Annotated in this window: 94 protein-coding genes, 2 tRNA genes and 2 riboswitches; of the genes, 70 read left to right on the plus strand and 26 right to left on the minus strand. The window is 47.0% G+C overall.

Translation table 11 applies throughout. From position 1 onward, the window contains the following. The first annotated feature begins 161 nt into the window (after positions 1-161). The 20 genes from ASF99_RS00925 to ligA all read left to right on the plus strand — a co-directional run bounded on the left by ASF99_RS00925 (position 162) and on the right by ligA (position 22,363). Complete coding sequence (locus tag ASF99_RS00925; RefSeq protein WP_023467064.1) at positions 162-359, plus strand: NETI motif-containing protein; 198 nt, start codon at positions 162-164, stop codon at positions 357-359. 209 nt (positions 360-568) lie between these two features. After that, positions 569-670: riboswitch (purine riboswitch) on the plus strand. 89 nt (positions 671-759) lie between these two features. Next, on the plus strand, positions 760-1,251 hold the full coding sequence (gene purE / locus ASF99_RS00930; protein WP_023467065.1) for a 5-(carboxyamino)imidazole ribonucleotide mutase: 492 nt from the start codon (positions 760-762) through the stop codon (positions 1,249-1,251). Beyond that, positions 1,248-2,351, plus strand: coding sequence for a 5-(carboxyamino)imidazole ribonucleotide synthase (gene purK / locus ASF99_RS00935; RefSeq protein WP_035398971.1), 1,104 nt, complete (start codon positions 1,248-1,250; stop codon positions 2,349-2,351). Before purE ends, purK begins: the two co-directional genes overlap by 4 nt. After that, complete coding sequence (gene purB / locus ASF99_RS00940) at positions 2,348-3,643, plus strand: adenylosuccinate lyase (protein WP_055966580.1); 1,296 nt, start codon at positions 2,348-2,350, stop codon at positions 3,641-3,643. The genes purK and purB overlap by 4 nt, the downstream gene beginning before the upstream one ends. A gap of 59 nt (positions 3,644-3,702) precedes the next feature. Further along, positions 3,703-4,410: a phosphoribosylaminoimidazolesuccinocarboxamide synthase gene (gene purC, locus ASF99_RS00945; protein ID WP_023467068.1), complete on the plus strand. Its 708-nt coding sequence runs from the start codon at positions 3,703-3,705 to the stop codon at positions 4,408-4,410. Further along, entirely contained in the window at positions 4,407-4,655 is a 249-nt protein-coding gene (gene purS / locus ASF99_RS00950) for a phosphoribosylformylglycinamidine synthase subunit PurS (RefSeq protein WP_023467069.1), read from the plus strand. The genes purC and purS overlap by 4 nt, the downstream gene beginning before the upstream one ends. Further along, positions 4,652-5,335: a phosphoribosylformylglycinamidine synthase subunit PurQ gene (gene purQ / locus ASF99_RS00955; protein WP_023467070.1), complete on the plus strand. Its 684-nt coding sequence runs from the start codon at positions 4,652-4,654 to the stop codon at positions 5,333-5,335. The genes purS and purQ overlap by 4 nt, the downstream gene beginning before the upstream one ends. Continuing rightward, entirely contained in the window at positions 5,316-7,535 is a 2,220-nt protein-coding gene (gene purL, locus ASF99_RS00960; RefSeq protein ID WP_035398968.1) for a phosphoribosylformylglycinamidine synthase subunit PurL, read from the plus strand. Before purQ ends, purL begins: the two co-directional genes overlap by 20 nt. Beyond that, on the plus strand, positions 7,511-8,920 hold the full coding sequence (gene purF, locus ASF99_RS00965; protein ID WP_023469885.1) for an amidophosphoribosyltransferase: 1,410 nt from the start codon (positions 7,511-7,513) through the stop codon (positions 8,918-8,920). Before purL ends, purF begins: the two co-directional genes overlap by 25 nt. Positions 8,921-8,936: 16 nt before the next feature. Beyond that, positions 8,937-9,971 (plus strand): phosphoribosylformylglycinamidine cyclo-ligase, encoded by a 1,035-nt coding sequence (purM, locus tag ASF99_RS00970; protein ID WP_055966583.1) that lies wholly within the window; start codon positions 8,937-8,939, stop codon positions 9,969-9,971. Further along, positions 9,968-10,543: a phosphoribosylglycinamide formyltransferase gene (gene purN, locus ASF99_RS00975; protein ID WP_023467073.1), complete on the plus strand. Its 576-nt coding sequence runs from the start codon at positions 9,968-9,970 to the stop codon at positions 10,541-10,543. The genes purM and purN overlap by 4 nt, the downstream gene beginning before the upstream one ends. Next, a complete protein-coding gene (gene purH / locus ASF99_RS00980; RefSeq protein ID WP_035398962.1) occupies positions 10,540-12,060 on the plus strand; it encodes a bifunctional phosphoribosylaminoimidazolecarboxamide formyltransferase/IMP cyclohydrolase in 1,521 nt (506 codons plus the stop codon). The genes purN and purH overlap by 4 nt, the downstream gene beginning before the upstream one ends. A gap of 15 nt (positions 12,061-12,075) precedes the next feature. Next, on the plus strand, positions 12,076-13,338 hold the full coding sequence (purD, locus tag ASF99_RS00985) for a phosphoribosylamine--glycine ligase (protein WP_055966586.1): 1,263 nt from the start codon (positions 12,076-12,078) through the stop codon (positions 13,336-13,338). A gap of 210 nt (positions 13,339-13,548) precedes the next feature. Continuing rightward, on the plus strand, positions 13,549-15,288 hold the full coding sequence (locus tag ASF99_RS00990; RefSeq protein WP_023467077.1) for an adenine deaminase C-terminal domain-containing protein: 1,740 nt from the start codon (positions 13,549-13,551) through the stop codon (positions 15,286-15,288). 68 nt (positions 15,289-15,356) lie between these two features. After that, a complete protein-coding gene (locus ASF99_RS00995) occupies positions 15,357-15,671 on the plus strand; it encodes a YerC/YecD family TrpR-related protein (RefSeq protein ID WP_023467078.1) in 315 nt (104 codons plus the stop codon). A 37-nt stretch (positions 15,672-15,708) separates the two neighbouring features. Continuing rightward, entirely contained in the window at positions 15,709-17,088 is a 1,380-nt protein-coding gene (locus ASF99_RS01000) for a TrkH family potassium uptake protein (protein WP_050678989.1), read from the plus strand. A gap of 12 nt (positions 17,089-17,100) precedes the next feature. Then, positions 17,101-17,325, plus strand: coding sequence for a hypothetical protein (locus ASF99_RS01005; protein ID WP_035398958.1), 225 nt, complete (start codon positions 17,101-17,103; stop codon positions 17,323-17,325). A gap of 62 nt (positions 17,326-17,387) precedes the next feature. Beyond that, complete coding sequence (locus ASF99_RS01010) at positions 17,388-18,083, plus strand: heptaprenylglyceryl phosphate synthase (RefSeq protein ID WP_174316006.1); 696 nt, start codon at positions 17,388-17,390, stop codon at positions 18,081-18,083. Positions 18,084-18,128: 45 nt separating this feature from the next. Beyond that, entirely contained in the window at positions 18,129-20,354 is a 2,226-nt protein-coding gene (gene pcrA / locus ASF99_RS01015) for a DNA helicase PcrA (RefSeq protein ID WP_050678990.1), read from the plus strand. A gap of 14 nt (positions 20,355-20,368) precedes the next feature. Continuing rightward, entirely contained in the window at positions 20,369-22,363 is a 1,995-nt protein-coding gene (gene ligA, locus ASF99_RS01020; RefSeq protein ID WP_047394971.1) for an NAD-dependent DNA ligase LigA, read from the plus strand. Between the two features lie 72 nt (positions 22,364-22,435). On the opposite strand, the gene ASF99_RS01025 is transcribed toward ligA, so the two are convergent. Further along, on the minus strand, positions 22,436-23,017 hold the full coding sequence (locus tag ASF99_RS01025) for a class D sortase (RefSeq protein WP_023467085.1): 582 nt from the start codon (positions 23,015-23,017) through the stop codon (positions 22,436-22,438). Between the two features lie 134 nt (positions 23,018-23,151). On the opposite strand from ASF99_RS01025, the gene ASF99_RS01030 reads away from it, so the two are divergent. The 3 genes from ASF99_RS01030 to ASF99_RS01040 all read left to right on the plus strand — a co-directional run bounded on the left by ASF99_RS01030 (position 23,152) and on the right by ASF99_RS01040 (position 26,645). Further along, positions 23,152-24,330, plus strand: coding sequence for a CamS family sex pheromone protein (locus ASF99_RS01030; RefSeq protein WP_023467087.1), 1,179 nt, complete (start codon positions 23,152-23,154; stop codon positions 24,328-24,330). A 271-nt stretch (positions 24,331-24,601) separates the two neighbouring features. Then, on the plus strand, positions 24,602-25,456 hold the full coding sequence (locus ASF99_RS01035) for a MurR/RpiR family transcriptional regulator (RefSeq protein WP_050678993.1): 855 nt from the start codon (positions 24,602-24,604) through the stop codon (positions 25,454-25,456). Between the two features lie 13 nt (positions 25,457-25,469). Continuing rightward, entirely contained in the window at positions 25,470-26,645 is a 1,176-nt protein-coding gene (locus ASF99_RS01040) for a M20 metallopeptidase family protein (protein ID WP_055966589.1), read from the plus strand. Positions 26,646-26,701: 56 nt separating this feature from the next. Here the strand turns inward: ASF99_RS01040 and ASF99_RS01045 are convergent, their stop codons facing one another. Beyond that, the gene (locus ASF99_RS01045) at positions 26,702-26,896 is read right to left on the minus strand and encodes a YwbE family protein (protein WP_023467094.1); all 195 of its coding nucleotides are present in this window, start codon (positions 26,894-26,896) and stop codon (positions 26,702-26,704) included. 195 nt (positions 26,897-27,091) lie between these two features. On the opposite strand from ASF99_RS01045, the gene ASF99_RS01050 reads away from it, so the two are divergent. The 3 genes from ASF99_RS01050 (at position 27,092) to glsA (ending at position 31,592) form a co-directional block, all read left to right on the plus strand. After that, positions 27,092-27,949, plus strand: a complete 858-nt coding sequence (locus ASF99_RS01050; protein ID WP_055966593.1) for a DnaJ C-terminal domain-containing protein — start codon at positions 27,092-27,094, stop codon at positions 27,947-27,949. A 6-nt stretch (positions 27,950-27,955) separates the two neighbouring features. Next, positions 27,956-30,532: an ATP-dependent chaperone ClpB gene (clpB, locus tag ASF99_RS01055; RefSeq protein ID WP_055966595.1), complete on the plus strand. Its 2,577-nt coding sequence runs from the start codon at positions 27,956-27,958 to the stop codon at positions 30,530-30,532. A gap of 127 nt (positions 30,533-30,659) precedes the next feature. Then, positions 30,660-31,592, plus strand: a complete 933-nt coding sequence (gene glsA / locus ASF99_RS01060) for a glutaminase A (RefSeq protein ID WP_023467099.1) — start codon at positions 30,660-30,662, stop codon at positions 31,590-31,592. Here glsA and ASF99_RS01065 read toward each other — a convergent pair. Further along, positions 31,583-32,371, minus strand: coding sequence for a CHAD domain-containing protein (locus ASF99_RS01065; protein WP_023467100.1), 789 nt, complete (start codon positions 32,369-32,371; stop codon positions 31,583-31,585). The genes glsA and ASF99_RS01065 overlap by 10 nt on opposite strands. 92 nt (positions 32,372-32,463) lie before the next feature. On the opposite strand from ASF99_RS01065, the gene ASF99_RS01070 reads away from it, so the two are divergent. The 5 genes from ASF99_RS01070 (at position 32,464) to ASF99_RS01090 (ending at position 39,879) form a co-directional block, all read left to right on the plus strand. Continuing rightward, entirely contained in the window at positions 32,464-33,819 is a 1,356-nt protein-coding gene (locus ASF99_RS01070; RefSeq protein ID WP_023467101.1) for an MATE family efflux transporter, read from the plus strand. Continuing rightward, the gene (gene mprF, locus ASF99_RS01075) at positions 33,816-36,374 is read left to right on the plus strand and encodes a bifunctional lysylphosphatidylglycerol flippase/synthetase MprF (protein ID WP_023467102.1); all 2,559 of its coding nucleotides are present in this window, start codon (positions 33,816-33,818) and stop codon (positions 36,372-36,374) included. Before ASF99_RS01070 ends, mprF begins: the two co-directional genes overlap by 4 nt. A 183-nt stretch (positions 36,375-36,557) precedes the next feature. Beyond that, positions 36,558-37,715 carry an N-acetylglucosamine-6-phosphate deacetylase gene (nagA, locus tag ASF99_RS01080; protein WP_023467103.1) on the plus strand — a complete coding sequence of 386 codons (1,158 nt, stop codon included), beginning with the start codon at positions 36,558-36,560 and terminating at the stop codon, positions 37,713-37,715. After that, on the plus strand, positions 37,712-38,473 hold the full coding sequence (nagB, locus tag ASF99_RS01085) for a glucosamine-6-phosphate deaminase (protein WP_023467104.1): 762 nt from the start codon (positions 37,712-37,714) through the stop codon (positions 38,471-38,473). The genes nagA and nagB overlap by 4 nt, the downstream gene beginning before the upstream one ends. A 299-nt stretch (positions 38,474-38,772) precedes the next feature. Continuing rightward, complete coding sequence (locus ASF99_RS01090) at positions 38,773-39,879, plus strand: LCP family protein (RefSeq protein ID WP_235147617.1); 1,107 nt, start codon at positions 38,773-38,775, stop codon at positions 39,877-39,879. Positions 39,880-39,930: 51 nt separating this feature from the next. Here ASF99_RS01090 and phnF read toward each other — a convergent pair whose 3' ends face one another. Continuing rightward, on the minus strand, positions 39,931-40,665 hold the full coding sequence (phnF, locus tag ASF99_RS01095) for a phosphonate metabolism transcriptional regulator PhnF (protein ID WP_023467107.1): 735 nt from the start codon (positions 40,663-40,665) through the stop codon (positions 39,931-39,933). Positions 40,666-40,793: 128 nt separating this feature from the next. Here phnF and ASF99_RS01100 point away from each other — a divergent pair, with 128 nt between their 5' ends. From ASF99_RS01100 to lysA, 12 genes are all read left to right on the plus strand, one after another. Continuing rightward, positions 40,794-41,942 carry an alanyl-tRNA editing protein gene (locus tag ASF99_RS01100; protein WP_023467109.1) on the plus strand — a complete coding sequence of 383 codons (1,149 nt, stop codon included), beginning with the start codon at positions 40,794-40,796 and terminating at the stop codon, positions 41,940-41,942. Continuing rightward, on the plus strand, positions 41,939-42,367 hold the full coding sequence (locus tag ASF99_RS01105; protein WP_023467111.1) for a GNAT family N-acetyltransferase: 429 nt from the start codon (positions 41,939-41,941) through the stop codon (positions 42,365-42,367). The genes ASF99_RS01100 and ASF99_RS01105 overlap by 4 nt, the downstream gene beginning before the upstream one ends. 118 nt (positions 42,368-42,485) lie before the next feature. After that, positions 42,486-43,691: an argininosuccinate synthase gene (locus ASF99_RS01110; protein ID WP_023467113.1), complete on the plus strand. Its 1,206-nt coding sequence runs from the start codon at positions 42,486-42,488 to the stop codon at positions 43,689-43,691. Beyond that, entirely contained in the window at positions 43,688-45,058 is a 1,371-nt protein-coding gene (gene argH / locus ASF99_RS01115) for an argininosuccinate lyase (protein ID WP_023467114.1), read from the plus strand. Before ASF99_RS01110 ends, argH begins: the two co-directional genes overlap by 4 nt. Before the next feature lie 70 nt (positions 45,059-45,128). Beyond that, a riboswitch (Lysine riboswitch) is annotated at positions 45,129-45,306 on the plus strand. A gap of 112 nt (positions 45,307-45,418) precedes the next feature. Beyond that, complete coding sequence (locus tag ASF99_RS01120) at positions 45,419-46,618, plus strand: aspartate kinase (RefSeq protein ID WP_023467116.1); 1,200 nt, start codon at positions 45,419-45,421, stop codon at positions 46,616-46,618. A gap of 13 nt (positions 46,619-46,631) precedes the next feature. Beyond that, a complete protein-coding gene (locus ASF99_RS01125; protein WP_055966597.1) occupies positions 46,632-47,624 on the plus strand; it encodes an aspartate-semialdehyde dehydrogenase in 993 nt (330 codons plus the stop codon). Between the two features lie 17 nt (positions 47,625-47,641). Next, positions 47,642-48,523: a 4-hydroxy-tetrahydrodipicolinate synthase gene (gene dapA / locus ASF99_RS01130; RefSeq protein ID WP_023467119.1), complete on the plus strand. Its 882-nt coding sequence runs from the start codon at positions 47,642-47,644 to the stop codon at positions 48,521-48,523. Further along, a complete protein-coding gene (dapB, locus tag ASF99_RS01135; protein WP_023467121.1) occupies positions 48,520-49,266 on the plus strand; it encodes a 4-hydroxy-tetrahydrodipicolinate reductase in 747 nt (248 codons plus the stop codon). Before dapA ends, dapB begins: the two co-directional genes overlap by 4 nt. After that, positions 49,253-49,960 (plus strand): 2,3,4,5-tetrahydropyridine-2,6-dicarboxylate N-acetyltransferase, encoded by a 708-nt coding sequence (gene dapD, locus ASF99_RS01140; RefSeq protein ID WP_029340774.1) that lies wholly within the window; start codon positions 49,253-49,255, stop codon positions 49,958-49,960. The genes dapB and dapD overlap by 14 nt, the downstream gene beginning before the upstream one ends. 25 nt (positions 49,961-49,985) lie before the next feature. Next, entirely contained in the window at positions 49,986-50,918 is a 933-nt protein-coding gene (locus tag ASF99_RS01145) for a branched-chain amino acid transaminase (protein WP_023467124.1), read from the plus strand. Then, positions 50,915-51,973, plus strand: a complete 1,059-nt coding sequence (gene alr, locus ASF99_RS01150; protein ID WP_055966600.1) for an alanine racemase — start codon at positions 50,915-50,917, stop codon at positions 51,971-51,973. The genes ASF99_RS01145 and alr overlap by 4 nt, the downstream gene beginning before the upstream one ends. 13 nt (positions 51,974-51,986) lie before the next feature. After that, on the plus strand, positions 51,987-53,303 hold the full coding sequence (lysA, locus tag ASF99_RS01155) for a diaminopimelate decarboxylase (protein WP_055966603.1): 1,317 nt from the start codon (positions 51,987-51,989) through the stop codon (positions 53,301-53,303). A gap of 123 nt (positions 53,304-53,426) precedes the next feature. Here the strand turns inward: lysA and ASF99_RS01160 are convergent, their stop codons facing one another. Continuing rightward, complete coding sequence (locus tag ASF99_RS01160) at positions 53,427-54,422, minus strand: LysM peptidoglycan-binding domain-containing protein (RefSeq protein WP_055966607.1); 996 nt, start codon at positions 54,420-54,422, stop codon at positions 53,427-53,429. 192 nt (positions 54,423-54,614) lie between these two features. Between ASF99_RS01160 and ASF99_RS01165 the strand changes: the two genes are divergently transcribed. Together ASF99_RS01165 and ASF99_RS01170 are read left to right on the plus strand one after the other, a co-directional pair. Beyond that, positions 54,615-55,742 (plus strand): ABC transporter ATP-binding protein, encoded by a 1,128-nt coding sequence (locus ASF99_RS01165; protein ID WP_029340778.1) that lies wholly within the window; start codon positions 54,615-54,617, stop codon positions 55,740-55,742. Continuing rightward, positions 55,739-57,322 (plus strand): ABC transporter permease/substrate-binding protein, encoded by a 1,584-nt coding sequence (locus tag ASF99_RS01170; protein WP_029340779.1) that lies wholly within the window; start codon positions 55,739-55,741, stop codon positions 57,320-57,322. Before ASF99_RS01165 ends, ASF99_RS01170 begins: the two co-directional genes overlap by 4 nt. A 145-nt stretch (positions 57,323-57,467) precedes the next feature. Here the strand turns inward: ASF99_RS01170 and ASF99_RS01175 are convergent, their stop codons facing one another. Beyond that, on the minus strand, positions 57,468-57,653 hold the full coding sequence (locus ASF99_RS01175) for a hypothetical protein (protein ID WP_023467130.1): 186 nt from the start codon (positions 57,651-57,653) through the stop codon (positions 57,468-57,470). 111 nt (positions 57,654-57,764) lie between these two features. Further along, a complete protein-coding gene (locus ASF99_RS01180; RefSeq protein ID WP_055966609.1) occupies positions 57,765-58,304 on the minus strand; it encodes a gamma carbonic anhydrase family protein in 540 nt (179 codons plus the stop codon). Between the two features lie 124 nt (positions 58,305-58,428). Between ASF99_RS01180 and ade the strand changes: the two genes are divergently transcribed. Both ade and ASF99_RS01190 read left to right on the plus strand, forming a co-directional pair. Further along, a complete protein-coding gene (gene ade / locus ASF99_RS01185) occupies positions 58,429-60,162 on the plus strand; it encodes an adenine deaminase (RefSeq protein ID WP_055966612.1) in 1,734 nt (577 codons plus the stop codon). 262 nt (positions 60,163-60,424) lie between these two features. Next, positions 60,425-60,682 (plus strand): hypothetical protein, encoded by a 258-nt coding sequence (locus ASF99_RS01190; protein WP_023467133.1) that lies wholly within the window; start codon positions 60,425-60,427, stop codon positions 60,680-60,682. Between the two features lie 116 nt (positions 60,683-60,798). On the opposite strand, the gene ASF99_RS01195 is transcribed toward ASF99_RS01190, so the two are convergent. Both ASF99_RS01195 and ASF99_RS01200 read right to left on the minus strand, forming a co-directional pair. Then, positions 60,799-62,433 carry a peptide ABC transporter substrate-binding protein gene (locus ASF99_RS01195; RefSeq protein ID WP_023467134.1) on the minus strand — a complete coding sequence of 545 codons (1,635 nt, stop codon included), beginning with the start codon at positions 62,431-62,433 and terminating at the stop codon, positions 60,799-60,801. 109 nt (positions 62,434-62,542) lie between these two features. Next, positions 62,543-63,226, minus strand: a complete 684-nt coding sequence (locus ASF99_RS01200; RefSeq protein ID WP_023467135.1) for an MgtC/SapB family protein — start codon at positions 63,224-63,226, stop codon at positions 62,543-62,545. Positions 63,227-63,337: 111 nt separating this feature from the next. Between ASF99_RS01200 and ASF99_RS01205 the strand changes: the two genes are divergently transcribed. Continuing rightward, positions 63,338-64,735 carry a basic amino acid/polyamine antiporter gene (locus ASF99_RS01205; RefSeq protein WP_200934658.1) on the plus strand — a complete coding sequence of 466 codons (1,398 nt, stop codon included), beginning with the start codon at positions 63,338-63,340 and terminating at the stop codon, positions 64,733-64,735. A gap of 57 nt (positions 64,736-64,792) precedes the next feature. Here ASF99_RS01205 and ASF99_RS01210 read toward each other — a convergent pair whose 3' ends face one another. Further along, entirely contained in the window at positions 64,793-66,820 is a 2,028-nt protein-coding gene (locus ASF99_RS01210) for an EAL domain-containing protein (RefSeq protein ID WP_055966617.1), read from the minus strand. A 186-nt stretch (positions 66,821-67,006) separates the two neighbouring features. Here ASF99_RS01210 and ASF99_RS01215 point away from each other — a divergent pair, with 186 nt between their 5' ends. From ASF99_RS01215 to nagE, 3 genes are all read left to right on the plus strand, one after another. Next, the gene (locus tag ASF99_RS01215) at positions 67,007-68,209 is read left to right on the plus strand and encodes an ornithine--oxo-acid transaminase (RefSeq protein ID WP_023467138.1); all 1,203 of its coding nucleotides are present in this window, start codon (positions 67,007-67,009) and stop codon (positions 68,207-68,209) included. Between the two features lie 154 nt (positions 68,210-68,363). Next, positions 68,364-68,561 (plus strand): CsbD family protein, encoded by a 198-nt coding sequence (locus ASF99_RS01220; protein ID WP_023467139.1) that lies wholly within the window; start codon positions 68,364-68,366, stop codon positions 68,559-68,561. Positions 68,562-68,773: 212 nt separating this feature from the next. Further along, complete coding sequence (gene nagE / locus ASF99_RS01225; protein WP_035398909.1) at positions 68,774-70,282, plus strand: N-acetylglucosamine-specific PTS transporter subunit IIBC; 1,509 nt, start codon at positions 68,774-68,776, stop codon at positions 70,280-70,282. 21 nt (positions 70,283-70,303) lie between these two features. Here nagE and ASF99_RS01230 read toward each other — a convergent pair whose 3' ends face one another. The 4 genes from ASF99_RS01230 to yhfH all read right to left on the minus strand — a co-directional run bounded on the left by ASF99_RS01230 (position 70,304) and on the right by yhfH (position 73,148). Then, complete coding sequence (locus ASF99_RS01230) at positions 70,304-71,206, minus strand: EamA family transporter (RefSeq protein WP_035398907.1); 903 nt, start codon at positions 71,204-71,206, stop codon at positions 70,304-70,306. A 100-nt stretch (positions 71,207-71,306) separates the two neighbouring features. After that, positions 71,307-71,948 (minus strand): YkyA family protein, encoded by a 642-nt coding sequence (locus tag ASF99_RS01235; protein WP_052017209.1) that lies wholly within the window; start codon positions 71,946-71,948, stop codon positions 71,307-71,309. A 15-nt stretch (positions 71,949-71,963) separates the two neighbouring features. Continuing rightward, complete coding sequence (locus ASF99_RS01240) at positions 71,964-72,590, minus strand: polysaccharide deacetylase family protein (protein WP_235515858.1); 627 nt, start codon at positions 72,588-72,590, stop codon at positions 71,964-71,966. Positions 72,591-73,001: 411 nt separating this feature from the next. Further along, a complete protein-coding gene (gene yhfH / locus ASF99_RS17035; RefSeq protein ID WP_064505459.1) occupies positions 73,002-73,148 on the minus strand; it encodes a protein YhfH in 147 nt (48 codons plus the stop codon). Positions 73,149-73,333: 185 nt separating this feature from the next. Here yhfH and ASF99_RS01245 point away from each other — a divergent pair, with 185 nt between their 5' ends. Continuing rightward, on the plus strand, positions 73,334-73,960 hold the full coding sequence (locus ASF99_RS01245) for a nitroreductase family protein (RefSeq protein ID WP_055966621.1): 627 nt from the start codon (positions 73,334-73,336) through the stop codon (positions 73,958-73,960). A 139-nt stretch (positions 73,961-74,099) separates the two neighbouring features. Beyond that, positions 74,100-74,172 (plus strand) — tRNA-Val (locus tag ASF99_RS01250). Positions 74,173-74,219: 47 nt separating this feature from the next. Here ASF99_RS01250 and ASF99_RS01255 read toward each other — a convergent pair. Further along, complete coding sequence (locus ASF99_RS01255; protein WP_035398904.1) at positions 74,220-74,774, minus strand: YdhK family protein; 555 nt, start codon at positions 74,772-74,774, stop codon at positions 74,220-74,222. 148 nt (positions 74,775-74,922) lie between these two features. On the opposite strand from ASF99_RS01255, the gene ASF99_RS01260 reads away from it, so the two are divergent. From ASF99_RS01260 to ASF99_RS01270, 3 genes are read left to right on the plus strand one after another with little or no spacing between them, the layout of a single operon-like run. After that, positions 74,923-76,272, plus strand: coding sequence for a HAMP domain-containing sensor histidine kinase (locus ASF99_RS01260; RefSeq protein ID WP_035398902.1), 1,350 nt, complete (start codon positions 74,923-74,925; stop codon positions 76,270-76,272). A gap of 1 nt (position 76,273) precedes the next feature. After that, positions 76,274-76,924 (plus strand): response regulator transcription factor, encoded by a 651-nt coding sequence (locus ASF99_RS01265; protein ID WP_023467148.1) that lies wholly within the window; start codon positions 76,274-76,276, stop codon positions 76,922-76,924. Positions 76,925-76,940: 16 nt separating this feature from the next. Further along, positions 76,941-77,507 carry a histidine phosphatase family protein gene (locus ASF99_RS01270; protein ID WP_023467149.1) on the plus strand — a complete coding sequence of 189 codons (567 nt, stop codon included), beginning with the start codon at positions 76,941-76,943 and terminating at the stop codon, positions 77,505-77,507. A gap of 59 nt (positions 77,508-77,566) precedes the next feature. On the opposite strand, the gene ASF99_RS01275 is transcribed toward ASF99_RS01270, so the two are convergent. Beyond that, positions 77,567-79,054: a phytoene desaturase family protein gene (locus tag ASF99_RS01275; protein ID WP_023467150.1), complete on the minus strand. Its 1,488-nt coding sequence runs from the start codon at positions 79,052-79,054 to the stop codon at positions 77,567-77,569. A 16-nt stretch (positions 79,055-79,070) separates the two neighbouring features. Beyond that, positions 79,071-79,616, minus strand: a complete 546-nt coding sequence (locus ASF99_RS01280) for a methyltransferase family protein (protein WP_023467151.1) — start codon at positions 79,614-79,616, stop codon at positions 79,071-79,073. 213 nt (positions 79,617-79,829) lie between these two features. On the opposite strand from ASF99_RS01280, the gene ASF99_RS01285 reads away from it, so the two are divergent. Together ASF99_RS01285 and ASF99_RS01290 are read left to right on the plus strand one after the other, a co-directional pair. After that, a complete protein-coding gene (locus ASF99_RS01285; RefSeq protein ID WP_055966624.1) occupies positions 79,830-80,663 on the plus strand; it encodes a M15 family metallopeptidase in 834 nt (277 codons plus the stop codon). 65 nt (positions 80,664-80,728) lie between these two features. Further along, on the plus strand, positions 80,729-81,205 hold the full coding sequence (locus ASF99_RS01290) for a hypothetical protein (protein WP_035398896.1): 477 nt from the start codon (positions 80,729-80,731) through the stop codon (positions 81,203-81,205). Between the two features lie 60 nt (positions 81,206-81,265). Here the strand turns inward: ASF99_RS01290 and ASF99_RS01295 are convergent, their stop codons facing one another. Continuing rightward, positions 81,266-84,406, minus strand: coding sequence for an efflux RND transporter permease subunit (locus ASF99_RS01295; RefSeq protein WP_055966627.1), 3,141 nt, complete (start codon positions 84,404-84,406; stop codon positions 81,266-81,268). 186 nt (positions 84,407-84,592) lie between these two features. Between ASF99_RS01295 and ASF99_RS01300 the strand changes: the two genes are divergently transcribed. Continuing rightward, a tRNA-Val gene (locus ASF99_RS01300) sits at positions 84,593-84,665 on the plus strand. A gap of 98 nt (positions 84,666-84,763) precedes the next feature. Here the strand turns inward: ASF99_RS01300 and ASF99_RS01305 are convergent. Continuing rightward, positions 84,764-85,786: a PTS transporter subunit IIC gene (locus ASF99_RS01305; RefSeq protein ID WP_029340800.1), complete on the minus strand. Its 1,023-nt coding sequence runs from the start codon at positions 85,784-85,786 to the stop codon at positions 84,764-84,766. Positions 85,787-86,148: 362 nt separating this feature from the next. On the opposite strand from ASF99_RS01305, the gene ASF99_RS01310 reads away from it, so the two are divergent. Further along, positions 86,149-86,883: a metallophosphoesterase family protein gene (locus ASF99_RS01310; protein WP_023467157.1), complete on the plus strand. Its 735-nt coding sequence runs from the start codon at positions 86,149-86,151 to the stop codon at positions 86,881-86,883. 35 nt (positions 86,884-86,918) lie between these two features. On the opposite strand, the gene ASF99_RS01315 is transcribed toward ASF99_RS01310, so the two are convergent. Then, positions 86,919-87,197: a hypothetical protein gene (locus ASF99_RS01315; protein ID WP_055966630.1), complete on the minus strand. Its 279-nt coding sequence runs from the start codon at positions 87,195-87,197 to the stop codon at positions 86,919-86,921. Between the two features lie 125 nt (positions 87,198-87,322). On the opposite strand from ASF99_RS01315, the gene ASF99_RS01320 reads away from it, so the two are divergent. Further along, positions 87,323-87,958, plus strand: coding sequence for a sterol desaturase family protein (locus tag ASF99_RS01320; protein ID WP_055966631.1), 636 nt, complete (start codon positions 87,323-87,325; stop codon positions 87,956-87,958). Between the two features lie 16 nt (positions 87,959-87,974). On the opposite strand, the gene ASF99_RS01325 is transcribed toward ASF99_RS01320, so the two are convergent. The 3 genes from ASF99_RS01325 to ASF99_RS01335 all read right to left on the minus strand — a co-directional run bounded on the left by ASF99_RS01325 (position 87,975) and on the right by ASF99_RS01335 (position 91,952). After that, positions 87,975-88,529 carry a TetR/AcrR family transcriptional regulator gene (locus ASF99_RS01325; protein WP_035398890.1) on the minus strand — a complete coding sequence of 185 codons (555 nt, stop codon included), beginning with the start codon at positions 88,527-88,529 and terminating at the stop codon, positions 87,975-87,977. Further along, positions 88,516-90,834 carry a YhgE/Pip domain-containing protein gene (locus ASF99_RS01330; RefSeq protein WP_055966632.1) on the minus strand — a complete coding sequence of 773 codons (2,319 nt, stop codon included), beginning with the start codon at positions 90,832-90,834 and terminating at the stop codon, positions 88,516-88,518. The genes ASF99_RS01325 and ASF99_RS01330 overlap by 14 nt, the downstream gene beginning before the upstream one ends. A gap of 152 nt (positions 90,835-90,986) precedes the next feature. Continuing rightward, the gene (locus ASF99_RS01335; RefSeq protein WP_055966633.1) at positions 90,987-91,952 is read right to left on the minus strand and encodes a quinone oxidoreductase family protein; all 966 of its coding nucleotides are present in this window, start codon (positions 91,950-91,952) and stop codon (positions 90,987-90,989) included. A 104-nt stretch (positions 91,953-92,056) separates the two neighbouring features. Between ASF99_RS01335 and yidD the strand changes: the two genes are divergently transcribed. After that, a complete protein-coding gene (gene yidD / locus ASF99_RS01340; protein WP_055966636.1) occupies positions 92,057-92,341 on the plus strand; it encodes a membrane protein insertion efficiency factor YidD in 285 nt (94 codons plus the stop codon). A gap of 108 nt (positions 92,342-92,449) precedes the next feature. On the opposite strand, the gene ASF99_RS01345 is transcribed toward yidD, so the two are convergent. Both ASF99_RS01345 and ASF99_RS01350 read right to left on the minus strand, forming a co-directional pair. Further along, positions 92,450-92,839 carry a tautomerase family protein gene (locus ASF99_RS01345; RefSeq protein WP_035398885.1) on the minus strand — a complete coding sequence of 130 codons (390 nt, stop codon included), beginning with the start codon at positions 92,837-92,839 and terminating at the stop codon, positions 92,450-92,452. Positions 92,840-92,893: 54 nt separating this feature from the next. Further along, the gene (locus ASF99_RS01350) at positions 92,894-94,378 is read right to left on the minus strand and encodes an aldehyde dehydrogenase family protein (RefSeq protein WP_023467170.1); all 1,485 of its coding nucleotides are present in this window, start codon (positions 94,376-94,378) and stop codon (positions 92,894-92,896) included. Positions 94,379-94,559: 181 nt separating this feature from the next. Here ASF99_RS01350 and ASF99_RS01355 point away from each other — a divergent pair, with 181 nt between their 5' ends. The 6 genes from ASF99_RS01355 to ASF99_RS01375 all read left to right on the plus strand — a co-directional run bounded on the left by ASF99_RS01355 (position 94,560) and on the right by ASF99_RS01375 (position 99,195). Further along, entirely contained in the window at positions 94,560-95,789 is a 1,230-nt protein-coding gene (locus ASF99_RS01355) for a DUF2254 domain-containing protein (RefSeq protein ID WP_055966638.1), read from the plus strand. Positions 95,790-95,826: 37 nt separating this feature from the next. Beyond that, positions 95,827-96,309, plus strand: a complete 483-nt coding sequence (locus ASF99_RS01360) for a DUF456 domain-containing protein (RefSeq protein WP_023467174.1) — start codon at positions 95,827-95,829, stop codon at positions 96,307-96,309. 192 nt (positions 96,310-96,501) lie between these two features. Further along, on the plus strand, positions 96,502-97,839 hold the full coding sequence (locus ASF99_RS01365; protein ID WP_023467176.1) for a hemolysin family protein: 1,338 nt from the start codon (positions 96,502-96,504) through the stop codon (positions 97,837-97,839). A 176-nt stretch (positions 97,840-98,015) separates the two neighbouring features. Continuing rightward, on the plus strand, positions 98,016-98,450 hold the full coding sequence (locus ASF99_RS01370) for an organic hydroperoxide resistance protein (RefSeq protein WP_023467178.1): 435 nt from the start codon (positions 98,016-98,018) through the stop codon (positions 98,448-98,450). A gap of 32 nt (positions 98,451-98,482) precedes the next feature. After that, positions 98,483-98,656, plus strand: coding sequence for a hypothetical protein (locus ASF99_RS17400; protein WP_023467179.1), 174 nt, complete (start codon positions 98,483-98,485; stop codon positions 98,654-98,656). Positions 98,657-98,682: 26 nt separating this feature from the next. Next, on the plus strand, positions 98,683-99,195 hold the full coding sequence (locus tag ASF99_RS01375) for a type 1 glutamine amidotransferase domain-containing protein (protein WP_055966641.1): 513 nt from the start codon (positions 98,683-98,685) through the stop codon (positions 99,193-99,195). 47 nt (positions 99,196-99,242) lie between these two features. Here ASF99_RS01375 and mce read toward each other — a convergent pair whose 3' ends face one another. Then, positions 99,243-99,653, minus strand: a complete 411-nt coding sequence (gene mce / locus ASF99_RS01380) for a methylmalonyl-CoA epimerase (protein ID WP_050678094.1) — start codon at positions 99,651-99,653, stop codon at positions 99,243-99,245. 263 nt (positions 99,654-99,916) lie between these two features. Here mce and ASF99_RS01385 point away from each other — a divergent pair, with 263 nt between their 5' ends. Continuing rightward, positions 99,917-101,356 (plus strand): murein hydrolase activator EnvC family protein, encoded by a 1,440-nt coding sequence (locus ASF99_RS01385; RefSeq protein WP_023467184.1) that lies wholly within the window; start codon positions 99,917-99,919, stop codon positions 101,354-101,356. Positions 101,357-101,556: 200 nt separating this feature from the next. Then, on the plus strand, positions 101,557-102,834 hold the full coding sequence (locus ASF99_RS01390) for a murein hydrolase activator EnvC family protein (protein ID WP_023467186.1): 1,278 nt from the start codon (positions 101,557-101,559) through the stop codon (positions 102,832-102,834). Positions 102,835-102,866 lie beyond the last annotated feature (32 nt).

Raw genomic sequence — 102,866 nt, forward strand, 5'->3', positions numbered from 1 at the left:
AAGCACTTGAACGCCGAAAGTAGTTGGGGGCTTCCCCCTGTGAGGATAGGACGTTGCCAGGCAAACGGTGGTTCTGGAGCATACGCTCAAGGGCCGCCGCTTTTTTGTGTCTTTTTGTAGAAAGACATGTATTCATTTTAATGAAGGGACTGAACAGGGATATGGCGAAAAAAACGAAACTACGCGTAGCCGTCGAAGAGAACGAGACGATTGGTGCCTGTTTGGATCGTATCGATGCCATGGGATACCGCCCGACGGTCCGACGAGAAGAACCGATCTTTGGATTAGACGCTAATGGCGAACCGTATCCAATTCGTCAGCAAATCGTCTTCGATTGCAAAGTGAAAGAGAACGAATAACTGCCTAGAGCATCCTCCGAATCATGTGGAGGGTGCTTTTTTTAGTGCTTGATTCCATGTGATGCCTTTCAAGAAAATAAACTCCGAATGGACACTAGATGAAATCAGAAAAACTACTTTTAAAACCGAACGATAAATTTTCAGACAATTAAATTGTTCGCCTTTGGTTGACGCCTTGGGATGGACTTGTTAAGATGAAGTCGTGACAGGATGATTGAATATAAACACCTCGTATAATAGCAGGGATATGGCTTGCAAGTTTCTACCCAACGACCCTAAATCGTTGGACTATGGGGTATATGGATGTTCGTCGATATTTCTTTGGCGTACCTTTTTATACCCTAAGCCACCCTTTTAGCCGTGGTTTGGGCTTTTTTTATGCACAAAGGAGGAAACAGCGATGGGAAATGTAGAAGTCGGCGTCATCATGGGAAGTCAATCGGATTGGGAAACGATGAAACATACATGTGATGTGTTGGAGCAACTTGAGATTCCATACGAAAAGAAAGTCGTTTCCGCACACCGGACACCGGATCTAATGTTTCGTTATGCTGAATCAGCACGTGAACGAGGACTGAAGGTCATCATTGCCGGTGCAGGCGGTGCTGCTCATCTACCGGGCATGGTCGCTGCTAAAACGACATTACCCGTCATCGGTGTTCCTGTGAAGAGTAGAGCGCTCCAAGGAATTGATTCCTTGCTCTCGATCGTTCAAATGCCAGGTGGCGTACCGGTCGCAACGGTTGCCATCGGAGAAGCAGGCGCAAAAAACGGCGGATTGCTAGCTGCTCAAATTCTCTCGATTCAAGATGAACGACTTGCCCGCAAGCTCGATCATATGCGAGTCGAACTAGAAGGAGACGTCATTGCATCTGGAGGGAACCTGCTATGAAACGAATCGGGATATTAGGCGGCGGTCAACTTGGTCGAATGATGGCTCTGTCGGCGCGTGAGATGGGCTTTGAGATTTTGACACTCGACCCAACAGACAACGCACCATGTGCGCAAGTGGCGGATCAACATATCCAAGCTCCCTTCACGGATGTCGAGGCAGCCAAACAGCTCGCAGCTGAATCAGATGTCGTCACCTACGAATTTGAGAACATCTCAACGGAAGTCGCTGAAGCAATCGGGACGAAACTGATTCATGGAACGGATCTCCTTTTTCAAACGCAACATCGGGTACGGGAAAAAGAGATGATTGAACGCATTGGACACTCTGTCGCTCCGTACTATCCGGTGACGCATCCTTCTGACTTAGAGGAAGCAAAACAGCGACTCGGGTTACCGTTCGTCTTGAAGACAGCACGATTCGGCTATGACGGAAAAGGACAGACCGTCATCCAGACGGAAGAACAGTTCCAAGCGGCAATCGAACGATTCGAACCGACAGAGTATGTTGCGGAGCAGTGGTTACCGTTTGATCAGGAAATTTCCGTCATCGTCACTCGAAGCGCAACAGAAACACGTGTCTTCCCAGTCAGTGAGAACATTCACCAAGAGAACATTTTGCATCTATCGATTGTACCGGCACGCATTTCTGAATCGCTCGAACAAGAAGCAATTGCGCTCGCTGAATCGATCGCGGATGCCGTCGGGCTGATCGGTACACTGGCCATCGAGTTGTTTGTCGTTGGTTCTCGACTAATCGTCAATGAACTAGCACCCCGACCACACAATTCGGGTCACTATTCGATTGATGCTTGCGAAACATCCCAATTCGAGCAACATATCCGTGCCATCAGTGGTCTCCCACTCGGTGATACCCGTCTGACGACACCGGTCGTCATGGCGAACATCCTGGGTCAGCATGTCACAGCATTATACGAGGAACTACCGAGACTAAACGCTCGGACGAAAGTTCACTTATATGGAAAAGCAGAAGCCAAGACAGGACGCAAGATGGGCCATTTGAACATTCTTGCGGATACCGTCGACGATGCTTTGGCAGAAGTCGAACGCCTGTCGATATGGAAGGAGACAGTTCAATGATCGAACGGTATACACGTCCTGAGATGAAAGCGATCTGGACCGAACAAAACAAATTCGAGGCTTGGTTAAAAGTCGAGATCCTTGCGTGTGAAGCATGGAGTGAACTAGGGGTCATCCCGAAAGAGGACGTCCAGTTGCTTTGGGACAATGCCTCATTTGATGTCAACCGCATCCTTGAAATCGAGCAAGAGACACGTCATGATGTCATCGCTTTTACGCGCGCTGTCTCTGAAACACTTGGAGAAGAACGCAAGTGGGTCCATTACGGACTCACGTCAACGGACGTCGTCGATACAGCACTCTCGTATCTGTTGAAGCAAGCAAACGACATTCTTGCTGCAGATCTCGATCGGTTCATCGACATCTTAAAAGTCAAAGCGAACGAACATAAATATACGGTCATGATGGGACGCACACATGGCGTACATGCAGAACCGACGACGTTCGGTCTGAAACTAGCGCTTTGGTATGAAGAGATGAAACGAAACAAAGTCCGTTTCAAAGCAGCACGTGAGACGGTCGAATATGGCAAGATGTCAGGTGCCGTCGGAACATTCGCGAACATCGATCCGTTCATTGAAAAGTATGTCTGCGAAAAGTTAGGGACAAAGCCTGCTCCGGTCTCCACGCAAACGTTACAACGTGATCGTCATGCACACTACATGTCGACACTGGCTTTGATCGCGACATCGATCGAAAAGATGGCAACGGAAATCCGAGGTCTGCAAAAAACGGAAACACGTGAAGTCGAAGAATTCTTCGCTAAAGGTCAAAAAGGATCATCGGCGATGCCGCACAAGCGAAATCCGATCGGTTCAGAGAACATGACAGGTCTTGCTCGAGTCATCCGTGGACACATGGTGACGGCATACGAGAACGTTTCACTCTGGCACGAACGTGACATCTCGCATTCTTCGGCCGAACGCATCATTCTTCCGGATGCGACAGGACTACTCAACTATATGTTGAACCGTTTCGGAAACATCGTGAAGAACTTGACGGTCTTCCCGGACAACATGAAGCGGAACATGGACCGGACGTTTGGTGTCATCTTCTCTGGACATGTCTTACTCGCTTTAATCGAAAAAGGCTGGTCGCGTGAAGCAGCGTATGATTTCGTTCAACCGCGTGCGATGCAGGCGTGGGAAGAACAAATCATGTTCCGTGACTTATTGTGGCAAGAACAGGACATTCAACAGCTTTTCACAGAAGAAGAGCTCGATGCGTGTTTCGATCCGACGTATCATACGAGTCGTGTCGATGAAATCTTTGAACGGTGTGGCTTGAACTAATCAACCTGAGACGGGGCACTTGCCCCGTCTACATCTTAGGATCATGGGGGACGAAAGCGATGCAACCACTTTATGAAGGAAAAGCAAAACGATTGTACACGACGCAGGAGCAGGATGTGCTCCGGATCGTCTATAAAGACGAGGCCACGGCATTCAACGGCGAGAAAAAAGAAGTCTTTGCTGGAAAAGGCGAATTGAACAACCGGTTGACGAGTCATTTCTTTGAAATCCTCGAACAAGCGGGCATTCCGACACATTTCATTGAACGTGTCTCGGAGCGCGAACAGCTCGTACGTCGTGTCACCATCATTCCACTCGAAGTCGTCGTCAGAAACGTCGTCGCGGGAAGCTTGAGTAAACGGCTCGGTATCGAAGAAGGTACGGTACTCGAAACACCAATCGTTGAGTTCTACTATAAAGATGATACGTTAGGCGATCCACTTGTCACCTCATCACACATCAATTTACTGAAGATTGCGACTTCTGAAGAGTTGAAACAGTTGTCGGACAAGGCACTTCGCGTGAATGAAGTCTTGCAACCTTACTTCCGTCAAAACGGAATCACGTTGATTGATTTTAAACTGGAATACGGAAAGATGGCAGACGGAACGATTCTGCTAGCTGATGAGATTTCACCAGATACATGCCGTTTGTGGGATCAAGCAACTGGAGAACATCTCGATAAAGATGTCTTCCGCCGCAACATCGGTTCACTGACAGAGACCTACCAAACACTATTCAATCGCCTAGGAGGAAACACACAATGAAAAAAGTCATCGTATCGATCGCATTACGGGAAAGCATTTTAGATCCACAAGGAGTTGCTGTAAAAGGCGGATTGCAACAGCTTGGTTTTACGGGTGTCGAGAGTGTCCGAATCGGAAAACAGATTGAACTGCTCGTTGAAACGGAAACGACAGAAGCGATGATTCATGAGATGTGTCAAAAACTACTCGTCAACACGGTGATGGAAGATTACCAGATTACGATCGAAGAGGTGACGCCAGCATGAAGTTCGCGGTCATCGTCTTTCCGGGATCGAACTGTGATTTAGATATGTACCATGCGGTCAAGGATGCTCTCGGAGAAGAAGCTGAATACGTCTTCCATACCGAAACATCACTTGAAGGCTACGACGGCGTCCTGTTACCGGGCGGATTCTCCTACGGAGATTACCTTCGTTGCGGCGCGATCGCGCGCTTCTCACCGATCATGGAAGAAGTCAAACGTTTTGCGGCAGAAGGGAAAACGGTCCTCGGGGTATGTAACGGATTCCAGATCCTTGTCGAAGCGGGACTCTTACCAGGTGTCTTGCACCGAAACAACGGCTTGAAGTTCATGTGCCGGACGGTTGAACTAAAGGTTGAGAATACAAAGACACGTTTTACATCGGATTACCTGCCAGGCGAGACGATCTCGATTCCGATTGCGCATGGTGAAGGAAACTACCACTGCGACGATGCGACTTACGCGATGCTGCAAACGAACGGACAAATCGCCTTCACATATGTCGACAATCCGAACGGCTCGCGCGGCGATATCGCCGGAATCACGAACAAAGCCGGCAACGTTCTTGGGATGATGCCACACCCGGAACGAGCGGTCGAACTCTTGACCGGCGGAACAGATGGACTAAAACTCTTTACTTCACTCGTCAAACAGGGGGCACACCATGCTAAAACAACAGTCTGAACCAACACCAGAATTGATTCAAGAGCAACGCGTCTATGCCACGATGGGCTTGAGTGATACAGAATACCAGATGGTCGTCGATTTACTCGGACGCCAACCGAACTATACGGAAACAGGATTGTTCTCAGTCATGTGGTCCGAGCATTGTTCATACAAGACATCTAAACCTGTCCTCCGTCAATTCCCGACGACTGGACCACGTGTCTTACAAGGACCAGGGGAAGGTGCAGGTGTCGTTGATATCGGCGATGAGCAGGCAGTCGTCTTTAAGATCGAAAGCCACAACCATCCATCCGCTGTTGAACCGTATCAAGGGGCTGCGACAGGCGTCGGCGGAATCATTCGTGACATCTTCTCGATGGGCGCACGACCGGTCGCACTCATGAACTCGCTCCGTTTCGGTCATCTCGGTACACCACGTGTCAATCAATTGTTCGAACAAGTCGTCGCCGGAATCGCCGGTTACGGCAACTGTGTCGGTATTCCAACGATCGGTGGCGAAATCGGATTTGATCGCTCGTATGAAGGCAATCCACTCGTCAACGCGATGTGTATCGGTTTAATCAACCATGCCGATATTCAAAAAGGTCAGGCAAAAGGTGTCGGCAACTCGGTCATGTACGTCGGTGCAGCTACTGGACGCGACGGGATCCATGGTGCGACGTTTGCCTCGGAGGATCTCGGAGAGGATACGGAAGCAAAACGTCCGGCTGTTCAAGTCGGCGATCCATTCATGGAGAAGCTATTGATTGAAGCGTGTCTTGAAATCGTCGGGCATCCGGCACTCGTCGGGATGCAGGACATGGGTGCTGCCGGACTGACATCGTCTTCAGCAGAGATGGCTTCAAAAGCCGGTATGGGCATCGAGATGCACCTCGATGACGTCCCGCAACGAGAGACAGGGATGACTGCCTACGAAATGATGCTCTCGGAATCACAAGAGCGGATGTTACTCGTCGTCAAGCGTGGTCGCGAAGCAGAGATCGAAGCAATCGTCAGCAAATGGGGACTCCATGCCGTTCACGTCGGAGAAGTCATTGAAGAGAAAGTCTTACGGTTGATTCATCATGGAGATATCGTCGCAGAAGTTCCGGTTGATGCGTTAGCAGAAGAAGCACCAGTCTACGAAAAACCATCCCGCGTTCCTGCGTATTATGAAGCATTCCAAGCGATGGAAGAGACGCTTCCAGTCGTCGAAGATGTCGTTGAGACATGGCGGGCGTTACTCCGTCAGCCGACGATCGCTTCAAAACGCTGGGTCTACGATCAGTACGATCATATGGTCCAGACATCGACCGTCGTCGCACCAGGATCAGACGCAGCCGTCATTCGTGTCCGCGGCACGAACAAAGCGCTCGCGATGACGACCGACTGTAACAGCCGTTTCGTCTACTTGGATCCATACGTCGGTGGACAGATTGCGGTAGCAGAAGCAGCACGTAATATCGTCGCGAGTGGGGCGACACCACTCGCCATCACGGATTGTCTGAACTTCGGAAATCCGGATAAACCAGAAGGCTTCTGGCAGTTGCAACAAGCAACAGCCGGTATGGCAGAAGCATGTCGTGTCCTTGAGACACCTGTCATCGGTGGAAACGTCTCACTCTACAACGAGTCAGCCGGTCAAGCGGTTCACCCGACACCGGTCGTCGGAATGGTTGGATTACACGAGCAAACCGAATGGATCACGACACAACACGTCAAACAAGCTGGTGACCAGATTTATCTATTAGGAGAAACAACAGCCGAGTTTGGCGGCAGTGAACTTCAATATATGCAATTCGGTAAATCATTCGGTCGCGCACCACAGATCGATTTAGCCGTCGAACACGCACGCTTACAATTGTTACAGCAGGCAGTACAAGCAGGTGAAGTCAATGCGATGCATGATGTATCAGAAGGTGGTCTTGCCATCGCTCTCGCTGAGATGACGTTTGGGACGAACCTCGGGTTGACGGTTCAGTTCGACGGACCGACCTTACACCTGTTCAGCGAATCGCAATCACGCTTCATCGTTACGGTGCCACAAGCGCACGTCACAGCATTCGAACAACGGACTGGTGCTCAAGCGATCGGTGTCGTTACGAACGATGAGCTTCTCGTCATCGAAACGGCAGAGACACGGATCGAAGCAGACCGTTCGACCTTACAGGGAGACTGGGAAGGAGCAATCGCGTGTTATATGACATCAAAGGACTAAATGAGGAGTGTGGCGTCTTCGGGATCTTCGGACAACCGAATGCGGCGCAACTTGCTTATTACGGCTTGCATAGCTTGCAACACCGGGGACAAGAAGGGGCAGGCATCGTCACGAGTGACGGTGACGACCTCTTCCCACATCGCGGGCAAGGACTCGTAACGGAAGTCTTTTCGGAAGAGACACTGACGAATCTGAAAGGACATCATGCAATCGGACATGTCCGGTATTCGACAGCAGGAGGAAACACGCTTGAGAACACTCAACCGCTGCATTTCAAATCGCGGACGGGAGATCTTGCTCTCGCACATAACGGAAACCTCGTCAACGCGGATTCACTGAAGCACCTGTTAGAAGCAGAGGGTGCCATCTTTCAGACGACGAGTGATACGGAAGTCGTCGCCCATCTCGTCAAACGCAGTAAGCTCGACACACTCGAAGACCGGATTGCCGACAGTCTCGCGCGTCTCGTTGGGGCGTTCGCCTTCCTTTTCTTAACGGAAGAAACGTTATTCGTAGCAGTTGATCCACACGGACTGCGTCCACTGTCACTTGGGAAGACACCAGACGGCGGCATCGTATTCGCGTCAGAAACATGTGCCTTTGATATCGTCGGCGCGGAGTTCATTCGTGATATCGAGCCAGGGGAGCTCGTAACGATCACAGAACACGGCATGTCGTCTCGTCAATACATGGAACCACGTGAACGAGCAATGTGTTCGATGGAATACATCTACTTCTCGCGCCCAGATTCAATCATTGATGGCGTCAACGTCCATACGGCTCGCAAAGCACTCGGGAAAAAGATGTATGAAGAAGCACCGGTCGAAGCAGATGTCGTTACCGGGGTGCCGGATTCAAGTATCTCGGCAGCGATTGGCTACGCGGAAGCGAGCGGTATTCCATATGAAATGGGATTGATCAAGAACCGGTATGTCGGACGGACGTTCATCCAGCCGTCACAGGAGTTACGGGAACGTGGGGTCAAAATGAAGTTGTCCGCGCTACGCGGCGTCGTACAAGGAAAGCGTGTCATCATGGTCGATGATTCAATCGTCCGGGGAACGACGAGTCGTCGCATCGTCGGTTTGTTACGTGAAGCGGGTGCGACGGAAGTGCACGTCCGCATCACGGCACCACCGATTACGAATCCATGTTATTACGGGATTGATACTTCATCGAAGGAAGAACTGATCTCTGCTCGGTTGATGCCGGAAGAAATCCGTCAGGAAATCGGTGCGGATTCCCTTGAATTCTTAACTGTACCGGGCATGGTCGATGCGATCGATCGCCCGTTCGATGGACCGTTAAAAGGACAATGTACCGCTTGCTTCACAGGAGAGTATCCGACACCGCTCGGTTCGCTCGAGTTAGAAGCTAAACTTTGATAGATGGGGGAAGAACATGAGCAAACATTACGAAGCAGCAGGTGTGAGTCTGACAGCAGGATATGAGTCAGTCACCCGAATGAAAAAACACGTCGCCCGTTCGATGCGCAAAGAAGTATTGACGGGACTCGGTAGCTTTGGTGCGATGTTCGACCTCAGCCAATTGCAGTTGAAAGAACCGATCCTTGTCAGTGGGACAGATGGTGTCGGTACGAAACTCAAGCTCGCTTTCGCACTGGAACAACACGATACGATCGGGATCGACTGTGTCGCGATGTGTGTGAACGATATCATCGTCCAAGGCGCGGAACCACTTTATTTCCTTGATTATATCGCGCTCGGTCATGCGATTCCGGCGAAGATCGAACGGATCGTCGCAGGTGTCGCAGAAGGTTGCGTCCAGGCGGGATGTACGTTAATCGGCGGCGAAACAGCGGAAATGCCAGGGATGTATGCGGACGGCGAATATGATATCGCCGGGTTCGCCGTCGGTGCCGTCGAGAAACAAAAATTAATCACAGGTGATAACGTCGCAGCAGGAGATGTCATTCTCGGTCTCGCTTCGTCTGGCGTCCATTCGAACGGGTTCTCACTCGTCCGTAAAATCGTCGCCGACAGTGGACTCCGCTACGAAGATGAAGTCATGATGCTCGGTCATACGCTCGGAAATGCGCTCCTCATGCCAACACGTATCTACGTCGAAGCAGTCAAAGCAGCCCTTGAGACGGAAAAGATCCAAGCGATGGTCCATATTACGGGTGGTGGATTCTACGAGAACGTACCACGCGTCTTACCGGAAGGGCTCGGCGCATCGTTCGATCCGAAAAAGTGGCCGACGTTACCAGTCTTCGACTGGCTCGAGCAAGCGGGTGATTTGCCACGACATGATATGTATAATGTCTTCAACATGGGGATCGGTTTCATGTTGATCGTCAAACCGGAAGATGTCGCGGAAGTGACAGCACGCCTCGCTCGTGAAAATGAGACAGCGTACGTGATTGGTCACGTGACCAATCAAGAAGGTGTTCGAATTCAAGGAGTCGACGCATGAAGATCGCCTGTTTTGCATCAGGAAGCGGTAGTAATGTCGAAGCACTTTTTGAAGCAATCGAGGCAGGAACGTTACATGCCTCGATTGAACTGATCGTCTGCGATCAACCGGACGCAGCAGTCATTGAACGGGCGAAACGACGCGGATGTGACGTCTTCGTCTTTCGGGCGAAGGACTATCCGGATAAACCGAGTTTTGAGCGGGAAATCATTGCCCGTCTTGAAGCAAAAGGCGTTGAACGGATCATTCTCGCCGGCTATATGCGATTGATTGGGGAAGAGTTGCTCGGACGATACGCAGGGCGGATCGTCAACATCCACCCGTCGCTACTGCCGGCCTTCCCGGGAAAAGATGCGATCGGACAAGCATTTCGTGGCGGAGTTAAAATCACAGGTGTTACAATTCATATAGTCGATGAAGGCATGGACACAGGACCGATCATGGCCCAAGAAGCCGTCCGGATTACAGAAGAGATGACGCGTGAAACATTGCAACAAGCGATTCAGCGTGTCGAACATAGACTGTATCCGCAAGTCATCGAAGAGTGGATGAAAGAGGAGGCAAACGTATGAGAGCGTTAATTAGTGTGTCGGATAAAACAGGAATCGTCGAATTAGGACGAGCGTTCCATGAAGCAGGGATCGAGCTCGTCTCGACAGGCGGAACACATCAAGCATTAGAGGAAGCTGGGCTTCCGGTCATTGGTATCAGTGAAGTCACACAATTCCCAGAAATGCTCGATGGGCGTGTCAAAACGCTCCATCCAATGGTTCATGGTGGATTACTCGGTCGTCGTGATCTTGAATCCCATCGTGAGCAGATGGCTGCGCAACAGATTCAACCGATTGATTTCGTCGTCGTCAATCTGTATCCGTTCAAGCAGACGGTCTTACAAGAAGACGTCGCCTATGCCGATGCGATCGAGAACATCGATATCGGTGGGCCAAGCATGTTGCGTTCAGCAGCGAAAAACCACGCGGCTGTCACGGTCGTCGTCGACCCAGCTGATTACGAAACGGTCGTTGCTGAGATTCGTGAAGGCGGTACGACGTTTGAGACACGTCAACGTCTTGCGGCGAAAGCCTTCCGGCATACAGCGGCGTACGATGCGTTGATCGCGGATTATTTCTTGACGCAAACAGGCGAGAAGTTCCCCGATCAGTTGACGATCACGCTTGAGAAAGTCCAAGACCTTCGATACGGAGAAAATCCACATCAAGAAGCAGCCTTTTATAAAACACCGATTTACCGTGGGGCTTCCCTCGCTTCAGCGAAACAGTTGCACGGTAAAGAGTTGTCGTATAACAACATCCAAGATGCCAACGCCGCACTCGAAATCCTTGATGAGTTCCGCGAAGCAGCAGCCGTCGTCGTCAAACACATGAACCCGTGTGGAGTTGCCGTCGGTCCAACGATTGGAGAGGCATTCCGCCGCGCACATGCAGCAGATCCAGTATCAATCTTCGGTGGCATCGTCGCCTTGAACCGTGAAGTTGACCTAGAGACAGCAGAACAATTAAGCGGCATCTTCCTTGAGATCATCATCGCACCATCCTTCACGGAAGAAGCATTCGCCTTGTTGTCAGCGAAAAAGAACATCCGTCTGCTTGAACTCGACGTCAAACGTGTCCAAGCGATCCGTTATACGGCAGTCGCTGGCGGCATGCTCGTCCAAGACAGTGACGATGAGACGCTCGATGATGCAGCCGCACGCGTCGTCACGGACCGCAAACCGACAGCAGCGGAATGGGAGGACTTGAAACTCGCATGGCGCGCCGTCAAACACGTCAAGTCGAATGCGATCGTTCTCGCGAAAGACGAAGTAACGGTCGGCGTTGGTGCAGGACAGATGAACCGTGTTGGTTCAGCGAACATCGCGATTACGCAAGCCGGAGAAAAAGCAATTGGCGCGTCCCTTGCTTCCGATGCCTTCTTCCCAATGGGCGATACGGTCGAAGCGGCAGCAGCAGCTGGCATTACGGCAATTATCCAACCAGGCGGCTCGATTCGCGACCAAGAGTCAATCGATGCGTGTAACAAACATGGCATTACGATGGTCTTTACGAACGTTCGACATTTCAAACACTAAGCGGAGGCGATTTGAATGAAGGTATTGGTGATTGGTAAAGGAGGGCGTGAACACGCGCTCGTCTGGAAGCTGGCACAGGATGAACGGATCGAGACAGTGTATGCTGCGCCTGGGAATGCCGGGATGACACAAGCCACATGTGTTCCGATCGCCGAAGATGCCATCGATGAACTCGTGACGTTCGCACAAGACGAACAGATCGATTGGACGATCGTCGGACCAGAAGGACCACTCGTTCTCGGAGTCGTTAACGCCTTTCAGGCAGCGGGACTGCAAATCTTCGGACCGACACGGGAAGCGGCGGCGATCGAAGGAAGTAAGCAGTTCGCGAAAGAATTGATGGCGCGTGCCGGTATTCCGACCGCTGCTCACGCCGTCTTTACTTCAGCAGCAGAAGCAGAAGCGTATGTTCGCGAAGCGGGTGCACCGATCGTCATCAAAGCCGACGGACTCGCTGCCGGAAAAGGAGTCACAGTCGCAGAAACCGTGGACCAAGCGCTTGTTGCAATCCACGATACGTTTGCCGGGGAATACGGTCAACAAAGCCGCGTCGTCATCGAAGAATGCCTGATCGGAGAAGAGTGTTCGTTGATGGCATTCGTTCACGAAGAGACGGTCATTCCAATGGTATTGTCGCAAGATCATAAACGGGCGTTTGACGGGGACTTAGGTCCGAACACAGGAGGAATGGGCGCGTATTCTCCGCTACCTCAGTGGGACGAAGCGGCGTTGACGACAGAAGCTGTTGATCGCATCATTCAGCCGCTCGTCGATCAGATGGCAAGCGAAGGGATTCCGTTCACCGGCTTCCTCTATGCCGGTCTGATGCTGACGAAACAAGGACTGTTCGTCATCGAGTTCAATGCTCGGTTCGGTGATCCGGAGACAGAAGTCATTCTCCCGCGCTTAGAGACGCCGTTGCTTGATGTCATCATGCCGCTGATGGACGGACAGACACCAGAAGTCGTTTGGACGGATCAAGCAGCTGTCGGTGTCGTCGTCGCAGCAGAAGGATATCCGGAAGCGCCAAAAACGGGACAAGTGATTCCACTTGACCAGATCGGGGATGATCTTCTCGTCTTTCATGCCGGAACGGCAGGACGAAACGATCAACTTGTCTCAGCTGGTGGACGTGTCCTCGTGTGTGTCAGCCGTGCCGAGACAATCGAGCAGGCTGTCGAACAGGTCTATGCAAACTTACCAGACGTGACGGATCAGCCATTCTTTTACCGAACTGATATCGCTCAAAAAGCCTTTCGTGCCTCGCATGAATCATGATATCTGAACCAGACGTGCTCGAAGGAGCCTCGTCTGGTTTTTTGTTTCTTGGCGAAGTGCACGAAAAGATTTGTCTTCCATGGCGAATTTGTGTTATTTTGACCAAATGAATCCGGAACGGGGCAAAACTTCTTGAAACTTACTTAGCAACATTTTAGTATAAGAACTATAAGAAAGCGTTTTCAATAAAACAAAGGAGGTCGAGCTTTCGTGAAAAAAAATTGTGGAAGATCCCCTTGGACGAAATCTGAAGTACGAACACACCAAGCGGTCATCAGCGGAAAGCTTGCACCGACACTTGTCATACAGAATGCCACTTACCTGAATCATGGTGTCAAAGCATGGCGGACGGCGAACATCTGGATTAGTGGCGACCGGATCGTCTATGTCGGTCCAGAGATGCCGGAACAAGCCGATGCGTACCATGATGCGACAGGTCAATATATCGTACCCGGTTACATTGAACCCCATGCCCATCCGTTCCAACTTTACAATCCAGCGAGTCTTGCAAAATTCGCAGCAGAGCGGGGAACATCGACGCTCGTCAACGACAATATGTTGTTATTATTAGAGCCGACGGAGCAAGCGTTTGCTCAAGTTGAGGCGCTAGCAGACTTACCAACCTCGATGTACTGGTGGGCACGACTCGACGCACAAACCGAGCTTGATGCCGACAGTATCTCGATCGATAATCGCCGGATTCAAGCGTGGCTCAAGCATCCACAAGTCATCCAAGCAGGTGAGTTGACGGGATGGCCACGTCTCTCGCAAGGGGACGATGAATTGCTCCATTGGATGCAGGATGCGATCAAACTCGGAAAACCGATCGAAGGTCATTTCCCTGGTGCTTCAGCGAAGACGCTGACGAAGATGGCGCTGTATGGCGTGACGAGCGATCACGAAGCGATGACGGTCGAAGAAGCGATGACACGTCTTGAACTTGGCTATACGACGACAATTCGTTATTCATCGATTCGTCCAGATCTACCGGATATCTTCAAAGGTCTCGTCGAAGCAGGGTTGACGCAGTTCGATAAGGTGCTAGTGACGACAGATGGTTCAACGCCGTCCTTTTATAAGGCAGGCATGATGGATGAGACGATCCGATTGATGCTCGAGGCAGGCATCCCGGTCGAAGAAGCGTACCGGATCGCGTCGTACAATGCAGCGCGTCATTTTAATCTCGATCATCTACTCGGGAGTATCGCACCAGGACGAATCGCGCATCTCAATTTCCTTGAGGCAAAAGATGCACCGACACCTGTCGCCGTACTTGCGCGCGGCACATGGGTCCGTCAAGCCGACATCCCCTGTTACCCGGCAGAAGCGCTTGATGCTGTCTATGCGCTCATGCCACGCTCGGAAGTCCAGGTTTCCTTAACGGAACAGGATTTTTCGTTTAGCATGCCGGTTGGTCTTGAGATGGTCAATTCCGTCATCATGAAGCTCTATCAAGTCGAACACGATACAAGTGTGCCTGTGCTACCGACAGGATGTGATGAATCCTTCCTGATGTTACTCGACCGGGAAGGGAAGTGGCGACTGAATACCGTTCTGAAAAACTTTGCGACACAAGTCGGTGGTCTCGTCAGTTCGTACTCGATTAGCGGTGATATCTTGATGATCGGTAAATCGAAACGAGACATGCAAGTCGCGTTTGATCGAATGAAAGCGTTCGGCGGCGGAATCGTTCTCGTCGAGGACGGAGAAGTCATCGCTGAAGTTCCGTTGACCTTGATGGGGCAGACGTCCGACTTGCCACTCGAAGATTTGATCGTTCAGGAAACCGCTCTACGGGAAGCCTTGTTCGAACGCGGTTATGCGTTTGAAGATCCTGTCTATACGTTGCTATTCCTAGCATCAACTCACTTGCCATATGTGCGGATCACGCCGCAGGGAATATACGAAGTCCTTCGGAAAAAAGTCCTTTTCCCAGCGATTTTGCGATGATGCTTGAATTTTAAAACGTCGCGCTTTAAACTATTAAAGAGCAATTGAATGGGAAAGGGAGTCACAAGATGCAACTCGATAAATTGCGTGGAAAAGAATTGGATCAGTTATTTACAGCCATCATGAAGATGGATTCATTAGAAGATTGTTATACGTTGTTCGAAGACTTAGCGACCGTCAACGAAATCCAGGCGCTCGCCCAACGTCTTGAAGTCGCACGTCAATTACGTGAAGGCAATACGTATCACAAAATCGAAAAGGCGACCGGTGCTTCAACAGCAACGATCTCGCGTGTCAAACGTTGCTTGAACTACGGTTCGGGCGGTTATGATCTGGCGCTTGCCCGCCTAGGTCTTATCGAGCAAGAAGTAGCGGATAACTAATGTTATCCGCTACTTCTATGAAGGGGGGCGTGTCATATTGGATTTTGCGTTACAACATAAAATTCAACATTTCATTCGAAGGCTGACGCCCATCCAGTCGCTCGTCATCATCTACTTCGTTGCGGTCATCATCGGGATCATCCTACTCGGTCTGCCGTGGTCGACCAAGGGAGACTACAACTGGGATTTCACGGACCTCGTCTTCATGGCGGTTAGTTGTGTCAGTGTCACGGGTTTGACGACGGTCTCGGTCTCAGAAACCTTCACGACGTTCGGCTACTTCATGATCATGATTTTAGTGCAAGTCAGCGGAATTGGTTTGATGTCGCTTCATATCGCGATGTGGGTCATTCTCGGAAAACGAATCGGCTTTCGGGAACGCCAACTCGTCGTCCGAGATCAGAACCAGACGACGATGCAAGGGGTCGTCAAATACATTCGCGAAGTCATCTTGATCATTGTCTCGATTGAATTGATTGGGGCATTGATTCTCGGGCTGTACTATACGAAATATTTTCCGACACTCGGTGAAGCGATGCTCCAAGGACTGTTTGGATCGGTCAGTGCGACGACGAATGCCGGTTTTGATATCACGGGTGAATCGTTACTACCGTTTCGCGGTGATTTGTTCGTCGTCTTCATGCAAATTTTGTTGCTGACGCTCGGCGCAATCGGGTTTCCGGTACTCGTTGAAGTCCGGCGCTACATCTCGTACCGGGCGACACGCCAAGCGACACGTCAACCGTATCACTTTTCACTATTTACGAAATTGACGGCGTCAACGTTCTTCATTCTCGTCCTATTCGGAACGGTAGCATTGCTGCTATTTGAATGGAACCAATCCTTTAAAGGTTTACCGATCGATGAGAAGCTCGTCGACGCCTTGTTCCAATCCGTCACGACCCGAAACGGGGGATTGACGACGGTCGACATCACGTCCTTCTCGCAGGCATCGATTTTCGTCTTGTCGCTCTTAATGTTCATCGGAGCGTCACCGTCTTCCGTTGGTGGGGGGATTCGAACGACGACGTTCGCCGTCGCCGTCTTGAGTGTCATCGCCTTCATCCGAGGCGAATACGGGATCAAAATCTTCGGTCGTGAGATTGGTCAGTCAGACATCTGGAAAGCCTTCGTCGTCATCGTCGTCTCGACTGGTGTGACGATGGTCGGATTGATCGTCTTATTGCTTGTCGAAGATGCCCCGTTCCTCGTGCTGTTTTTTGAAGCCTGTTCAGCGTTCGGAACGACCGGTCTATCGCTCGGCATCACGGATCAATTATCGGATATCGGAAAATGGACGTTGTCCGTGTTGATGTTCATCGGTCGAATCGGTGTCATCTCGTTCGTTCTTCTCCTGAAAGCGAACCAACCGAAACGTAACTACAACTATCCGAAGGAATCCGTCATCATCGGATAAGGAGGCTCTTTTATGAAACGTGCCTTTTGGATCAACTTCGCCTATATCTTTGCTGTTCCTGTCTTACCGTTTTTGGCGCTCGTCAACGGCCGAGCACTCTGTTCACCGGATTCGCCGTTACTGGACGTTCCGGTACTCGGCTTCTTTTTGGCAGAACCGTGGGCGTTCGTGCCGGTATATGCCGTCTTTGCGTTGTTACTCGCATCGTTATTGACGAAACGACGGACACACGTCTAACCATCTCGCCCTGCGCGAGATGGTTTTTTGTTTTATACTGAATGTGGAATGAGAAAGAGAGGATGGGACGAACCGTGTTATTACCTTTTAATGAATGGCGACATGTCTTTAAACTAGATCCAGCAAAACCAATTGATGATGCTAGCCTGCAGGCGATTGCGACGTCCGGAACGGATGCGATTCTTGTCGGTGGAACAGATGACATCACACTCGATGCGACGCTTGATCTCTTGATGCGTTTGCGCCGGTATCCAGTCGCAGTGGCACTCGAGATTTCTGAACTCGAAGCCGCAACAATGGGATTTGATACGTATCTGACACCGACGGTCCTGAATGCGGGTACATTAGAGTACGTCGTCGAAAAACAAGTCGAGGCGTTAGAACAAGTCGGTCATATGCTGGCGCATGCTGATCTTGTCGGGGAAGGGTATATCGTCCTGAATCCTGACGCGAAGGTCGCGCATGTGACACAAGCAAAACCGCTAACATTAGATGAGACCGTCGCTTATGCGCAGTTAGCGGATAGCGTCTTCCGTCTACCGGTCGTGTATCTCGAATACAGCGGCGTTTACGGGGAACCGGAACGAGTCGCAGCCGTTCGCGATGTCTTGAAGCAGGCACGCCTGTTTTACGGTGGAGGAATCGACTCCGAAGAGCGAGCGCGTGAGATGCTACAGTATGCGGATACGATCGTCGTCGGGAACGTCATTTATGAGGATTTAAAAGCAGCGCTTGCGACCGTCGCAGCGACACGATAAAATATAGGAACAAAAGTTCGGAATATAAGAAATGAGGCTATTGATATGTTTAATTTGAGTGAACAGCTCGTCAGTGGACTAAACCCTGAGCAAGCAAGAGCAGTCAAGCATACGGAAGGTCCACTGCTGATCATGGCAGGAGCCGGTTCCGGGAAGACACGCGTCCTGACACATCGGGTCGCTTATTTGATGGCGGCTAAACAAGTCGCACCGTGGAACATCCTCGCGATTACGTTCACGAACAAGGCGGCGCGAGAAATGCGAGACCGGATCGGTCGTTTGGTCGGTGGTGTCGCGAACGATATTTGGGTCTCGACCTTCCACTCGATGTGCGTCCGGATGTTACGTCGCGACATCGATCAGCTTGGATACGATCGTAACTTCACGATTCTTGATTCAAGTGATCAGCAGTCGGCGATCAAGCTCGTCTTAAAGGAACAAAACTTGGACCCGAAAAAATGGGATCCACGTTCGATGCTGACGATCATCTCGTCACAGAAAAATGAATTACGCAGTGCTGAATTCTACGCCTCGATCGTGACGAGCCCGTATGAAAAGACAGTTGCTGAAATCTATAAAGGATATGAAGCGGTCTTACGCCGGAACAACGCGCTCGACTTTGATGATTTGATCGGAAAAACGACGGAATTGTTCAAGAAGAGTCCGGATGTCCTTGCTTACTATCAGAAGAAATTCCGCTACATTCATGTCGATGAGTATCAAGATACGAACAAAGCCCAGTATGATCTCGTCAACCTGTTAGCATCGGGACATCAGAATCTCTGTGTCGTTGGAGACTCGGATCAGTCGATCTATCGCTGGCGTGGTGCTGACATCGCGAACATCCTCTCGTTCGAAGAGGACTATCCGAATGCAGCTGTCATCTTACTCGAGCAAAACTACCGTTCTTCCAAACGAATCTTGGAAGCAGCCAACCATGTCATCCAAAACAACTCGACACGCAAAGATAAGAAACTTTGGACGGATAATGATGAAGGCGAGAAGCTCGTCGTTCATACGGCAGAGAATGAGCGGGAAGAAGCCTTTTATATCGTCCAGGAGATTCGGAACTCGCTTCGTTACGGGATGAAACTGAGCGATATTGCGATTCTGTACCGGACGAATGCGCAATCGCGTGCGATCGAGGAAACGCTTCTTAAGTCGAACGTTCCGTACAAAATGATCGGCGGCACGAAGTTCTACGATCGTAAAGAGATCAAGGACGTGCTTGCTTATCTCCGATTGATTTCGAATCCAGATGAAGACCTGTCATTCGCGCGGATCGTCAACGAACCAAAACGCGGGATTGGTGCGACGACGATTGATAAGTTGCGTGATTTCGCCGACTTACAAGGTGTGTCATTGATGGAAGCGATTCGCGATATCGAATTGTCGAGTATCGCACCAAAGACGGCAGCGAAGCTGACGGATTTCCGGACGATGATTCTCGGACTCAGCCAAATGCAAGAATTCATCAGCCTTTCGGAACTAGTCGAAGAAGTGCTCGAGAAATCAGGCTACCGCCAAGTACTGAAGGAAGATAAGACACTTGAAGCGCAGAGTCGTCTCGAGAACATCAACGAGTTCATCACCGTTGCACAAAACTTTGAGAAGGAGACGGCGAAAGCCGATCCAGAAGACCGGACGATCATCGCCTTCTTGACTGATTTGACACTCGTCGCCGATGTTGATTCACTCGACGAGACGGATCCGGAAGAACAAGTCACGTTGATGACGCTTCACTCGGCAAAAGGACTCGAGTTCCCTGTCGTCTTCTTGATTGGGATGGAGGAAGGATTGTTCCCACATAGCCGCTCGCTTCAAGATGAAGACGAGATGGAAGAAGAACGTCGCCTCGCGTATGTCGGGATCACACGTGCTGAGAAACGCCTTTACTTGTCACATGCGCGGATGCGCTCCCTTTATGGACGGACGAACGCGAACCAAGAATCACGGTTCCTAGCAGAGCTGCCGGAAGTCGTCATCGAGCGGACTGGTAAAAAAGCGAAGCCACTCCCATGGGAAGACCGTCCTGTCCCGCAAGGCAAGGCCGTCATCGGTCGCTCGATCAGTAAACCGACAGCAATGAAGACGTCAGGTGCGGAAACGCTCGGTTGGTCGGTCGGAGATAAGGCAGAGCACGGGAAATGGGGACTCGGTACAGTCGTCCAGACTCGTGGTGAAGGGGATAATCTTGAAATCGATATCGCATTCCCAGCAGTCGGAATCAAACGATTGCTCGCGAAATTCGCACCGATTAAAAAGGTATGACGGGAGGTCCACAGATGGACGCAAGCCAGCGTATAGATGAGATTCGTCAAACATTGAACCGATACAGCTACGAATACTACGTACTGGATCAACCAACGGTACCGGATGCGACGTACGATCAATTACTTCGTGAACTGACGGAGTTAGAAACAGAGCATCCAGAACTGATTACACCGGATTCGCCGACGCAACGCGTCGGCGCGGCACCGCTCGAAGCGTTCGAGAAGGTGACGCATGATTTACCGATGCTGTCGCTCGGAAACGTCTTTGATGAGACGGAAATTCGCGAATGGGTTGCTCGGATTGAGCGGTCGCTCGGACGTTCTACGACGTATGTCGCCGAACTGAAATTCGATGGACTTGCGATTTCGCTGAAATACGAAGACGGTCGATTCGTTCGTGGGGCGACGCGTGGCGATGGAACAGTCGGTGAGAACATCACGCAGAACCTACGGACGATCAAAGCGTTACCGCTGCGTTTGCAGGCAGAAGAGACGGTCGAGGTCCGCGGTGAGGCTTACATGCCGAAACAATCGTTCGAACGCTTGAATGAAGACCGGGCAAGCCGGGAAGAGACATTGTTCGCGAATCCGCGTAATGCGGCCGCAGGTAGTCTGCGTCAGCTGGATTCGTCGATTACAGCGTCGCGCAATCTGTCGTTGTTCGTGTATGGCGTCGGCGTCAATACGTTGACGGCCCGTTCACATAGCGAAGCGATGGCCCAACTCGCTTCACTCGGGTTACCGACCAATCAACATATGCAGACGTGTGAGACGGTGGAAGAGATTCTTGCCTATATCGCGCACTGGACGGAAGCACGCGCGAGCCTGCCATATGAGATTGACGGAATCGTCTTGAAAGTCGATCGATACGATGATCAGGAGGAGCTCGGCTTCACAGCAAAAAGTCCCCGCTTCGCAACAGCCTATAAGTTTGCAGCGGAAGAAGTCATGACGACGGTAGAAGACGTTGATTTCAGTGTCGGTCGGACCGGGAAAGTCACACCTCGCGCCCGTTTTGCACCAGTCGTCGTCGCAGGATCGACGGTGACGTATGCGACACTACACAACGCTGACTTCATCGCTGAAAAAGATATCCGCCTTCAGGACTCGGTCATCATTAAAAAAGCAGGCGATGTCATCCCGGCAGTCGTACAAGTCGTCACGGCAGAACGGACAGGAGAAGAGACACCGATCGTCTTCCCAACGCATTGTCCGGCCTGTCAATCGGAACTTGTCCGTCTCGAAGGTGAAGTCGACATCCGCTGTGTCAGTCCGGAATGTCCAGCGCAATTGATGGAAGGTATCATTCACTTCGTTTCGCGTCAGGCGATGAACATCGATGGTCTCGGTGAAAAAGTCGTCCGTCAATTGTATGATCATGAAGCAATCCGGACGATTGCCGATTTATATCGACTCGATCGTGAGGAATTATTGACGTTTGATCGAATGGGTGAGACGTCCGTTGATAAATTACTTGCGGCGATCGAAGCTTCGAAACAGAACTCGGTCGAGCGTCTCTTGTTTGGTCTCGGAATCCGTCTCGTCGGTCAAAAAGCAGCATATCTTTTAGCGGAACGTTTTGATTCGTTAGCAGGAATTGCAGCTGCAAGCTACGATGAGATTGTCGCAATCGATGGCATCGGTGGGAAAATCGCAGATTCAATCGTGAAGTACTTCGAACATCCGGAAGCACAGGCATTGATTCGTGATTTGGAACAACTCGGCGTTAATCAACGTTTCCTTGGGGAACGGGTTGATCAGACGAATGCACCACTCGGTGGCAAAACGATCGTCTTGACGGGGACGCTCGAGAGCTTAAAACGGTCAGAGGCTGGTAAACGACTCGAAGCACTCGGTGCCGATGTGACAGGAAGCGTCAGTAAAAAGACAGACGTACTCGTCGCAGGGGAAAAGGCAGGTTCTAAGCTGACGAAAGCGGAATCGCTTGGTATCGAAATTTGGGATGAAGCGCGTCTGTTAGAAGAATTAGCTAAACACGAAGCGTGAGAAGAATGAATGAGAACAATCAAATAAAAAGGAAGGCGGAATTCCGCCTTCCTTTTTTCGTGTTCATCCTTGTCACGAAGCAATCGTCTCGCTCCGAATCAAAGTACCTTGTTTGATGAGACGATTCGTTGCCGTTTCTGGTGGATCACAGGTGATTAATGTGATGGTTGGGGAAGCGACAGATTGATCGAGGACGGACAATGTCGTCGGTGTGACAAGACGACTGGATGTGATGCGGTACGTATACCGATGTGTTTTTGTCGTGACGACGACGGTATCGCCTTTTTTGACGTCAGGCAGGCGATTGAAATGAAGCCCTTCCGTGAAACTTCGGTGTCCGGCGAGCGCATAATTGCCTTTTCCGGGTGATCCGGTTTCTGGAATATGACCGATACTACGGTCTAAGACCGCTGTCGTCGAGCCTTCTAAGATGACTTGCTCGAAATCTATGCTTGGAATCGATAGCAGTCCAACACCTGATTTTGCGAGCGGTTGTTTCGTCTCTTTTGCATCGACGGTCTTTAGACTTTTTGTCCATTGTTCTTTTAAATTGGCTGCCTCTTGTTCACGCTGATAGTCACTGATGAAGGGCCAAGCGATCAGAGCGATGCCTGCGAGTAAAAAAAGCAGACCGATGAATTTACGACGTGTCATGAGAAAAAGTCCTTTCGGATACGCTAAGGCGCATCATCTTTTTTAAAAATCAGGGAAAAACTTGTCCTTCCCCGATGGAAAACGATTCTGTTATGATAAAGAGAACGATTTAAAAACATGGGGTGCAAATAGAGATGAACTATAAAACAGCAGTAGCGTTGACGTTATCGAGCACGTTATTTTTAGGTGCTTGTTCGTTCGACCTTTCGCCAACGAGCGATACGAAAGAAGTCATTACTGAAAGTGAACAAGGTAAGGAAGTCCAAGCCGTTGTCAGTCCAGCCATTGATACAACGGATTCGTACTACCGGACGGTCTTGCCGTTTCGTCCAAGTGTTGCACGTGGAATGACACAAAAACGTGTCAGTTCACGTCTTGAGCTTGATGAAATCGAAACGGGTTTAATGCGTCACTCGACACAGTTTTTTGATCCGGAAAAATACTATTACCAAGAAGGTCAGTTACTCGAAGCCGACCAAATCGCGAAATGGTTGTTGCGAAAAGGAAAAGCAGGCGATGGCGTCAGCGATCCTGAAGGTCTGAACCCAGCTTATACGTCTGGTAAGTCGTATAAAGAAAAAAATCAAAAGTCACCTATGATTCTATCGCATATCTTAGAGCAAGACTACATGCTTGAAGAAGATAAGAAACTCGAACTCGGTGGCACGTCGATTGCGCTTGTCTTAAATAGTGAGTATGTGTTCCAAGATGAAAACTATGGACCAACCTATACCGTTAAACTTGATGAAAAGAAAGTCGTTGCTGAAGGAAAGCGGATGGCGAATGATTTAGTCAAGAAGATGCGTAAGACACAAGGGATGAAGACGACACCGATTCACGTCGCTCTCTACCTCCAGGAAAAAGAAGGGTCACCGGTTTCCGGTCACTATCTCTCGTCTGCCTTCATCGGTCGCGGGAATCAAATCAGTGCGAACGACTGGAAAAACTACAATGAGCGCTATTATTACTACCCGTCGGCACGTGCGACGAATGATGTGCGGGATGATGCGGCGAAATTCGATTTATTCAAAGACCGTCTAGAAGACTACTTCCCGAACTACACTGGTATGATGGGGGAAGGCTTCTATCAAGAAGATGAACTGAAAAAGCTTGAGATGAAGATTCCCGTTCAATTTTACGGAAAAGCAGAACTCGTCGCATTCGTTCAGTACGTGACGTATCTGCTTGAGAATCGTTGGGAGTATAATCGAAACATTCCAACGACGATTACTGTGACGAACTTGAACGGGGATACGGAAGCGATGCTATTCCTCGATCCGGATACAAAGAAACCGATCGTCAAGATTCGCTGATTTCTCGATTTACTTTATGAAGCGACATTCCTCCAATGGACGGAATGTCGCTTTTTTTATATAACGGACGCTGAAAGAGAGAAGTATATGAATAAGAAAGGAAGGGTATGGAAGAAGAATGGTATTTTGTTTCACTTTCCCATTTTTTAGATTTACGAAAGCTAGTAGGAGAGAGCATAATGAAAGAAGAACAGTTCTACAAACAGGAACGACGCGGTAAGTGATGAATCGTTAGTTCTTTTAAAAAGAAGAGGATAAAGGGGAGATTTAGATGAAAGGCGGTATCTATTCACAAATCGGTGCAGTTCGAGAGGAACTACCATCATCCTCACGAAAAGTCGCAGACTATGTCTTGACGCATATGAACCAAATTGCGCGCATGACGATCCACCAACTTGCAGAGGAATCAGATACAAGTGCCGCTGCAGTCGTCCGCTTCTGCCGCGCGCTCGGATTAAAGGGATACCCGGAGTTGCGGATGCGCATTTCTGCCGATACAGCACGGACGGATTTAAAAGGGTATCACGATATCGAAAAGGATGAACGTCCTGTCGACTTGATTGAAAAAACGCTTAGTAACAGCATTCAAGCGTTACAGGATACTGCGAAGCAGTTGAATGATGAACGGATTGCGGATGCGATTGATGTGATTGATCAGGCACGCGCGATTTATTTTTACGGGATTGGGGCATCGCATGTCGTAGCTGAAGACGCTGCTCAAAAATGGACGCGTGTCGGGAAACTAGCGATTCAAGAAACGGACCAGCATCTACTTGCGACGATCTTAGCGAATGCACGTAAAGAAGATGTCTTCTTTGCGATTTCCTACAGCGGAGAAACGGAAGAGGTCGTCGAGTTGATCCGTTTGGCGAAAATCCAAGGGCTGAAGGTCATCAGTCTGACACGTTTCGGGGACAATCGGATCAGCCAACTCGCGGATATCGCGCTTTGGACATCACGCGCACCGGAAGCGCCGCTTCGTAGTGCAGCGCTCAGTTCACGTCTCGCCCAACTATTTGCGATCGATGTCTTGTTCTTATCGTATGCTGCGGGACATTATGAAGACACACTCGAACGTCTTCAATACACGCGAGAAAGCGTTAAGACACTGCATCAAAAGAAATAAGGGGGATACATATATGTCAGAACGAACTGCCGGACTAGACGCGTTGTATCCAGAAATGGTCGAGCGCCGTCGTTATTTACATCAGCACCCAGAGTTGTCGTTTCACGAAGTCGAGACCCCGCGTTATATCGCGCAACATTTAAAAGCGCTCGGAATCGAAGTCAGGACGGAGGTCGGCGGACGTGGTGTCGTCGGGTATATTCGTGGAGGAAAACCGGGGAAGACCGTCGCGTTACGTGCTGACTTTGATGCCTTACCGATTGCTGACGCTAAAGAGGTCGCGTATCGGTCAACGGTTCCGGGTGTGATGCATGCATGCGGTCACGATGGTCATACGGCGACGTTGCTGGCCGTCGCAGAGACGCTCATGCAACAGCGGGAATCATTACCGGGGAACGTCGTCTTGATTCATCAACATGCGGAAGAAGTCGTTCCGGGCGGTGCACGCGATATGATTGCGGACGGTTGTCTCGAAGGGGTCGATGTCATCTTCGGAACGCATCTTTGGTCAACAATCGATTTAGGACATGTCGGTGTTCGGACCGGTCCGATCATGGCAGCGGCTGATAAGTTCGAGCTGACCTTATATGGAAAAGGCGGACACGGTGCGAAACCACATGAGACGATTGATGCTGTCTTACTCGGGGCAACGATCGTTAAGGAATTACAATCAATCGTCAGTCGTCAACTCAATCCACTGGAACCGGCAGTCGTGACCGTCGGAACATTACATGCGGGGAATACGTTTAATGTCATCGCGGATCAAGCGACGTTGACAGGAACGGTCCGGACGTTTGATGAAGCGACAGCGGACGAGATCATCGAGCGGATGGAGCGGACGATCAAAGGAATCTGTGAGGCAGTCGGAGCAACGTATCACTTTACATACGAAAAAGGCTATCCAGCTGTCATCAACCATGCTGCACCCACCGCATTGATTGAATCTGTCGCACGAGAAGTTTTAGGAGACGAGCGTGTATTTGAGATTGAACCGACGATGGGTGGCGAGGACTTCGCTTATTACTTGCAACACGTACCTGGTGCGTTCTTCTTTACAGGAGCGGGAGATGCTTCGTATCCACCGCATCATCATCCGCAGTTTGATTTTAAGGAGCCGGCGATGCTCGATGCAGCGCGTATTCTCGTCGAAGCGACGTGGCGGTATTTAGAACAAGCGACTGAAGCATGAAAAAAATCGCTCGTCTTGACTCCGAAAAGGAATCAGGGCGAGCGATTGCTGTCTTTTTATCCTAAAATTTCTTGAACACGACCGACTTGACCGTCTTCTAAGCGCACTTTAATCCCGTGCGGATGCTGCGGTGATTTCGTGAGAAGGTCTTTGACGATTCCTTCTGTTCGTTTACCTGTTCGTTGATCTTGCTTCAACACGATGCTGACTTTAAGACCAGGCGTGATATTTTTACGTGTTTTACCGTCCATCTGTAAATCCTCCCATCGTTCATTTCCTGTTTGGCTATCAGTATAACATGGTTCAGTCGGTGAAACTTGTTTGTCGCAAGGACGTAAAGTGAAAAGAGAACAGAATGTCAGAAAAAAGTTTGACTATATTTGACCAATTAAGATACGACTTTTATAATTAAGGTAATGAAGTATAGGAAAAGGAAGTGAATTCGAATGGCAAAAGACTACTACCAAACACTCGGTGTCGCAAAGGATGCATCGAATCAAGATATTAAGCGCGCGTACCGCAAATTGGCGAAGCAGTATCACCCAGACGTCAATAAAGAGGCGAGTGCGGACCAGCGTTTCAAGGATATCCAAGAAGCCTTCGATGTGCTTGGAGATGAGGAAAAACGAGCGAAGTATGATCGATACGGCAGTAACTTCGACCAGATGGCAGGTGCTGGAGCTGGTGGCGCTGGAGATTACGAAGATCTGTTCCGACAGTTCGGAGGTGGTGGACGGACACGACCTGGACAATCGTTCGGATTTGAAGACATGTTCGGTTCGTTCTTTAGTCAGGAAGAAGTGTCGACCGATGAAGAGCTTGAATTGACGGTCCCACTCAGTCATCTTAGTACGAACGAAAAAGTCACGGTGCGTCTTGCGACGGGTTCGATCCAGCTGACGCTTCCGAAAGATGTCTATGACGGTAAAAAAGTCCGCTTACGTGGAAAAAGTTCAATGCGTAACCGACAAGGTGTCGCGGGAGATGTTTACGTGACGATTCACTTGAAGGATGACGATCAGTTCCGACGGGTCGATCAAGACGTCATTTCAACCGCCCGTGTTCATCCGACGACGCTTGTGCTCGGAGGCGAAGTCGTCGTAGATACGCTTGAAGGGAAACGAATCAAACTGAAAGTCAAACCGGGCACGAAACCAGGAGCACGACTCCGGATTCCGAATCGTGGTCTCAGTCAAGCGAATGGTCATCGTGGGGCGTTACTCGTTCAACTCGAAGTCAAGTTACCTGAGATGGACCGTGCCTTTTATGAAGAGTGGGAACGTCAACTTGCAGTGAAGGAGTGATCAAGGATGGATTTTGAACGTTTAACGGATCGGGCACACGAGGGAATCGTCTCTGCCCAAGCGATCGCGAAACAACGTCGTCATAGTGAAATCACAGAATGGCATTTGTTACTTGCCTTACTTGCTCAAGAAGAAGGGATTGCACGAGTCGTCTTTGAAAAGCTGAATCAACGGATTGAGACATTGAATGGAGCGATTGACGAGGCGATTGGTAAGCTTCCTGCTTTGTCCCAGGCGACGACGCCTCGGATCGGTAGCTCGTTGCTGAACGTGTTGACGGAAGCAGAGACGGAAGCGCGCCTCATGCAGGATGACTATGTCTCCGTCGAACACTTATTGCTAGCATTGATCAAACAATCAAGTCCAGCAGCTCAGTACCTACGTCGTCAAGGCATCACAGAAGAGACACTCCGGGAAGCGATCGTCAGTATGCGAGGCAATCGGAAGGTCACGACGAAAAATCCTGAAGAGACGTTTGATGTGCTGAAAAAATATGGACGTGATCTCGTAGCGGATTTCCGGTCTGGGAAAACAGACCCGGTCATCGGTCGTGATGATGAGATTCGACGTGTCATCCGGATTTTGAGTCGGAAGACAAAAAACAATCCCGTCTTGATTGGAGAACCCGGCGTCGGGAAAACGGCAATCGTTGAAGGACTCGCGCAACGGATCGTCCGAGGAGATGTACCGGAGAGTCTGAAGAACAAGCAGTTGTTCAGTTTAGACATGAGTGCGCTCGTCGCTGGTGCGAAATACCGTGGTGAGTTCGAAGAGCGACTGCAAGCAGTCTTGAATGAAGTCAAGGAAGCCGAAGGACAGATTCTCTTGTTCATCGATGAGCTGCATACGATTGTCGGTGCTGGGAAGACGGACGGCGCAATGGATGCCGGAAACATGCTCAAGCCGATGCTTGCGCGAGGAGAATTGCACTGTATCGGTGCGACGACGCTGGATGAGTACCGGAAGTATATCGAAAAGGACCCGGCGCTCGAACGTCGCTTCCAACAAGTCCTCGTCGCGGAACCAGATGTCGAGGATACGATCTCCATTCTGCGTGGACTAAAAGAACGATTCGAGATTCACCACGGTGTACGGATTCATGACAATGCGCTCGTCGCGGCGGCGATGTTATCCGATCGGTATATTACGGATCGGTTCATGCCGGATAAGGCGATTGATCTCGTTGATGAAGCATGTGCGATGATTCGGACCGATATGGAGTCGATGCCAGCTGAACTCGATTCGCTCGTCCGTCGAGTCATGCAGCTCGAAATCGAGGAAGCAGCGTTAAAGAAAGAGACGGATGAAGCATCCCGGAAACGACTCGCCGTCTTACAGCAAGAACTCAGTTCTGTCCGAGAAGACGAGAGTGCGCTACGGACACGATGGGAACGGGAGAAAGAGAGTTCGCAAAGTGTTCAGCAGTTACGTGCGGATCTTGAGAAAGCGAAACTGGCGTTACAAGAAGCGGAAGGGCGCTATGACTTGAACCGAGCATCGGAAATCAAGTACGGGCAAATTCCGGATCTTGAGGCACGTCTGAAAGTCGCGGAAGAGTCATCTGAACACGTCTCACACGAACTCGTTCGAGAAGCGGTGACGGAAGAAGAGATATCCGACATCGTTTCGAAATGGACCGGTATTCCGGTGACGCGGCTTGCTCAGGGCGAACGCGAAAAATTACTTTATCTTGAAGATACGCTTCATGATCGCGTCTTCGGTCAAGACGAAGCAGTCCGTCTCGTCGCGGACGCTGTCATTCGAGCGCGAGCAGGCATTAAGGATCCGAACCGTCCGATTGGCTCGTTCTTGTTCCTCGGTCCGACAGGGGTCGGGAAGACAGAACTCGCAAAAGCCTTGGCAGCGGCGATGTTCGATAGTGAAGATCACATCGTCCGTATCGATATGTCGGAGTATATGGAAAAACACAATGTCTCCCGTCTCGTCGGTGCGCCTCCGGGATACGTTGGTTATGAAGAAGGCGGTCAATTGACGGAAGCCGTCCGACGGAGCCCGTATTCGGTGCTGTTGTTCGATGAGATTGAAAAAGCGCACGGGGACGTCTTTAATATCTTGCTTCAGTTGCTAGACGATGGTCGATTGACGGATGCGCAAGGACGTGTCGTCGACTTCAAGAACACGATCGTCATCATGACGTCAAACATCGGGGCACCGATCCTGCTTGAAGCAGCCAAAGATGGTGTCATCGATGCAGCGGAAGAGGAAGCCGTTCGCCAAGAACTGAAGCGCCACTTCCGACCGGAGTTCTTGAACCGGATCGATGATACGATTTTATTCCATCCACTCCACCGGACGGAAATCGAACGAATCATCGACAAAGCGGTCGAGAAAATGAGTTCACGTTTATCTGGACGTGGTATTACGATTGATGTCACGGATGCTGCGAAGACGTTGATTTTCGAAGAAGCATTTGAACCACAATACGGCGCGCGTCCAATCAATCGTTATATGCAACGAACGATTGAGACGAAACTTGCCCGTGCCTTGATTAGTGGGGCGATTCAAGATGGTGCCCGGATTGCGATTGATGTAGAAGACGGTGAACTTGTCGTCCACGGATGAAGCAGATGCTAGAAAAAGGAGTCGACTCGGCTGAAACGAGTCGACTCCTTTTAGCGTTTACGGAAGAACCATATCCGTATCCGTCAGATGCGTGATAAGCTAGAAAAAAAGAGAAAGAGGGAACGCCATGAATGTTACACAAGCCCAACTCGAGGAGTTGATTGAAGAATGCCGTCCGTATACGGTGCTTGGACAAGTCGCCAGTTACATCCCAGAGCTTGCGAAGGTTGATCCGACACAGCTCGGAATCGCCGTCTGTAATGCCGACGGAACGTTCGTTTCGGCAGGTGATGCGGATACGATGTTTACGCTACAGAGTGTATCGAAGATCATCACGCTCGCATTCGTCCTCGAGACATTCGGAGAAGATTATGTCTTTTCAAAAGTCGGGATGGAACCGACGGGCGATGCGTTCAATTCGATCGCAAAACTCGAAGAGACGATTCCAACAAAACCGCTTAATCCAATGATCAATGCAGGAGCACTAGCCGTGACGAGCATGTTACCGGGAACGGATGCTGCCGATAAATTACTTCAATTGCGTCAATTCATCGCAAAGCTATTGGATATTGAAGTAGAAATGGTAAAATATGACGCAGATGTTGCTGAATCGGAATTCGAAACGACGGATTTAAATCGCGCATTATTGTACTTCATGCGCTATCACGGTGTCATCGAAGGCAATGTCGAAGAAATCATCGACGTCTATACGAAACAATGTGCGATTTTGACGAACTGTAAAGGACTTGCCATGATGGGGAAAATTTTGAGTACATCTGGAAAAACACCATCAGGACGCCAAGTCATTTCACGTCGGAACGCACGAATCATTCGAGCGATCATGACGACGTGTGGCATGTACGATGCATCTGGAGAATTTTCCGTCCAAGTCGGGCTTCCAGGAAAAAGTGGTGTTTCCGGTGCAGTCGTTGCTTGCGGTCGAAGTGATTTCGATATGGCTGATCTCGGAATCGGTGTCTTTGGACCATCGCTTGACGCAAAAGGAAACTCCATTGCCGGAACAAAAATGCTGGAATTACTCGTTCAACGTCATCCATGAGCGATTTCAATCTGATCAAGCGCAGAACGTAGCTCGTCCTCTAACCGCTTGATCTGACGCAAACGCTCTTCTTGATAAGCAGATGGAACCTCGAAAGAGCGCCATCTTTCTAATCGCTGATACGTATCATTGATGTGTCCGAGTCGTGTCTGGGTTGTCTTTAGACGATCAACAGCAGACTTCGGTTGATGCGTGTAGGGACGAAGGTACTCGACCGTATAACGGTATGCTTTTGTAGCAAGCCGTAATTCATGCATCCGTTCGACACGCTTCGTTCCATCCTTTCGTTGCACTTTTTCAAATTGTTCACGTTTTTTCTCATAGCGTTTCTCAGCGGCCTGAATCAGCTCTTTTTCTGACATCCGCTTGAGGCGCTTTGTCATCGGACCAGCTAAAAAGCGACGAACGGATCGATCCAGTTCATTGGAGATCAAGAGATGCATCGTCTCGATTAAAGTCGAACGTTTTCCTTGAAGTTGCAGAGCGACATGGTTCGCGAACAACTGATCGATTTCTGTTTTGTTTGAGGTCGCTTCGAGTTGTACGTCGAGGTCACGGACTTCGCCGAAAGCATGCATCAGCCGCTTCCAAATCAAATAAACGGGTTCCTCCGTCAAATCGACCAATCGGGCGAATGTGATCAGTTTCCGTAACCGAATCCGCGCTTGATGGACATCTTCCGGATTCTCAAACGTTTGAGCCTCTTTGGCATAATGATTGAAGGTCGACCATGTCTCAAGCAGTTCGAAAGTCAGCTTTTCAGTATCTCGATGGTTCATGAGATGAATCCCTCCTCGGATTATTTTCGTAAGAGTTCAAGAGTGCTAGGTTTTAAAATTAAGGAGGACTCCTCCTGAAATGTGGTGGAAACATGTTAGAAACAGTTACGTTCTCAGGAAAGATGAAGCAATTCATGAAAATTTTCTTTCCCATCCTCGTAACGCAAGTCGCGTTTTACTTAATTAGTTTTTTCGATACGGTCATGGCCGGTCGATATGGTTCTGCTGATTTAGCAGGCGTCGGGGTCGGAGCAAGTCTCTGGGCACCCGTCTACACAGGACTGACCGGTATTCTACTTGCCGTCGCACCGCTCGTTTCCCAAGCGATGGGAGCGAAACGCGAGCGGGAAGTCAAACGGATCGTCATGCAGGCGTTGTACGTTGCTGTTGTGATCATTGGTTTGACCGTAGTCATCGGACTTATTGCTGTCAATCCGATTCTCGAACGGATGGAGTTATCAGCAGAGGCGCGTGAAGTCGCGCGAAATTATCTCGTGATGTTAGCACTCGGGATCGTACCGATGTTCGTTTTCTTCGTTTTACGAACACTCGTCGATTCATTAGGTAAATCAAATATCACGATGGTCTTACTACTAATCTCTTTACCCATTAACGTCCTTTTCAATTATCTATTCATCTTCGGAAACTTCGGTTTTCCGGAACTTGGTGGAGTGGGCGCGGGAGTTGCGACTGCCATCACGTACTGGATTCTCTGTCTAGCGATCATCGCTGTCGTCTTCAAAGGAGAATTATTTCAACGCCTTGGGATTCTGCGGCGCTTTTACCGTCCAGATATGAAGCGAATCAAGGAATTGATTCTACTCGGTGCTCCGATTGGTCTAGCGATTTTTTCTGAAGTCAGTATTTTCTCGGCGGTCACGTTGCTGCTCGGAGCGTACGGCGATGTCATCATCGGTGCCTATCAAGCGGCCATCAACTTCGCTTCGTTCGTCTATATGATCCCATTATCTGCTGCGTCCGCTTTGACGATCACAGTCGGTTTTGAGGTCGGTGCCAAACGAATCAAGGACGCTGTCCAGTACGTCGTCATTGGATTGACGATGTGTGTTGCCGTCTCCTTGTTCTCCGGGATCTTGTTGTACTTAAAGAATGAAGAACTTGCCGCTTTATATAGTCGTGATCCTCAAGTCATCGAAGCAGCCGCACACTTCATGATTTTAGCGATTTTCTTTCAACTGTCGGATGCCGTTGCTGCACCGACGCAAGGTGCATTACGTGGATTCAAGGATGTCAACGTCACCTTCTTGTTGACGATTGCTGCCTACTGGGTCATTGGACTACCATTAGGTTTTTATCTCGAACGCTATACGACGCTCGGGCCAGATGGTTACTGGTGGGGATTGATCATCGGTCTTGCGGTCGGAGCAACGCTACTACTTGTTCGTCTTATGCATTTAATCCGTAAATCAAGGAGGCTGGCAGCTTGAAATTCTCAAAACAACGCATCATGACGATTGCGAAGATCATCTTGCCGATCGTCTTGATTGGATTCATTTTTTATCAAGGACAAAACGAATTGCGTAGTTTGTCGCTACAGGAATCGATTCAAGCGATTCGTCAAGTCCCATCTTGGCAATTCATCCTGTTGATTCTCGCAGGTCTTGCGGCAGTCTCGACGATGTTCTTTTATGACTTCTTCTTATTACGTTCATTGGAGGCGAAAGCACCGATCGGACTAATCTTCCGAGCATCCTGGATTGCGAACTCCTTTAACGGCATCATCGGATTCGGCGGTCTCGCTGGGATGGCGATCCGCTCCGCTCTTTATCGACCATTCGTTGAAGGTGGTCGTTTGTTGAAGGCGATCGGCTGGATGGCACCGACGTTGATCAGTGGATTGTCCATCTTATCTGCCTTATCGCTTCTGCACGTTTTTCCGGCGTTCGAAGTACTCGATTTAAAAAAATGGCTGTGGCCCGTCATCATTGGTGTCGCATTCTTCTTTCCACTCTATCTGCTGTTCTCGTTTCGACGAGGCAATAGTAGCATCCATCCGAAATCGATTGCGTTATATTCACTCGTCTCACTCGCAGAATGGTTCAGTGCTGGCGTTGTCGTCTATCTGATTTTGGCAGCGCTCGGAACGGATGTCAGTTTCTCAAAAGTCATCGGTGTTTTCATCATCGCTGCGACAGCCGGTTTGATCTCGATGGTACCGGGTGGGTTTGGTTCGTTTGACTTAGTGTTTTTGATCGGCATGCAGCGTGCGGGTGTCGAGGAAGGCATCGTCTTGACAGGATTATTGATCTACCGTCTTGTCTACTACTTGATTCCGTTCCTGATCGGTGTCATTTTCTCAGCTCGGGAGTTCAGCGGTCCGGTCGTCAAGATGATCGAAGACAAACCGATCGTTGGTCCATCGATGGAGGTCGGGGGCGTCATTTGGCGCTTACAACTGCGATTCCTCAGTAAAATTCGTCATTTCACACTCGCATTGATCACACTCGTTGCCGGGATCACGATCTGGGGATTGGCGATTCTACCACCTGTCTCGACGCAATATGAATATTTGGAATCGAAATTACCGCATGAAGCGCTGTTACTCGCGAATAGTTTCTTCTTGATGGGCGGCTTATTGTTCGTCCTCTTATCGACAGCACTGTATCGTCGAACAAAACGGTCGTTATATATGATGTACGGGGCATCTTTTTTCGCATTGATTGGAATGGCACTTCGTGGTTTTAACTTGATTTCTTTCCTTGCCGTCATCCTCGTTCTCGTCTTGCTACTGATGTCGCGAAAAGCATTTCACCGAGAACGAACGCTCATTACGACGACACGCTTCATCCGGGTTGCCTTCGCTGGTCTATTGTACATTGGAGGATTCGTCTTTTTTGGATACGCCTTCTATACACTCGGATCAGCAGATGGAACAAAAGTGTATCCGGCACACGAAATTTTCATGTTTGCAGCGAGTGCCTCTATCTTTGCGCTCGTGTATGTTCTCGTCTTCATCCGCTTATTCAACACATTCAATCAACCGGTTCTCGGTGAGCGATTCGATGCTGAAAAGATCGAATCGGTATTGCGTGAGCAGGGTGGGAATTATTTGAGCCATCTCGCGTTTCTAGGTGATAAACGTTTCTTCTTCTCCGAAACAGGACGTTCATTCATCCAGTTCAGTCAGACTGGTAATCGGATCATGGTCCTTGGCGACCCCAGTGGAGATCCGAAGGAACATTCACAAGTCATCGCGTCTTTCTTACGTCGCGTCGAAGATCTTGGATATATTCCGAACATCTATCAAATTCAAGCGCAAAATATGTCTCTCTATCATGATTTTGGCTTCAACTTCTTCAAACTTGGTGAAGAAGCGATCGTTGATATTCCATCTTTCACTGTATCAGGAAAAAAACGAGCTGGACTTCGGTCGATTAAAAATCGCTTTGAACGAGAGGGCATGACGTTCGAAGTAGTCGAGCCACCTATTTCAGGAACTCTATTAGCAGAACTACAAGAGGTCTCCGACGAATGGTTAGGCGGTAAGTCCGAGAAAGGCTTTTCGCTCGGTTACTTCCACGAACCTTATTTAAACCGGGCACCGATCGGCATCATGCGTGAAGCGGAAGGACGATTGATCGGGTTCATGACATTCATGCCTGCTTACCAAGAAGGGGTCCTATCGATTGACTTGATGCGTTTTCGACCAGATGGACCGAATGGAATCATGGATGCGATGTTCATCCGACTATTCGAGTATGCGAAAGATGAAGGCTACCACACGTTCAACATGGGAATGGCTCCGCTTTCGTCTGTCGGAGAAGACGAGACGTCCTTCTGGCAAGAACGTGTGGCAGCGGATGTCTTCAATAATATTCGCTACATGTATAGCTTCACCGGTCTACGACGATACAAAGAAAAGTATGATCCAAAATGGGAAGGACGATATCTGGCTTACCGAAAGCGTCAATCGTTACCGATGGCAATCTTAAAAGCAACGCGTCTGATTTCTCGAAAGAAAGACCGGATTTTATTACCATGATCGACTGACGCATGAAGTCGGCAATCGACGGGTATACAAAGGGCGACCCTATATCTACGGATATGCGGGATCGTCCTTTTATAATTTTGTTTAAATGTACAAAGGTCTATACAACTAGAATTAATCGCGTTATACTAGATACGGAAGCAAGTCATGGAACGGATAGAGAAAGGAAGATGCCAGATGACAGTGATCATCAATGCTCGGATTTACACGGGAGAGCAGACGATTGAAGACGGCTTCATTCGTTTTGACCGAACAATCGAGGCGATTGGACCCATGTCGAAATTCGAGGAAATCGCAGGAGAAGAGATGATCGATGCGCAGCATCAATCACTCATTCCGGGAATGATCGATGTGCATATTCATGGGGGATATGATGTCGATGTCATGGATGGAGATGTCGAGAGGTTGCGTCATTTCAGCCGACAGATGTTACAAGAAGGTGTGACATCATTTTTAGCGACGACGATTACTCAGGACTGGGGAAATATCACACGCGCGCTTGAGACGGTCCGAGAAGTCGTAGCGCAAGACGATACAACGATCGTCGGCGTTCATCTTGAAGGACCATTCATCAATCCGGATTATGCGGGTGCACAGCCTCACGAACATATCGTCGAACCGGATGTCGAGCAGTTCTTGAAATGGCAAAAAGCAGCAGGGAACACGATCAAGCTCGTCACATACGCTCCGGAACGCCCGGGAGCACGGGCGTTCGAAGAAGCGGTGCGCTTGACGGGTGCGATTCCGTCAGCCGGACATACAGACGCGACGTATGCCCAAAACCAAGCCGGTCACGTCACGCATGGTACCCACCTCTACAATCAAATGCGGGCACTTCATCACCGGGAACCAGGCACGGTCGGATATTGCCTCCTGACACCAGACGTCTATGCGGAGATCATTCCGGATGGGATTCACAGTGCGCCAGAAATGGTCGACTTCGCCTACCGAATGAAAGGCGCAGATCGACTGATCGTCATCACGGATGCGATGCGTGCAAAAGGATTAGCTGATGGTGAATATGAGTTAGGTGGTCAGGCTGTATTCGTTCGAGACGGTGCGGCACGTCTTGAAAACGGTAGCTTAGCTGGAAGTGTCTTAACGATGGACGCCGCCTTACGGAATATCATCGCCTATACAGGCTGTTCGCTCGAAGAAGCGGTCCGCATGACATCGGTCAATGCGGCAAAAGAACTTCAATTGACTCAAAAGGGAAGCCTCTCGGTCGGCAAGGATGCGGACATCGTCCTGCTCGACGAAGCGCTACACATTCAAGAAACGATTCATCGTGGTACGCGACACCGGATCACGAACGGAAAGGAGTCTACCTCATGAAATGGATGATCGTAGAAAAAGGAGAAGAATTAGCACAGGTGGCCTATCAATTTTTGAAACAGGAAATTGAGCGTCACCCGGAAGGTTTGACGGTAGGACTGGCAACGGGAAGTTCACCGGTCGGCGTCTATGAAGAATGGCGGAAGGATTCGCTCGATTGTCGACATGTGACGACGGTTAATCTAGACGAATATGTCGGTCTCAGCCCAGAGCATCCACAAAGTTATCATAAGTTCATGCAAGAGCATCTATTCAAAGATGTCGCGTTTAAGGAATCATTCGTTCCAATCGGGGACACAGAAGATCCCGTGCGCGAAAGTGAACGATATGAAGCGCTCGTCCGCAATCGAGGAATCGACATTCAATTACTTGGAATCGGAGCGAATGGACACATCGCCTTCAATGAACCAGGTACACCGTTCGATGCTAAGACACACGTAACGGAATTGACAGAGTCGACACGAGAAGCGAACCAACGATTCTTTGATCGATTAGAAGAAGTACCGACGAAGGCGATCACGATGGGAATCGGTACGATCATGGAAGCGAAGAAAATCCTTCTCGTTGCTTCTAGTGAACGAAAGGCAGAAGCGGTTCGCGACATGATGGAAGGTGTCGCAACAACGGATTGTCCAGCGACTGTACTCAAGCGTCATGCTGATGTCATGGTGATTTTGGACGAAGAAGCTGCATCTTTATTGTCAGATGACGCTAAACGTACAGGACGAGCGGCTTATCTGAATTTCATGAAAGTATGACGATGGAAGAGCGATGAATCAAAAGGGATAGAGACAATCATTGGATTGACTCTATTCCTTTTTTTGATTCTGTTGAGCCTAGTCTCAAGCGATTTTTTATTTTGATAGAAAGGCATCAACAGGACATATACCAAGATCATTCAATCTCATGATACAGCGCACTAAGGGTCCATGATTTTTTCAGTGCAACGATTCCATACGATTTCTTTAATCGAAACGTAAATTGACATTTCATTAAATGTACGGATAATGGAGATTAGCGAACTTTACGGAAAATTTACATGAAAATGAGGGTTTACATGATGGAAACGCGATCCGCACGAAAGAGACAACCAAGTGCTGGCAAGATGTTCTTAAAGGTCATCGCTGCACTCGTCCTGCTTGTCACAATCATCGGTTCTGGATATGCTGGAGCTGTTTTTATTAAAACGCAAGAAACATTGGCAAAGACGCAGATTAAGATTCCTGGCTCAAAGGTGAGCTCTAAATATGATGATGTTCCGTCTGAATCGTTCTTGATTCTTGGAACGGATGAAACGAAAAAAAGTAAAGAACGAAATGAACCGGCGCGATCAGATGTCATGATCGTCGGAATCTTAAATAAAAAAACGGAACAATTAGTGTTGACGAGTATTCCACGTGATTCACTCGTGAACATCGATTATTCGAAATACGATGTACCTTATGGTAAGACAGGTGTTGAGCAAGATAAAATCACCCATGCCCATTACTTCGGTTCGATGGATCAATCGAATTCCTATAATGGGATTAAATTAGCACGTGAAACGACAGAAAACCTACTCGGTATTCAAATCGATCACGTTGTTAAAGTTAATTTCCAAGGATTTGTTCAATTGATCGATGCATTGGACGGCGTAGACATCGATGTACGATATGCGTTCAAAGAGCAAGATTCAAAACGTAAAGCCGGTACTGTCACTGTTGATAAAGGGATGCAACATTTAACAGGAGAGCAAGCACTTGCTTACGTCCGGAACCGTCATGATGATCCGCTCGGTGATATCGGACGCGGTCAAAAACAGATGCAAGTCATTCAGGCGGTCGCCAAAGAAGCGGCAAGTTTCCGTTCCCTCAGTGCATACCGTGATATTTTGGATGCTGTCGGTGATAACGTCGAAACGAACTTAGGTCCGAACGATTATACACGCTTAGCAGATTTCACAGCAGCGCTACGTAATACGACGGAGTACCAACTCGCTGGAGAAGGCTACATCGGTATTAGCGGGAAATGGGAATACCATCTCGATCCGAATCAATTGGAGCAAGTGAAAAGTAATTTAGCGAAAGCGATGCAAGGTCAAGAAGTCGAACCGATCAAGGAAGAGACAGACCCGGCACAAAGTACGACAGAAGAGTCAATTCCCAATACAGAAACTCAACAATAAGCGTTGGAAAATCCCCTTGTATCGTCACTGTACGACGATACAAGGGGATTTTTAGCGTTGGCGTTCCATTTCGACGGTGAAGGTATAGCGGTCGCCGCGGTAAGCGGAGATGACGTATTCAAACGGTTGCTCCGTCGCGAGATACGTCAGTTGCTCGACGGATAAGACAGGCGAAGCGGTCGATAGACCAAGATGACCCGCCTCTTCCTTTGTTGCAAGACGTGATTCGAACGTTTGACTCGCACGTCCAAGATTTAATCCGCTCGCTTCTGCAAATGCATAGAGCGATGCGGTCGCGACGTCTTGATCGAGTCCAGGTAAGAGCTGTTCCGGGATATAGACGGTCTCAAGGGCAAGCGCTTGCTCATCTGCGATTCGTAAACGTTTCAATTCATACACGGATGCCCCTTCGCGAATCCGGAGCTTGTTTGCGATCGTCATCGACGCGTCGATGATTTGATAGGAGAGAAGCGCACTCGTCGGTTCTAGTCCAAGATGTTCCATCTCTTCCGAGAAACTCGTCAAGCCAGACAGTTGCATGACGATTTTTTTATTCGCGACGAATGTTCCTCGTCCTTTTTGACGAATCAAGTAACCGGCGTTGACCAAGTTTGAAATGGCTTGCCGGACCGTCATTCGGCTAATTTGATGCGCTTCCGCAAATTCGCGCTCGGACGGAATTAGATCGCCAGGTTGAAGAACACCGCTTTCGATTTGTTGTTTTAAGGCAGCTTCGATTTGATAGTAGATGGGGAGTGGTGAATTTTTATTGATATGCTGAATCACGGCATTTCGTCCCTTCGCGATCGGTAGTCTTTCGTCTAGTGTACTAGGAAAAAGGCAAGCCGACAAACGATTCTGGATGAAATATGGCATAATACAGAGTGAAACTGACAGAGAAAGGTGGTCGAGGCATGCGCCCCGAACAAATAGAATCCGATGTCCGAACCTTTCAGACATCCATTCGCGCAACAAAACAAGTAGACAGCTATTGGGTTGCTTTAGAGAAAAGTTACTTCTATCCGGAGAGCGGTGGACAGCCGGCGGACCGTGGAACATTGAACGACCAACCGGTCCTTGACGTCCAAATCGAAGACGGTGTCGTCTGGCACCAACTGGCGACGCCGCTCACAGGTGACGTCACCGGGATCGTAGATGACGCAGTCCGGATCGATCATGCGGCGCAGCATACGGCACAACATGTCATCTCTGCAATCCTACAAGATGAATCAAATATCAAGACACTTAGTTTTCGGACGGGAAGTGAGGTCTCGACGCTTGATATCGAGACACCTGAATGGACAACTCTGCAACAAGAACAGCTGGATCGACGATTACGCCAGGTGATTGAACAAGGATTACCGATCACAGCGACCGAGTATGACGAGGCGGAAGCGCTACGTTTACCATTACGAAAAACACCACAAGTCGAAGGACGAATTCGCGTCGTTCAAATCGGTACACTCGATTATAGTGCCTGTGGTGGAACGCATCTCGATTCGACGGCACAGCTCGAGTCGATTCTCTTTACTGGAGTCGAACGAATTCGTGGAAATATTCGTCTTTCTTATGTCGCAAAGGAACGGGCATATCAACTCCTACAGGCAGAACGACGAGCTTTACGGGAAGCAGCGCAAGCTTTATCAGTCAAACCGGTTCAAATGCTAGAAGCCGTCCAAGCGTTACAAGAAGAGCAGAAACGCTTAACGAAACAGGTCGAACACGCCCAGGAACAACTTGCGACGTTCACACTCGCTCATGCTTTAGAACAACAAGAAGGCATTCTTGTGTTCGAACATCTGGATGAAGAAATCAAAATATCCGAGCAACTTGCTAAAGCGATTCAAGAAGCGGGACGCGTCGGCGTCGTCTGGAATGCGACGACGAACAAGTTACTGATGAGTAGTCCAGGTGAACCCCATCTCGGGAAGTTCGCTAAAGCACATGTCAAAACATTTAATGGGCGAGGCGGAGGAAATGCGGTTCAGGCACAGGCACAATTTACGAATCGGGATGATGCGATGGCATATGTCGATCGATTACGGGAGGAATATCAGTCATGACAGTCATTCAAGTACGTACAGCAGAACAACATCAAGCCGTCCGGATGATCCGGGAGCGTGTCTTCGTCGAGGAACAAGGCGTACCACGCCATCTTGAATATGATACACATGATGAAACAGCAATTCATCTGCTTGTCCTCGATGAGCAGAGTCGACCGGTCGCAACGGGGCGTACCCGTCCATATGACGACCAACGGATGAAGGTAGAGCGTGTCGCGACGCTAGCGACAGCGCGAGGAAAAGGATACGGTGGCGAGTTGATGCAGGCGATGGAACGAGTCGCACGTCGCGAAGGGAAGCAATTGCTAACACTCGGCGCACAAGTCCAAGCGATCCCGTTTTATCAAGGACTCGGTTATACGATCGTCTCCGATGAATTCGATGATGCGGGCATCCCACACCGGACGATGGAGAAAAAAATGTAAGTTATTTTGAAAGAAATCCTGCAAAAAGGGTTTCTTTTTTTTGTTTTCTATGTATATATATAATTCATAATGAATTTTTATACAGACAGATGAATTTAAAACCAGGAGGGAATTATACATGTCGAAACAAAAATTGATCTTAGCGTACTCTGGGGGACTTGATACATCGGTAGCCATCAAGTGGTTGAGCAAGGACTATGACGTCATTGCCTTATGCATGGATGTCGGAGAAGGAAAAGATTTATCCATCATTAAAGAAAAAGCACTCCTCGTCGGTGCGATCGAATCGATCGTCCTCGATGTTAAAGAAGAATTCGCACAAGACTTCGTTTTACCGGCACTTCAATATGGCGCGCATTACGAAAATGCCTATCCGTTGATTTCAGCGCTTTCGCGTCCGTTGATCGCAGAAAAGCTTGTCGAAGTCGCGCATCAGCACGGTGCGACGGCAGTCGCTCACGGATGTACCGGAAAAGGGAACGACCAAGTCCGGTTCGAAGTTTCAGTCGCAGCACTTGATCCATCACTCGAAGTCATCGCACCGGTCCGGGAATGGAAATGGTCACGGGAAGAAGAAATCGCCTATGCGAAAGAAAACAATGTGCCGATTCCGATCAACCTCGACAGCCCATACTCAATCGACATGAACCTTTGGGGACGGAGTAACGAATGTGGTGTCCTAGAAAACCCTTGGACAGAGCCACCGCAAGACGCTTATGCGTTGACAGTAGCGCCAGAAGACGCTCCGGATCAGGCAGAAGAAGTCATCATTGGCTTTGAAGCAGGTGTTCCGGTCTCGATCAACGGAACGACGTATCCACTGGCGAAACTGATCACGGAACTGAACATCATCGCTGGTGCACATGGGGTCGGACGGATCGACCACGTCGAGAACCGTCTCGTCGGTATCAAATCGCGGGAAGTCTATGAGTGCCCAGGCGCAACTGTGTTACTCAAAGCGCACGCTGCACTCGAGACGATTACATTGACGAAGGACGTCGCGCATTTCAAACCACTACTCAGCAAACAATATGCAGAAACAATCTACAACGGTCTCTTCCATGCACCGTTGACGAAAGGCTTGAAAGCATTCTTGACAGCGACACAACAGGACGTCACAGGAGAAGTTCGCGTTAAACTGTTCAAAGGAAACGCAACTGTGACAGGTCGTCAGTCCGCTGTCTCGCTCTACGATGAGAAACTTGCGACGTACACGAAAGAAGACGCATTCGATCATGAAGCAGCAAAAGGCTTCATCAAATTACACGGACTTGCCGTTTCGACGCATGCGAGCGTACATCGTCAGGCGGGTGTCACGAAATGACCAAACTCTGGGGTGGACGTTTTACGGAAAGTGCTTCCGCTCAAGCGGAAGCCTTCGGAGCATCGATCACGTTCGATCAAAAATTAGCGAGCGTCGATTTAAAAGGCAGTCTCGCACACGCGCAGATGCTATTTGAACAAGGGATCCTCGCTCAAGACGAGTGGACACAAATCGAGCAAGGACTGAAGCAACTGGAAACGACGTTAGCGGATCATGTGTATACGCTAGCAGATGAAGACATTCACATGAATCTCGAGCGTCTATTGACGGAACAGATTGGTCCGGTTGCAGGAAAACTGCATACGGCACGGAGCCGAAATGACCAGGTCGCAACGGATTTACATCTATGGATGGAACAACATGTTGAAGCGTTGACGACGGCATTACGCGAGCTCCAGTCGGTCATCACGGAACAAGCGGAGCAACATATCGAGACGGTCATGCCAGGGTATACGCATTTGCAACGGGCACAACCGATCTCGCTTGCGCATCACTTGCTCGCTTATTTCTGGATGTTCGAACGTGATGTCGAACGGTTGACGGATAATCAAAAACGAATTCGGAAATCACCGCTCGGGGCAGGTGCGCTCGCGGGGACGACATTCCCGATCAATCGTTTCCGGTCTGCTGAGTTGCTCGGTTTTGAGTCGGTCTATCCAAACAGTCTTGATGCTGTCTCGGACCGTGATTTCGTCATCGAATACCTCGGGATCGCTTCGACCGTCATGATGCATCTCTCGCGCTTTTGTGAAGAAATCATCATCTGGGCGTCGCAAGAATTTAGCTTTATCGAGTTATCCGATGCCTTCTCAACAGGATCGAGCATGATGCCACAAAAGAAAAATCCTGATTTCGCTGAGTTGATTCGTGGAAAAACGGGGCGCGTCTACGGTAACCTGATGGGCTTCTTGACGACGATGAAGGCATTACCACTCGCTTACAATAAAGACATGCAAGAGGATAAGGAAGGGGTCTTCGATACAGCAGATACCGTTCTCCAATCCGTTCAAATCTTCACTGGAATGATTGAATCTGCGACGTTTAAGACCGAAGCGCTCAAGAAGGCGACAATGCAAGACTTCTCGAATGCAACGGAACTCGCTGACTACCTTGTAACGAAAGGCATACCGTTCCGGGAAGCGCATGAAATCGTCGGCAAAGCCGTCCTTTACTGTGTGCAGAACGGTTGTTTCCTGAAGGATTTGAACCTCGAGACGTATCAAACGTTCCATCCGGATATCACGGAAGACGTCTATCCGCTCCTCGATCCGGTTCAAGCAGTAGCACGCCGGACTAGCTACGGCGGGACAGGGTTTGCTGCCGTGTCGGAGCAACTCGAACTCGCGAAACAGCATCTTGCGAATTGACGAATTTTGAAAAAAAACAGTCAAATGACTGGATTTAACAAAAGATGTCTGCTATAACTGTAACTAACAACCGACAGATAGAGGCGCGGATGACATGAGTAGCATCATTCTTGAAGGCAAGCATGCCGAATGATGTGAAAGGGGAAGTCCGCCGAAGTGAACGAGAAGATGCTTCTTCTTGTTTGCTGGTACAACGGTTAAGATCCGTTGTACTGCCGAAACCGATGTTTCGGAGCGCTATCTTACGTAAAAGAACGAATGACTTTGTCTTCGTTTGTCCGATCGTGATAACGACGGGCCGTAGGAACGCTCCTACCGGCCCGTCGTTTTTTTCTGTATCGGGACAAAGGAGATAGGATTGTGACAACTGTACTTAAATTTGGTGGAAGCTCGGTTGCGACTGTCGAACAGATTCAGTCTATTGCGAATTATTTGAAGAGTCGCGCAGCCGAAGGTGAAAAACTTGTCGTCGTCGTTTCAGCGATGGGCAAGATGACAGATTCTTTGATTGCTCAGGCGCAAGCCATCACAGATCGCCCCGAGCGCCGAGAACTCGATCGTCTGCTTGCCATCGGAGAAGAACAGACGATTTCATTACTCAGCATCGCCCTCAACTCACTCGGCGTCAAAGCGTTATCGCAAACAGGCGCTCAAGCGGGAATCAGTACGATGGGATTGCATACGAAAAGTAAGATCAAACAGATTGATGGAAATCTGTTACGACAAAAACTCGAAACATACGATGTCGTCATCGTCGCTGGATTCCAAGGTGTCAACGAACTCGGTGATGTCACGACGCTCGGACGTGGTGGATCGGATACAACGGCTGTTGCCCTTGCGGCAGTCCTTGATAAACGGTGTGAAATCTACACGGATGTCGACGGTGTCTATACGGCTGATCCACGAATCCATGCTGCTGCTCAACCGATTCCGCACATCTCATATGATGAGATGATGGAGATGAGCGCCCTCGGGTCGAAGGTCATGGAAATGCGGAGTGTCGAACTAGGAAAAAAATACGGCGTACACATCTTCGTCGGGAAAACACTTGAATCGAAAAGGGGAACATGGATCATGGAAGCGACGGAAACAATGGAACAAAAAGCGGTGACGAGTGTCAGTGTGACGAAGAACGTCTTGACGGTATCAATCAAACACGTACCGCAAACGAATGCAGCAGTAGCCGATATCTTCGAACTGTTATCCAATCGCCACGTCAACATCGACATGATCAGTCAAACGACGTTCGACAGTGACATTTTCTTATCGTTCTCATGTCCACTCGATGAGGAAGAGTTCCTCGATGAAGCATTGAAAGACATCATGGATCGCTTCACGACAGTCAAGGTCGATCGCCATAATCAACACGCAAAATTATCTGTCGTCGGAATCGGGATGCGGGATGCAACAGGTGTCGCTTCGAAGTTGTTCGCAATCTTCCGAGCAGAGAACATCCCGTTCTATCAAGTCACGACATCAGAAATCAGCATCTCGTACACGATTGCACAAGCAGACATTGAACGGACGGTTGCAGCGATTGCAAACGCGTTCGAGTTATAAGGAGGAAAACAGGATGTATCATGTAGCAGTCATTGGAGCAACCGGCGCCGTCGGTCAAAAAATGTTACAAGTACTAGCCGAACTGGACTTCCCGGTCAGCCGCCTGTCCGCTTACGCTTCTGCTCGTTCAGCAGGGAACACGGTACAGTTCAAGGAAGAAGCCATTACGATCCAAGCACTGACACCAAGTATCACGGAAGACGAGATTGACGTCGCGTTGTTCGCGGCGGGCGGAACGATCAGTGAACAATATGCCCCGTTACTAGCTGAAAACGGAACACTCGTCGTTGATAATTCAAGTGCTTTCCGGATGCAGGAGACGATTCCGCTTGTCGTGCCAGAAGTCAATCCACAAGCGATTCAAGCGACGGACCGCTTGATCGCAAATCCGAACTGTTCGACGATTCAATCCGTCGTCGCCTTAGCACCGCTCCAGTCACTGGGATTCGAGCGTGTCAACTATACGACGTATCAGGCCGTATCCGGTTCTGGTCAAAAAGGAATCGAGGATCTGGCACGTGGAGCACGCGGAGAAGAACCCGTCAATTATCCGCATCCGATTCACGATAACATCTTGCCACATATCGATGTGTTCCTTGAGAACGGCTATACGAAAGAAGAGCAGAAGATGATTGACGAAACACGGAAAATCTTCAATCTTCCAGCACTACCAGTCAGTGCGACATGTGTGCGTGTTCCAGTCACGAATTCTCACTCGGTTGCGATCAACGTCACGTTTACGCAGCCGACGACGGTTGCAGCGATCCGTGAAGCACTTGAAGGCGCACCGGGCGTCGTCCTCATCGATGATGTCGCGAATACGCGTTATCCGATGCCACTCGATGCAAGTGGTACGGACGACGTCTACGTCGGTCGGATTCGACAAGATGATAGTCTCGCGAACACGTTCCATCTCTGGTGTGTAGCCGACAACATTCGAAAAGGTGCTGCCTCGAATGCCGTACAAGTCGCACGCCAAGCAATCGAACAGTCGATTCATTCATAAAAAAGGAGGAGTTCTTCATGTTCAAAGGAGCAGGTACAGCGCTCGTCACACCATTTAATGAAGCAGGCGAGTTGGATCTACACGTATTCGAACGCTTGATCGAGCAACAACTCGCAGCAGGAATTCAGGCGCTTGTCGTCGGAGGAACGACAGGAGAAGGATCGACACTGACGAATACGGAATTCGAACAACTACTGACGACTGCCGTTCAAATCACGGCAGGACGAGTACCAGTCATTGCCGGAACGGGTTCGAACAACACGGCAGCAACAATCGAGAAGACGTTACTCGCAGAGCGCCTCGGTGCGGACGCAGCGATGCTCGTCACACCGTACTACAATAAAACATCGCAAGCGGGTCTCGTCGCACATTTCACGGCGGTCGCTGATGCAACCGAATTACCAATCATGCTGTACAACGTTCCGTCGCGGACAGGAGTTGCGATCGCAGTCGAAACAGCAGTGACGTTAGCACGTCATCCACGAATCCAAGCCTTTAAGGAAGCGAGTGGAGATGTCAGCTTCATGGGTGAACTGATGGCGGCGATTCCGGAAGACTTCGCGGTCTTCTGTGGAAATGATGATCAAATCCTGCCGTACATGGCATGGGGCGCACAAGGCGTCATCTCAGTTCTTTCGAACCCGTACCCAGCAGAGACACAAGCACTTGCTGAGGCGTTGCTCGCACAAGATCTCGTCACAGCACGCCGGATTCAGGCAGACTTGTTACCGGTCATCGGTGCCTTGTTCAGTGATGTCAATCCGATTCCAGTTAAAGCATCGCTTGAAGAACTCGGCTTTGCTGTCGGTGCGCCGCGCTTGCCGCTCGTCCGTCAATCGGAAGCGGGACATGCCCACTTACTCGAAACGATGCGGGCTTACAAAGGAGTGGTTCGATGAAACTCGCGTTACACGGTTATGGGGCGACAGGACAATACGTCGTCGAACTCGCACCACAAAGTGTCGTGGCGATCGTTGACCGGACGAAGTCATCCGATACGATCGCTTCATATGCCGAGCTAACAGAGATGTCAGAAACGGTCGATGCGATCATCGACTTCTCGCATCCGAGTTTGCTACCGGATCTGCTCGCATACGGGCTAGCGACAAAAACACCACTCGTCATCGCGACGACTGGTTTTTCAGAGGCGGAACTGGCATCGATCAAGGACGCTGCGAAAGAAATTCCAATTTTCCAGTCGTACAATATGTCGTACGGTATCGCGATGGTGCAGCAACTGCTGAAGACACTCGTACCACTAGCAGGAGCGTATGACATCGAATTGCTCGAGAAACATCACAACCAAAAAGTCGATGCGCCAAGCGGAACGGCTGAGTTGTTATTGCAAACGATTCAGACGGCACGTGACGTCACACCGGTATATGACCGGTCACAGACGCGGCAAAAGCGGGAGACGAACGAGATCGGGATGCACGCGATGCGCGGTGGAACGATCTTCGGAGAACACGAAGTCTTATTCGCAGGTGTCGACGAATTGATTGAAATCAAACATACAGCGCTATCGAAAAAAGTATTTGCTTCTGGTGCGATCAAAGCAGCTGAGGCACTCATTCAAAAAACAGCGGGACTCTATACATTAGAGACGCTCTACACACAGGAGGATTCACATGTTACTCACTGATGCTTACGAAATTGCTAAATTCATTAAAGATGCTAAAAAACAAACACCGGTAAAACTTTACGTCAACGGCGATTTGGCGGGCTTGACGATCGAAGGCGCTACAGCGTTCGGATCAGATGAATCAAAGATTTTCTTCGCGGATGCAGGACTTGCGGCTACTTTCTTAGAAAAGTATTCAGATCGCATCACGGATGTTCACGTGGAGTATGACCGTCGCAACAGTGCAGTACCAATGCTTGATACACGTCACTTGAATGCGCGTATCGAGCCAGGTTCATGGATTCGTGATCATGTCGTCATCGGCGATAACGCAGTCGTCATGATGGGTGCGATCATCAATATCGGTGCATCAATCGGAGATGGTACAATGATTGATATGAACGCTGTCGTCGGTGCACGTGGGACGATCGGGAAAAACGTTCATGTCGGCGCAGGTGCCGTGGTCGCGGGTGTCCTCGAACCACCTTCAAAAACACCTGTCATCATTGAAGACGGTGTCTTGATCGGTGCGAATGCAGTCATCCTTGAAGGCGTGAAAGTCGGTAAAGATGCCGTCGTCGCTGCTGGTAGTGTCGTCACAGAAGACGTACCTGCTGGAAGCGTCGTTGCCGGAACACCTGCACGTGTCATCAAACAGAAAGATGCGAAAACAGAAGAGAAGACGCAATTGGTGGATGATTTACGTTCACTCTGATTGACGTCGAAGAGGAGGAAAACACATGGCAGTGGATACACAGTATGGAGAAGCAATTTGGTTAGATGGAGTCTTTCATGATCCGAAAGATGCGAACACAAGCGTCATGTCACATGCGATTCACTATGGTAGTGGATTCTTTGAAGGAATTCGTGCTTACGCGACACCGGACGGACCGGCGATTTTCCAATTGAAGGAACATATCGAACGTCTCTTCCGCAGTTGTGCGTATTATCACGTCACGATTCCGTATACGGTTGATGAACTCGTCCAGGCGACGATTGATCTAGTTGCGAAAAACGGATTTGAATCGTGTTATATCCGTCCATTCGTGTTCCTCGGTACGCCATGGCAAGCATTAATGGCGAAAGATACGACGGTTCATGTCGGTATCTCTTGCTGGGAGCTTGGGGAATACTTCGATAAAGGCGCTGGCATCCGTGCCAAAGTCGCATCATACCGCCGCGTCTCATCAACGATGATGCCGATGCAAGCGAAAGCGGCTGCGAACTATATGAACTCACAACTCTTAAAAGGTGAAGCGATCCGTGATGGATTTGATGAAGCCATCGCACTCGATATGAACGGAAACGTCAGTGAAGCGAGTGTTGCGAACCTCTTCCTTCTTAAAAACGGAACGATTCATACACCGTCACTTGATTGTTCAGTACTCGACGGTATCACACGCCAAGTCATCATCCGTTTGGCACAAGATCAAGGCTATCCTGTTGTTGAACGTCACATCGGACGCGATGAGCTGTATGTCGCAGATGAGATCTTCTTAACAGGAACAGCTGCTGAAATCACGAGTGTCGGTGAAATCGATCATATCTCGATCAACGGCGGAACACGGAACGTCGCAGATGAGTTGCTCGATCTTTACCGTCAAGCCGTCACAGGTCAATTGCCGCAATATGCGGATTGGTTGACGTATGTGACACCCGCTGTCGCAGAATGACGACGCGTACACTCGTCACGATCGATCGGAAGGCGGTGCGACAGAACGTCGCATCGGTCTTCGCTCGGTCACGTAAACGTATTTTTGCCGTGGTCAAGAACAATGCGTATAACTTAGGTATGCTCGAGATGGTCGAGACGCTGATGGCATCTGATGTGCATCACTTTGCTGTCGCTGAGTTGTATGAAGCCATTGAAATCAAAACGAATTTTCCAGACAGTTATGTACTGGTGATGAATCCGACGGAGGATTTTGAAACAGCACGACGTTTCGGAATCGCACTCGGGGTCTCATCGCTAGAATGGCTCGCCCTAAACAGTAAACAGCTACAGGGAATCGAGTTACATTTGAAGATCAACGTCGGGATGAATCGTTTTGGTGTCAGTTCGCTTCAAGAGGCGGAAGCTGTCCTTGCGCTTGCGCAAGCAGATTCGCTTGATTTAACAGGTTTATATACACACTTTCCGCTTGCCGATGAACCGGATGCGGATCACGATGGACAAGTCGAACGTTTCGTCGCCATTGCCGATGTGTTACGAAAGCGCCATACGTTTACGTATATGCACTCGGAAAACAGTGCGACGATCGTCAAACACGATCCGCGTCTCGCATTTTGTAACTATGTCCGCCCTGGCATCTTCTTATTCGGCTATTCACCGATTGAAAAGATGGACTGGCTCGTCCCTTCGCTACGGATGACGACGGAGGTCGTTGAAATTCGCGAAATTGGACCGGGTGAGCATGTGGGATACGGGACGAACTTCACGAGTACAGAACCGATGCGGATTGCTATTTTACCCGTCGGCTATGGAGACGGTGTCGTCCGTGGGCGTGCCGCGTTGCCTGTTCATATTAAAGAAAAACCTTATCCGGTCATCAATAAATTATTCATGAGTCATACGTTCGTCGCTGTCGATGGGACGATTGAGGTCGGAGACGAGGTCGTGCTATACGGGGATGGCGTTGAAATTGACGATATCACCCGGACAGGAGCAGCGAACAATTCAGAGCAGATGTGCGCCCGGTCGTGGCGTTTGACACATCAGTATTTATAAGGAGGAACTTATTATGTATGGAAGTCAATACCTGACAGAAGAAAACAACACGTTGCACATCGATGGTGTCGCAGCGACCGATCTTGCAGCACAGTACGGAACACCATTGTACGTGATGGCAGAGCGGGAGCTGACGGATCGATTAGCGACCGTCCGGGAACACTTCCTTGATAAGTATCCGAACACGTATGCTTCCTTCGCTTCTAAAGCTCTGACGGTCAGTGCCGTATATGAACAAGTCGTGCGTCATGGTCTCGGAATCGATGTCGTTACGGGGGGAGAACTCTTCATCGCCCGTCAATCCGGGGTTCCGGCAGAACGGATCTATTTCCATGGTTCGAATAAATCAACGGCTGATCTTCAGTATGCCGTTGAGCAAGGTGTCGGACGGATCGTCATCGATCACTTTGCCGAAATTGCACAACTGGAAGCCATCGCAGCGCAAGCAGGTCAAACGGTCCATGTCCTGATCCGGATCGTGCCACAAGTCATCGGGGGAGCGCATGCAAAAATCCAGACAGGTGGCGTCGATACGAAATTCGGTTTCTCAACACATGCGTCAGATTATTTGGACGCAATCGAGGCAATTTTAGCATCGGAACATCTGTCGTTACTTGGCATCCATTGTCATGTCGGTTCGCAAATCCAAGATCCGTTACTGTTCGAACAGACAGCTCGGACGATGATGGGCTTTGTCGAAACGATTCGTGCGCATCATGGCTTCACAGTCAGCGAAGTCAATGTTGGCGGCGGCTTCGGTATTGCCTATACACAGGACGATCAGCCGCTTGATTTTGAAGCGACGATCGCACGCGTCATGGATGTGATCGAGACGGAAACGGAGCGACTCGGCATCGAACGTCCACGAATCGGAATCGAGCCAGGCCGCTGGGTCGTTGCGAATGCAGGAACGACACTGTATACGGTCGGGGCAATCAAAGAGATCGAAGGCGTCCGAACATATCTTTCGGTCGATGGCGGAATGACGGATAACATTCGCCCAGCACTTTACGGTGCCGTGTATGAAACCGTCATCGCAAACCGGATGAGCGGTGAAACGACTGAAGTGACGGTCGTCGGAGCAGCTTGTGAATCAGGGGATCTCGTCGCTGAAAAAGCACAGTTGGTCACACCGAACGGTGGCGATACACTTGCTGTCTTTGGGACAGGAGCGTATAACTTCTCGATGGCAAGCAACTATAACCAGTTCTTACGTCCGGCACTCGTTTTCGTTCGGGACGGGGAATCCCGTGAAGTCGTCCGTCGACAAACGTATGCGGATTTGATTCAGTGTGATCTTGGGATCAACGGGGTCCGATCAGATTCATAAGAGGTGCGGGGTCAAACGAGAGCACAAAAAAACCGACGCTATCGCGCCGATTTCATGCATACGATCTAAAGCGATTCTTCTCTTGAATAGAGAGGAATCGTTTTTTTGTTGCGATCAGCAGATTCAGTTTGGAATTTTTAAGACTTGTCCAATGAGCAAGAGGTTCGGATTCGTAATGTTGTTTGCCTGCATCAATGCTGTGACGGTGACACCATATCGTGTCGCAATCGAGTAAAGTGTATCACCGGCTTTGACCGTATACATCGTTGTTGGAATTTTCAAGACTTGACCGACATTCAACAGATTCCAATTCGTGATGTTATTCGCACTCGCGAGGGCAGAGACCGAGACATTGTATTTACGGGCGATCGAATAGAGTGTATCGCCAGCTTTGACGGTATACGTCGTACCGGTTGGAGTTGGTGAGCGGAGGAGTTCTGAAATCGTGACGAACGAATAGCCTTTGGCTTTGAGTTTCGAAATCATCGTCGGCAAGGCGGTCGGTGTTCCTTTCGCACCAGCACCGGTATGCATCAGAATAATCGATCCGGGAACGACTTTTGGTAATACACGATCCAAGATGGCTGTTGAAGAGATGCCTTTCCAATCCGTCGTATCAATATTCCATTGAATCGTTTTCGTGTAACCTGCCGCCCCAACGGCACTCAACACGTTGCTATTACTTGCACCAAACGGCGCTCGGAAAATTGGTTTCGTCGTTTTTCCGGTCAAGGACCGGATGAGAGATTCTGTTCGGGATAATTCACTCGTCATCTGGCTCGCTGTTAGTGTCGTAAAATCCGGATGCGAATATGAGTGATTGCCGATTTGATGTGTCGGAGAAGCGGTTGCGATGTTTTTGATCGATTGGGGATGGTTGGTTGCACCACTGCCTGTCAAAAAGAAAGTCGCTTTCACTTGGTTACTTTTCAAGATACTTAAGATTTTTGCAATGTTCGTCCCATCTGAACCGTCATCAAACGTCAATGCGACGACTTTTTGTGTCGTCGTTCCTTTCGTCACAAACGTAGAGCTCGCCGCATTAACCTGTGAAGGAATCGAAAGTGGACTAAGGAGAAGTAATCCGATCATCATGATGGTAGGTTTCTTGATGTTCATCGTCTAGTACCTCCTTCATCAAAAACATGCTTTACAAGTACTCTTTATTAAGGTATTCCCTTTATTTAAAAAAAAGAACTAAGAAATTCCCGTTTTGCAAAGAAATAAAACTAAATTACAGAAAATTTGTTTAAACCGTAATCTTTTTGGGAAACCATAATATATGGAAATAGTAAAAAGGAGTGAGAAGGAATGATCGAATTCAAAAACGTCGGTAAGCAGTTTAAGGACAATGTCGTCTTGAAAGGCTTATCGCTCGAGATTCAAAAGGGTGAACTCGTTGTTTTCATCGGACCAAGTGGCTGTGGGAAAACGACGTCACTTAAGATGATCAATCGACTGATCGAACCTTCTTCAGGCACGATTTTGGTCAACGGGAAGGACATCATGAAGACGGACACGATCGAATTAAGACGTCATATGGGATATGTCATTCAGCAAACCGGCTTGTTCCCTCACATGACGGTCCGGGAAAACATTCAATTGATTGCTGGGCTTGAGGGGAAGAACCACGATGAGATGGATCAACGGACAGAACAACTGTTGACGATGGTCGGGCTTGATCCAAAGCAATTCATCGATCGTTATCCAAGCGAACTCAGTGGTGGGCAGCAACAGCGTGTTGGTTTCGCACGAGCTTTAATGAATGATCCTGATGTCATTTTGATGGATGAGCCGTTCAGTGCACTCGATCCCGTTACCCGTAACGATCTACAGGAAGAACTTTTTAACTTGCAGGAAGAAGTGAAAAAGACGATCGTTTTCGTCACCCATGATATGGATGAAGCGATCAAGTTAGCGGATCGGATATGTATCATGCGTGATGGGGAAATCGTCCAGTTCGATACTCCAGAAGAAATCTTGCGTCATCCAAAAGATGAATATGTCGAATCGTTCATCGGAAAAAATAAAATCTGGAGTAGTCCAGAATTCATCAAGGCAGAAGATATCATGATCGAGGACCCAGTTTCAATCAGTGGCAAACGGACGTTGTTGCAGGGAATTGAAATCATGCGTGGACGCAAAGTCGACAGCCTGTTGATCACCGATCGTGACCGCGTCTTACAAGGGCTGATTAAGTTGAAGAACATCCAGACGATTCCGGATAAGAGCCAACGGATCGAAGAAGTGATGGAGGGCGAAATCATCGCCGTCAATGAACACGATTCATTACTCGATGTTCTTGAAGTCATGAATCAGGAAGAGACTGGTTATCTACCAGTAACGGATGCAACAGGAAAACTCAGAGGGTTGATTACACGTAGTAGCTTACTTTCCGTCTTGAGTGAGCAATTCATTCATGAGGAGGAAGTCCAATGAACGGATTCTTTGATTATGTAAAAAATAATACCGATCAGATCGGTGATTTATTGCTAGAGCACTTACAGCTGACGGTCTTTGCCGTCGTCATCGCGGTCGTTCTCGGGATTCCGATCGGAATTCTGATCACCCGTTACCAAAAGTTCGCGAAACCTGTCCTTGCGCTGACGAGTGTCGTGCAAGCCGTTCCGAGTCTTGCCTTACTTGGTTTCTTGATTCCGTTCATTGGTATCGGATCGACACCAGCGATCATCATGGTCGTGCTTTATTCACTCTTGCCAATCGTAAAAAATACGTACACGGGTCTGTCGAGCATTCCAGGGGACACGCTCGAAGCAGCCAAAGGAATTGGTTTAACGGATCGGCAAATCCTCAGTAAGGTTCAGATTCCACTTGCTTTGCCGATCATGATGGCAGGGATCCGAATTTCAGCCGTTACAGCTGTTGGTTTAATGACGATCTCAGCATTCATCGGTGCCGGTGGTCTTGGTTACCTCGTCTTCTCAGGTATTCAAACAGTTGATAATAACCAGATTCTTGCCGGAGCAATTCCAGCCGGTATTTTAGCACTCGTCATCGACTTCGTCGTCAGTCGGATTGAATACTCCGTGGCGCCAAATGGGATTCCACTTGCAGATGGTCGGATCAAGAATAAGGCACGGAAGCGTCGTAAGGCGATGCCAGCTGGACGTAAGATCGCGATTGCAAGTATCGTCTTCTTATTAATCGGTGGAACGGTCGCTTACTCTTTCCTCAAGGAAGATAAGATCGTCATCGGATCGAAGAACTTTACGGAACAATTGATTCTCGGAAATATGTTAGCGGATTTAATCGAAGATAAAACGGATTTAGAAGTCGAACGTCAATTGAACCTCGGAGGAACAAAAGTCGCTTACGGGGCGCTTGAAAAAGGGGAAATCGACGCGTATGTCGAGTACACAGGTACTTTGTTGATCGACGTGCTCAAGCAAGACGTCGAGACGGATCCGGAAACGGTCTATGCAAAAGTCGGGAAGATGATTCCTGAGAAAAGTCAGGTCGACGTCCTGGATCCAATCGGTTTCAACAATACGTATGCCCTTGCCATGACGAAAGAAGATATCGAAAAATATGACTTGAAGACGGTATCAGATATGTCAAAAGTCAGTGATCGTTTGATTCTCGGATCAACAATCGAATTCGCGAACCGTGAAGATGGTTATCTTGGTTTGAAGAAAAAGTATCCAGATATGAAATTCCAAGATGTACAACCAGTCGATGGAGGACTCCGTTATACAGCACTGACAAATGGTCGAACGAACGTCATCGATAGCTTCTCAACAGATGGTTTGTTACAAAAATTCGATTTAACAGTGCTAGAAGACGATAAAAAGTTCTTCCCACCATACTATGCGGTACCGCTTGTTCGTCAAGAAACACTTGAAGAACATCCGGAGCTGAAGAAAGTCCTCAACACGTTAAAAGATAAAATTACGGATGAGAAGATGCAAGAATTGAATTACAAAGCAGATGTCGAGAAACAGCGTCCTGAAAAAGTCGCGCGTGATTTCTTGATCGAAGAAGGATTAATTTCAAAATAAACAGATAGAGCCGAGGCGGGAATCCGCTTCGGCTCTTTTGGTATGCGCGCTGACGCGCTATATCGTTTTGGAAAATACGTAATCAAGTGATTAAATTATTTTTTGATGCGACTAGCGAGCCAAGCGCGAACAGTGCGTTGCTGAATCATACACGTTCTTCCTCTCGGTTTAATGTTCCAAGGCGGTGCTCGGCATCTTTAACGATACGTGTTTGAATCTCGACTGTCAACCAATCCGTTTCCGATTCGGGTAACGTCGGCAAACCGTAACTTGGGTTATTCGTAGATGAAAACAAATCAGACATGATGCGTTCTTCGTATACTGGAATCATATAAAATCCCCTCTCTGTGTCTTGATTCATCTCTTACACCTCTAGTGTACGAAAGAATTGTAAAGGCGGAAGAGGGGAGGTGTTAAGAACCCGTGAACTTTGTAAACGTTCTCACAAGCTTGTCAAATCATCTTCAATGGCTTCGCAACCTGCTGCGTATTGTTGACCCCGTTTGACATATTTCCGTACTGTTCGTTCCATGATGAATCGATCATGGTCACTGATATCCCGGACGATTTTTGCAGGAACACCCATGACCATCGCGCCGGCAGGTACCTTCATTTTTGGCGGCACAAGGCTTCCGGCAGCAACGAATGCTCCTTCTCCGATTTCGGCTTCATCGAGGATCGTCGCCGACATTCCGATTAACGCTCCTTTTCGAATGATTCCGCCGTGAATCATCGCCATATGACCAATCGTCACTTCATCTTCAATGATGGTCGGATACCCTTCATATTGATGAATCATCGAACCATCTTGGATGTTGACGCGTTCCCCGATGTGAATCGGACCTTCGTCTCCCCGGATGACCGTATTGAACCAGACAGATGAGTCTTTTCCGATCGTGACCTCTCCGATGACTTTAGATCCGTCCGCTAAATAAACGGATGGATCGATGTTTGGAACAAGTGAACCGACACGATATTTCATGCGTTTTTCCCCCTCAGGCATTAAATCGATACTCTTTCATCTTGACGTTACAAAAAATAAATTGCAACAGCTTCCAAACTAATTGTAAGATGGTAAAAATACGCTTACAACAGGAGGAGACAGGATGGAACAAACAGTGCGTGAACGATTGATCGCGATTGCTGCCAAAAAAGAGAAAGCAGCCGTCGTCTATCAGAATATTTCAGTCATTGATGTCATGACACGTGAGACATATACAGCAGATGTAGCGATTGATTCAGGTTATATTGCTGCTGTCGGAGAGGGGTATGACGGAATCGAGAATCGTTTGGGAGAAAGACTTTTCATCGCACCAAGTTTCGTCGATGCCCATGTCCATATTGAATCATCGATGGTGCCGCCAAGTGAGTATGAGCAAGCGATTCTACCGTTAGGTGTCACGACGATAATCGCCGATCCTCATGAGATCGCGAATGTCAAAGGAGCAGAAGGATTATCCTTTATGCTAGACGATGCTGAAGGTCTCGCGCTTGATGTCCGTATGATGTTACCGAGCTGCGTACCGGCGACTTCGTTTGAACACGCGGGAGCATCACTTGATGCGGCGGCACTTGCACCATTCGTCAATCATCCTGGTGTCCATGGTTTAGGAGAAGTCATGGATTATCCAGCGGTCGAACGAGCCGATCGCGATATGCTCCAAAAAATTAAACAGATCGAAGACGCAGGAAAACTGGTCGATGGTCATGCTGCGGGACTTGGACCACGCGAAATTAACATTTATGGTGTCGCCGGAATTCGAACGGATCATGAATCTGTCAGTAAAGAAGATGCGATCGCCCGAGCGCGTCGTGGTCTGTATGTCGAAGTGCGGGAAGGATCAGCTGCCCGAAACTTGAAGGAAGTACTCGATGCTGTGACGGAAAGCAACGCGAGCCGTTTCCTCTTCTGTACGGACGATAAACATTTGGATGATACGTTACGAGAGGGAACGATCGACTATAATATCCGCTATGCGATTCGTCATGGAATTAAACGCGAAACAGCGTATGCGATGGCATCGTTGCATGCGACGAATGCCTATCGTCTGGACGATCGGGGAGCCATCGTACCAGGACGCCGGGCGGACTTCGTCTTGTTATCCGATGCCGATAACGTCGTGATTGACGAGGTTTATATTAAAGGTGAGTGTGTCGCACGAGCAGGAAAAACGACCCGAACAGTACGACGCGCGCATGTTCCAGAATCGTTACGAGGTGCATTGAATACAAAACCGATTACACCAGAAGTATTTGCCCTTCCACTTGAATCATCACGGGCGCATGTGATCGGAGTCATTCCGAAAAGCATCGTCACGGAACATCTGGTTCTCGACGTTCCGCTTCAAGACGGACATTTCGTGCCTGTACCGGAGCAGGATCTCTTAAAGATTGCTGTCATTGAACGGCATCACGGCACATCCTTCTCGGCAGTCGGGATCGTCAAAGGTTTCAAGATGAAACGCGGAGCGATTGCGGCGACTGTTGCCCATGATTCGCACAACCTCGTCATCGTTGGCGCATCAGACGAAGAGATGCAACTGGCTGCGGAACGTCTCGTCCAAGCGGGTGGGGGAGTCATTGCCGTCAATGGGCAAGAGGTACTTGCTGAGTTACCGCTTGAAATCGCTGGACTGATGACGAATCGTCCCTTCCAAGAAGTTGGAGATACACTCGAAGCATTGAATGATGCCCTCGATGTGTTAGAGGCGGATCGTTCCTTTAATCCCTATTTGACGATGTCATTCCTTTGCTTACCGGTCATTCCGGAATTAAAGCTGACCGACAGTGGATTATTCGATGTGAAACACTTCCAGCATATTTCAGTACAAGCAGACTGATGTCCGTCGTGAGTCTGAGTCTCTTTCCGGGACTCAGACCGTTTTGTGTTAGGAATAGATGATCTAAAATCAAAGAAAGGAACTTTACAAAACGGCTAAAATTCCTTAATGAAACTTAATAGTTTGGATGTTGAATCATTTTGGAAAGCTTGTTATAGTAAGGTCTATATCATTTGTGAGAAATCTCACTTTCTATGAAACTTTTATCTAAAAGGTTCGTAGAAAACAGTAGGACAACAAGGTTAGAAAGGAGATCATCATTATGGATAAGACATATTTTGAAGGGCACGAAGCTTTGATTGCGGATGTCTATCGTTCATTTACGCGTCAGTTCCATGCGTTACCAACACATCGACGAACAAAACGTCAGTTGCGAAATCTTGCATTCTCCGTCATTCGTCAAGCTCGACCAACGTATGAGGAACGCACCGTTCTTTATGCTTACTTCGCTGAATTCTTCCGAGCAGTTGAGGAAGGACAGGATGAAGAGATTGCTTTTTATAAACAAATCGCACAGTAAAGACCCCCGATGGCTCCGTCAGAAGGGGTCTTTGTTGTTTTCTGAGAACCGCGTTGGAAAATAAAAAAACAAGTAGGGAACGAGATCCGCTACTTGTTCATCAATATTCTAAAGGGTTATTTTAATTCCATCCATTTAAAGCTCATATCGGCACCGAATGGGTGACGGTATAATTTATCAATGTTTGTCCGTTGCAAGTAAGCTTCACCTTTTTGGTAGATCGGCGCAATCGCGTAGTCATCTGTTAGCAAGATTTTTTCAGCTTCTTGCATATCAGACCAACGCTTCGCTTCATCGGCTTGTTGTTTCGCTCCTTTGATGAGATCATCGAACTTTTTGTTCGAGTATTCCATCCGGTTGAAGCTTCCGCCTGTCAACCACATGTCGAGGAACGTCATTGGATCCTGATAGTCAGGTCCCCATCCAGCTGCAGAGATGTCATAATCACCCTTCGATTCGAGATCGAGGAAGTTTTTGAATGGTTGTTGTTTGATATTGATCGTCAAACCAGGAAGATGTTTCTCTAGGTCACCTTTTAAGTACTCAGAGACTTTCTTGAAAGCATCTTCATCCCGTGAGAGCATGCTGAGTTCGACTGTTTTGACACCAAGTTCCTTCAAACCAGCATCCCAAGCTTTTTTCGCTGCATCTGCATCGTAGCTTTGAAGATCCGGATACTTCGTACGGAAGTCTTCGCCATCTGGTGTAAATGTGAAATCCTTCGCAACGATAAAGTTCGCTGGTTTTGATCCATCGTTTAGGATGACATCGGTAATCCCTTGCTTCTCAAAACCGAGTGCAAGTGCTTTACGAATGTTTTTGTTTTTCAATGCTTTATTCTTTTGGTTAAAGCGAAGGAAGTTGATCCGAGCATCTGGACGAGTCTTGTAATCCTCTGATTTTTCGTACTGTGAGACGAACTCCGATGTAATTGGTGCAAAATCGACTTCTTTTGATTCAAAGAGGTTGACGCCAGTCGAAATCTCTTTGACGACTTTAACGTTAATTTGATCCATCTTGACGCTTGCTTTATCCCAGTAATCCGGATTTTTCTTATATGTCCACCCAGCGTTCGCTTGCCACTTATCGAGTACGAAAGGTCCGTTGAAGACCATTGTATCAACACTTGTCGCAAACTTATCGCCTTTATCTTCGACGAATGATTGCTTTAATGGTAAGTACGTTGGGAAACTCGTTAAGCCAAGGAAGTAAGGAGCAGGAGCTTCGAGTTGTACTTCAAGTGTTTGGTCATCGACTTTCTTGACACCGAGTTCATCGAGTTCAGCGTCTCCAGCCATGATTTTATTGGCGTTTTTCAAATCTTGTAAAATGTACGCGTATTCTGCTGCTGTCTTTGGATCAAGTGCACGTTTCCAAGCATAAATGAAATCATCTGCTGTGACGGCTGATCCATCTGACCATTTCGCATCTTTACGCAATTTGAACGTGTATGTTTTTTTATCGTCTGATACTTCGACACTTTCTGCGATTCCAGGTGTTGGCTTGTTATCGCCGTCAAGACGATAGAGTCCTTCAAAGACGTTGTTCGTAACAATGATGGAAGTCGAGTCCGTCGTTTTCGTCGGATCGAGCTGAGGTACATCTGTCGTCGAAACGAGCGTGACTTCCTTTTTCTTATTTTTCGAATCCGAGCCGCTTGCATTCTCATCATTTCCTTGCCCGCATGCAGCGACAGCAAGTAGTGCAATGCTGGATAGTCCAGCAAAAGCAATTTTCGATGGTTTATTCATGGAACGATGACCCCCCGAGAGTTAGTTTTAAATATTTCAGAAAAATGTGAACATATTGTTAATTTAAGTGAAAGTGATTAAAAATGCAACATAAATTTTCAGATAATTCTTACTGATCAAGGTCTATATCCTTAATTCCAAGTGATTTTAAATAGTCATAAAGTAGGAATAGGGTCAGCGAATGAGGGGAATACATCCGTAATGTTAATCGAATTGGATTTCCTCGCATGCGTATATTCGTAATCCGAACACCTTTTTGTTCAAGGGCGAAGATGATGTCGGATGGATCAAGATCGGCGGGAAGAAGTAAATGTGCGACGAGGACGTTCGCTTCAAATCGACTATTGTTGATGTGACGCATCACCCAAGTCAGACCTTCTAATAGGAAAAACAGAAAGAGAACGAGAAAAATCGATTCCCAAATGAATCCGGCACCGACAGCAATCCCAATCCCACTTGCACTCCATATAATGGCGGCAGTTGTTAGTCCGCTGACGATATCATGTGGTCGTCGTAAGATGACACCAGCTCCGATGAATCCGATTCCGGTAATGATTTGCGCGACAAGGCGCATCGGATCCATCTGGACATGAGTCGCCATATCGTGATAGAGCAGGACGGATTTTATAGAGACAATGGTTAAAAGACAGCTGATGAGGGTAATTACGAGGCTAGTGCGTATACCGACCGGTTTATTTTTAATTTCACGCTCGAATCCGATGAAAATTCCAAGTGTAGCAGCCAATAGGAGTTTTAGAAGGTCTTCGAGCTGAAATACATGAATCCAGTTCATTCGTCTCAAATCCTTTCTTTACTTTAGAAGGTGATTTGTTATAATGACTTTTGTGTCTTTCGAATGAATATACGTAAGATGTAATAGATATACGGAAAAAGGAAGTGTCTCATCATGAATCAGCAAAAAATCGGCTTCTTTGCGCTCGCGGCAATGGTCATCGGGTCCATGGTCGGTGGAGGAGCTTTTAACCTCCCTGGTGCAATGGCCCAAAGTGCAAGTGCAGGACCTATCCTCATCGGATGGAGTATAACGGGGATCGGAATGATCATGCTCGCGTTAGTATTCCAGCATCTCGCCAATAGTAAACCAGAGCTCGAAGGCGGCATTTATGCCTATGCGCGTGAAGGATTTGGACGTTTTGTCGGCTTTAACAGTGCGTGGGGATACTGGGTATCGGCGTGGATTGGAACGGTTGCGAATATCACGCTCGTGTTTAATGCGATTAGTTATTTCTTCCCGATTTTCGCAGCAGAAAATCGAATATTCCTCCTTTTGATGAGTGTAGTCGTCATTTGGGGATTGTTCTGGCTCGTATCGAGCGGAATCAAGGAAGCGACGCTCGTCAATCTGATTACGACGATCGCAAAGCTTGTTCCAATCTTGATTTTCATTCTTCTAGTCGGAATTGCCTTTAATATCAAAACGTTTAATTTGGATATTTGGGGAGAGGGAACAGAACTCGGTTCGATCTTCGATCAAGTAAAAGGAACGATGCTCGTCACACTTTGGGCGTTCGTCGGTATTGAGGGTGCTGTCGTCTTGTCGAGTCGTGCTAAAAATCGAAGTGATGTCGGAAAAGCGACGGTAACAGGACTCGTTGGCGTGTTAGTCATCTATATCTTGATTTCTGTTCTATCACTCGGAGTGCTTAGTCAAGAACAACTAGCTGGATTAAAAGAACCGACGATGGCGTATGTATTAGAAGCAGCGATTGGACCAATCGGTGCGACGATCATCATGATCGGTTTGATTATTTCACTATCTGGCGCACTTCTCGGATGGACGATTCTCGCATCAGAAATATCGTATCTTGTGGCGAAAGACGGTGCGTTTCCGAAAGCATTCGCAAAAACGAATCGAAAAGGAGCTCCAGTCGGTGCGCTGTTGATTACACAGATCGCGACACAAGTCGTCGCAGGAATCGCGCTTTTCTCAGCGCAAACCTATCTTGTCTTATCGAGTATCGCCGGGATTTGTGCGTTATTACCGTACCTATTATCAGCGTTGTATAGCATTCGGACATCGCGCGAAGAACGCAATCAGAAAATGTTACTTTTCTCTGTCATCGCATCAGCGTATTCGATTTGGCTCGTCTATGCGTCGGGTATCTGGTACATCGTCATCGCGGCATTAGTCTATGCTCCAGGGATTCTCGCGTACGCGTTAGCAGAGCGAGAACAGCAACGGACGGGCATGTCACGTTATGAGTGGATTGCTAGTATGATCCTCGTTGTCTTAGCAGGAGTAGCCGTTTACGGAATGGTTGTAGGAGAAATTCAGTTGTAAGAAATGATATGCAAAAGAAGTCACGGTGATTGTTATCCACCGTGACTTCTTTTTTGATTAAGGTGCTAAGAATCGTTTTTCGATATCCTGTACAGATAGAGGTTCAGAGAAAATAAACCCTTGCATATGCTGACACGATGTTGTTTTTAGATAATCTAACGCGTGTTCTGTCTCAACACCTTCAGCGACAAGATTCAACTCTAAGTTGTGACCAAGTTGAATGATGGAATCCAGCAAGGCATGGTCATTTTTCGCCAGACCATCAATGAATACTTTATCAATTTTTAATTCGTCGATTGGAAAAGCACTGAGATACTGTAAAGAAGAATAACCGGTACCGAAATCATCGATCGATAAACGGAAGCCGAACGACTTGATGAGGTGCATACGTTCGACCGTTCGTTGCGTCTGTAAAATCGCAATATTCTCTGTCATCTCCAGCGTAACGGAAGATGGTGAAACGAGTCGCTCCGTTACGATATGTTGCAACGTTCGAATAAAAGAGTCACTTTGGAACTGATGCGGTGAAATATTGATTGCCATCGTCAGTTCAGGATTAATCGTCTGTTGCCACTTCGCGAGCTGTTCACATGCTTCAATGATGACCCAGTTGTTGATTGGTGTGATCAGTGAAGCTTCTTCAGCGAGTGGGATGAATTCATCTGGTGGAATACTCCCGAGTGCCGTGTGATTCCAGCGTAATAACGCTTCGAAGCCTTTAACGGCTTGTGTCTGAATTTCAATGATTGGTTGATAAGCAAGATATAGGGATTGATCTTCGAGTGCCGTGAAGAGGGAACGTTCGAGTTGGATTTTCCGTGTGAACTGTGTGTCCATCTCGTGTGTTAAGTACTGAATCGTTCCGGTACCAATTGATTTTCCTGCATATAGAGCAGTTTCAGAGCGGCGGTATAAATCTTCCAGTGTTTTTGCTTCCGACGGATAGACGGTGATCCCGAATGTACAAGAAACGATGAGTGAATGACCGTTAATGTAATAAGGACGCTGCAGTGCTTGTTGTAACTTTCGAGCATACTGAAAAAGTAGATTGCTCGACGGTGCAGGTAACAAGACACCAAACAGATCACTCGTCGGATGAAAAGCAAGTACATCTGTCGTATGTTGCAAAAGACGCGTTGCCATTGCTTGAAGAAGTTGATCGCCGACATGTGTTCCAAACGAATCGTTGATGACTTTGAAACGATCGATATCGAACAAAATGAGTGCAACGGGATCATGTGATCCAGCAGAGCGGAATAAGGATTCTCCTTCGCGTAAAAATCCACGTTTATTCAATAAATGCGTCATCTCATGATGATGCACTAAAAAATCAAGTTCTTCTTCAAGCGCAGTTGTTTCCGTGATGTCGTTGCCGATGAACAGGTGCTGAAAACGAACGCCGTTCGCATCATAAATTGGAATCAATGTCGCTTGGAGATGTTTTCGTTCGCCCGTTTGCGAAGTGAGGCTAAGGCGACCAGACCAGGCTTTTCGTTCACGAAGTTGTGCACGAATCTCCGAAACGACGGGACTGGATGGGTCTAAGATGAGCGACCATGGTTGGTTGAGAAGCATCTCAGAACAATATCCTGTCACATCGATGAGTTGATCATTCGCGTACGTGATCGTTCCTCGTGCATCGAAGACAGCGACAGAAGCAATCTGATCGAATGCATAGCGCAAATCCATCAATCCTTGGAAGAGTGGTTTCATGTTCGTTTGTTGCTCAGCTGAAGGGATACAGCAAGCAAAAGCGGCAATAACGGTTCCTGTATCATCAAGTAAAGGAGACAGAAGGAGAGTTGATGTTACAGAAGTGCCCGTCTTATGCAATAAGGAGGCATTCGGTAATTGGACCGATTGACGGCGTTCCAAGAAGGCACGCCAAATCTGATGACTGAATGCCATGTCTTCCTGTTCAAGAAGTGGAACAGTCTGATCCACGACTTCTTGTTGTGTCCAGCCCCACTGGCTTTCGGCTAGTTCATTCCAAGAACGGATGGTCAAATCAGTATTCAGGATGAAAGCGGGTAAAGGGAATTCTTGAATGACGACTTCATAGGAATCAATGGTCGAACGATCCATTACGTGCGCACGCTCCTTTATGATGAAAAGAGATGACGGTTCACTTGTCTTGTCTTTTCCCAATATATTCAATTCTTACGCATCGTAATCCTCTAGGTTATACATTTTTTAGATGAAGATTATACAAGAAAATCTGCTATAATGATTTTGAAAGCGTTTTCTAAAGAGCTATAAGGGGGAATCTCGATGAATCAAACAGAGAAAATCATTCAACAGACAGAACAGTTCGGAGCACATAACTACCATCCACTCCCGATCGTCATTTCAGAAGCAGAGGGTGTCTTCGTAACGGATCCGGAAGGACGTCGTTATATGGATATGTTGAGCGCTTACTCAGCTGTCAACCAAGGGCATCGTCATCCGAAAATCATCGAGGCTCTAAAACGACAGGCGGATAAGATCACGTTGACGTCACGCGCCTTCCACAATGATCAACTGGGCTTTTTCTATGAAAAAGTAGCACAACTGACGGGTAAAGACATGGTATTACCGATGAATACAGGTGCGGAAGCTGTTGAGACAGCAGTAAAAGCAGCACGACGCTGGGCATATGAAGTCAAACAAATCCCAGGTGATGCTGAAATCATCGTTTGTGAAGGAAACTTCCATGGTCGGACGATGACAGCCGTCTCAATGTCAACGGAAGCAGAATACCAACGGGGATTTGGACCGCTTCTTCCTGGAATCAAGACAATTCCATACGGCGATCTTGAGGCATTAAAACAGGCGATCACTGAGAATACAGCGGCATTCATCTTGGAACCAATTCAAGGCGAAGCAGGCATCTTAATTCCTTACGATGGTTTCTTAAAAGATGCGCAAGAAGTTTGTCGTGCGCAGAATGTTCTGCTCGTATCGGATGAGATTCAATCTGGACTAGGCCGTTCTGGCAAATGGTTCGCCTCTGATTGGGACGAAGTGACGCCAGATATGTATATCCTCGGTAAAGCACTGGGTGGTGGTGTATTCCCGATCTCATGTGTGGCTGCGAATAAAGATGTCCTTTCCGTCTTCAATCCAGGATCACACGGCTCGACGTTCGGTGGAAATCCACTCGCTTGTGCCGTCTCGATTGCTTCACTTGAAGTATTAGAAGACGAAAAGTTACCGGAACGTTCACTCGAACTCGGTACGTACTTCATGGAGAAATTAAAACAAATCAACAACCCGATGATTAAAGAAGTACGTGGACGTGGATTATTCATTGGTGTTGAATTAACAGAAGCAGCGCGACCATATTGCGAAGCGTTGAAGGAAAAAGGCTTGCTCTGTAAAGAAACACATGAGACAGTCATTCGTTTTGCACCACCGCTCGTCATCACAAAAGAAGAGTTGGATTGGGCGTTCGAACGGATTGAACAAGTATTAGGTGTTTCCGTCGCCCAGTAAAAAGAATAGCTTTAGATTAAACAACAGTGGACAGGACGTTCACTGTTGTTTTTGTTTAGGTAAGTGTCGGTTTTGATACAGGAAACGTTTGAAAATCAGTGACAAGGGAACAGACAACTATCGCAAAAAAAACTTTTAAATGGGGGTAATGGTTATGTCAAACAACAGTGGTCTCAATAAAAAAGTAGATGGTCTCGTCGATAAAGTAGCGGGTAAAGCAAAAGAAGCGCTTGGGAAAGCAACAGGCGATAAATCGACAGAGCGCGAAGGTAAAAAAGATCAAGTAAAAGGCGAGGCGAAGAAAACAGTCGGTAACGTCCAACAAAATTTTGAAGATACAAATCGCCGCTAAGACCGTTGAAATTAAATAGAAAAACCGGACTGGAGAATGACTCTAGTCCGGTTTTTAGCGTCTGCTATAATGAATTTTTATATCAATAAAAAAAGATAATGAATAATTTGTATAAAGGTCTAGTCATTTAGATGTTTATGTGGAATAATAAAAAACGTAAAAGCGTTTACATTGTTCTGTCATTATCGTTTATTCAAGAAAGGGTGAAAGGTATGTTGCAGTTTCTACAACGTATTGGTAAAGCCTTGATGTTACCAATCGCAGTATTACCGGCTGCCGGAATCGTACTCCGATTAGGTTCAGCGGATATGTTAGATATTCCGTTGATGGTAGCAGCAGGAGGGGCTATTTTTGATAACCTGCCATTAATCTTTGCCATTGGTGTCGCGATTGGTCTATCGATCGATGCGAGCGGGGCAGCGGGTCTTGCCGGGGCCATCGGGTATCTCGTCTTAAAGAATGGCGTCGACTCGATGAACAAGGATTATTCCAGCGCACAGATTCAGGCGAAGTATGATGCGATCGCGGCGATCGTCAATGATTCCTCGACTAAGGTCGACGGAGCGACACTTGGTTCGATCGCGAATCAGGCGACACTCGGTTCGACCGTTAATATGGCGGTATTCGGTGGAATCATCGCGGGTATCGTCGCAGGACTTCTATACAATCGGTTCTATAACATTAAGTTACCGGATTGGTTGGCGTTCTTCGGAGGTCGTCGTTTCGTTCCAATCATTACATCAGCGGTCATGCTCGTACTTGCTTTCATCTTTGGTTATGTCTGGCCGTTTATTGAGCAAGGCATCAACGGTGCTGGTGAATGGATGGTTGGTCTTGGTGCAGGAGGCGCTGCTCTGTTTGGATTCTTTAACCGTCTCTTGATTCCTGTCGGCTTACACCACGTCTTAAATAATATTTTCTGGTTCGTCTTCGGTTCATATGAAAAAGCAGATGGTACGGTCGCGAACGGTGACATCGCGCGCTTCTTCGCTGGAGATCCGACAGCTGGGATTTATCAAGCGGGCTTCTTCCCAATCATGATGTTCGCCTTACCGGCTGCAGCTTTTGCGATCGTCATGGCTGCGCGTAAAGAAAATCGAAAAGCAGTTGCTGGAGCGATGATTGGTCTTGGATTGACGTCCTTCTTGACAGGGATCACGGAACCAATCGAGTTCTCGTTCATGTTCTTATCACCTGTTTTATATGTCATTCATGCGGTTTTAACAGGTCTATCGATGGCCATCGTCAACTTACTCGGTATTTTACATGGCTTCTCCTTCTCGGCTGGTTTCATTGATTATGCCTTGAACTTCGGTATTGCCACAAAACCATTGCTTCTCATCCCGGTTGGTCTCGCGTTCGCGGTCGTCTACTACTTCCTGTTCTACTTCATGATCACGAAATTTGATCTGAAGACACCAGGTCGTGAAGATGAATCGCTCGTCACAGACACGGGAGTCGTTTTGACAGATTCAGACGATAAATATGAGCAACAAGCAGCACGCATCTTTGCGGGACTAAAAGGAACAGAAAATGTCACGTCGATTGACAATTGTGCGACACGTTTACGTCTTCAAGTCAAAGATCCAAACATCATTGACGAAGCAGCGATTAAAGCGGCTGGAGCAAAAGGTGTCATGAAGATGGGGGCAACTAGCGTTCAAATCATCATTGGTACGGACGTCGAATTCGTTGCGGATGCGATGAAACGACAGAAGTAAAGAAAACGACCTTTCCTGAGCTCAGGAAAGGTCGTTTTGCTGTACGTTCGCAACAGATGCTGTTTTGCTTGAGCGATAAATTGGATAAAAGATTCCGATCAAGATGATGACGATCCCGATCCATTGGGAACTCATCAGATGTTCTCCTAAAATTAAGACGGAACAGATGACTGCTGTCGGTAGTTCAGCCGCTCCAAGTAAAGAAACGCTGGCTGGGGAGAGATGAGGCGCGCCAGCAGCAAATAAGAGCGGTGGTAAAATCAATGCGAACAGACCGAGCGGAATCGCGTATAACAGAAGTCCATTTTCGAAGTTCGCAGAGGACAAGAACGTTGTCGGTGGATACATCGTCATGACGAAAGCAAGACCACCTGTCATCATGTAAAAACTTTTCTTGATGACGGGTAAATGATTGGCGATGCGTCCGCTGGCGAGTAAGAAAATCGAGAAGCTGACAGCCGCTCCAAGACCGAATAATGTTCCACGCAGGTCGAGTGGACTCGAGTAAGCGGCACTCGCAAGAATGGCTCCACCAATCAATAGAATCGCAGACAAGAAGTGTGCGCGAGATGGTAAGCGTCTGAATGCGAGCGCATCGATGATGACTCCGATCCAAGTAAATTGGAATAAGAGAATAATCGCAACGGATGCGGATACGGTTTGAAGACTTTGATAGTACAGATAACCAGTTGTACCACTTGAGATACCGATCAGCATGAGAAGACCAGCTGTTTTGAGATCGAGACGAAGATTTTTCGTAAATAAGGCAAGTCCGAAAATCATCAGCCAGCCGAAGAAAAATTGACTACCTGAAACGGCTGCTGAGTTAAATCCAGCGGCATAAGCGAGTTTGACGATCGTTGAGAGGACACCATAACTGATAGCGCCAATCAGAACGAATAAGGTTGCTTTTGAACGATGCATGAATAAATTCCCTCCATTTTTAATAAAAACCACACAAAAAAGGTTGCAACGGGGCCTTGTCCAGGTTTTTTGGACAGGGTTTGGTTGCAACCTGTGTGATTTATTGAGTTGATGTGTCGAGCAAACGATACAGCCGGGTTTTCGTTTGATTATACTGAACGGTCAGCGTATTCCACTTCTTTAATGACGCGGTAGCTTTCCGTGTTAAACGATTTAAATCCGCTGTTGACTCATCAATCTTAACGAAATCCGGTTTTTTCGTCAAGCGTGAAAGCACTTTCTTTTCGGCGTCCATCGCTTGTCGATACGTTTTCGAGAACGTTTGAAACGTCTGCTGGCGTTCCTTGATGATTGTCACTAAGGCAGTTCCTTCTGTTTTTGCTTTACCATCAAGTTGGTTGACAGCATCCTGCAATTCTTCAAGATCAAGTTCAGCGTACGTTTCTTTACGTAACGTTTCTTCTTGTTTCAATAAAGCAAGCCGTTCGTCATTTAAGGCTTCTAATTCCTCTCGTTCATTTTGAGAGCGTTTGATTTCTTCAGCACCTGCATCAAGAACGGCTTGATACGTATTAACTGAAATTTCGTCCTTACGAGCACGTTGATCAGCTAGCGTGAATGCTTTCTCTTCACCTTTGACTTGTTGCTCTAGCTGTTCATGAAGAGAGGTTGGTGAATCGTTGGAACAGGCAGCGAGTCCAAAGCTCGACAGGAACAGTACTGCTACGAATGTTTTTTTCATCTGGATAGTAACTCCTTATAAATTCGAGTGTTGCGCGAAGTTGTACGGAATATGGAAATCTTCATCATAAATCGCGAATTGATAGCCTTTTTTCTGAAGTCCGGCAACAATGGCTGGAAGTGCTTTGATGGCTTGTGGTTGTTCATGTAAGAGAATGATTTCAAACGGACGCTCTGCTCGCCGAATGACTGTATTCGCGACTTCTTTTGCACTATCTTTGTAATACCAGTCCATTGAATCGATCGACCAGTCCCACACACGGAAGTCTGCTGAATGAATGGCAGATGCCATTTTTTTTGTGATGCCTGGATCAGAGCCATAAGGTGGTCGTGTCAAATGTGGTGTTAGCTTCGTCAACTCATGGATTTTCTTCTGAACACTTTGCATCTCTGAGACATACTTTCCTTTTTCGTACAATGTATCGTAATCGTGTGTTTCCCCGTGTAATCCGATATAGTGTCCAGCTTTAGCAGCAGCTTTGACTTCTTGTGGAAAAGCATCTACTTGTGTTCCGAGATAAAAGAAAGTGGCACGAGTCTGAAGTTGATCCAATGTTCGAAGTAAGTCCGGTGTTAATGCGGATGGACCATCCTCGAATGTTAAATAAGCGACTTTTTTCGTCACACCATTCCATTTTTCCACGCGTGCTTTTTCCATATTGACGACAGGCACTTCAATAATGGATTTACCTGTCGTAATGGAATGTTGTTCAGGAGTAAAAACATATCGGAAAGCGACATATCCCCCAACTCCGAGAAAGACCAGTGTGAGAAGTAAGAAAAACCGAGGGAAAAACTTTCTTTTTTTTGTACGCGGTCGTGGACCGAGTTCGCTAGCGTGGCTTGAGGTAAATGGATCCATCGTTGTCTGTCGCTCCTTTTGTCAAAAATATCATATACAGATAATGTAACATTCTGACTGTTTCTTTTGTAACAAACAGATGACAAAAAGATGACGGAAAATCGATTTTTCTAAAAAATATTGATTTATTTAGAAAGAGTTTAAAAGAAATAAAAAAACAACCACTAAGTAAGTGATTGTTTCATGTATTATTTAGTGTTCTGTTACAGCACACTCATCGCATTCCGTTTGATAGGATTCACATTGTTCATCCATCTCTTTTCCGCAATGGGCACACGTCTTGACGGGAAGCTCACGATAGAATGCAGCAGATGCTTCTTGGTAAAGGGGTTGTTCCATGTGTTTTTCCTCCTTCAAAGTAAACGCAATGATCTTTTTTCTTGATTTTATTGTATTAGTACAGAAGTTGAATGTCAACTATTGTTTTATAACAGTAGATTCGTTTGAAGTATTGATAGAGGACAATGAAAATAAGACATGCTACGATATCTAAGTAATCTGATAATGATAAGGGGGATTTACACATGACACAGGCAACACTTGATACAATGCGTGTCTTAACAGAAAGACGTTCCGTTCGTCATTACGACGAAACGTTCAAGCTTTCAAAACAGGAAGTAGAAGAACTATTAGAATGGACGACAGCCGCGCCGAGTGCTTGGAATTTGCAACACTGGCATTTCACGGTCTTTCATTCGGAAGAAGCGAAGCAGCAGCTTGCATCGATCGCATACAATCAGCCGGCTATCACTTCGGCTTCAGCAGTCATTGCGATCTTAGGTGATGTTCAAGCTAATCGAAACTACAATCCAGTGTACGGTCCAGCAGTGGAAGCAGGTGGCATGACAGAGGATCTGTTTGATTCGATCAAGGCACAGGTAGAAGGCGCTTATCAAAGTGAGGCGTATGGACGCGACGCGGCTATGTCGAATGCGAGCCTTGCTGCGATGCAATTGATGCTTGCGGCAGAAGCGCGTGGATTATCAACACTCGCAATGGGTGGATTTGATCATCAACGTTTTGCGGAAACGTTCATCACCGAGTCACGGTATGTACCAGTCATGCTGATTGCTGTCGGAAAAGCGGTTGAAGATGCGAAAAAACGTCCGGCACTACGTTTACCGATTGATCGAGTATCAACCTTCCTGTAAGTCATTCAAAATGGGGGAAGCGGGGTGGATTCCCCCATTTTAAATTTTTTTATTTTTTTTCAGAAAAAGACTTGTCAGCCTTTTAGTTTCTTGATATATTAATACATGTCCTAGCAAGTACATAACGTACTGCAAACATGATTCTGTAGCTCAGCTGGGAGAGCGCTACCTTGACAGGGTAGAGGTCGCTGGTTCGAGCCCAGTCAGAATCATACCGAAAGCCCGCTTCTCCTTTAAAGGAAAAGCGGGCTTTTTTTTATTATTTCTTTATCTCATCCTCTGTGACCCATTTATGATTTTTCACCATCTCTCCACCGTCCGTTGGTTCATAGTTCACCATATAAACCGTCGTTTCTTTTACTTCGTCAATCGTCGCTTTAGCTCCATCCATACCCTTCATATGATCCGCTTTGACAGTCGCTTCATCACCAACTTGCAGTGGCTTAGTTGGAACGGGATCGAGTTCTTCCTGAATGACCCATTTATGATTTTTCACTATCTTTCCACCAGTAGTCGGTTTGTAACTAATCGCATAGACGACGGTATCATAAGCTCCCGCAATCGTTGCTTTAGCTCCGTTCATTCCATCCATATGATTCGTCGTCAACGTGACGTTGCTTCCTTTCGGATAGGTCGGATCACTGGCTTCCTTTAGACCAGACGGTATCTTTCCATCACTCGAATGCATCATATCTCCATGAGACATGTCGTGTGAGTCGCTATTGCTTCCTTCGTCATTTGAAGCGGATCCGCATGCACCGAGCCAAAGCGTAGAACTAAGAGCCAGTGCGGTTAACGTCAATGATTTTTTCATAATAAAACCCTCCTGAATTCACTAGTCTTTTTTACTATACCCAGCGTATGTGCAAATCGTGTGCAGATGAGGTGACAGTTTTGTTTGTCTGCGTCGATCGCGTTTTTTTTAGCTATACTAAAAGTGGAGAGGAAAAGGAGGAATCGTCATGCGTCGTATTTCATACTCGGTCGGAGGGATCGTGCTTGCGGCATTTTTAATTTGTGGCAGTGTGTTGTTTGGGACGTTGTATTATCAGTTGTCTCAAACACGAACGCAGGAAGTAGTGGACGGTTTACTGAACCGAGGAAATACCCATCGTGATGTCCTTGTCGATTCCTATGACCAAACGACGATGCGCCATGTCAGCATGATGGAAGCAGATTCATCGTTTACTGTAGTGATCACTGATGCAGATGGAAAACGACTCGAAGCGTCACGACCTTTGTCGAATGAGATGAAAAGTGTGCTAGAGCATACGGATTTCGATTACCGTCAACAAGGAAAAATCGTGACGATGCGTGACTTTTTAATGACGGACAGTCCCATCACCATCGACGGGAAACATCAGGGTCATGTCTTCATGTTCGCTTCTAAAGCAATCGTGGATCACGTACTTAATCCGTTGAAACAGCAGTTTTTCCAAGTGGGTCTGCTCGCACTTTTATTAGCAGGTGCGGCAAGCATTTGGACGACCCGACTCATCTCTCGTCCGCTGGTTCAAATGGAAAAAGCGACGGCACGTCTATTAGATGGGGAAGATGGAGCGTTGCCGATTGATCGACAAGACGAACTGGGACAATTGGCGCGTTCGATTCAGCAATTAAAACAAGATCTCGATTTTTTGAATCGGGAACGATCCGAATTTTTAGCAAGCGTATCTCATGAACTACGAACACCATTGACATATATAAAGGGATACGCGGACATTCTCGAACGTCAAACGTTGACGCCGGATGAGCAACAACGCTACGTTACGATCATTCGAGAAGAAAGTCAGCAAATGAATGAATGGATTGAGCAATTATTTTGGTTAGCACGCATTGATGCGAATGCTTTTATGATGGAACGAAAACCTGTCGATGTCGAAGACTTGATTCATCAAGTGATACGATTGATGCGCCTGGACATCGAACAAGAAAATGTTTCGTTCGAGATAGAAGGTGAGCGAATAGAAGTGATGGGTGACGCTCAGCAGCTCCGCCAGATGATCGTGAATATCGTTGAAAATGCACGGCGACATACGACGTCGGGAAAAATTATCGTTCGTTATGGTGTCAACGCAGTAGGGGCTTTCATTCAAATCGAAGATACAGGAGAAGGGATCGCTGCAGAATCTTTACCTCATGTAACGAAACGGCTCTACCGAACGGAAGCATCTCGTTCTCGAAAACATGGAGGAACTGGAATCGGACTCTCCATCGTTGAAGCAATTGCTCAGACACATGGAGCAGAATTGAACATCAAGAGTCAGCTTGGACATGGAACACAAGTGACACTGCAGTGGAAGGAGAAATAAAATGCCGCATGTATTGATCGTAGATGATGAACCAAGAATGCTTGAACTGCTCAAACTGTATATTCAGCCGTATGGGTACACGTGTCAGCTTGTGGATTCTGCGCAACAAGCTCTTGATCTCTGCCGTCAGCACGTATTCGACCTGATTTTACTAGATGTCATGATGCCGGATATGGATGGCTGGACATGTTGTCGTCTCATTCGAGAACACTCTAACATCCCAATCTTGATGGTTACGGCTCGGAATCAGCGGGAAGACATCATTCGGACACGAGAAGTAGGAGCGAATGATTACATATCAAAACCGATTCAAGAAGGGGAACTGATCGGGCGAATGGAAGTTTTATTACAGCAACAGTATGATGGTCTATCCTATGACCGGGAAAGCTATCGTTGTAGTTACCTCCAACAAAAGATTTCGTTAACGAAGACGGAGTTTGAGTTGTTAGGTGTATTTTTAGATTCTCCACGACGTGTTTGGACACGCGATCAACTAACGACGATGTTATGGGGAGCGGAAGCGTCTGTAGACGAGCGGACGATCGACTCGCATATCAGACATTTAAGAGAAAAACTACGTGTTTGCGGTTTTCCGATTGAACAGCATCTCGAAACAGTTCGCGGAATCGGATACCGATGGACACACCAATAAAGGGGAAAATCAAAACATGACGACACTCTATTTCGTACGGCACGCACACTCGACATATTCACCAGATGAACGGAAACGGCCACTTTCCGATAAAGGACGAGCAGATGCGATACGTTTACTTGAAACGTTTCAAGAAATTCCAATCGACAGGTTCTACAGCAGCCCGTATCAACGGGCGATCGAGACGATTGCACCGCTTGCGGAGGCACGTCAACAACCAATCATTGAGGTAGAGGAACTACGAGAGCGATTGTTAGCACCGGGAGAGCTTGACGATTTTCAAGCAGCGGTCACATATGTATGGCAACATCCGAATGAAAATCCGTATGGAGGCGAAACGAACAACGAAGCGTCGCAACGCATTCGGCCATTCATCGACGAACTAGTGGAGAAGCATCCTGACGAAATAGTCGTTCTTGGAACACACGGAAACATCATGGTGTTACTCTTAGAAACATTTGATTCGACGTTTGATTACGCATTTTGGAAATCCTTACCAATGCCAGCCGTATGTCGAATGGATGTGAGATTAGGAGAAAAGGCGGACATTCATGTCGTACCACTTTTGACGAATACAAAGTAAAAAAAGAGACGGAACTGATGAGTGAATCAGTTTCCGTCTCTTTTGTAATTGGAGAAATCTTAAGGCGTAGGAACAGCACCTTCATGTTTTCGGATCAAATCAGCTGTTAATTGACCGGACAAGGTGACCATTGGTACACCGCCGCCTGGATGTGTCGACCCACCAACGAAATAAAGTCCTTCGTACAAGTCACTCTTCGATGGAATCTTGAATCCACCATTTTTCTTCCGATCGGCTGCGACACCATAAATCGATCCACCGTTTGGACCGTATAATTCTTTCAAATCCTCTGGGGTAAAGCGATATTCAAACTCGATCGATTCCCGAAGTCCATGAAGTCCCATCCGCTCCAGTTTATCGAGAACGACTTCGCGGTACGCATCCCAGTCGACCTCACCTTTTTGAAGTGTTAGCGGTGGAACGTGTGTCAAGACGAATAAGTTATCCTTCCCTTCAGGAGCTTGGGAAGCGTCGGATTTTGACGAGACACCGACATAAATCGTTGGATCCTCTGGAGGAGTACCTTCTTTGAACATTTGGGCGAATTCACGCTCTGGATTTTCTGAGAAAAAGAAATTATGATGCGCTAGCCCGCGATACTCACGATTTACACCGAGCAATAGGACAAGACCTGAAACGGAAGGGGCAAACGACGCTTGTAATTTTTTTGCCTGTTTCCGGGCTTTTTTCTCCGGAACGATCCGTTCGTAAGTCGGGATGACCTCAAGGTTTGAGACGACGATGTCGGCTGCATGGAATGTTCCGTTTGATAGAACGCCCACCGCTTTTTTATTTTCAAGGACGATTTGTTCAACGGGGGAGTTGAGGTGAACTGTGACACGGAGCTCATCAAGTAACCGTTTCATGGCACGCGCGATTTGGTACATCCCACCTTTGACATAATAGATACCGAGACCCATTTGAACATAAATCATCTGATTGAAGACAGCAGGTGCCTGATATGGGTTGGAACCGACATACATGACCATATAGTTGAATAGCTGTTCGAGATACGGATCATTGAGATGTTTTTTGGTTCCGGTCGCAACGGTATTCATCGGGTCCATCTTTAATAAATCAGACATCGTATGGTATTTTTTTAAGTCCTTTAAATCTTCAAGACTGTATTTATAAAAACTGTCGAGGCACAAGTCGTACATTTGTTTGGAGTACCGGAACAATTCGACAAAATCAGCCCGTGACGAGACGTGCTCGACTTCTTCGAGCATTCCAGGTAAGTCACCTTTGACATCGATTTTTGTTCCATCCTCAAAGAATGTACGCCATTGCGGTTCAATGCGCTCGATTTCTAAGTAATCATCCAAGTTACGATGAACGCTTGAGAAGAGTTGTTCGAGTACCCAAGGCATCGTTAAGATAGAAGGACCGGTATCGAAAGTAAATCCCTTTCCACTACGTTGATTCAGTTTCCCTCCAACGTTCGCATTCTTTTCAAGCATCGTGACTGCATAACCATCTCCAGCCAAACGAATGGCAGCAGACATACCAGCAAGACCAGCTCCAATGACGATTGCACGTTTCTTCAAATGGATCACTTCTCCTTTAGTAGATGAATGGAATCAATCGTTTTCGTTTTGCAGCCCATACCGTATAGGCGGGTCCAAAACCTTTCGTTAACATCGCTTCTTCGATTCGAATCCGGTAGAGCAAGAAAATGAACATCAGAAGTCCGGAGAGAATGAAAAGTCCGAACTGACCGGTGAACAGGGGGAAGCTCATCGTAATCAACAACAACCCACTGTATAACGGGTGACGTAAAAAGCGATAGGGACCGCTACTGACGAGCTGATCACCAGACGCCACGACGACATGACGAGTGAACTGTTGTTTTAAGTGGAGAATTCCCCATAGGCGTAAGGAAACACCACACCATAATAAAATGCATGAAGAGATGCGCATGACAGAAGAAACAGTTTCATTCGCAAAGAGGAAAGCGCAGACGATCGTTCCGCTTAGGACAAGGAAAATCAAATAAAAACTAACTTGTTCTGCTGCGCCTGACTTAGACTCGGAGCGATTCCGGAAACGAATCATCTCGCCAATCCAGCAGATGCTACCGATACTGAAAATCCATTCCCAAAGTGACACGTACGCTACTCCTTTCTACATCAGAATCATGTTTCGAAAACGCATACATCGTTATTTACCCATTGTAATTCGTCCTTAAGCTACATTTAGAAAACTTCAGAAATACTTCATTTTCATGACAAGCATTCCGAAAGAACCATGTTTGAAAAAAAGAATGGTATTCTAATCTAAAATATGGAATGTAAATATTATTAGATGGAGTGAAAATCGAAAATGAAGAGAAAACAGATATTCATCATGACATTGGCAGTGATAGCTACGGTTACGTCCACGACGACTTACATACCAGCAGTCGATGCATCAACATCTTCTTATCGTCAAGCCAAGACATCCCTTCATTTACGTCAAGGGGCATCACTCGAGCAACCGAGTCTTACGGTTATTCCAACAGGGATCTATGTGACGGAACTGTCGAAAGTCGGTACCTGGTCAAAAGTACAATATGGTACGAAGATTGGTTATGCGAGCACAAAATATCTACTAACGGATGAACAAATCGGTGGAAAACGGATCGGTCATACTCTCATCGCGAATAAGAACTTAGCGCTCCGCTCGACATACGCTCCTGGTGAGAATCAACAAGCAAGAGCAGCGTTTGAGAAAATGCGTGTAGCGGCTAAAAAAGAGGGAATTACGCTCGTTGCATTTAGTACTTATCGCTCCTATACCTATCAAAAAACGTTGTTTGATAAATATGTTGCGCGTGATGGATATGAGAAGGCGAGTACGTATAGTGCGGAACCCGGGAAAAGTGAACACCAAACAGGTCTTGCGTTTGATATCGGAGGCGCTGATTCAACAAAATACGCCACGTTCAGCTTTTCAAAAACAAAAGAGGCAAAATGGTTGTTTGCGAATGCTCACCGCTACGGCTTCCATCTCCGTTATCCATCTGGTAAAGAATCTTGGACGGGTTATACGTATGAGAGCTGGCACTATCGGTATGTCGGAGCAACGCTTGCCGCTCGTCTAAAAGTCAGTGGATTAACAATGGAGGAGTATTTCCACCTCGCACCATGGAAACCAGTAAAGGTTTCGACTCCTTAAAAACATGGTAAATAGAGGATGTTGGCTTAGTCGGTTATTCGTCTCGGGTGAAAGAGGTGGAACGAATGGCAAAAAAAGATGCGAAACATCACATCATGACGTTTACGTTCAAAGAAGAAGCGACATCCTATCAAGTATTTAGTGAATTGAAGAAATATCATGCACGAGGTCAAGTCGATTTCGAACAGGTTGCCGTCATCAAGCGAAATGAGAATGGTGCTTTTTCGTTTGAAGATGCTGTAGACCTAAGCGGATCGAATCGCGCCGTCAAAGGCTCATTGATTGGAATGGCCGTTGGTATCTTAGGTGGACCATTTGGCATCTTGCTTGGTTCGATGACGGGTATGCTGATTGGTGGATCGAAAGACATGAAGGAAAATCAAGAAATCCAAGAAACGTTCAAACGAACACTCGGTGTCATTCCACCTGGACAAACAGGAATTATCGCGATCGGTGAAGAGTTTGAACCATCCGTTCTTGACGGATTAGTAGCGCAACATGATGGTACATTAGAACGAACGGATGAACAGTTAGAGTCGTAAGCCTGATAGAACGAAAGGGGCCTATCGCTTGGATCGCGATAGGCTCCTTTTCATGTGCATTTACTTAGTCGTACGTTCTTTTTTTGCTTTTTTGAAGAAGAACAATTCATAGACGACAGGAACGATGATAAGTGTTAACAACGTAGAAGTCGTTAATCCACCGATGACCGTCAAGGCAAGACCTTTTGAGATCAATGTTCCTGAAGAAGTGGTTAATGCGAGAGGCACCAATGCCATGATTGTTGCAAATGCGGTCATTAGGATTGGGCGTAATCGCGTTTTACCAGCTTCAATCAATGATTCGCGGATCGGCATACCACGTCCGACGTTTTGACCAATGCGGTCGACGAGAACGATTGCGTTCGTGGTGACGATTCCGATCAACATCAAGAAGCCGATCATGACACTAACAGACAATGGTTCATTCGCAAGGAAGAGCGTGACGAGTGAACCAATCGGAACAAAAATCAGAGAGGACAAGATGATGAACGGAATCCGAGCTTTTCCGAATGTGATCAACATTGTCAGGTAAACAAGTCCGATTGCAACGACGATCGCAATTCCGAGTGATTGGAAGATTTCGACCGTATCGTCATTTCCGCCACCACTTGTCAGTGAGACACCGTCTGGTAAATCGATTTTTTCGACGTCAGCTTTTACAGCGTTCGAAACGTTTTGAACGTCGTCTCCTTTGACTTGTCCAGATACGCGAGCATATACTTTTCCGTCGAGTTTCTGAATCGATGTGAAGGTCTCGACTTCATTGACATTCGCAACATCTTTTAAAGCGACAGGACCGTTTGCTGAGAAGAGTTGGACATCTTCGAGATCTTCTTTCGAGACGAGTCCTTCTTCATAAGATAATTGTACGTCTTGATCCTTATTGTCGAGATTGAGCGTTCCGACCGTGACTGGCTTCGTTTGATCGTTGACGGTACCGAGAATTTGGAAACCAGATAGTCCGCGATCACTTGCTTTCTCAGGATCGATTTCTACGAGATACTGCTTTTGTTTTTCGCTGAAGTTGTTCGTGACATATTTCAAATCATTATTTTTCGACATGTTATCCTCGACGAGTTTTGCCGCCTCTTGAAGGGCTTCGAGGTCGTTCGAGAATAAGTCGACATCGACGTTGTTATTCGACGGAGGACCACCTGTCGATAGTTCAGCCACACTGATTTTGACATCGACGTTTTCATCTTGAGCGATGTCTTCCATCTGTGTCTCAAGTGACTTGATCGTTTTCTCGACGTTTACACCGTCTTTTAGATTCAAGAAGTAACTTGCTTTATTATCGAGACGTAAGCCTGTCGTGAAGTCACGTGCTCCGACAGAAGTCGTCACGTCAGCAATGGCTTTTTCTTTATCAAACATTTTTTCCATCTCAAACGAGACGTCACTTGTTTTTTCAAGTGATGTGGCAGCCGGAAGTTCGAGCGATGCCGTCAAGGTTTTCGATGCCTCGTTCGGAATGAACGTAAATCCGAGACGCGGTACGATCGCTAGGGAACCACCGAGAAGGACGAACGATACGACCAAGATGATCGCCTTGTGCGAGAGTGATTTTTCAATCAGCTTTCCATACCAACGTTGGAGAGCGCCTTCTTTTTCTTCTGCTGGTACCTTCTTGAAGGCAAATTTCGCGAGAATCGGTACGATCGTGATCGCAACGAGTAGTGAAGCAAGTAATGAGAAAATAATCGTCAAAGCGAACGGTAAGAAGAACTTACCAGTAATCCCACCGACAAATCCAATCGGCAGGAAGACGACGACGGTCGTCAGCGTTGATGACGTGATTGCTTTTAGAATCTCTTTTGTCGATTGTTCGATGATCTCATCCGTCATACCGGATTCGGATTTTCGGACGCGCCGGAAGATGTTCTCGATGACAACGATACTATCATCGACGACACGACCGACTGCAACAGCCATCCCACCAAGTGTCATGATGTTCAGGGAGATATCTTGCCAGTTCAAGAAGATAGCGGCGATGAGTAATGACAATGGAATCGAGACGATGGCGATGATCGTCGCGCGGATGTTCCGCAAGAATAAGAGTACAGCGAGTGATGCGAAGAGGGCACCAAGTAATCCTTCTTTGACGAGTGTCGCAACGGACTCCTCGATATCCTTCGCTGAATCAATCCCAATCGTATAGTCGACTTGGTCGTCATATTTATTGAGGATCTTCGTGACTTCATCTGCGATTTCGACCGTATTGGCATCTTGTTTTTTCGTGATTGCCATCGATAAGGAATCTTTTAAATCGTAACGTGTTTTTTCACTTTGTTGTGAGACGGCTTCGATTTTTGCGATATCCTCTAGGCGAATCGGCTCTACAGGTTCAGACGCCTGATCTGCAGCTGCACCACCTGTTGTACTTGGTGGTCCTTGCGTTGCACCTTGTGGTGGACCGCCAGCAGATGAACCACCTGTTTGACCGTTACTTGATGAACTAGCTGCACCTGTAGCAGGTGTTAATTGTAGATTTTTTAGTTTATCTAGATTTTCTAGTTTTTCCTCAACACGAATCGGAATTTTCGAATCGTTTTCTGGTAGCTGACCAGATGGGAACGAGACATACTTTCCATTGATTTGTTCCTTGATGCTTGAGAGCGAGAGACCCGCTTCCGTCGCTTTCTCCTTATCGACGGTGATTTGAACGAGATCATCCTTATAGCCACCAACCGACACGCTGTTGATGCCTGGAATCTTATTAAGTTCAGGCTCGATGTCTTCCTTAAGGATTTTTTCGATGTCTTTACCATCCTTGCTAAAGAAGGAGATATTATAGATCGGGAACGATCCAAAGGACAGACGATTTAATTTCGTCGTTGCTTCCTCCGGTAGATTCGCATCTTGGATGGCAGCATCGATTTGTTGTTCGACCTTATCCATATCGGTATCGAACGGGAATTCGATGTTTAAGATACCGATACTTTCATAAGAAGAACTTGTTAGCTTGGTAGCCCCTTCAATTCCTTTAAGGGAAGTTTCAAGCTTTGAGACGACTTGTTTATCGACATCGTCAGGTGATGCACCAGGGTAAACCGCTTCGATTGAAATCTGAGGAAACTCGATTTCCGGGAACTGATCAACTTTTAATTGTGAGAAGGAATACACGCCTCCTAAAATCAATAGGATTGCAATGATGAAGACAGCAACCGAGTTCTTCAAACTAAATCGGGTTAAAAAGTTCATATGAACGCTCCTTTCTTTTTGTATGTGCTTATTTACATAGTAGAGGACACTCATAGAACCCGCAACTTTAAAACTGTTTTTATTTAAAAAGATCTTTTTGGAAAAAGATAATTTTTTTTGTGAAAAAGGCTTTACACTTTTCGATATGCTGCTATAATAAAAATATACCCAGTAACAACACAGCATGATTCTGTAGCTCAGCTGGGAGAGCGCTACCTTGACAGGGTAGAGGTCGCTGGTTCGAGCCCAGTCAGAATCATACCGAAATCGTTCCTTTTCGAAGGGACGATTTTTTTTTGCGTTAAAAAACTATTCCCGAAATCAATCAGGAATAGTTGGAAGGGAAGTAAAATTGTTTTATTGAATTTCAAGATGAAGATCGCCGCGCTTCGTCCACCCTGCGACAGTCGTCAATCGATAGAAGACGAGCGTCAAGACACCAGGTAGAACGACACCAGTCAAGAAGAAGACGAGGAACGCCTGAGGACCTTGGTTGACGAAAATATTGAGTGGGGCAATCATCGAATTTAATCCAAGTCCTGCGAGTTCGTACGGTACTTTCAAAGAGAGAAGAAGCGTCGCGACAGGAGCTGAAATCATCGCTGCGAGAAACGGTGCAACGACCAGACGAGGATTTTTAACGATATTCGGGAATTGTACTTTAGGTGTTACAAAGAATGAAGCAATCAAACCACCTGGATCCGTCTGACGGTATGCCATCAACGTGAAGCCGACGAATTGAGCGGAACAGCCAATCAGCGCAGCGGCACTTGCTACAGGATCAAGTTGCAAAGCGATAGCGAGTGCAGCGGACGAAGCAGGAGACATCAATAAGACACTAAAGATGAGTGCGATGACAAGAGAAGTTGCGATTGGAGATGATTCAACGGATGCTGTGATCATGGCACTGAATTTTGTAAGGAGTGGTGTCGTGACGGCAGCAGCACCGATTCCAGTCACGCCGCCAGCAAGGACAGCACTCATCGGGATGACCATCATGTCAAATTTCGTTTTTCCAGTCATACGTTTTCCGACGTATACAGCGACGGCAGCTGCGAGTAACGCACTGATCGGCTGACCGGGTACAAGAACGAGTCCAGAAGCAGTTGATTGAAGAGCGGCACCACCGATCGTCGCTGCGATCATCGCGCTGAACAGAACAAGTGTATTTCCTCCGAGCTGAAAGGCAATACCGGCACCAAGTGCAGGGGCGAGTAGTACTTTTGCGACACCACCAATCGTCAGTAGCATTTGGATATGTAGAAGATTTCCGAGTGTCTCAATCAGGAGTCCGACACCGAGTGTTACAAGAACGGCATTTGCCATTCCAGCTGATACTTTTACCATTCGATCCATCGCATATTCTTTCAACGTTGTCATCCTCTCTCTATCTATCTCTATTTTTTGCCATGAAAAAAGCCTATCCGTTTTTGGGATAGGCGCCACTCATTCTGTGCGGGCGCCTCATTCGATGCATCGAAAGAAGGGCCCAAAAATCATTTCCGTTTCATCATCGGAAAAGTTTTCAGTCCCTCATGCATAGAATAATCAGTCGGCCGACTTGGTTAAATGGCTGTTGCGTCGGAATCATTCGATCGTGCCCCTCTCTGTGAATTTTTCTAAGCCTAACATGCTCTTGATTAATAATCAATATTTTCTGACAATTTATTTTTTCCTGAAATCTGACAGGAATTCACGGTATCATCGGGAAATCCTAATGTACCAACAATGGAGGCGTTTACATGAAAGTGATGCTTTTTACAGATATTCATGGTAATGCATCAGCATTACGTGCAGTATTGTCCTATCTTGATCAACAACCAGAGATCGATGCCGTCTATTGTCTCGGTGATCTTGTCGGCATTGGACCAGAGCATAATGAAGTCATTGATCTATTGAAGCAACGACCAGATATTCAAACGATTTCTGGGAATCATGATGAATGTGTCCTTGCTTTAATCCATGGGGAGAACTATCCCGATAGTTACCGCCATGCTAAAGAGCACCATCAATGGATTGCGGATACGTTGACGCAAGAAAATCAAAAGTATTTGGAACGTTTACCGCGTGTCTTAAATATCATGCATCAGGAGCAAACGATGCACCTGACGCACTATGCTTATGCCGACCAGACGAAGAAGATTGGTGAAGAGCCGTTAAAGCAAGCGGTGGATGGAACGAAAGAAAACTTATCCGTCCTGTTTGCTGGAAGTGAGGCGCGGATCATTGGTTTCGGTCACCATCATCCAGCGCAACAAGTCGAGACAGAGCAAACGCTCTTTATTAATCCAGGTGCACTTGGATGTCAGGAAACAGCTATTGCTCCAGTAGCAATCATCGATTGGGAGAAGGGCCAAGTCCGTTCAGAAATCCTGAAGCTTTCATATGATGATCGACCATTTTTAGACGTTCTCAAAACGACGGAGATGCCGGAACGTGAGTTGATGCGCCGACTCTTCTTCGGTAGTAGGACATGAAAAAACCTTCATGAGACATTCATGAAGGAATTCAATCAAGACGACAATTTTGTCATGATTAAGATAAGACAAACGACAATCAGTAACACGATACCGATGTTTCGTTTCAATGGATGGCGTGACCAGTAAAAGAATAGCGCAAGGACAGGGGCCACAAAAAAGGCAACGATGAGACTGATTAATGTTGCAAGAAATAATACAAACATCCAAAGTTTGCTCGTTATCCGGTATACCTGCCACATGTCGTAAAGCGACATGAGTGTATAGGCGAGTAACACGAAGATGATTCCGGTCGATAAACTCAAAGTGATCATCACTCCATTCTCTATTTAGTATAAGGGAGGGAGCGAGAATGATTACACGACTTGAAGTAAAAAACGTGACGAATCGATGAACGTACGATTATATGCTGTAACGAAAGAGAAAGGGGAAGGCACCTATGTTAAATATCTATCGTCGTTTTTTTCTGTTTCCGGATATTTTGATCATGCTCGTATTACTGATTGCGGTTAGTAGTTATGTCCTTGCTCAGCCGTTTCATTGGACGACTATATTATTCTTTTGTCTTGGACTGATCGTATTTAGCTTCAGTGAATACTTGACGCATCGTTTTTTGTTTCATTTACCACCGCCTAAAAATGTGCTTGGACGAAAATTGTTGAAACGACTTCATTACGATCATCATGCGCATCCGAATGAACTGCATCTGTTGTTTTTACCGGTCTGGTATTCCTTGCCGAATCTTGGTTTCTTTGCTGCTCTGACCTATTTTCTGACGCAATCTGTCGTTTCGACAGCGGCAGCCGCGAGTGGATTGATCGTCATGCTGCTTGTGTATGAATGGAAACATTACGTGGCACACGTTCCGTTGAAACCGAGAACACGCTTTGGAAAATGGATGAAAAGAACGCATCTATTACATCATTTCAAAAATGAACACTACTGGTTTGGTGTGTCAAATCCGGTGGGAGATTGGTTGTTTGGCACACTGAAGGATGAAAAAACAGTTACTTCTAGTCAAACGGCACGGAATTTAGAAAAGAATCGAGAATATGAAAAACCGCCGATCCACTGACCGGCGGTTTTTTGATTCATAAAATACGTAGCATGGCACGACGAATCGTATCGAGCTCAAGTGGATGCGCAATCGATGGCCATTCGGCAATCAATGCGATATACGTCCGGAAAATCAGAAAGGCTGTGACATCGACTGGTACGTCACGATCATCTTGTCCAAGGCGAGTCTCAAGGAGCGTTTTAAGATATTCGACGACATGTCGTTCAATACGTGTCCGTAATTCTTGCATTTCTTGTAATTTAAGATTACGTGTTTCTTCGATGATTTGAAGAATGAACAAATGTTGTTGCTGATGATAGACGATAGCATCGATCATTGCTTGCTTATTTTCTTCTACCGTCGCATGTTCGACGTAAGCGCGTTCTGCTTCTTCTTTCATCTCTTGCAGCACACGGGTTACGAGCGATTCGAACAAATTGAGTTTACTTTCAAACAGTTGGTAGACGGTCGGTTTCCCGACATGAGCGCGTCGAGCGACACGCTCGATCGTCGTACCTTTATAACCGAGTTCAGAAAAGCAAGCCATCGCTGAGTCTAGTATCAGTATTTCTTTATCAGACTGTGTCATGTTGTTTTCGTCTCACTTTCGTTGAGAGTAAAATCCGCTTGGCTCCGAGCCCTCCAACGAAGCTGATGAGCAACGCGACGACTAGGATGGTCGCGAGGACTTGACTGTTTGAGATGAGGGTGTCTGTCACACCAAGTCCAAGGGCTTCACGGAATCCACCGACTGAATACGTCATTGGTAAGAAGGCGTGAATCGCTTGGAAGAAGCTTGGCGTCATCTCGACTGGGAACGTACCGCCACTACCACCGATTTGAAGCAGAAGTAGTAGGAAGGCAAGGAATTGTCCGACGCGACCGAGTAGCATCGCGAGCGTGAACAGAATCGTGATGAACGTCATACCTGTTAAGGCGGCGAATCCGTAGAGTGCAGGAACGCTCGCGACATCAGAATCGAGAACATAGACGATGGCCGTAGCCGCTGCGACACCTTGTAATGCGCCGATCGGTAAGATGAGTGATAATTTACCGACAAGGAAGCGCCATGTCAGACTCTCACCATGTTCTGGACGAATCTGGTAGACAGACGAGAACATCAAGGCACCTGCGAATAAGGCGATACTAAGGATGTAAGCTGATAAACCAGAACCGTAGTTGTTGACCGTCGAATAGTCATGTTCTTTTAAGACGACAGGTTCTGCGAGCATATTGTCCCGCTCTTTCGTTGGCTTGACAGTGGCGTCTTTAGCTCCTTTGCTAAGCTCGTCCTTCAACGTTTTAGCCCCATCTTCAAGTTTCATATTGGCATCCGCGATTTTTGAAGCCCCATCGGTCGTTTTACCGATACCGTCTGTAATCGTAGTTGAACCAGATGCCAATTGACCTAACCCGTTAGTTAACGCGCTAGCTCCTGTTTGGAGTTGGTGTGTGCCATCTGAAAGTTGATTAGCTCCGTCAGCCAGTTGTGTACCGCCTGTTGCCGCTTTATGCACGCCTGCAGTATATTGACCGAGTTTTTCATTGAATGTCTTTTGTCCGCTTGCTAATTGTTGTGCGCCAGATTCGACTTGCTTCGCACCGTCGACGAGTTTTACTTGACCTGCGTTCAGTTGCGATACGGCGGACTCGACTTGCTTACCGCCAGCAGCAAGTTGACCGATTTTTTTCGTCGCTTCGGTTGCTTGAGCAAGACTTTGATCGATTGCCCCTTCTTGCGCAGCGAGGCTTTTAATATTTTCTTCTAACGTTCCAATTGTTCCAAGTAACGTTTGTTTCTCCTCATCTGATAATTGATCAGAAGCGGAAATAACTTGTTTTAGTTGAGCGGCATTTGCTTCAAGCGCTTCTCGACGCGCACGTAGATCTTGTTTAGATTGTGCAGCATCTTGATTCAATTGATTTAATAATGCATTAGCTGCCTGAGCTTTCTCGTCCAGTTGATTTAATCCGTCCGTCAACTGAGGAATTTTTTCGTTGAGCTGAGCCGTACCCGCAGCCAGTTGCTCTGCCCCTTGACGGACTTGTGTCGAGCCACCGCTGAGTTTTGTTGCTCCGTCTTCTAGTTGCGCGGCACCGGCTTGCAACTTACCACCATTTTCGTCTAGCGTGTTCAACCCAGAAGACAACTCACCCGTTTTTTGAGCGAAGAGAGCAGTTTTTTCGTCGAGTGTCGTGACACCGTCACTGAGTTTTTTTGAACCTTGATTTGCTTCCCCGAGCTTTTCAGATAGTGTCAGACTGCCATCCGCAAGTTTTCCGAGGTTCGTAGCCAGTGTTTTAGCACCATCCGCTGTTTTGTGGTTGCCATCTTCTAGTTTAGAAGAACCGTCCGATGCCTTTTCCATACCGTTTGCAATTTTCTTTAACGCACCGAAGATCGCACTACTGTATTGTTTTGTCACGGATTTACGGATCTTTTCGTTTAATTGTTTGGCAGCCGTACTCGAAATTTGTGTGCCCGAGTAGTTTTTGGCTGGGTTCAAGTAATATTCCAACTCAATCTTTTTTGGATGATCATCGAGTAGTGTCGTTGCATTTTTAGAGAAATTCTTCGGGATGACAACCGTCATGTAGACTTTTCCGTCGCGTAGTTCTTTTTCGGCTTTGTCCTGAGACAAGAACTGCCAATCAAAATCATCATTTTTTTTGAGTTTGTCGACGAACTGATCCCCGATGTCGACTTTTTCTCCTTTAAACTTCGTTGCTTTGTCTTCGTTGACGATAGCAACCTTAATATCTTCTGTACGACCGTATGGGTCCCAGAATGCAGATAAGAAGATGGAGTTGTAGAGAAACGGTACGAGGATGAGGGCGAGAATGACGACGATCATCATCGGACTCTTCAATTTCTTCCATTCTGAGCGAAACATAAATACAAATCCCCTTTCTAAAACTCAAAACTAATTTGAGTTTTAGGTTTTGATGAGGTTTACTTTACTCTCTTCATTAAAAAAAAGCAATCGATAATCTTGATTTCACATAAAAAAGACGACTCGCAGGGAGTCGTCTCGAAAAAAGCGAGTTAAGGGAGCAAAAGTAGTTTTCCTGTGCTGCGTCGGCTTTCCAAAAAGTCATGTGCCGCTTTGCCATCAGATAATCTGAATGTTGTAGGCGAAGACAGGGTGAGATGATTAGATAGAATCCAATCAAATAATTCACCGGATCTACGGATGCGTTCTTCAGAAGATGTTAATACGTTCCAAAGATCACCACCCGTCAATGTTTTGGACGTATCCATCAAAAAGCGGGGATCAACAGGTGCAGGATCACCGCCTGCCATACCGTAGAAGACAACTGTTCCATGGACTTTTGTGACATGGAAACTATCCATTAAGGTAGAACCGATAGACTCATAAACGACATCGACCCCTTTACCAGAAGTTTGTGCGAGTACGTGCTCGACCCAGTTCTCTGAATATAAATAGACAGATTCACAGCCAGCAGTTTTAGCAATCCGTGCTTTCTCAGGAGAAGACGTTAATCCAATCGGAGTTGCCCCAAGCAACCGAATGAGCTGTGTCAACAACTGCCCAACGCCACCGGCAGCGGCATGAACTAAGACGGTATCCCCCGGTTGGACATGATAGCTATCTCGAGTTAAATAATGCGCTGTTAACCCTTGTAATAAGACAGAAGCTGCTGTTTCGTATGAGATACCATCAGGAAGCGGAATCAATTTATCAACGGGTGCTGCGACGTACTCAGCGTTCGCAAGCGGAACGTCCGCAAAAGCAACTCGTTGACCTACATGGAATGTTGAAACGCCTGCACCGACCGCTGTGATGATTCCAGCTCCTTCATACCCTAAAATATAGGGAGGCTGACCTTCTAAATGATAGTTTCCTTTTCGGCGATAGATGTCTGCAAAATTCAGACCGATCGCTTTCATTTCAATCAGAACTTCCTGTTCAGTGATTGTTGGCGTTGGTACGTCTTCGAAGCGTAATACATCAGAACCTCCAAATTCGTGGAAAGTTAATGCCTTCATCTCAACACATCCTTCTTTTAAATCTGCTTTTAGTATAAGGCAGAACATCTGAAAATGATGGACAGATGCGTTACACTAGAAAAAAAGAGGAAAGAAGGGACGTTATGAAACGTGTCTTAATGGGAGGAATTCGTTTTTATCAGAAAGTCATCTCTCCCATGAAGCCAGCCACATGTCGATTTTATCCAACATGCTCCCATTACGGGATGGAGGCGATTGAACGTCATGGTGCAGTAAAAGGGAGTTATTTGACGACGCGTCGATTGTTACGGTGCCAACCGTTTCATCCAGGTGGTCTCGATTTCGTTCCAGAACCTGATCAATTTAGTTGGAAAGCACCGCTGCAACGGGAAAATCCGCAGGAGAAGGCGGAAGAAACGAAGGAGTAAGTCATGTGAAGGTTCTCTTTTGTTTAATGAAGTAAGAATAAAAAAAGGGAAGTGTGTTACCGGATATTACCGATAACATACGTCCCTTTTTGTTCTATTTACAGACGATCATAATTTACCCGTTAAAAACTGTGCTTCGCCAAGACCGAAGCTCCAGTCGGCTGCATCATTTTCGACGATCGACACCATTAAATCAGTCGGTGCGAGTCCGCAGTTTGCTTGTAAGCGTTCGGCGAGTAAGTGGTAGAGACGTTGTTTTTTCTCTTCCGTCCGCGTTTTACTCGTCACACTAATAAGAACGATATCTTTACTCCGTTCAAATCCAAGTCCTGTATCTTGAATGACCATCTCATGTGCTTTATGCGTATGCACGATTTGATAACGATCGCGCTCCGGCACATCAAATGCTTCGACCATCGCATCGTGTGCGGTGTCGAGTAACGTTTTTAACTCTTCTTCTGAACGTCCTTCAATGACGTCGAATCGTAATAACGGCATATGAAATCACTCCTTAACAAAAGTATGTAGAGTAGGGAAGACCCTACTCTTATATTACTCAAAGAATGGTTTGTATTGACGACGATCGTGCATGACAGACAACCATTGGACAGTCGAGAATTCCTCAAGCACCCATTCACCGTTAAAGCGACCGAGTCCTGAATCTTTTTCACCGCCGAATGGCATATGCGGCTCATCATTGACTGATTGGTCGTTGATGTGAATCATACCTGTCTCGACTTCAAGCGCAAAGGCAGTCGCGCGTTCGATAGAAGAACCATGGACAGCGCCACTCAATCCGTATGGAAGTGAGTTTGCGATTTCGAGTGCCTCTTCATCCGTATCGAACGGGATGATGACAGCAACTGGTCCAAAGATTTCATTTTTAGCAAGTGGCATATCGTTCGTAACACCCGTGACGACAGTAGGTGCGATGACATTATCTTTTGCTTCGCCGCCGACACGAACGGTTGCACCCGCAGCTTTTGTTTTCTCGAGATCTTCAAGAATCCGTTCAACTTGTGATTGGTTGATGAGTGGTCCGACTTGTGTCCGATCATGTGATGGATCACCGTATTGTAGCTCTTTTACACGAGCGACGTATTTTTCGACGAATTCATCATGTATCGAAGAAGCGACGAGAATTCGGTTCGTCGACATACAAATTTGACCTTGGTGATAGAACTTGCTGTAGACAGCAGATTCGACCGCACGATCGAGATCAGCATCATCAAGTACGACGAAGACGTTGTTTCCGCCAAGTTCAAGCGCTGTTTTCTTTAGATGTTTACCAGCAAGTTCACCGATATGACGACCTACTTCAGTTGATCCTGTGAATGAAATCAAACGTGGTACAGGATGTTCGACGATAGCATCACCGATTTCTGAACCGCGACCGACGATGACATTCAAGACACCTTTTGGCAATCCAGCTTTTTCAAACAGACTAGCAAAAATCAATCCGCCTGAAACAGGTGTGTCCGTAGCTGGTTTGACAACGACTGCGTTCCCGATGGCAATAGCAGTAGCGATCGACCGTACAGCTAAGTGGAACGGGAAGTTCCATGGACTGATGACACCGATGACGCCAAGTGCTTTACGGTAGATCCGGTTTTCTTTACCTGGTACGACCGATGGACGAATTTCACCGTGCATCCGAAGTGGGAATGTCGCAGCTTCCTTGACGATCAAGACAGAAGCAAGGAATTCGCCTTCCGCTTTAATACGTGTACTTCCTGACTCTTTAATCAACCATTCGATGATCGTTTCTTTCTCCTCGTACAAGACTTTCAAGAAGTTTTCGATCAAGCCTTGGCGTTTTAAGGCAGGAACTTTCGCCCAGTCTTTTTGAGCGACTTGAGCCGCTTCATATGCGTCATCTAAATCTTGTTGATTCGCTGCAGAGATTGTAAAGAGCTCTTCACCCGTGAAAGGATTCGTGTTCGTCATGTTGCTGTCACTTGCGCCTGTGCGCCACTGACCGTCAATATAAATTTTCGTGAAATCTGTATGCAATGTAGCTTCGTTTTGTTGAGCCATATCATTTCATCTCCCATTCGTTTTCATAACAATTAAGTTATTCACGTTATGAAAAGAAGTAAAACACATCCGTGCACTTCGACCAAATATATTGCTCAAAGTCAGTCAGTCAGATGGGTTTTAAAGCGCTTTAAATCAGGAAATCAATCAGTATAGTGCTATAAAAAGGAGGAATTTTATTTTGAAGAAGCTGAAAGTCCTGTCTCGAGAAATCAATTGGTGGTGGCCATTGTTATATGGTCTCATTGGGATTGGTTTGACGGGAATCGTGACGTGGTTAGATGTGTATATATCAGACTGGTTTCCAAAAGAGTGGCAAACGACACTTGGCTTAGCGCAGACAATCCATAGTTCGGTCTTTACCGGACTGCTCGCCATGATGACATTCACGTTCTCGACCATCCTGGTTGTATTGACGACCTATTCATCACAATTCTCACCTCGGACATTGCCTAATTTCATCGAGAATCGACAGGTGCAACACATCTTTGGCATATTCATTGGAGCGGTCAGTTACTCGATGACGATGCTCTTTTTCCTTCGTCCGGCTTTGAAGACGAGTGTCGTCGCTTCAACAGTAGCGGTTCTCGTCGTGTTGATATCGATCGTGGCATTCGTCGCATTCATTCATATCGTCAGCCAGTCGATTCGCGTGACGACATTACTGGATCGATTACACGAAGAAGGGAACGAATTATTGAAACGGCAAGTCGAACATCTAGAATCGGGAGAACAAAAGATTACTGAAAGAAAGATGACGACAAATTATCCACATCTTATTCAGGCAACTCGAACCGGATATATTCAAGCAGTCGATTATGATGCTTTTGATCAGAAAGACCGCGTGTATATTGATCGAACGGTCGGCTCATTCGTAACAGAGGGAGAAGCCATCGGACGGGCGACTTGCCGGGATATCAATGAAAGTATCTTAATTGGACCGACGAAATCTTCAGAACAGGATTTTGCATTTGTTCTTGAAAAATTAAGTGAAGTTGCTTTACGTGCGATTTCTCCAGGAATCAATGATCCGAATACAGCGAGACATGCGGTTCGGATCATTGGTGACTTAATGCGACAGTATGCCGTAATACCAGATGGTGTACTAGTTGTTGGAAAGGACCAGCAACATATCGTCGTCAGGGAAACCTACCAACAATTGTTGTACACGACGTTTTATCAACTCCGACATTACGGAGCAGAGGATATTTCAGTTCTCGCGACGATGCTCGAGTCGCTTGGAACGATGAAGCGACAAGCCTTACCTGCTCACTATGAAACGATTCAACGATTCATTCCATACATCTATTCGGAAGTACATTTTGAAACAATGAACGACTGGGATCGTGATTTTTTACAAAATCAAATCCATCGGGCGTTGAATGAAACTTTTGTCTCCCCTTCGACGTAAAAAGGGCAAGAGAATCAAAAGAAGGGAGGAATAGAAAGTGACAATCTTGTTATGGAGTCTGATCGTCGTCTGTTTTCTAGTCGCTTTTGCAGGTCTCGTGTATCCGATCATCCCAAGTGCGCCGATTTTAGTAGTTGGTTTTTTGATTTATGGATTCGGATTCGGGTTCTCTGAACTATCGATTAGTTTTTGGGTGATTCAAGCGATTTTCATCATTCTCTTATTTACGCTCGATTATCTCGTCAGCGCCTACACCGTCGATCGACGAGGAGGCTCACAAGCGGCTAAGATTGCAACGACAGTCGGATTGATTGCGGGACCGTTTATTTTGCCAGGTATCGGATTATTAATTTTCCCGTTTGTCTTTGCCATCTTGACGGAAAAAATCATTAGTAAAAAAACATGGCAAACCTCGGTTTCAGTTGGGATCGGAACAGTCCTTGGTATCTTATCAAGTGCCTTATTAAAGGGAATCGCGATGTTACTCATGATCGTAATCTTTATTCTCTATGTCGTCTGACGGTCTGAAATGATGTCTTCAAGTACACATTTTATGAAAGTTCCGTTATAGTATGAATATGAAAAAGTAGGGAAGCTTTGAAAGTCTGAAGCTTCTTTTTGCTGTAAACCACCAGATGCCTCGGCATCTGGCTTTATATTAATGGAGGTGAATCCCCTTTCTTCGGGGAAACGATTGGACAGTACACACTCAATGGAGACATTCGACACGACGACGATCATCATTCGGCTACTCGTCATTGCACTACTCATCGTCTTAACCGCTTTTTTTGTAGCTGCCGAATTTTCGGTCGTCAAAATGCGAATGTCTCGAATCGATCAGTTGATTACAGAAGGAAGCAAGACTGCGAAAGTGGCGAAGAGGCTACTTGAGAATTTGGATTATTATTTATCGGCCTGTCAACTTGGAATTACCGTGACAGCGCTTGGTCTCGGGTGGTTAGGAGAATCAACGGTAGGTGCGATTCTCGGTATGTTGTTCGAAGAGATTGACATTCCGAACTCCGTCTCGACGATCATTTCGTTCGTTCTTGCATTCTCGATTGTAACGTTTCTTCATGTCGTGCTTGGAGAACTTGCTCCAAAATCTTTAGCGATTCAAAAAACGGAAGCGATCACGATGTTACTCGCGCCACCACTATATTGGTTCGGTAAAATCATGAAACCTTTCATCTGGACATTGAACGGTTCAGCACGAATCATTCTTCGGTTGTTTGGCGTCGAGCCAGCGGGACACGAAGAAGTCCATTCTGAAGAAGAGATTAAAATCATCATGACACAGAGTTATAAGAGTGGAGAAATCAACCAGACTGAGCTTTCCTACATGCAGAACATCTTCTCGTTCGATGAGCGGATCGCGAAAGACATCATGTTACCGCGGACGGACTTAATCACGATTTCGAACGATGCATCGATGGAGGACATCATTCGCCTCGTTGAAGAGTATCAGTTCACACGTTACCCAGTAGCGGAAGAAGGAGATAAGGATAAAATCCTTGGCTTCATCAATGCGAAACAATTATTTACGGATCATATGGCGAATAAAGGAAAAGCATTAAGCTATTACATCCACAACTTGCCGATTGTATCCGAATATTCGCCGCTTCAAGATGCCATGCTGAAAATGCAGGTGGAACGGACACCGATGGCACTCGTCATCGATGAATACGGTGGTACGGCTGGTGTCATCACGATGGAAGACATCTTGGAAGAAATCGTCGGAGAAATCCGAGATGAATTCGATAAAGATGAGAAAGCAGATATCGAACAAATTCATGAGCGATTATACCGCATCTCAGGCCGTGTCTTGATTGATGACCTAAATGAACGCTTTAACTTAGGAATCGAAGAAGAAGACATCGATACGATTGGTGGCTGGGTCATGGCACAGGATACGGAAGTGTCGAGTGGTCAAGAATTCCGCTATCAGGAATACACGATCAAAGTCATGGAAGTCGATAATCATCAAGTGAAATCGATTTATCTTCAATTGCCTGATCAAGAAGAAACTGCAACAGAAGAGATTGGATAAGAAATAGAATGTGCAAGACGATGAACTTCGAGTTCATCGTCTTTTTTTGTCTACTTAAAAAATGATTAGCTAAGGTGATAGACACATCTTGTGTTTATCTCCCTCAGTGACGGGTATTACTGTCTATGTGGCAAAAAAAGCATTTTTTAATTCAACAGGAAAAGGGGTTTTCTATCATGTCAAACGTCATTCTTACTTCACGTGCATCTGCAGTCGGTGGTCGCGACGGGAAAGTCGCTTCAGACGATAACGTCATTAATCTCGATTTAGTCATGCCAGGAACAAAAGGCAAAGAAGACATTCCGACATCAAACCCGGAACAGTTATTCGCAGCAGGATATGCCGCTTGTTTTGATGGTGCCTATAACTTAATGGCGCGCCAAGCAAAAAAACGAGTCGAGACGCGGACGAATTCAGAAGTCAGCCTCTTACAGGATGAAGCGGATAACGGTGTAAAAATTGCAGCGAAACTCGTCGTCGAGGTCGTTGGCGTATCGCAGGAAGAAGCCGAAGACTTACTAGAGAAGACACACAATTTCTGCCCGTACTCAAAAGCGACACGTGGCAACATTGATGTTGATCTTTCTGTTAAAGTCGTCGATTCACTATAAGCATAATCGACGAATCATAAGGAGGGTTTTCCATGGCACCGAAAGAAACCGATCGTCCAAATGAAGAGTTTGAAGATGAACGGGATCGTCTGTCGGATAAAGAACGGAAACTGACAGAGGAGCAACAAAAGGAAATCCTAAAAGGAAAAGACGAAATGCCAGATGATACGGTTTCTCCACGAGATCGCGGAGAAGATCCGATTTAAATCAAACAACTTGGGGGATGAATCACATGTCTAAAAAAGTAGCAGTCGTACTCGCCGATCATTTTGAAGATGTAGAATTCACAGGACCGGTTGATGCATTAAAAGAAGCAGGGCACGAGATCACTGTCATTGGTGCTAAAAAAGGTGCAGAACTCGTCGGCAAACAGGAAGAGGCAAAAGTAAATGTTGATCTCTCGATTGATGAGACTTCAGCAGCAGACTACGATGCTCTCCTGATTCCAGGCGGTTTTTCACCAGATTTACTTCGAGAAGACGAGCGTTTTGTCTCATTCGTCGAAGAATTCGATATGTCGAAAAAACCAATTTTCTCGATCTGCCATGGACCACAATTGATGATTAATGCAAAAATCGTCAAAGGAAGAAAAATGACAGGTTATAAATCAATTCGAATTGATTTAGAAAATGCTGGTGTGGACTTTGCAGATGAAGAAGTCATCGTCGACGATAATTTCGTCTCAAGTCGTCAACCAGATGACATTCCTGCGTTCAATCGGGAAATTGTAGCTAAACTCGGCTAATACCATGAAACGAAAAATCAGCACTGCGCTATCGCAGTGCTGATTTTTTATAGATTTTCTGGATAATCACAGAGTTCTGTAATGACGCCGTGTGAATGCCGGGGATTCATATAAATCAGTCGTCGCCCGAACGGCGTCGTTCGATACGTATCTTCTAAAAATGTTAATCCTTGTTGTTTTGCTTCTTCAATCGCTTGATCTAAATCCTCTACACGATAAGCAATGTGATGGACACCTTTCCCGCGTTGTTTCAAAAAACGTGCGATTGGACTATCCGGACTTGTTGGCGTTAACAACTCGATGTGCGCATCATCGAACTCGATGACCGCAATATTGGAAGCGACACCTGGCGCAGGATTCGAGTACTCTTTTGTTAAGGTTCCTCCAAGTACGTTTGTATAAAATGAAATGGCTTCCTGCATGTCGCGAACGGCAATTCCAGTGTGGTCTAATTTCATATGACATCCTCCTTCTGTTCGCTTCAGTTTCCCAAAAACACTCCAAAGTTGCAACGATGAGTTACCTTCCAAATGTTTCTATTACATAGAAGAGGAAAGATTTATTTAAATTGAAATATCACTGAAATATTATGGAAGAGGAATGAATGCTATAATCAAAAACGTTCTTATAAAAAAGAAAAAAGATTACAGAATTTAAATTTAACTTAAATATTCTACGATAAATCATAAAACATATACTACAGAAAAAGAGGGAATACTACATGAAAAAAACGTTCGCGTCGCTCATCGTTTCCGCACTGGTTCTTTCATCAGCACCTCATTTTGCAGCAGCAGACGATTTAAGTGAACAGAAAGCCAAAAACGAACAACAGCAACAAGACAATGCTAAAAAGCAAAAAAACTTAGAGTCTTCTGTTAATCAAGAAGGTAAAAAAATCTCTAAAACACAACAAGAAGTCAATCGACTAGACGAAGCGTTGAACGAAAAAATCTTTGCTGTCGAAACAAAAGATCGTCAAATCAAAGCAACAGAACGTGAAATCGTTGAGCTTGGAAAAGAAATCGAGAAATATAAAGCGAAACTAAAACGCCAAGAAAAACTACTCGGTGATCGTCTTCGTGTCATGCAAGAGAATGATGGAAACTCAATTAAATGGGAAGAAGTCATCTTTGGCGCTAAAAACGTTGGTGACCTCGTAAGCCGTGTCATGGCAGGGAAATCCATTTCAAAACAAGATGATAAAATGATCACGGATTACCAAAATACGCAAAAACAATTAGCGGATGCGCAACAAAAAGTAAAAGAAAAGAAAGCGCAGTTGGTCGTTGAGAAAAAAGAATTAAAACGTCAACAAGCGGATCTTGAATCACAATTAAAAGAGCGGAACAAACGCTTAAAAGAACTACGTAAGAAAAAAGAAAAGTTCGAAACACAATTGATGGATGCAAAAGAAGTCCAGCAAATTTTGATCGCTCAAGAAAAAGCGATTGCAGCTGAAAAAGCAGCGCGTGAACGTGAAGCACGAATCGAAAAAGAACGTCAAGCTCAAGCGGCACGTGAAGCAAAAGCACGAGCAGAAGCTGAAGCAGCTCAAGCAGCAGCTCAAAAAGAAGCGGAACAACAAGCCGCTAAAGAAGCAGCAGCTCAGCAAGCAGCACAAGAGAAGGCAGCGCAATCAGCAAAACCTTCTGGTTCGACGAAACAATCGGCACCAAAACCATCTACACCAGCACCAACTGCGCCAGCACCGTCAGCTCCTGCGACACCTAAACCGTCACCATCATCAGGCGGACTCTTCATTCATCCAACTGCTGGTGCTGTGACACAAGGGTATGGTTCTGCAGGCGGAGAAAACGGTTATACGTTCCATAACGGGATTGACTTCGGTGGTCCAGTTGGCACGCCGATCGTTGCAGCTGCAACTGGTACAGTCATTACAGCATCAGGTGGCGGCCCTTACGGAAATCACATCATGATTGCTCACCAATTGAACGGGAAGACATATACGACAGTCTATGCACATATGAGTTCATTGAACGCTAGTGCAGGTCAACGCGTCAGCCAAGGTCAACAAATCGGTACACGTGGTAGCACAGGAAACTCAACAGGTCCACACTTGCACTTCGAAATTCACGTTGGTGGATACAGCTACAGTGCAACAGGTCCAGCTAACTCAGTAAATCCAATGACTATGTTTTAAACAGTGAAGAATCGTTGCATATGCAACGATTCTTTTTTTTATATTTGATAAGAAATATATATATTACAAAAAAACGTTTTCACTTGAAATGTAAATGAAATTTTTTTGAAACGATTAGGGTGCTATAATCTATTTCAGATATGAGAGAAACTTGAATACTATAATAAAAAATGAAAATACATAAGTGAGGAAAACGATATATGCTAAAAAAACTAATTTCTACCATTGTTTTAGGGGCATTACTTACAACAGGTACACAACCGATCGCGGCAGCAACGATTAAAGAAAAAAAGGCAGAAAATGCCGCTGAACAACGTAAATTAGAAAAAGAGATTAAAAAGCAAGAAGCTAAAATTTCAAAAGAACAACGTCAAATCAATCGAATCGACGCAGCGATTAACGAAAAGATTTTCCAAGTTTCCGAAAAAAATAAACAAATTAAACAGTTAAGCAATCGAATCGATGAGTTAAAGGCAGACATCGTTCGTTACGAGGAGATGCTACAGAAGCAGGAAGAACTTCTCGGTGATCGTTTACGTGTTTTCCAAGAAAACGATGGAAACTCGATTAAGTGGGAAGAAGTCATTTTTGGATCAAAGGATTTAGGTGATTTATTCAGCCGAGTCATGGCGGGTAAAAAGATTGCTGAACAAGATGATAAAATGATTTCAGATTACATCGCGACACAAAAAAAATTAGCAGAAGCAAAACAAGCACTCGTTGAGAAAAAAGCGGAGCAAATGCAAGAAAAGAAAGTATTGCTTGAACAAAAAAAAGCGTTGAAAGCTCAAATGAAAGAGCGTAGTGCTACACTCAAAAAATTACGAAAAGGGAAGACGAAGTTTACGACAGAACTGTTAGACGCAAAAGAACTGCAAGCGACTCTCGAAGCGCAAGAACGTGCGATTGCGGCAGCGAAGGCAGCGGCTAAAGCAGCGGCTGAAAAAGCAGCAGCAGAGAAAGCGGCAGCTGAAAAAGCTGCTAAAGCAAGTGCTCAAGCAGCAAAACAAGCCAATAAGAATACAGAATCAACAAGTTCAGATACAACACCAATCGCTTCAGGTGGTGGGAAATTTGTCCGACCATCTTCTGGTGGGGTATCACAAGGGTTCGGACCAGCTAGTGGAGCAAACGGTTATACATTCCATAATGGCGTCGATTTCAAAGGTCCCGTCGGATCTCCGATCGTCGCAGCAGCAGCCGGAACCGTCATTACAGCATCAGGTGGTGGACCTTACGGAAACCACGTCATGATTTCGCATTTCTTGGATGGAAAAGTCTATACGACGGTTTACGCTCATATGAGCTCATTATCTGTTCATGCAGGACAAACGGTCTCTCAAGGTCAGCAAGTCGGAACACTTGGTAGTACAGGAAATTCAACAGGACCACACTTACATTTCGAACTACATGTCGGAGGTTATCAATATAGTGCTTCTTCTCCTCTGAATGCAGTGAATCCATTGGCATATCTGTAATCAAAAAACGGGCTTCGGCTCGTTTTTTTTTT

The sequence above is a fragment of the Exiguobacterium sp. Leaf187 genome, assembly GCF_001423925.1.
Lineage (GTDB): Bacteria > Bacillota > Bacilli > Exiguobacteriales > Exiguobacteriaceae > Exiguobacterium_A > Exiguobacterium_A indicum.

Coding starts and splice junctions, on each gene's coding strand:
- yhfH (WP_064505459.1), bottom strand. CDS start 73,148: ATGGAACAACCCCTTTACCAAGAAGCATCTGCTGCATTCTATCGTGAG.
- dapD (WP_029340774.1), top strand. CDS start 49,253: ATGTTACTCACTGATGCTTACGAAATTGCTAAATTCATTAAAGATGCT.
- ASF99_RS01370 (WP_023467178.1), top strand. CDS start 98,016: ATGTCAAACGTCATTCTTACTTCACGTGCATCTGCAGTCGGTGGTCGC.
- purB (WP_055966580.1), top strand. CDS start 2,348: ATGATCGAACGGTATACACGTCCTGAGATGAAAGCGATCTGGACCGAA.
- ASF99_RS01025 (WP_023467085.1), bottom strand. CDS start 23,017: ATGACACGTCGTAAATTCATCGGTCTGCTTTTTTTACTCGCAGGCATC.
- ASF99_RS01030 (WP_023467087.1), top strand. CDS start 23,152: ATGAACTATAAAACAGCAGTAGCGTTGACGTTATCGAGCACGTTATTT.
- ASF99_RS01035 (WP_050678993.1), top strand. CDS start 24,602: ATGAAAGGCGGTATCTATTCACAAATCGGTGCAGTTCGAGAGGAACTA.
- glsA (WP_023467099.1), top strand. CDS start 30,660: ATGAATGTTACACAAGCCCAACTCGAGGAGTTGATTGAAGAATGCCGT.
- clpB (WP_055966595.1), top strand. CDS start 27,956: ATGGATTTTGAACGTTTAACGGATCGGGCACACGAGGGAATCGTCTCT.
- ASF99_RS01125 (WP_055966597.1), top strand. CDS start 46,632: ATGTATCATGTAGCAGTCATTGGAGCAACCGGCGCCGTCGGTCAAAAA.
- ASF99_RS00995 (WP_023467078.1), top strand. CDS start 15,357: ATGCAACTCGATAAATTGCGTGGAAAAGAATTGGATCAGTTATTTACA.
- ASF99_RS01375 (WP_055966641.1), top strand. CDS start 98,683: ATGTCTAAAAAAGTAGCAGTCGTACTCGCCGATCATTTTGAAGATGTA.
- yidD (WP_055966636.1), top strand. CDS start 92,057: ATGAAACGTGTCTTAATGGGAGGAATTCGTTTTTATCAGAAAGTCATC.
- ASF99_RS01010 (WP_174316006.1), top strand. CDS start 17,388: ATGGGACGAACCGTGTTATTACCTTTTAATGAATGGCGACATGTCTTT.
- ASF99_RS01200 (WP_023467135.1), bottom strand. CDS start 63,226: ATGAACTGGATTCATGTATTTCAGCTCGAAGACCTTCTAAAACTCCTA.
- ASF99_RS01040 (WP_055966589.1), top strand. CDS start 25,470: ATGTCAGAACGAACTGCCGGACTAGACGCGTTGTATCCAGAAATGGTC.
- purH (WP_035398962.1), top strand. CDS start 10,540: ATGAGAGCGTTAATTAGTGTGTCGGATAAAACAGGAATCGTCGAATTA.
- ASF99_RS01285 (WP_055966624.1), top strand. CDS start 79,830: ATGAAGAGAAAACAGATATTCATCATGACATTGGCAGTGATAGCTACG.
- mce (WP_050678094.1), bottom strand. CDS start 99,653: ATGAAATTAGACCACACTGGAATTGCCGTTCGCGACATGCAGGAAGCC.
- ASF99_RS01310 (WP_023467157.1), top strand. CDS start 86,149: ATGAAAGTGATGCTTTTTACAGATATTCATGGTAATGCATCAGCATTA.
- ade (WP_055966612.1), top strand. CDS start 58,429: ATGGAACAAACAGTGCGTGAACGATTGATCGCGATTGCTGCCAAAAAA.
- purC (WP_023467068.1), top strand. CDS start 3,703: ATGCAACCACTTTATGAAGGAAAAGCAAAACGATTGTACACGACGCAG.
- ASF99_RS01195 (WP_023467134.1), bottom strand. CDS start 62,433: ATGAATAAACCATCGAAAATTGCTTTTGCTGGACTATCCAGCATTGCA.
- purS (WP_023467069.1), top strand. CDS start 4,407: ATGAAAAAAGTCATCGTATCGATCGCATTACGGGAAAGCATTTTAGAT.
- ASF99_RS01345 (WP_035398885.1), bottom strand. CDS start 92,839: ATGCCGTTATTACGATTCGACGTCATTGAAGGACGTTCAGAAGAAGAG.
- purD (WP_055966586.1), top strand. CDS start 12,076: ATGAAGGTATTGGTGATTGGTAAAGGAGGGCGTGAACACGCGCTCGTC.
- purN (WP_023467073.1), top strand. CDS start 9,968: ATGAAGATCGCCTGTTTTGCATCAGGAAGCGGTAGTAATGTCGAAGCA.
- ASF99_RS01145 (WP_023467124.1), top strand. CDS start 49,986: ATGGCAGTGGATACACAGTATGGAGAAGCAATTTGGTTAGATGGAGTC.
- ASF99_RS01090 (WP_235147617.1), top strand. CDS start 38,773: ATGATGGAAACGCGATCCGCACGAAAGAGACAACCAAGTGCTGGCAAG.
- ASF99_RS01180 (WP_055966609.1), bottom strand. CDS start 58,304: ATGAAATATCGTGTCGGTTCACTTGTTCCAAACATCGATCCATCCGTT.
- ASF99_RS01315 (WP_055966630.1), bottom strand. CDS start 87,197: ATGATCACTTTGAGTTTATCGACCGGAATCATCTTCGTGTTACTCGCC.
- nagE (WP_035398909.1), top strand. CDS start 68,774: ATGTTGCAGTTTCTACAACGTATTGGTAAAGCCTTGATGTTACCAATC.
- ASF99_RS01230 (WP_035398907.1), bottom strand. CDS start 71,206: ATGCATCGTTCAAAAGCAACCTTATTCGTTCTGATTGGCGCTATCAGT.
- purK (WP_035398971.1), top strand. CDS start 1,248: ATGAAACGAATCGGGATATTAGGCGGCGGTCAACTTGGTCGAATGATG.
- ASF99_RS01235 (WP_052017209.1), bottom strand. CDS start 71,948: ATGAAAAAAACATTCGTAGCAGTACTGTTCCTGTCGAGCTTTGGACTC.
- ASF99_RS01215 (WP_023467138.1), top strand. CDS start 67,007: ATGAATCAAACAGAGAAAATCATTCAACAGACAGAACAGTTCGGAGCA.
- ASF99_RS01305 (WP_029340800.1), bottom strand. CDS start 85,786: ATGACAACGTTGAAAGAATATGCGATGGATCGAATGGTAAAAGTATCA.
- ASF99_RS01220 (WP_023467139.1), top strand. CDS start 68,364: ATGTCAAACAACAGTGGTCTCAATAAAAAAGTAGATGGTCTCGTCGAT.
- ASF99_RS01110 (WP_023467113.1), top strand. CDS start 42,486: ATGTCGAAACAAAAATTGATCTTAGCGTACTCTGGGGGACTTGATACA.
- ASF99_RS01005 (WP_035398958.1), top strand. CDS start 17,101: ATGAAACGTGCCTTTTGGATCAACTTCGCCTATATCTTTGCTGTTCCT.
- argH (WP_023467114.1), top strand. CDS start 43,688: ATGACCAAACTCTGGGGTGGACGTTTTACGGAAAGTGCTTCCGCTCAA.
- ASF99_RS01050 (WP_055966593.1), top strand. CDS start 27,092: ATGGCAAAAGACTACTACCAAACACTCGGTGTCGCAAAGGATGCATCG.
- ASF99_RS01330 (WP_055966632.1), bottom strand. CDS start 90,834: ATGTTTCGCTCAGAATGGAAGAAATTGAAGAGTCCGATGATGATCGTC.
- ASF99_RS01385 (WP_023467184.1), top strand. CDS start 99,917: ATGAAAAAAACGTTCGCGTCGCTCATCGTTTCCGCACTGGTTCTTTCA.
- ASF99_RS01070 (WP_023467101.1), top strand. CDS start 32,464: ATGTTAGAAACAGTTACGTTCTCAGGAAAGATGAAGCAATTCATGAAA.
- purQ (WP_023467070.1), top strand. CDS start 4,652: ATGAAGTTCGCGGTCATCGTCTTTCCGGGATCGAACTGTGATTTAGAT.
- ASF99_RS01295 (WP_055966627.1), bottom strand. CDS start 84,406: ATGAACTTTTTAACCCGATTTAGTTTGAAGAACTCGGTTGCTGTCTTC.
- ASF99_RS01350 (WP_023467170.1), bottom strand. CDS start 94,378: ATGGCTCAACAAAACGAAGCTACATTGCATACAGATTTCACGAAAATT.
- nagA (WP_023467103.1), top strand. CDS start 36,558: ATGACAGTGATCATCAATGCTCGGATTTACACGGGAGAGCAGACGATT.
- purM (WP_055966583.1), top strand. CDS start 8,937: ATGAGCAAACATTACGAAGCAGCAGGTGTGAGTCTGACAGCAGGATAT.
- ASF99_RS01160 (WP_055966607.1), bottom strand. CDS start 54,422: ATGAACATCAAGAAACCTACCATCATGATGATCGGATTACTTCTCCTT.
- ASF99_RS01265 (WP_023467148.1), top strand. CDS start 76,274: ATGCCGCATGTATTGATCGTAGATGATGAACCAAGAATGCTTGAACTG.
- ASF99_RS01325 (WP_035398890.1), bottom strand. CDS start 88,529: ATGACACAGTCTGATAAAGAAATACTGATACTAGACTCAGCGATGGCT.
- ASF99_RS01105 (WP_023467111.1), top strand. CDS start 41,939: ATGACAGTCATTCAAGTACGTACAGCAGAACAACATCAAGCCGTCCGG.
- ASF99_RS17400 (WP_023467179.1), top strand. CDS start 98,483: ATGGCACCGAAAGAAACCGATCGTCCAAATGAAGAGTTTGAAGATGAA.
- ASF99_RS01260 (WP_035398902.1), top strand. CDS start 74,923: ATGCGTCGTATTTCATACTCGGTCGGAGGGATCGTGCTTGCGGCATTT.
- ASF99_RS01175 (WP_023467130.1), bottom strand. CDS start 57,653: ATGATTCCAGTATACGAAGAACGCATCATGTCTGATTTGTTTTCATCT.
- ASF99_RS01290 (WP_035398896.1), top strand. CDS start 80,729: ATGGCAAAAAAAGATGCGAAACATCACATCATGACGTTTACGTTCAAA.
- alr (WP_055966600.1), top strand. CDS start 50,915: ATGACGACGCGTACACTCGTCACGATCGATCGGAAGGCGGTGCGACAG.
- ASF99_RS01270 (WP_023467149.1), top strand. CDS start 76,941: ATGACGACACTCTATTTCGTACGGCACGCACACTCGACATATTCACCA.
- ASF99_RS01045 (WP_023467094.1), bottom strand. CDS start 26,896: ATGGACGGTAAAACACGTAAAAATATCACGCCTGGTCTTAAAGTCAGC.
- ASF99_RS01255 (WP_035398904.1), bottom strand. CDS start 74,774: ATGAAAAAATCATTGACGTTAACCGCACTGGCTCTTAGTTCTACGCTT.
- ASF99_RS01190 (WP_023467133.1), top strand. CDS start 60,425: ATGGATAAGACATATTTTGAAGGGCACGAAGCTTTGATTGCGGATGTC.
- ASF99_RS01100 (WP_023467109.1), top strand. CDS start 40,794: ATGCGCCCCGAACAAATAGAATCCGATGTCCGAACCTTTCAGACATCC.
- ASF99_RS01245 (WP_055966621.1), top strand. CDS start 73,334: ATGACACAGGCAACACTTGATACAATGCGTGTCTTAACAGAAAGACGT.
- dapB (WP_023467121.1), top strand. CDS start 48,520: ATGAAACTCGCGTTACACGGTTATGGGGCGACAGGACAATACGTCGTC.
- purE (WP_023467065.1), top strand. CDS start 760: ATGGGAAATGTAGAAGTCGGCGTCATCATGGGAAGTCAATCGGATTGG.
- ASF99_RS00925 (WP_023467064.1), top strand. CDS start 162: ATGGCGAAAAAAACGAAACTACGCGTAGCCGTCGAAGAGAACGAGACG.
- pcrA (WP_050678990.1), top strand. CDS start 18,129: ATGTTTAATTTGAGTGAACAGCTCGTCAGTGGACTAAACCCTGAGCAA.
- nagB (WP_023467104.1), top strand. CDS start 37,712: ATGAAATGGATGATCGTAGAAAAAGGAGAAGAATTAGCACAGGTGGCC.
- ASF99_RS01065 (WP_023467100.1), bottom strand. CDS start 32,371: ATGAACCATCGAGATACTGAAAAGCTGACTTTCGAACTGCTTGAGACA.
- ligA (WP_047394971.1), top strand. CDS start 20,369: ATGGACGCAAGCCAGCGTATAGATGAGATTCGTCAAACATTGAACCGA.
- ASF99_RS01365 (WP_023467176.1), top strand. CDS start 96,502: ATGGAGACATTCGACACGACGACGATCATCATTCGGCTACTCGTCATT.
- ASF99_RS01170 (WP_029340779.1), top strand. CDS start 55,739: ATGAACGGATTCTTTGATTATGTAAAAAATAATACCGATCAGATCGGT.
- ASF99_RS01335 (WP_055966633.1), bottom strand. CDS start 91,952: ATGAAGGCATTAACTTTCCACGAATTTGGAGGTTCTGATGTATTACGC.
- ASF99_RS01320 (WP_055966631.1), top strand. CDS start 87,323: ATGTTAAATATCTATCGTCGTTTTTTTCTGTTTCCGGATATTTTGATC.
- ASF99_RS01165 (WP_029340778.1), top strand. CDS start 54,615: ATGATCGAATTCAAAAACGTCGGTAAGCAGTTTAAGGACAATGTCGTC.
- purL (WP_035398968.1), top strand. CDS start 5,316: ATGCTAAAACAACAGTCTGAACCAACACCAGAATTGATTCAAGAGCAA.
- dapA (WP_023467119.1), top strand. CDS start 47,642: ATGTTCAAAGGAGCAGGTACAGCGCTCGTCACACCATTTAATGAAGCA.
- lysA (WP_055966603.1), top strand. CDS start 51,987: ATGTATGGAAGTCAATACCTGACAGAAGAAAACAACACGTTGCACATC.
- ASF99_RS01390 (WP_023467186.1), top strand. CDS start 101,557: ATGCTAAAAAAACTAATTTCTACCATTGTTTTAGGGGCATTACTTACA.
- ASF99_RS01210 (WP_055966617.1), bottom strand. CDS start 66,820: ATGGATCGTTCGACCATTGATTCCTATGAAGTCGTCATTCAAGAATTC.